This is a genomic window from Ligilactobacillus faecis, from assembly GCF_029889745.1.
Lineage (GTDB): Bacteria > Bacillota > Bacilli > Lactobacillales > Lactobacillaceae > Ligilactobacillus > Ligilactobacillus faecis.
On record NZ_CP123639.1, the window covers coordinates 1 to 115,343 of the forward strand.

102 protein-coding genes, 1 tRNA gene and 2 pseudogenes (1 of these 105 running past the window's edge) are annotated in these 115,343 nt (G+C 37.6%); 8 read left to right on the forward strand and 97 right to left on the reverse strand.

The window, feature by feature from the left end; translation table 11 throughout:
* Nucleotide 1: 1 nt before the first annotated feature.
* From trxA to QFX10_RS00165, 33 genes are all read right to left on the reverse strand, one after another.
* On the reverse strand, nt 2–313 hold the full coding sequence (gene trxA, locus QFX10_RS00005) for a thioredoxin (protein ID WP_280606245.1): 312 nt from the start codon (nt 311–313) through the stop codon (nt 2–4).
* A gap of 71 nt (nt 314–384) precedes the next feature.
* Nucleotides 385–2,745, reverse strand: a complete 2,361-nt coding sequence (locus QFX10_RS00010) for an endonuclease MutS2 (protein WP_280606246.1) — start codon at nt 2,743–2,745, stop codon at nt 385–387.
* Nucleotides 2,746–2,761: 16 nt separating this feature from the next.
* Entirely contained in the window at nt 2,762–3,274 is a 513-nt protein-coding gene (locus tag QFX10_RS00015) for a CvpA family protein (protein ID WP_280606247.1), read from the reverse strand.
* Nucleotides 3,271–3,528: a cell division protein ZapA gene (locus tag QFX10_RS00020; RefSeq protein WP_280606248.1), complete on the reverse strand. Its 258-nt coding sequence runs from the start codon at nt 3,526–3,528 to the stop codon at nt 3,271–3,273. Before QFX10_RS00020 ends, QFX10_RS00015 begins: the two co-directional genes overlap by 4 nt.
* Nucleotides 3,529–3,758: 230 nt before the next feature.
* Nucleotides 3,759–4,052 carry a DUF1292 domain-containing protein gene (locus tag QFX10_RS00025; RefSeq protein ID WP_280606249.1) on the reverse strand — a complete coding sequence of 98 codons (294 nt, stop codon included), beginning with the start codon at nt 4,050–4,052 and terminating at the stop codon, nt 3,759–3,761.
* A gap of 15 nt (nt 4,053–4,067) precedes the next feature.
* Entirely contained in the window at nt 4,068–4,508 is a 441-nt protein-coding gene (gene ruvX, locus QFX10_RS00030; protein WP_302473222.1) for a Holliday junction resolvase RuvX, read from the reverse strand.
* Nucleotides 4,509–4,582: 74 nt separating this feature from the next.
* Nucleotides 4,583–4,837: an IreB family regulatory phosphoprotein gene (locus QFX10_RS00035; protein WP_280606250.1), complete on the reverse strand. Its 255-nt coding sequence runs from the start codon at nt 4,835–4,837 to the stop codon at nt 4,583–4,585.
* Nucleotides 4,838–4,915: 78 nt separating this feature from the next.
* A complete protein-coding gene (gene alaS / locus QFX10_RS00040) occupies nt 4,916–7,561 on the reverse strand; it encodes an alanine--tRNA ligase (RefSeq protein ID WP_280606251.1) in 2,646 nt (881 codons plus the stop codon).
* A gap of 532 nt (nt 7,562–8,093) precedes the next feature.
* Nucleotides 8,094–9,476, reverse strand: a complete 1,383-nt coding sequence (locus QFX10_RS00045) for an ISLre2 family transposase (protein WP_280606252.1) — start codon at nt 9,474–9,476, stop codon at nt 8,094–8,096.
* A gap of 16 nt (nt 9,477–9,492) precedes the next feature.
* On the reverse strand, nt 9,493–10,101 hold the full coding sequence (locus QFX10_RS00050) for a hypothetical protein (RefSeq protein WP_280606253.1): 609 nt from the start codon (nt 10,099–10,101) through the stop codon (nt 9,493–9,495).
* Nucleotides 10,091–10,651 (reverse strand): hypothetical protein, encoded by a 561-nt coding sequence (locus QFX10_RS00055; protein ID WP_280606254.1) that lies wholly within the window; start codon nt 10,649–10,651, stop codon nt 10,091–10,093. The genes QFX10_RS00050 and QFX10_RS00055 overlap by 11 nt, the downstream gene beginning before the upstream one ends.
* Nucleotides 10,638–11,888: a phage tail tip lysozyme gene (locus QFX10_RS00060; RefSeq protein WP_280606255.1), complete on the reverse strand. Its 1,251-nt coding sequence runs from the start codon at nt 11,886–11,888 to the stop codon at nt 10,638–10,640. Before QFX10_RS00060 ends, QFX10_RS00055 begins: the two co-directional genes overlap by 14 nt.
* 6 nt (nt 11,889–11,894) lie before the next feature.
* Nucleotides 11,895–12,140: a hypothetical protein gene (locus QFX10_RS00065; RefSeq protein WP_280606256.1), complete on the reverse strand. Its 246-nt coding sequence runs from the start codon at nt 12,138–12,140 to the stop codon at nt 11,895–11,897.
* Nucleotides 12,140–14,044, reverse strand: a complete 1,905-nt coding sequence (locus QFX10_RS00070; RefSeq protein WP_369943206.1) for a putative type IV secretion/conjugal transfer ATPase — start codon at nt 14,042–14,044, stop codon at nt 12,140–12,142. The genes QFX10_RS00065 and QFX10_RS00070 overlap by 1 nt, the downstream gene beginning before the upstream one ends.
* Before the next feature lie 38 nt (nt 14,045–14,082).
* A complete protein-coding gene (locus QFX10_RS00075; protein WP_280606258.1) occupies nt 14,083–14,673 on the reverse strand; it encodes a TraC-like domain-containing protein in 591 nt (196 codons plus the stop codon).
* Between the two features lie 11 nt (nt 14,674–14,684).
* Nucleotides 14,685–14,978: a DUF5592 family protein gene (locus QFX10_RS00080; RefSeq protein WP_280606259.1), complete on the reverse strand. Its 294-nt coding sequence runs from the start codon at nt 14,976–14,978 to the stop codon at nt 14,685–14,687.
* A 71-nt stretch (nt 14,979–15,049) separates the two neighbouring features.
* On the reverse strand, nt 15,050–15,361 hold the full coding sequence (locus QFX10_RS00085; protein ID WP_280606260.1) for a hypothetical protein: 312 nt from the start codon (nt 15,359–15,361) through the stop codon (nt 15,050–15,052).
* Nucleotides 15,362–15,610: 249 nt separating this feature from the next.
* Entirely contained in the window at nt 15,611–15,739 is a 129-nt protein-coding gene (locus tag QFX10_RS00090; protein ID WP_280606261.1) for a hypothetical protein, read from the reverse strand.
* Between the two features lie 254 nt (nt 15,740–15,993).
* Nucleotides 15,994–16,254, reverse strand: coding sequence for a hypothetical protein (locus QFX10_RS00095; RefSeq protein ID WP_280606262.1), 261 nt, complete (start codon nt 16,252–16,254; stop codon nt 15,994–15,996).
* A 320-nt stretch (nt 16,255–16,574) separates the two neighbouring features.
* Nucleotides 16,575–17,426, reverse strand: a complete 852-nt coding sequence (locus tag QFX10_RS00100) for an Rpn family recombination-promoting nuclease/putative transposase (protein ID WP_280606263.1) — start codon at nt 17,424–17,426, stop codon at nt 16,575–16,577.
* A 444-nt stretch (nt 17,427–17,870) separates the two neighbouring features.
* Entirely contained in the window at nt 17,871–18,284 is a 414-nt protein-coding gene (locus tag QFX10_RS00105) for a hypothetical protein (protein ID WP_280606264.1), read from the reverse strand.
* 9 nt (nt 18,285–18,293) lie between these two features.
* Nucleotides 18,294–18,644 (reverse strand): hypothetical protein, encoded by a 351-nt coding sequence (locus QFX10_RS00110; RefSeq protein ID WP_280606265.1) that lies wholly within the window; start codon nt 18,642–18,644, stop codon nt 18,294–18,296.
* A gap of 319 nt (nt 18,645–18,963) precedes the next feature.
* Nucleotides 18,964–19,101 (reverse strand): hypothetical protein, encoded by a 138-nt coding sequence (locus QFX10_RS00115; protein WP_280606266.1) that lies wholly within the window; start codon nt 19,099–19,101, stop codon nt 18,964–18,966.
* A 6-nt stretch (nt 19,102–19,107) separates the two neighbouring features.
* Complete coding sequence (locus QFX10_RS00120) at nt 19,108–19,257, reverse strand: hypothetical protein (protein ID WP_280606267.1); 150 nt, start codon at nt 19,255–19,257, stop codon at nt 19,108–19,110.
* Nucleotides 19,258–19,358: 101 nt separating this feature from the next.
* Nucleotides 19,359–19,619, reverse strand: a complete 261-nt coding sequence (locus QFX10_RS00125; protein ID WP_280606268.1) for a hypothetical protein — start codon at nt 19,617–19,619, stop codon at nt 19,359–19,361.
* A 1-nt stretch (nt 19,620) separates the two neighbouring features.
* Nucleotides 19,621–20,664 (reverse strand): ParM/StbA family protein, encoded by a 1,044-nt coding sequence (locus QFX10_RS00130; RefSeq protein WP_280606269.1) that lies wholly within the window; start codon nt 20,662–20,664, stop codon nt 19,621–19,623.
* The gene (locus tag QFX10_RS00135; RefSeq protein ID WP_280606270.1) at nt 20,664–20,933 is read right to left on the reverse strand and encodes a hypothetical protein; all 270 of its coding nucleotides are present in this window, start codon (nt 20,931–20,933) and stop codon (nt 20,664–20,666) included. Before QFX10_RS00135 ends, QFX10_RS00130 begins: the two co-directional genes overlap by 1 nt.
* Nucleotides 20,934–20,939: 6 nt before the next feature.
* Nucleotides 20,940–21,356, reverse strand: a complete 417-nt coding sequence (locus QFX10_RS00140; protein WP_280606271.1) for a DUF7679 family protein — start codon at nt 21,354–21,356, stop codon at nt 20,940–20,942.
* Complete coding sequence (locus QFX10_RS00145) at nt 21,349–21,819, reverse strand: hypothetical protein (RefSeq protein ID WP_280606272.1); 471 nt, start codon at nt 21,817–21,819, stop codon at nt 21,349–21,351. Before QFX10_RS00145 ends, QFX10_RS00140 begins: the two co-directional genes overlap by 8 nt.
* A 90-nt stretch (nt 21,820–21,909) precedes the next feature.
* A complete protein-coding gene (locus tag QFX10_RS00150) occupies nt 21,910–22,584 on the reverse strand; it encodes a DUF2786 domain-containing protein (protein ID WP_280606273.1) in 675 nt (224 codons plus the stop codon).
* Between the two features lie 19 nt (nt 22,585–22,603).
* Entirely contained in the window at nt 22,604–22,861 is a 258-nt protein-coding gene (locus QFX10_RS00155) for a hypothetical protein (protein ID WP_280606274.1), read from the reverse strand.
* Between the two features lie 495 nt (nt 22,862–23,356).
* Nucleotides 23,357–23,698: a hypothetical protein gene (locus QFX10_RS00160; protein ID WP_280606275.1), complete on the reverse strand. Its 342-nt coding sequence runs from the start codon at nt 23,696–23,698 to the stop codon at nt 23,357–23,359.
* Complete coding sequence (locus QFX10_RS00165) at nt 23,695–24,141, reverse strand: YqxI family protein (protein WP_280606276.1); 447 nt, start codon at nt 24,139–24,141, stop codon at nt 23,695–23,697. Before QFX10_RS00165 ends, QFX10_RS00160 begins: the two co-directional genes overlap by 4 nt.
* 247 nt (nt 24,142–24,388) lie before the next feature.
* Here QFX10_RS00165 and QFX10_RS00170 point away from each other — a divergent pair, with 247 nt between their 5' ends.
* Nucleotides 24,389–24,460 (forward strand): type I toxin-antitoxin system Fst family toxin, encoded by a 72-nt coding sequence (locus QFX10_RS00170; protein WP_280607285.1) that lies wholly within the window; start codon nt 24,389–24,391, stop codon nt 24,458–24,460.
* A gap of 204 nt (nt 24,461–24,664) precedes the next feature.
* Here QFX10_RS00170 and QFX10_RS00175 read toward each other — a convergent pair whose 3' ends face one another.
* From QFX10_RS00175 to QFX10_RS00185, 3 genes are all read right to left on the reverse strand, one after another.
* Nucleotides 24,665–24,916, reverse strand: a complete 252-nt coding sequence (locus tag QFX10_RS00175) for a hypothetical protein (protein WP_280606277.1) — start codon at nt 24,914–24,916, stop codon at nt 24,665–24,667.
* A 44-nt stretch (nt 24,917–24,960) separates the two neighbouring features.
* Nucleotides 24,961–25,356, reverse strand: coding sequence for a hypothetical protein (locus tag QFX10_RS00180; RefSeq protein ID WP_280606278.1), 396 nt, complete (start codon nt 25,354–25,356; stop codon nt 24,961–24,963).
* A gap of 830 nt (nt 25,357–26,186) precedes the next feature.
* Nucleotides 26,187–29,363 carry an SEC10/PgrA surface exclusion domain-containing protein gene (locus QFX10_RS00185; RefSeq protein ID WP_280606279.1) on the reverse strand — a complete coding sequence of 1,059 codons (3,177 nt, stop codon included), beginning with the start codon at nt 29,361–29,363 and terminating at the stop codon, nt 26,187–26,189.
* 144 nt (nt 29,364–29,507) lie between these two features.
* Between QFX10_RS00185 and QFX10_RS00190 the strand changes: the two genes are divergently transcribed.
* Complete coding sequence (locus QFX10_RS00190) at nt 29,508–30,185, forward strand: helix-turn-helix domain-containing protein (protein ID WP_280606280.1); 678 nt, start codon at nt 29,508–29,510, stop codon at nt 30,183–30,185.
* Between the two features lie 91 nt (nt 30,186–30,276).
* On the opposite strand, the gene QFX10_RS00195 is transcribed toward QFX10_RS00190, so the two are convergent.
* From QFX10_RS00195 to QFX10_RS00390, 40 genes are all read right to left on the reverse strand, one after another.
* Entirely contained in the window at nt 30,277–31,461 is a 1,185-nt protein-coding gene (locus tag QFX10_RS00195; protein ID WP_280606281.1) for a spr1629 family repressor/antitoxin, read from the reverse strand.
* A gap of 34 nt (nt 31,462–31,495) precedes the next feature.
* Complete coding sequence (locus QFX10_RS00200; protein ID WP_280606282.1) at nt 31,496–32,254, reverse strand: spr1630 family ClpXP-sensitive toxin; 759 nt, start codon at nt 32,252–32,254, stop codon at nt 31,496–31,498.
* A gap of 172 nt (nt 32,255–32,426) precedes the next feature.
* Nucleotides 32,427–33,536 carry a pilin N-terminal domain-containing protein gene (locus QFX10_RS00205; RefSeq protein ID WP_280606283.1) on the reverse strand — a complete coding sequence of 370 codons (1,110 nt, stop codon included), beginning with the start codon at nt 33,534–33,536 and terminating at the stop codon, nt 32,427–32,429.
* Nucleotides 33,533–34,390, reverse strand: coding sequence for a class C sortase (locus QFX10_RS00210; protein ID WP_280606284.1), 858 nt, complete (start codon nt 34,388–34,390; stop codon nt 33,533–33,535). The genes QFX10_RS00205 and QFX10_RS00210 overlap by 4 nt, the downstream gene beginning before the upstream one ends.
* A 12-nt stretch (nt 34,391–34,402) precedes the next feature.
* Nucleotides 34,403–36,550, reverse strand: coding sequence for a SpaA isopeptide-forming pilin-related protein (locus tag QFX10_RS00215; RefSeq protein ID WP_280606285.1), 2,148 nt, complete (start codon nt 36,548–36,550; stop codon nt 34,403–34,405).
* 17 nt (nt 36,551–36,567) lie between these two features.
* Nucleotides 36,568–37,122 carry a class A sortase gene (locus QFX10_RS00220; protein ID WP_280606286.1) on the reverse strand — a complete coding sequence of 185 codons (555 nt, stop codon included), beginning with the start codon at nt 37,120–37,122 and terminating at the stop codon, nt 36,568–36,570.
* Nucleotides 37,123–37,243: 121 nt separating this feature from the next.
* Nucleotides 37,244–38,983: a SpaA isopeptide-forming pilin-related protein gene (locus QFX10_RS00225; protein WP_280606287.1), complete on the reverse strand. Its 1,740-nt coding sequence runs from the start codon at nt 38,981–38,983 to the stop codon at nt 37,244–37,246.
* 750 nt (nt 38,984–39,733) lie between these two features.
* Nucleotides 39,734–40,018: a BRCT domain-containing protein gene (locus QFX10_RS00230; RefSeq protein ID WP_280606288.1), complete on the reverse strand. Its 285-nt coding sequence runs from the start codon at nt 40,016–40,018 to the stop codon at nt 39,734–39,736.
* Complete coding sequence (locus tag QFX10_RS00235) at nt 40,002–42,713, reverse strand: pLS20_p028 family conjugation system transmembrane protein (protein ID WP_280606289.1); 2,712 nt, start codon at nt 42,711–42,713, stop codon at nt 40,002–40,004. The genes QFX10_RS00230 and QFX10_RS00235 overlap by 17 nt, the downstream gene beginning before the upstream one ends.
* Before the next feature lie 76 nt (nt 42,714–42,789).
* Nucleotides 42,790–45,216 carry a VirD4-like conjugal transfer protein, CD1115 family gene (locus QFX10_RS00240; RefSeq protein ID WP_280606290.1) on the reverse strand — a complete coding sequence of 809 codons (2,427 nt, stop codon included), beginning with the start codon at nt 45,214–45,216 and terminating at the stop codon, nt 42,790–42,792.
* 611 nt (nt 45,217–45,827) lie between these two features.
* Nucleotides 45,828–47,930 carry a coiled-coil domain-containing protein gene (locus tag QFX10_RS00245; RefSeq protein WP_280606291.1) on the reverse strand — a complete coding sequence of 701 codons (2,103 nt, stop codon included), beginning with the start codon at nt 47,928–47,930 and terminating at the stop codon, nt 45,828–45,830.
* A gap of 5 nt (nt 47,931–47,935) precedes the next feature.
* Nucleotides 47,936–48,250: a hypothetical protein gene (locus tag QFX10_RS00250; RefSeq protein ID WP_280606292.1), complete on the reverse strand. Its 315-nt coding sequence runs from the start codon at nt 48,248–48,250 to the stop codon at nt 47,936–47,938.
* A gap of 120 nt (nt 48,251–48,370) precedes the next feature.
* Entirely contained in the window at nt 48,371–50,203 is a 1,833-nt protein-coding gene (locus tag QFX10_RS00255) for an AAA family ATPase (protein ID WP_280606293.1), read from the reverse strand.
* Nucleotides 50,204–50,211: 8 nt separating this feature from the next.
* A complete protein-coding gene (locus QFX10_RS00260; RefSeq protein ID WP_280606294.1) occupies nt 50,212–50,937 on the reverse strand; it encodes a hypothetical protein in 726 nt (241 codons plus the stop codon).
* Nucleotides 50,938–50,951: 14 nt separating this feature from the next.
* Entirely contained in the window at nt 50,952–53,105 is a 2,154-nt protein-coding gene (locus tag QFX10_RS00265) for a type IA DNA topoisomerase (protein ID WP_280606295.1), read from the reverse strand.
* A gap of 91 nt (nt 53,106–53,196) precedes the next feature.
* Nucleotides 53,197–58,413 carry a PBECR4 domain-containing protein gene (locus QFX10_RS00270; protein ID WP_280606296.1) on the reverse strand — a complete coding sequence of 1,739 codons (5,217 nt, stop codon included), beginning with the start codon at nt 58,411–58,413 and terminating at the stop codon, nt 53,197–53,199.
* A gap of 260 nt (nt 58,414–58,673) precedes the next feature.
* Nucleotides 58,674–61,040, reverse strand: a complete 2,367-nt coding sequence (gene mobP2, locus QFX10_RS00275; protein ID WP_280606297.1) for a MobP2 family relaxase — start codon at nt 61,038–61,040, stop codon at nt 58,674–58,676.
* Nucleotides 61,019–61,564 carry a modification methylase Sau96I gene (locus QFX10_RS00280; RefSeq protein ID WP_280606298.1) on the reverse strand — a complete coding sequence of 182 codons (546 nt, stop codon included), beginning with the start codon at nt 61,562–61,564 and terminating at the stop codon, nt 61,019–61,021. Before QFX10_RS00280 ends, mobP2 begins: the two co-directional genes overlap by 22 nt.
* 12 nt (nt 61,565–61,576) lie before the next feature.
* Complete coding sequence (locus tag QFX10_RS00285) at nt 61,577–62,053, reverse strand: hypothetical protein (protein WP_280606299.1); 477 nt, start codon at nt 62,051–62,053, stop codon at nt 61,577–61,579.
* Between the two features lie 4 nt (nt 62,054–62,057).
* Nucleotides 62,058–62,825, reverse strand: coding sequence for a DNA/RNA non-specific endonuclease (locus tag QFX10_RS00290; protein WP_280606300.1), 768 nt, complete (start codon nt 62,823–62,825; stop codon nt 62,058–62,060).
* A 9-nt stretch (nt 62,826–62,834) separates the two neighbouring features.
* Nucleotides 62,835–63,650 carry a hypothetical protein gene (locus QFX10_RS00295; protein ID WP_280606301.1) on the reverse strand — a complete coding sequence of 272 codons (816 nt, stop codon included), beginning with the start codon at nt 63,648–63,650 and terminating at the stop codon, nt 62,835–62,837.
* 513 nt (nt 63,651–64,163) lie between these two features.
* Nucleotides 64,164–64,421 (reverse strand): hypothetical protein, encoded by a 258-nt coding sequence (locus tag QFX10_RS00300; RefSeq protein WP_280606302.1) that lies wholly within the window; start codon nt 64,419–64,421, stop codon nt 64,164–64,166.
* A 14-nt stretch (nt 64,422–64,435) separates the two neighbouring features.
* Nucleotides 64,436–65,401 (reverse strand): hypothetical protein, encoded by a 966-nt coding sequence (locus QFX10_RS00305; protein WP_280606303.1) that lies wholly within the window; start codon nt 65,399–65,401, stop codon nt 64,436–64,438.
* Nucleotides 65,398–65,808, reverse strand: a complete 411-nt coding sequence (locus tag QFX10_RS00310) for a thioredoxin domain-containing protein (RefSeq protein ID WP_280606304.1) — start codon at nt 65,806–65,808, stop codon at nt 65,398–65,400. The genes QFX10_RS00305 and QFX10_RS00310 overlap by 4 nt, the downstream gene beginning before the upstream one ends.
* A 207-nt stretch (nt 65,809–66,015) precedes the next feature.
* The gene (locus tag QFX10_RS00315; RefSeq protein ID WP_280606305.1) at nt 66,016–66,303 is read right to left on the reverse strand and encodes a hypothetical protein; all 288 of its coding nucleotides are present in this window, start codon (nt 66,301–66,303) and stop codon (nt 66,016–66,018) included.
* 144 nt (nt 66,304–66,447) lie between these two features.
* Nucleotides 66,448–66,921 (reverse strand): hypothetical protein, encoded by a 474-nt coding sequence (locus QFX10_RS00320; protein WP_280606306.1) that lies wholly within the window; start codon nt 66,919–66,921, stop codon nt 66,448–66,450.
* A gap of 30 nt (nt 66,922–66,951) precedes the next feature.
* Nucleotides 66,952–67,698 (reverse strand): helix-turn-helix domain-containing protein, encoded by a 747-nt coding sequence (locus QFX10_RS00325; RefSeq protein ID WP_280606307.1) that lies wholly within the window; start codon nt 67,696–67,698, stop codon nt 66,952–66,954.
* A 244-nt stretch (nt 67,699–67,942) separates the two neighbouring features.
* On the reverse strand, nt 67,943–69,385 hold the full coding sequence (locus QFX10_RS00330) for a primase C-terminal domain-containing protein (protein WP_280606308.1): 1,443 nt from the start codon (nt 69,383–69,385) through the stop codon (nt 67,943–67,945).
* Between the two features lie 264 nt (nt 69,386–69,649).
* On the reverse strand, nt 69,650–70,984 hold the full coding sequence (locus tag QFX10_RS00335) for a DEAD/DEAH box helicase (RefSeq protein WP_280606309.1): 1,335 nt from the start codon (nt 70,982–70,984) through the stop codon (nt 69,650–69,652).
* Nucleotides 70,985–70,996: 12 nt separating this feature from the next.
* On the reverse strand, nt 70,997–71,950 hold the full coding sequence (locus QFX10_RS00340) for a DHH family phosphoesterase (protein WP_280606310.1): 954 nt from the start codon (nt 71,948–71,950) through the stop codon (nt 70,997–70,999).
* A gap of 75 nt (nt 71,951–72,025) precedes the next feature.
* Nucleotides 72,026–73,099: a DNA polymerase IV gene (gene dinB, locus QFX10_RS00345; RefSeq protein ID WP_280606311.1), complete on the reverse strand. Its 1,074-nt coding sequence runs from the start codon at nt 73,097–73,099 to the stop codon at nt 72,026–72,028.
* Between the two features lie 66 nt (nt 73,100–73,165).
* Nucleotides 73,166–74,641 (reverse strand): glucose-6-phosphate dehydrogenase, encoded by a 1,476-nt coding sequence (gene zwf / locus QFX10_RS00350; RefSeq protein ID WP_280606312.1) that lies wholly within the window; start codon nt 74,639–74,641, stop codon nt 73,166–73,168.
* 63 nt (nt 74,642–74,704) lie between these two features.
* Nucleotides 74,705–75,478 (reverse strand): acetyl-CoA carboxylase carboxyltransferase subunit alpha, encoded by a 774-nt coding sequence (gene accA, locus QFX10_RS00355; RefSeq protein WP_280606313.1) that lies wholly within the window; start codon nt 75,476–75,478, stop codon nt 74,705–74,707.
* Nucleotides 75,478–76,320, reverse strand: coding sequence for an acetyl-CoA carboxylase, carboxyltransferase subunit beta (accD, locus tag QFX10_RS00360; RefSeq protein ID WP_280606314.1), 843 nt, complete (start codon nt 76,318–76,320; stop codon nt 75,478–75,480). The genes accA and accD overlap by 1 nt, the downstream gene beginning before the upstream one ends.
* A gap of 213 nt (nt 76,321–76,533) precedes the next feature.
* The gene (gene accC / locus QFX10_RS00365; protein ID WP_280606315.1) at nt 76,534–77,901 is read right to left on the reverse strand and encodes an acetyl-CoA carboxylase biotin carboxylase subunit; all 1,368 of its coding nucleotides are present in this window, start codon (nt 77,899–77,901) and stop codon (nt 76,534–76,536) included.
* Between the two features lie 20 nt (nt 77,902–77,921).
* On the reverse strand, nt 77,922–78,332 hold the full coding sequence (locus QFX10_RS00370; RefSeq protein WP_280606316.1) for an acetyl-CoA carboxylase biotin carboxyl carrier protein: 411 nt from the start codon (nt 78,330–78,332) through the stop codon (nt 77,922–77,924).
* 108 nt (nt 78,333–78,440) lie between these two features.
* Nucleotides 78,441–79,289 carry an alpha/beta hydrolase gene (locus QFX10_RS00375; protein WP_280606317.1) on the reverse strand — a complete coding sequence of 283 codons (849 nt, stop codon included), beginning with the start codon at nt 79,287–79,289 and terminating at the stop codon, nt 78,441–78,443.
* A gap of 193 nt (nt 79,290–79,482) precedes the next feature.
* Entirely contained in the window at nt 79,483–81,678 is a 2,196-nt protein-coding gene (locus QFX10_RS00380; RefSeq protein ID WP_280606318.1) for an alpha-galactosidase, read from the reverse strand.
* A gap of 38 nt (nt 81,679–81,716) precedes the next feature.
* Entirely contained in the window at nt 81,717–83,198 is a 1,482-nt protein-coding gene (galT, locus tag QFX10_RS00385) for a UDP-glucose--hexose-1-phosphate uridylyltransferase (protein ID WP_280606319.1), read from the reverse strand.
* A gap of 18 nt (nt 83,199–83,216) precedes the next feature.
* A complete protein-coding gene (locus QFX10_RS00390) occupies nt 83,217–84,380 on the reverse strand; it encodes a galactokinase (protein WP_280606320.1) in 1,164 nt (387 codons plus the stop codon).
* A 254-nt stretch (nt 84,381–84,634) separates the two neighbouring features.
* Here QFX10_RS00390 and QFX10_RS00395 point away from each other — a divergent pair, with 254 nt between their 5' ends.
* Nucleotides 84,635–85,648: a LacI family DNA-binding transcriptional regulator gene (locus QFX10_RS00395; protein ID WP_280606321.1), complete on the forward strand. Its 1,014-nt coding sequence runs from the start codon at nt 84,635–84,637 to the stop codon at nt 85,646–85,648.
* Nucleotides 85,649–85,808: 160 nt separating this feature from the next.
* Here QFX10_RS00395 and QFX10_RS00400 read toward each other — a convergent pair whose 3' ends face one another.
* A complete protein-coding gene (locus QFX10_RS00400; protein WP_280606322.1) occupies nt 85,809–87,059 on the reverse strand; it encodes an RNA-guided endonuclease InsQ/TnpB family protein in 1,251 nt (416 codons plus the stop codon).
* A 74-nt stretch (nt 87,060–87,133) separates the two neighbouring features.
* Between QFX10_RS00400 and tnpA the strand changes: the two genes are divergently transcribed.
* On the forward strand, nt 87,134–87,583 hold the full coding sequence (gene tnpA, locus QFX10_RS00405; protein ID WP_280606323.1) for an IS200/IS605 family transposase: 450 nt from the start codon (nt 87,134–87,136) through the stop codon (nt 87,581–87,583).
* A 131-nt stretch (nt 87,584–87,714) separates the two neighbouring features.
* Here the strand turns inward: tnpA and QFX10_RS00410 are convergent.
* Nucleotides 87,715–89,285, reverse strand: a pseudogene (locus QFX10_RS00410) (IS3 family transposase).
* 97 nt (nt 89,286–89,382) lie between these two features.
* Entirely contained in the window at nt 89,383–90,621 is a 1,239-nt protein-coding gene (glyA, locus tag QFX10_RS00415) for a serine hydroxymethyltransferase (protein ID WP_280606324.1), read from the reverse strand.
* Nucleotides 90,622–90,819: 198 nt separating this feature from the next.
* Between glyA and QFX10_RS00420 the strand changes: the two are divergent.
* Nucleotides 90,820–92,269: pseudogene (locus QFX10_RS00420) on the forward strand (IS1182 family transposase).
* A 17-nt stretch (nt 92,270–92,286) separates the two neighbouring features.
* On the opposite strand, the gene QFX10_RS00425 reads toward QFX10_RS00420, so the two are convergent.
* Entirely contained in the window at nt 92,287–94,215 is a 1,929-nt protein-coding gene (locus QFX10_RS00425) for a sugar MFS transporter (RefSeq protein ID WP_280606325.1), read from the reverse strand.
* A 396-nt stretch (nt 94,216–94,611) separates the two neighbouring features.
* Here QFX10_RS00425 and lacZ point away from each other — a divergent pair, with 396 nt between their 5' ends.
* On the forward strand, nt 94,612–97,608 hold the full coding sequence (gene lacZ / locus QFX10_RS00430) for a beta-galactosidase, LacZ type (RefSeq protein WP_280606326.1): 2,997 nt from the start codon (nt 94,612–94,614) through the stop codon (nt 97,606–97,608).
* Between the two features lie 57 nt (nt 97,609–97,665).
* Here lacZ and QFX10_RS00435 read toward each other — a convergent pair whose 3' ends face one another.
* The 9 genes from QFX10_RS00435 to QFX10_RS00475 all read right to left on the reverse strand — a co-directional run bounded on the left by QFX10_RS00435 (nt 97,666) and on the right by QFX10_RS00475 (nt 108,005).
* Complete coding sequence (locus tag QFX10_RS00435) at nt 97,666–98,574, reverse strand: L-lactate dehydrogenase (protein ID WP_280606327.1); 909 nt, start codon at nt 98,572–98,574, stop codon at nt 97,666–97,668.
* Between the two features lie 119 nt (nt 98,575–98,693).
* Nucleotides 98,694–99,056 carry a preprotein translocase subunit YajC gene (gene yajC / locus QFX10_RS00440; RefSeq protein ID WP_280606328.1) on the reverse strand — a complete coding sequence of 121 codons (363 nt, stop codon included), beginning with the start codon at nt 99,054–99,056 and terminating at the stop codon, nt 98,694–98,696.
* Nucleotides 99,057–99,134: 78 nt separating this feature from the next.
* Nucleotides 99,135–100,280, reverse strand: coding sequence for a tRNA guanosine(34) transglycosylase Tgt (gene tgt / locus QFX10_RS00445; RefSeq protein ID WP_280606329.1), 1,146 nt, complete (start codon nt 100,278–100,280; stop codon nt 99,135–99,137).
* Between the two features lie 49 nt (nt 100,281–100,329).
* Nucleotides 100,330–101,373 (reverse strand): tRNA preQ1(34) S-adenosylmethionine ribosyltransferase-isomerase QueA, encoded by a 1,044-nt coding sequence (queA, locus tag QFX10_RS00450; protein WP_280606330.1) that lies wholly within the window; start codon nt 101,371–101,373, stop codon nt 100,330–100,332.
* Nucleotides 101,374–101,389: 16 nt separating this feature from the next.
* Nucleotides 101,390–102,394, reverse strand: a complete 1,005-nt coding sequence (gene ruvB, locus QFX10_RS00455) for a Holliday junction branch migration DNA helicase RuvB (RefSeq protein ID WP_280607286.1) — start codon at nt 102,392–102,394, stop codon at nt 101,390–101,392.
* A gap of 22 nt (nt 102,395–102,416) precedes the next feature.
* On the reverse strand, nt 102,417–103,022 hold the full coding sequence (gene ruvA, locus QFX10_RS00460) for a Holliday junction branch migration protein RuvA (protein WP_280606331.1): 606 nt from the start codon (nt 103,020–103,022) through the stop codon (nt 102,417–102,419).
* A gap of 40 nt (nt 103,023–103,062) precedes the next feature.
* Nucleotides 103,063–105,012 carry a DNA mismatch repair endonuclease MutL gene (gene mutL, locus QFX10_RS00465; protein ID WP_280606332.1) on the reverse strand — a complete coding sequence of 650 codons (1,950 nt, stop codon included), beginning with the start codon at nt 105,010–105,012 and terminating at the stop codon, nt 103,063–103,065.
* Nucleotides 105,013–105,030: 18 nt separating this feature from the next.
* Nucleotides 105,031–107,637: a DNA mismatch repair protein MutS gene (mutS, locus tag QFX10_RS00470; RefSeq protein WP_280606333.1), complete on the reverse strand. Its 2,607-nt coding sequence runs from the start codon at nt 107,635–107,637 to the stop codon at nt 105,031–105,033.
* 164 nt (nt 107,638–107,801) lie between these two features.
* A complete protein-coding gene (locus QFX10_RS00475; protein WP_280606334.1) occupies nt 107,802–108,005 on the reverse strand; it encodes a hypothetical protein in 204 nt (67 codons plus the stop codon).
* A gap of 210 nt (nt 108,006–108,215) precedes the next feature.
* Between QFX10_RS00475 and QFX10_RS00480 the strand changes: the two genes are divergently transcribed.
* Nucleotides 108,216–108,767: a nucleotidyltransferase family protein gene (locus QFX10_RS00480; protein ID WP_280606335.1), complete on the forward strand. Its 552-nt coding sequence runs from the start codon at nt 108,216–108,218 to the stop codon at nt 108,765–108,767.
* 45 nt (nt 108,768–108,812) lie between these two features.
* Here the strand turns inward: QFX10_RS00480 and QFX10_RS00485 are convergent, their stop codons facing one another.
* The 8 genes from QFX10_RS00485 to pepV form a co-directional block, all read right to left on the reverse strand.
* Nucleotides 108,813–110,240, reverse strand: coding sequence for an APC family permease (locus QFX10_RS00485; protein WP_280606336.1), 1,428 nt, complete (start codon nt 110,238–110,240; stop codon nt 108,813–108,815).
* Nucleotides 110,241–110,479: 239 nt separating this feature from the next.
* Nucleotides 110,480–110,833 carry a hypothetical protein gene (locus QFX10_RS00490; RefSeq protein WP_280606337.1) on the reverse strand — a complete coding sequence of 118 codons (354 nt, stop codon included), beginning with the start codon at nt 110,831–110,833 and terminating at the stop codon, nt 110,480–110,482.
* A 9-nt stretch (nt 110,834–110,842) separates the two neighbouring features.
* Nucleotides 110,843–111,181, reverse strand: a complete 339-nt coding sequence (locus QFX10_RS00495; RefSeq protein WP_280606338.1) for a hypothetical protein — start codon at nt 111,179–111,181, stop codon at nt 110,843–110,845.
* Nucleotides 111,182–111,207: 26 nt separating this feature from the next.
* Nucleotides 111,208–111,657, reverse strand: a complete 450-nt coding sequence (locus QFX10_RS00500; RefSeq protein WP_280606339.1) for a universal stress protein — start codon at nt 111,655–111,657, stop codon at nt 111,208–111,210.
* 617 nt (nt 111,658–112,274) lie between these two features.
* A tRNA-Leu gene (locus QFX10_RS00505) sits at nt 112,275–112,359 on the reverse strand.
* A gap of 48 nt (nt 112,360–112,407) precedes the next feature.
* Entirely contained in the window at nt 112,408–112,689 is a 282-nt protein-coding gene (locus tag QFX10_RS00510) for a hypothetical protein (protein WP_280606340.1), read from the reverse strand.
* Nucleotides 112,690–112,702: 13 nt separating this feature from the next.
* The gene (locus tag QFX10_RS00515) at nt 112,703–112,942 is read right to left on the reverse strand and encodes a hypothetical protein (protein WP_280606341.1); all 240 of its coding nucleotides are present in this window, start codon (nt 112,940–112,942) and stop codon (nt 112,703–112,705) included.
* A 345-nt stretch (nt 112,943–113,287) separates the two neighbouring features.
* Nucleotides 113,288–114,688, reverse strand: coding sequence for a dipeptidase PepV (pepV, locus tag QFX10_RS00520; RefSeq protein WP_280606342.1), 1,401 nt, complete (start codon nt 114,686–114,688; stop codon nt 113,288–113,290).
* A 184-nt stretch (nt 114,689–114,872) separates the two neighbouring features.
* Here pepV and QFX10_RS00525 point away from each other — a divergent pair, with 184 nt between their 5' ends.
* On the forward strand, nt 114,873–115,343 hold the 5' portion of the coding sequence (locus QFX10_RS00525; RefSeq protein WP_280606343.1) for an NAD(P)H-hydrate dehydratase. The gene runs 375 nt beyond the window's last position; the window shows 471 of its 846 coding nt (coding positions 1–471); the start codon lies at nt 114,873–114,875; its stop codon lies beyond the right edge, outside the window.

A 115,343-nucleotide genomic window follows, 5' to 3' on the forward strand; every position in this document is an offset into this window, starting at 1 on the left:
CTTAGAGATATTGTTCCAGTTTGCTCTTTAGCGCATTCTTATCATGGTAACCGATCAAAGTATCGACCACTTTACCATCTTTTTGAATGACCATCGTTGGAATGCTCATTACTCCATAGGCTGCTGCTGTTGCTTGGTTTTTATCAACATCTACTTTACCGATCGTAACTTTATCACCTAACTCATCAGCTAATTGCTCGATCACAGGTGCTTGCATCCGACAAGGACCACACCAAGTAGCCCAAAAATCCGTCAACGTCAAACCTTGTGCTGTTTCTGCTTTGTAATCACTATCTGTCCATTCTTTAACCATAATATCCACCTTCACTTTCTTTTCGTAAGTATAATACCACATATATTTAAAATTGCAACTTATTTGTTTGCTCACTTAAAGTAAACAACTGTCGCACCGTCGCCTCCATTATTAGGCGCTGCAAAATTGAATCGTTTGACTGCTCGATTAGTATTTAAATATTGCGTGATCCCTTGACGTAAAGCACCCGTCCCTTTACCATGCACGATCGTAACTGATGGGTAACCTGCTAAGATCGCCGCATCGATATAGCGATCAACTTCTGTCAACGCTTCTTCATAGCGTTTACCACGTAGATCTAGCCGTGGTGAAACATGACTCTTTGAAGCCGAGCGTAAGACCGTCCCAGCGCGTTTAGCTTTCTTAGGCGCAACTTTGATCTTTTCTAGCTCAGATTCATCAAGCTTCATCTTTAAGATCCCTAGTTGAACTTCCCACGTATGGGCGTCGACTTTCTTCAATAAAACTCCACGTTGCCCATAAGAAGTTACCATCACGTCATCATTTGGTTGCAATGTTTGTTCTTTTTTAGCTTTACGTAAGATCCGATTTTTTTGGAGCGCTTGTGGTTGTTCAAGGGCATTTAATTTAGCTTTAGCATCGATCAACTGATTTTCTTTAACATCTGATACAGCTTTAGACTGCAACTCACGTAAATCTTTGATAATCTCATCTGCCTTACTTTGCGCCTGTGTCACAAGTTCATTGGCTTGTTTTTTAGCATCTTCGAGCAGTCGCTCTCTTTCAGCGCTAAAGCGTTCATACATGGTCGTCAACTCAGTGTGCACTTTTCTTGCTTCAGTCAGATCATGTTCAAGTTCGATCGCATCTTCTTCTGCTTGCCGTCTTTTCTTCACTAGATCAGCGATCATTTCGTTTAGATCTTGACTATCTTTAGCTGTCAGATCACGAGCAGCCGTAATGATATGCGCCTCTAGACCTAAACGCGCTGAAATGTTGAACGCATTACTTTGTCCAGGGATCCCGATCAGTAAACGATACGTTGGGCGTAACGTTTCTTCATTGAATTCCATTGAAGCGTTGATCGTTTGAGGCCGTTCAAAACCGTATGTTTTTAATTCTGGATAGTGGGTCGTCGCTAAAACATACGCCCCTTTACTTCCAAGTTCATCTAAGATCGCGATCGCAAGCGCTGCCCCTTCTTGAGGGTCTGTTCCTGCACCAAGTTCGTCAAATAAAACAAGAGACCGTTTATCGACTTGACGTAAGATCTTGACGATATTTGTCATATGCGATGAAAAAGTACTCAAATTTTGTTCGATCGATTGTTCATCACCAATATCGGCAAAGATCTCTTTAAAGATCCCGATCCGACTATTTTCAAAAGCTGGAATAAATAGTCCAGCTTGTCCCATCATTTGGATCAGCCCTAGCGTTTTTAAAGTGATCGTTTTCCCACCGGTATTTGGGCCAGTGATCACCATAGCTTGATAATCTTTGCCTAAGATCAGATCATTTTTGACGGCTTTTTTAGGCTCTAAAAGCGGATGCCAAACTTGGCGTAAATAAATATCATTTTCACGTGATAATTTGGGCTCAGTCGCTTTAAGCTCTTTAGCATATTTAGCTTTAGCATTGATCAGATCAAATTCACCGATGATCTTGGCATTTTGTTCGATCTCAGCCGTATATGGTGCGACTAATTCAGATAATTCGCGCAAGATCCGTCTGATCTCTTCGTTTTGAGCGACGATCTCTTGCCGCAAGCGATCATTTAACTCAACGACTACACGTGGTTCAACAAAATACGTTTGTCCTGAAGAACTTTGATCATGCACGATACCGCCAAACTTAGCTCGGTGCTCTGCACGCACCGGGATCACATAGCGATCATTTCGGATCGTTACATTTGTTCCACTCAAATATTTAGCGGCCGAACCACGCGTCAGTTCGTTTAATTTTTCGCGGATCGCACTTTCAGTGTTGGCGATCTGACGCCGTAACGAACGCAATAAACGCGAAGCATCGTCAGTCACATATCCATCACTTTCAAGTGAGATCCGTAAACGCCGATCAAGCTCAGGTAAAGTGGCTAACTCATCATTTAAGCCATAAAGGTAGTTTAGTTCAACATGTTCATCTGCTAGCGCTCTAAAAAAACGTTGGCTCTCGTTAGCAAAACGTAAAACTTTTCCGATCTGCGCTAATTCTTTACCGTTCAAAGTCGCTCCGATCGCCAAGCGTTTCAAATGGGGCGCAACTGAAACGATATTAGGAACAGGGATCCCGCCTTTGAGGCGTAAAATATCTGCCCCATCCTTTGTCTTGTCTAATTCTGTCTGGATCTGTATAAATTCTGTTCGAGGTTTGAGTTTTTTGACTAAAGCATGACCCATCTCAGTCACAGTATACTCAGCTAACCGTTGCATGATCTTATCATACTCAAGAACATACAAACTTTTTTTATTCAAAAAATTACCCCCTATTTTAAAGTACTGTCAGTTCTGGCTGTTCTAACCAATGGCTATAGATCTCTTGTGAGATGATCGGTGTCTTTTTCAAAATAAATTGTGCCCCGCTCGAATCTAAGATTACTTCTTTAGGCGTTGGTGTCGGCCAAACACTTCCTAACAATAGACCAAAAAACAACACACCATACATCATCAAAAAAGAAACGATCCCCCCCAATAAACGATCGACATGTGAAATAACTGGTAAACGCCGCGTTGTTTTTTTGAGCGTCACCGTCACAAAACGCAATAAGATACCACCAACAAGCATGATCAACCAAAAGGCTAAGATCTGATAGAAGATCAATTGAACTCCTAAACTCCTAAAAAGATCAGCTAAGCTCTGGCCCACACTTGGTGCAAACCATAGGCTGAGCACCATGAGCGCTATAAAACCGATCAATTTTACTGAGACTGCTAAAAATCCTCGGGTAGCACCATGTTTAAACGCCACAAATAACAATAAAATTATTATTAAAGTTAGAATCATTGGTCATCCTTATTTTCTTTTTCAAGTAATTTTGTTAATTCTTTTTGCTTATAAAGTTGATCTGAGACCGCATTGATCGCAAGCAAGATCGCTGCTTGCTCCGAACTCAAAGACGGCATCAACTCTTTTACTTCACTTAATTGTTGATCAACGATCTTAGCAACAGCTTCCATATGCTCTGGCTGTGCTTTTCCGATGATCGTATACACTTTACCGGCGATCTTGATCTTATAACGTCGTTTTTCTTCAGACATTTTCCTTACCGCTATATCAAATATGTGAGATATAGCTTTTCCTTTCTCTCGATCTCTTTATTTACGATGTCAAAATCGCTATTCCTAAATTTCAACTTAAATTAAATGATGATCTTTTCTTCATTTTAGCACATCTCAAAATCAAGCTAAAATATCACCTTAAAACCTTGATCATCTTTAAAAAAGGAGCTGGTCAATTGCCAGCCCCTTTCTACATTATCTGATCGTTTTTAACTGTTTAGATTTTCATCGTTTAAGAAAGTATCTAAAACACCTTCGACCATATCCCATTCTTCATCACTTTCGATATCGAATAGTTCGGCATCTTTGGCTTCACCATCTTCATTTGGATCAAATGAAAAGGCTAAGACATCAACTTGTTCTTCTGGTTCTGAACCAGCTGGGATCAACAAGATATAAGATTTACCATAATCTTCTGATTCAAATGTGAATAAAACTTCATATAATGTTTCATTTCCATCTTGATCGACTAAAGTGATCAAGTTTTCATCTTGTGCACTCATTTGTATTCCTCTTTTCTATAATTGAGCTAATAATTTACCTTTACCATCTAGGTAATTTTGTAAGATCAAGCTAGCGGCAAGCTTATCGATAACTTGTTTGCGCTTCTTGCGGGAAGTATCTGCTTGTTCAACTAACATCCGTTCAGCTTCAACAGTCGTCAAACGTTCATCACAAAAATCGATCGGCAGACCAAACGTTTCAACTAAAAGCTCGCCATAACGCTGTGAAGCTTCAGCGCGAGGTCCTAACGTATTGTTCATGTTTTTAGGCAGACCAAGCACAAAACCTACCACATCATATTTCTCTACGAGTTCTTTAACTCGCTCGATCCCAAAACGACCTTCGTCTTCGTTGATCCTTATGATCTCGACTCCTTGAGCTGTCCAGCCCAATTCATCACTAACTGCGATCCCGACCGTTCTTGAACCGACATCTAATCCCATCAATCGTGCCACGTGCGTACCTACTGATCAGATCGACCGATCAGGTTTCCTTTCTTTTTCACTCAATGACCACTATTACTTATAGATCACTGCTTATCAAGATATGAGCGAACTAACTCTTCGATGATCTCGTCGCGCTCATGTCTTCTGATCAAATTACGTGCATCATTTAGGCGTGGGATATAAGCCGGATCTCCAGACAAAAGATAACCTACGATCTGATTGATCGGATTATACCCTTTTTCTTCCAATGCAGCATAAACTGTCTTCAAAGTTTCGCGTACATCCTTTTTCTTACCATCATCAAAGTTAAAATACATCGTCTTATCTAACGAACTCATCCCAAAACACCTCCGTGAGCTACTTTATTACACCTATTTTACTAAACAACGCCGTCAACTACAATCATCTAGCTTGATTTATTTTGTTTCTAGCCAAGCACTTGCTTTTTCTAAAGCAGCTTGGATCCCGGCTGGCTCTTTACCCCCAGCTTGCGCTAAGTTTGGTCGGCCACCACCGCCACCACCAACAAGTGGAGCAATCTCTTTGATCAGATCCCCAGCCTTTAAGCCAGCTTTGATCTTTGCATCTGAAACAGCAGCGATCAAGTTAACTTTATCTTTGGTTGGAGCAGTTGCTAACACTAATACGTCAGAGAGTTGTTGTTCTTTCCATTGATCAGCTAATTGCCGCAATTGATCCATCCCAGAAACTTTGACTTGAGCTGCGATCAAAGTATGACCGTTGACTTCTTTGACATCTTTGAAGACATCTTTAGCTTGTTGGCTTGCAAATTTAGCTTCTAGAGCTTCTTTTTGCTGTTCTAATTCTTTGATCTGGGCTTGCATTGCTTCGACTTTCCGTGGCACTTCTTTTAATTGGACTACTTTCATCTCAGCAGCGGCTTCTTGTAAGAGGTCATTTCTTTGTTCTAAAAATTCAAAGGCTTCTTTAGAAGTTACCGCTTCGATCCGACGCACGCCAGCTCCGACACCTGATTCAGAGACGATCTTGAAAAGCCCTAATTCATTAGTGTTATCAACGTGGTTGCCCCCACAAAATTCCATTGAGTAGTCGCCAGCTTTAACGACTCGCACTGTTTCACCATATTTTTCGCTAAAGAGTGCGATCGCTCCCATCTTCTTTGCATTTTCCAGATCAGTCACAACTGTTTGCACTGGCAAGTTTTGCCAGATTTTATCATTTACGATATCTTCAACTTGTTTAAGTTGTTCTGGCGTAACTGAACCTAAGTTAGTAAAGTCAAAGCGCAAATAAGTCGGTTCTACTAACGAACCAGCTTGATGCGTATGTTCACCTAAAACATCACGTAAAGCTTGGTCCAATAAGTGAGTTGCTGTATGGTTCTTTTTGACTTTAGCATGGAAAGTCTGATCGACTTCTAAGCGATAGCTTTCGTCTTTTTGAATATCTTGCAATAATTTGAGCGTGTGCATGTTTTGACCATTTGGCGCATGTTGCACATCTTTTACTTCGGCTACTGTTTGTCCTGCAAGATCTTTGATCAAACCTTTATCAGCAACTTGGCCCCCCATTTCAGCGTAAAATGGTGTCTTATCAAAAATCACTTGGACTTCGTCACCTTTAACTGCATGAGCGACTAACGCTTCATCTTTGATGATATCTTTTAGAACACCGATCGTTTCAAGCTCATCATAACCAACGTATTCACTTGGTGTCTTGATGTCTGTCAAAAGCCCACTTTGCACACCCATTGATTTAGCATTGGAACGTGCATTTCGTGCTCGTTCCCGTTGCTTTTTCATTTCTTCATCAAAACCAGCTTTGTCAACGGAAAGGCCGTTATCGCTAGCGTATTCTAACGTCAATTCGTATGGGAAACCATACGTATCGTAAAGCTTGAAGACACCTGCGCCTGGAAGCTTATCTTCGCCAGAAGCTTTTGTTTTAGCGATCAACTCATCTAACAAGGAGACTCCATCTTTTAATGTTTCGTTGAAACGATCTTCTTCCATATGGATCACTTTTTCGATGTAGTCGGCTTGTTCTAAAACTTCTGGATAGGCTGATTCCATGATCTTACCGACAACTGGGACCAATTTGTACAAGAAAGCTTGCTCGATCCCGAGTTTTTGTCCGTGCATCACAGCCCGCCGGATCAAACGGCGAATAACGTAACCGCGTCCTTCATTTGAAGGTAAAGCACCATCGCCGATCGCAAAAGTCACAGCCCGCGCATGATCAGCAATAACTTTAAAGGAGATATCTTTTTCAGGGTCATCACCGTATTGATACTTACCACTCAACTTCGCAGTTGCTTCGATGATCGGTAAAAAGAGATCTGTTTCAAAGTTTGTCCGTGCATTTTGGAAAACAGAAACGACACGTTCTAAGCCCATGCCCGTATCAATGTTTTTATGTGGCAATTCTTCGTAAGTTCCATCAGGCTTATGGTTGAATTGTGAGAACACGATATTCCAGATCTCAAGGTAACGTTCGTTTTCGCCACCAGGATAGTTTTCAGGATCGTCTTCTGCCACATTGTTCATCGCTTGACCACGATCATAGAAGATCTCAGAGTCTGGACCAGAAGGACCTTCACCAATATCCCAGAAGTTATCTTCAGCTTCGTAGATATGGTCTTCTTTGACCCCAACTTCGCGCCAGATGCGGTGGGCATCTGTATCTTTTGGATAAACTGTGATGTAAAGTTTTTCTGGATCAAGGGCAAACCATTCTTTACTTGTCAAAAGTTCCCAGGCCCAAGCGATCGCTTCTTCTTTGAAATAATCGCCAACTGAGAAATTGCCGAGCATTTCAAAAAGCGTATGGTGGCGCGCTGTCCGTCCAACATTTTCAATATCATTCGTGCGGATCGATTTTTGTGAGCTCGTCAACCGATGGTTCTTAGGAACGACTGAGCCATCAAAATATTTCTTCATCGTAGCGACCCCAGAGTTGATCCAAAGCAACGTTGGATCATCATGTGGGACTAGGGGAGCACTTTTTAAAACATCATGCCCCTTTTTTTCAAAGAAATCTAAATACATTTGTCTGATCTGTGCACTGGATAGTTCTTTCATATCTCTTTCCTTTCTTGACCTAAGAGAATAAAAAAGCACCGCTGCTAGCAAGGACGCTGATGCGCGGTACCACCTTGCTTGCAACGATGTTCATCGTAACCTCTTAGTTGCCCAAATACGTGGGCACGTTATTTTCATGTTGATCATATTCAGGGAGCATCAAATGAGCTTTGCAAGTTCTCACACCACCCGAACTCTCGCTGAAACAAAGTGACCATTTGATATGTCCTGAGTCAAGGCAAAGTATAAGCAAAAAAGCGCTCTTTGTCAAGTTAGTTTTAGATACTGTATGCGTTCGCTAATCCTCGGTTTCCAAAATTTAGCCCATTTTAAAATAATCTTTATCTAACCTATATATAAGATTTACCAAAAGCCCACTCATAGCCCACACTACGAGCGTTTCCGTACTTTATTTTACAACTATTTTACGATTTTTTTACTCTGTATTCAATCATTTTTTATCCCACTTATTTAATAAATATATTTTGATGTATACAGGTGGAAATTTAGCATGAAGTTTTTCAAATAATTTTTAAATAGAATACCTGCGTTTAATTATCCCCATTGCTGTACTGGATCCGCCATTATTTGGAATAGCTCCATGTCGTACACCTTCGTGCTCTAAATGAGGGTCACTAAGTATCTTGTCTATGTCCAATACCTGATCATGTCTTTCCAATTCTTCTCCTTTCACGCCAATTTCTATAGCTTTCCAATATTCCCCATTTTGTTTGTGCGTAATCAATTTGATCATATTATGCGCGCCGTTCTTACACCAACTTCTTCCCTGATGCTTCATACGATACGAATATGGTCGGTGCTTACTCTCACATACACCCAGTCCTATTTTAGGTACATTAATATTTCTATTATAAAAAGGATTTATATAGGGCCAATTTCGTTCTAAATATTTGCTCAATAATCGCGTATAATGCTTAGCTTTCTGACTATCTTCTTGAATGGCTGCCAATGACTCCATTGTATCCAAAACACTGATCACCTTATCCTTTGAATACTCCTTAATTGCTTTATTCATTGGTTCTATCAACTCCTGACAAAAATACATACGTTCTTTGATTTTACGATTAAGATGATAACGGTCTAAAAAATGCTCATGTTGCTTACTCCCTAAAGCCAATTCATAAAATACTGATGGCTCATATCCTGATCCACCATCGCTATTGGATAATATCAAAGTATCTCTTAAATCATAGTGTTTCTGAAGATAATTCAACATATCATCGTAACAACGTTTTCGTGATGCTCCTGAAAATTGATGCACATTAACACACTTACTACGCTTACCATTTTTTTCAACACCCTCGTGAACTTGGAAACGATGAACATTTATCAAACCTTTAGATTGGGACTTTATCAGCAAAGCGTCACCTTCCAAATAAAGTACTGGTATTCGTCTTTTGTCCGGACACAATAATTCTTCCTCATTCTTCTGATACTCTGTTGTTTGCTCTGCTATTCGTTGAGTAATCGCATGTACTCCTGACGCAGATATATTTAAAGCAGACAAACTATTGACTGCTTCAGAGACTTTACGAAATTCTATTTTTGTTGTTAGATCCGCAATCTTTGCTTGTACCAGTGGACTATATCTCAATCGTGGTGAGATACCCAATAGATCATCTAATGGATAACGATAAAGTTTTCCTTTCTGCCACAATCGCCGTTCAAAAGTAACGTCTCCAAACAAAAATTGAACACTGCGCCTATCTTTTCTAGCTATTGAGTATCCTTCTGATCGCATCTTAGATACCAACCTATAATCAATGTCTTCTAAAACTCTACCTAAGATTTTAGAAAATTCTATGTTCATCAATTGATATACAGCTCGTTCAAAAGCTATATTACTGCTGTTGTTTGCTATCAATTCAGCTATTTCTTTTTCAAGTCCACCCATATAACATTATTCCCCTTTATTCTACTGTCTCATCTACCATACCCACTTTTGAAACTTCCGTAAAGACTTTTTTTCTTGGATCAAAAATTGACTGGTACACAAATCTTTGCTTGCCTTCAGATACCCCTGATCTAGAAGCCGCTTGTGTAATAATAGAGGTCACTTTAATAACCCCACTTTTTTCTTTAATGCCAATATATGATTCAATGTCATACAATCGTGATCTTAGTTGCAGGCTATCTACATAACTGCCACCAGAGCTATCTTTATCTGTGCCAAATAATTTCTTATCTTCAAAAACGTTACTGCTAACTATCTCTTTAGCTTTACGTGATCTAGAATTATATTCTTTTGAGTTATCAAAGTTAAAGAGTATTTGATACAATTTTCTAGCATAAGCTTCAGCATTTACTTCATTTCGATATCGTTCAAGGTTTTTTGGCTCAATATTATTCAGCATAACATTCTGTCTCTTGCTTCTATTTCTCTGAATGACTTTTGTTTTTCTTTGACAATCAGCGGTTTGAGCATCAATATGTTGTTGAACAAAATAAAAAGTCGTCGCTAGACCTAAATTTAATATAATAATCACGCCAAGCAATATATTTATCTTATTAAGCTTCATTGCTAGAACCTCCACGTAAAGAAGTTATCATATAAGAATTTACCTGTTGCCTCTCTAAGTTATAGTTCAGTTTGAAAAGCTTGATATATTCTTTTTGCGACTCAAATTGATAAGTCACCGTCACTAAAACTTCGCTGTCCTTTTTCTCGCTTGCTTGAAAGCTAACTTGTGTATTTATATTTTTCTTTACAAAAAATTTATCGCCGTAGTGCGTGTCCTCAAAAACTCTATTCGCTAGTTTTGATCCCAACACTTTTTTGATCATTGCTTTATTTTTTTCAAGATCATTTTTGGTTTGTATACCACCATAAACTAGCTCAAATACATATTTCAGACGTTGTTGTGCAGCTGATTCCATATAATCCAAATCCACATTCATTGACGCTTTTCGCTTATTTTCCCGTTGCTTTAGTGCTTTCTCATTAGCAGCCAACTGTTCCTTGGCTATTTTTAAATTATTATTATTTGGTAATAATGATAATGTGAAAATACAGCTAACGATGGCTAAACTACTTAAAATCATCCGCTGTTTCTTCTCATTTGTCTGCATTATTTTCCATTCCTTTCTTAATAACTTGGACTGGATCTAGCCAAGTCCCATCATCTACAAAAGCCTTACTCAAAGCTTTCTGTAGATTTTTTTCTTTAGTTATTCCTAAATGTAAGTGAGTATCGTTTATACCCGTATCACCTTTTCTTGAGACTCCGAGCTTATCACCAGCATTGACGATGTCCCCTTCTTTAACACTAATATCGCTCATATCACTTGCAAACTCTTGATATGCGATCCCGTATCCATCGTCTGTTATTTCCCAAATAAGATAAAATCCTAGACCCGAATCACTTGGTCTCATAATTTTTACAATTTTTCCACTATGGATCGCACGTACATCTCCACTGTACAAAGCATCGCCAAAATCGATACCGTCATGATACCCATTTGTTCGACTATCAGATTTACCATAATTTTGTTCACCTACTAATTTTGGACCTTCCTTAGGAACACCCGCAAAAGGCCAACACCACTCTCCTGACACTTCAATATCATTACCATTGCCACATTGGGCATAATCGGCATCATTTTGTGCACGTTGACTTGCATCTGTCGTTTCGATCGAATTATTTAATATACTATCGTTTGCAGTGATCGCGCTACCACCAAACTCTTTGTAGGCCCATTGAGCACCTGTCTCACGTAAATTTCCGAACTGGTCTTCATTACCAACCATTCCTTCATAATACAAAAACCAATTTTTAGTTGCTGTTTGAACATCAGTCGCTTTACCAACCAAATGCTTTACTTTGCTATATCCGTGAGTTAGTTCGTATTTGACCAATTTGAGCTCATTTTCTAACGTTAATGTCGACTCATCTCCTGCCTTGATCGATCCCTCAGAAGTTATTCGTGAACCGTTGATAGTATTACTCCAGCCAGACCATTGAAATAGACCATTAACACCTCCGCCCGGATTAGGATTATGTAATTTCAATCCCGATTCACCGATTGCATTGCCGATCGCTCCTGCTGCACCAGCCCCAGAAAAACCCATTTCCTTAGTTAGAAATTCAAATATCGCCTTTCCATTTTTATATTCGGCACTATTCTTATCGGTATAACTACCTGATACCCCTGTTGATACTTCTAAGCTTGGATTATCGCTACTGTCACAATCTTTACCACCATTAAGAACACTACTAAATAGCAGAAAGATCATAACGCCAACTATCGCTCCAGTTGCTACGATCGCTGTCACTAAACCTGTTAGCCACCACTTTAAATTTTTCAAACATGCTCACCTACCTAGAAAAAAGTAAAGTGCCAAAATAACACCTATATAGGCTAATAACTTAAGTAGTTCAATCAAAAATTTTTGTTCTTTTTCTGCAAACTCCTGTTTATCTAAGGTAGTTTCCGATGCAAAATATTTCTTAACGATCTCGTATTTTTGCTGTTGCTCTTGCCTAAATGACTTGGCCTTAGCCACTAAATTTAGCCGTTTCTGTCGCCTAGGACGCTTAATCTTGAACTTCTTGGACATCACTCGAATCCTCCGTAGCGTTTCACTTCATGAGTCATAAGCTGTTGCTCGAAAAATATATTACCGACACCAGCAATATTCATAAACAACTGGCCCACATTCATCGTTTTTAGTAACGCAAGCTCTGAAGGTGTCATCTGTCCATCAAGCGCCCTTGCTAGACGTGCAACATCGCCTTCAGAACTTCTAGCAAAAACGCGATACTGCATCAATCCGAATATTTGCTGGATAGCAATCGTATAGGGATTATCTAAACTTGTTGCTTCCCCTAAAATTCCCGTTAAACTTGATAGATTTAGTATCATTCCAGCAAAAGAATTACTCATACCGTCCATGATGCTCGCTAAGAGATCAACGGATCGCTTATATTTAGGTTTAAGAATATTTTGTGCTGCTGAAATATTAACGATGTAATGTGGCAGATCCGTTTCTTTGAAATTGTTGTTCTGTTTTAAAAATTGGCGACAACGTTTGCCGTTATTAGTAATATCTGCTGAAAGTAGCGTCAAAACTGAAAATATTTGTGCATTCAGTACTTCGGGCTCACCGATCAAACTCGAAAAATCAAATGTCACGACCTTCTCGTTCGAAATACTTTGAAATTGTGTAATCCCTTCAAAAATACCAGCATACGATGATTGCATCGTATCGATCGCAGATTGAATACGTGAGATCGCTAATTGCTCATACGAGTTAGGTGACTGCTGACGTGCCAATTTAACACGCTCGCTCTGCATATAAATGTTAAAATCTGACAGAGTTGGATATTCTTCCTTTTTGATCATAGTTGCTCGCAATTCATTTTCGTGTAGCTTTGGATTCCGATACCATATTCCCTTTTCAATATAAAAATTAATCAATGCTTTATTCAGGTAAGTTAGATCATCGTCAGATAGGGCATTAGACATCAATTTAAATATTGTCTTTAATTTATCGATATGCACTTGGAAACTTCGAATCTCATCAACTTGGCTACCATCTTCATTGGTCACAGTAGGAAAAATTTGAAATGGATTGATTCGATTTTGACTACCTGAAAGATCTAAGATCAAACCATGTTGTAGCTTAGTCTGCTCACGATACATACCGTTAACATCAAAGTTTCGAATATAATTTCCTTTTGAGTAAAGATCGTCATTTAACTTTAAAGCAAAAGTTGTCTGCCCTTGCTTAGGTGATCCTGAGATCAACATAAATGAAGTTGTGCGTTTATTGTCTCGTTCTAGAAAATTGAAATTAACTGCTCCGTTGGTTGGTGTCCAGCCGAAATATGTTCCATGATCGTCTTCCAATTTAGTGTGATTGTAAAAATAACCACCGGCTAGGTCATACGTCTTAATGATTGTCGATTTTCGACTATTTGGAAGTTCATATTGCTTTTTCGGTGTAATAAAAGGACTCAAATATTCAAAGTCTAGTTCTCCAGCTAAGACTGACATTTTATAACTTGAACATGTCTCTTTGATCTCTTTCACTCGTTTTTGTAGTAACTCTTCGGTATCTGCTGTAACAAATAATCTGACGTATATACCTTTCAATGAAATATTTAGCTGCTGAATCTGTCGATAAAGTTCATTCAATTCTTTGATCTCATCAAATTCTGTCTGATTATTCGTCTGTTTATTTTTACCAGAGATCCGGGTTTGTTTTTCATTGATCGCTTTAGTGATTTGCTTTTTGATCTTTTCACTATCTTTTGGCTCGACTGATAAAAATGCTCTAGCACCTTTAACTTGCATCAAGTCTCGTAACCAAAAATTAGCTAGACCTTTTGTCGGATACCCCAACACATGTAAGATCGTATAATAACCATCACCACCGTAATAATATAGATCAGGTTTGAAATTTAGATTGCCTTTAGGCTGCACTCGACTCAAAAAATCTAAGTCATACCCTTGCTTCATATACTGCTTAACTTCTCGTTTAGACAATAAAACCACTATTACACCTTCCCATTCATATTATTGATTTGCTCTAAAACTTCCTCTTTTTTCTTTCTAGTGATCATCTTGGGAACAAAATCTTGGTTGCCGTAGTTCATAGATTTTTGAACTATATCATCTAATTCTTTTATCGTCTGCCCAAAAAGAAATAGCAAAAATTCTGAGTTATAAATTTCTTTTTGGATCTGTACTTCGGTCTTAATGTTTTGTTCCAATATCTGTTTCTGATCTAAAAGTTGATCCCTTATTCGTCGATCCGTAATCTTCTTTAGCAACAGATCAGTATTAGCCAAACAAAATTTAAGGTACGCGATCTGTTGCGTAGTATCAGTCGGAAGTTTTGTCGTATATATCTCAAAACTAGCTTGAAATTGTACCAACCATGTGTGGTAATTGAGCAATGTGCTTTGCTGTTCTTCATGGCTAAGTCCGTTGAGATTTTTACCCGTGATTTCCAAAATTTGCATATATCCTCTATCTTTTGACAGCTCGATATATTCACCCTTGTTTTTCAATATTCGCTTGTACGGTGCTATTCTTAACCATTCAATAAATTGTTTAGTCGAACGCTCTTTTCGCTTAATATTCATTTCTTCACCCCTTATTTTTGAAAGCTACGATAGAACTGTCTTTTTCTTCTTATTGCTAACCAAAAGGCCCATAAAATGGTTTTCCCACTAAAAACTGGAAGCAATAAGTATCCGACCCACATTGGCGTTAAAAACAAATATAGTATCTGTGCATACTTCCACCAACCATTTGTTGGAAAAATTTTTCCCATTGTTAAAAATGCGATCACTAAAGCCACAACCACCACTAGCAACTTCCAAAGTAAAAAACCCGCCATTACCATTTTTGCGTTAATATCACGCGTTACTCCATAATTACCGTTCATCTTATGCCTCCTCATAAAATTAATTACTTATAGGATACTGACGAAGACCTAATCTGTATTTTTTAGGATATTTAACAAACTTGGTTTAGTTCCTGATAGCTATACTTGAAAAAACGATCGAACAAATAATTTTCAACTATAAAATCTCTAAATTCTTTTCGATCGATCCCACCTTCAAAACTTGGTTCATCTACCATTTCATTTAAAAATGCAAATCTCGCGTTGCTCAAAGTAAACCTTTCACTGTGATCGACATTTTGAATGTTTTCTAGTTGTTTTAAACGCTCGATAGCTTGAACTAATGGTAGTTTCAACATTTTTTCAATTTGAACTAAACGCCTCAATTCTTCCTTATCTTCAACAAAAAAATCGTTACTATTCATCACTGTTATGCCCCCCACATTATCTGTTTTTTTCTTAAAGTTCATAATTAAAAATAAGCTACAACCTTGCTAGGCACGTGAAGCGCTTGAGGTTGTAGCTTATTTTTAATTATGATATGTGCAAAAGCTGGTTACAGCTTGCGCAAGGAGCCCTTGCGACTGAAGTTATATATCATCTTCTAAGCGCGGTGGGCGGAGGTGGAGCGCTCGCTGTAACAGAAAAGATATCAAAATCTCAGGTTGTTATTTTTACTTTCTTTCGAAAAGTTCACCAACAGCTTCTGCACAATAACTTGCATATCCAATCCCATATACCGTAATAAAAACTAGGCAAATTCTTAGCAAGTTTACTACACTATCTTTAATTTTTTTGTCCATGTTAATCTCCTCTTAAATTTCGATGTGCTCGTTCCTAAAATTCCAATTAATTCACCTTTCCTTCTAAAGCACTCCCTTATTTTAAATTTCAATACTAAAATATACTTTTTTAGGACAAGTAAAAAAAGATAGTGATCTGTATTGCGCTATCTTATTTTAAATAAAATAAGCGCCTTGAAACCTATGTTCAAGACGCCTAGTCATTACTTCATAAACATTTTATTGATAGCTAGCTTCTATCTCAACATTACATACTACGCTATCTCTATCATTTCCCAATTGTGGCAGTCAAAATCAAAAATTAGCATAGGAGAAATACATGTGCATGCATTTCGATAGTATTCTGCATATTCTTGTCGATCTTCATAATAGTAAATCTCCCTCTCGTTCCAGCCGCTAGGTAACTCCTCTCCTCCATAGTATTTAAAATAACCACGTTCCTTGATTTCTAAAAAATATTCTGCCAGCTCTTGATGTTGATCTGCAAATTTTGAAAAATTATCGTAAATAACCATTACGTTTACCCTCCTAAAAATTCTTTGTCTAATTTATTAGACTTCTCTTTCTTTAATATGTGTTACATTTTCTTTAAGTACACAATAGTCCTGACAATGCAATCTTGCGAACCTGTGAGCACACACAGTGCTTGAGGTTGTGTTGTCGGGACTATTGTGTATAGTCCCAAAAGTCGTGTTAACGACTTGCGGAAGGAGCTTTAGCGACTGAAGTTATATACACTCTTCTAAGCGCGGTGGGCGGAGGCGGAGCGCTCGCTGTAAAAGAAAAATCTGCATAAAATAAGCGCCTCGAAACCTATGTTCAAGACGCTTAGTCATTACTTCACAAACATTTTGTCGTAAATTTTTTCTACCTCATCACGCTCAATATCATTAAAATCAGCAACAGTTTCTATAACTTTTTCTTTGTTATAGCCCTTACCGATTAATTTTTTTATCGCTTTTTCAAGCACTTTTTCTTGTCCTTCTTGAATGCCTTCTTTTCTTGCATAGTAACGCTCTGTTGCAAGGTTTTGTTCATAGTCCATAAAACTCACCTTCTTTCCTGTATCTGACTTCAGTTCATGTATACTTTTTTCTATCTTTTCTGTAAAACTATCGGTTGGGATACCATTGTTAACAAATTTTAAAAATGCCTTCAAACTTGCTGATGTACCTGAAAACTTTTCTGCTTTTGCGTTCAAAACGATATTATGTTCGCCTGTTTCAACTCTTTCTTTTGTCTGTTCAAGAATTAAACTAGTTGTGTACTTAGGTAGCCCAAGACCGCCAAAGTCAAAATCACAGATAAATATAACATATGTATCTACTTTTTCTACGAATGACTGTCCAGACTTTAGGGAGCGACTTACTAAGTTACTTTGATAATAAGACATTCTTTTTCCTAAATCATGATGATTAGCTATCTGCATTTCAATATCGTACATGCGACCCGTAACATCTTTTACATAAACATCAAATCTCACCCCACGAAAGACGGAACTATTTTTTGTGGTATATTCACTTCTAATATCGTAAATACTCGTGATATTTAATTCGGGCAATATCATTTGCAGAAGTTCCAAACAAATATCCTCATTTTCTGACAATATCCAAGTGAATATAATATTGTCCTTAAAACCAGCTTTTTGCCACTTTTCTTCCAATTTTAGCTCTCGGTTTTTATCCATTAACCACACACCTTTCTTGTTTTTGCAATTACATCCTACTTTTTTTACATGTTCATAGACTACTGATGCTTACAACTCTGCGTCAGCACGCAAAGCGCTTGGAGTTGTAAGTATTTGGAGTCTATGATAGTTGCAAAAGGTGGATACACCTTGCGCAAGGAGCTTTAGCGACTGAAGTTATATACACTCTTCTAAGCGCGGTGGGCGGGAGGCGGAGCGCTCATAAATCTTCACATTAGCATTAGTGGTAGCAAAATGGGAGCATTTTGTTTACTCATTCCTAAAGTGGTAGCAATTTGCTACCACTCTACCTTAATTTTAACTTGAGTGGTAGCAAAATGGGAGCATTTTGCTACCATTTTCACAAAAATTTATGCTTAAAGCTAAAAAGTGGTAGCATTTTGCTACCACTCACCGTCTCCATTCTGTTGTACAATAAGTCATTCATTCCAAGTTATATGTTGCCCCATTGTCTCTAATATTTTCAAACATGCTTATGTAAGCAGGCGCTACATGTTTTGACTTATCCTCTAAAAATTTAGCATACGTTAGCTCCAGTGCTTGGTACTCATTAGCTTTTATACTAGACGGTCTTACTTTCACATCTAAGCAAAGTAACGCTTGCATGAACCATTTAGGATTTTCATCATGAAGTGTTTTTAGAGTTTTGAAATACGTGTCTACCAAATTTATTGATATGTTACTTTCAATTATCTCTTCAAAACTTTTATCTAACAACTTTTTATAGTGAGCTGTTGGAACTTTAGTCTCATGGTAGCTATAAGTCATATCTGACATACTTTGTGCCATTTTGGCTAAAGGTAGTTTTCCAAATTCATCATAGTATTTTTTCACCATGTTCACTCCTTATGCAATACGTCTTAATTGGCTGTCAACTTGTATCATGCCAAACTCTGAAAAATTAGGTTGCGAAAGATTGTACACATACGCATATACAATACCATTTTTGGACAACCTTAAGTTCTCAATATATTCTTCAGGGCAATTTGAAACGACTAAAACAGAGATAAAGTTTCCATTCTTAGTGAGATAATACGGATATACCTCATGTTTTATCAAAATTTCAGCGATTTCAGGTCTTTCTGACTTAAAAAACATCATTAAAGTTTCAGCGCAAAATGCACTATCTACGTCTAATCCAATTAAATTCTTTAATATCTTATTCGCCTGTTCTCTTTGTTCTGCTACAGTGACCATATTATTACCACCCTCTTTGATATGTTAACGTGTCATGCACGCTACATTTTCTTAATGTTCATAGACGGAAAAGCACTACAACCCTGCGCCAGCACACGAGGTGCTTGGGGTTGTAGTGCTTTGGAGTATATGATATGTGTAAAAGCCGTTTACGGCTTGCGCAAGGAGCAACAGCGACTGAAAGATACTTATACCATTTCAGCGCAGTGGGCGGAGGCGGAGCGCGTTAAGTCTTTAGTTCAAGTATTTCCTTTCAAGCAAATACATTTTGGCAACACTTAAGTTGCTATTTATTTTTTAATTGTACTGTGATTGCTTTTTACTTTGTCGTCGTTTTTTCTTTCGACCATGACTTTGTAAACATCTTTAAATTCCTAGCTTTTGAGTGATGCGTTTCATCTGTGACGATCATATATGGCTCAGAAAGCTTTCCTAAGCGATTATTTAACTTTATCACTGATGTTCACACTACTACATAGTCCATATTGACGTCAGAAGCTATCAGATCAGCTGTTATCTGTCCTACCAACTCTTTTCGATGTACCATGAAAAATAATGCTTGATCGATCTTTGTGCTCAATTCTTTTTGGTGTGGATATAGTCCATACCCCATCAACTCATCTCACTTCATAAATTACACCTATATTTTAGGGGTTAGCCTAAATATCTGCTTTTTTAGGACAAAATAAAAAGGCCGTAAAATCGACCTTTGAGCTATGCTCTAAAACCTGCAAAGCCACTGGAGAAACTCTTTTTTGGCTTTTCTTGCTGCATTGAATGTTTTTGCGGTTTTATCGGCACTATTTTATTTTCACTGATCTGCTCAGATTGCTTCATCTGATGTTCGATCAAACTACGGATATACTCAGATTGATTTTGTGCTGATCCCTGCAAAAATTCATATATTTTTTGATCCCTAGGGTTGTCATACAGCCTAAAACTAATCTGTTTAATTAATTTTTGCCGTTCTTTCACGCTATTCACCGACCTCAGTAAAACCATATTTATAAAAGCCACGAACGTTTGCCATTTCTGCATCATCAACAAAGATCACCTTTTCAAAAACTGCTCTTATCATACTTTGATCAATGATATTTGACGTTCCTCCAGTGATGATCAAAGTATCGATGCTCTTAATGTCCTTGAATGTGCTACGTAACTGGCTAACTAAACGTTGACTAAAACTTTTGATTTCTTGTTCAACAATTCCTGTAATGTCCAAGATATTATTCTTAGAAAACTTATAGGAAAATTGCTTTTCTGCGATCCCCGCACGAACCAATTTCTCTATTTGGTATAAGCTCACATTATCTTCGATACGACTGGCGATCGCTTCATAAAGATCATTTGCCCCGGTCGAATATTGTTTACGCGCTTTTTTATCAAATTCAAAGTTCAATAATGTATCGATCAAGATCGTACCACCGCCAATATCGATGATTCCAACTCTTTCATCTAAAAGCCCCTCACGCTTCAAATTCCCTTCATCATCTAATAAGACATTGTAAAATGTCCCTATAGGTTGCGGTATGATCAACACGGTCTCAACTTTCACGTTTACTGTTGTCCCATCGATTTCAACTTGATGCTGCCCCTTTAAAACTTCAGCTAAGCCCCTTAGTTGCTCTTTGCTGTTATAATCTTCTGTTGGCACACCAGCAACTACTGTAACGGACATAATTTCATTTTTTGCTTTTTCAAAATCAGTAGCTAAAAGTCCAAGTGCAAAATTGGCCAATAATTTAAACGTATGATTGCTATAACGATCGCGATACATCAATGTATCTTGTAAATAATCATCTAGCTTTAAATTAACCAAGTCAGTTCCCCAAGCCCATTTTTGTTCATCAAACGGGGTTTTATACATCGTAATATCCCGTTTGATACCCAAATTACCTAGATTTCCTAATTGTTGTGGGAGATCATTTTCATTTAAGATCTGTGAAGGCAACACATATTCTGCCTTGTTGCTCTTTAATTTTGTTTGCTTATTTCCTAAATCCAATGCAAAAAGTTCCATTAGTGATCACCTGTATCCCTTTCAAACTCAAAATTTTCTAGATCATCTAAAATCTGTTCTAAGATTTCTTCTGTTTTTCCTGGTAAATTCAGTAATAATATAGTAATCATATGTGCTATATCCCTATAATTTCCACTGATATATTGGGCCATTTCTCCATAATCAGTCGCACCTACTACGATAGTATTTCGATACCCGATCTCTCCCAATGTTTCTTTTGTTGCTTCAGCAATATCCTTGAACAAGTCCCTTTGAAGTTTTTCTTCCATACTATATCACTTACCTTTCCACTTACTACGTGACCACCAGCGCAATAGATCGATCGTGATCAAAAATTTGTTCTTCAAAGAAAAATCATGTCGTAAAAATCTTCTGCTCAAAATCAGTTGTTTTAAAGACACTTGATACCAATTATTACGAATAATAAATTGGCTTCGTGCCCTCATTCCTTTGTTTCGAGTTTTAATAAATTGTGCATCAATTTTAGCAACTCTGATCGTTGTCTCATGATTAACATATGGTCTTATCGGGACATTTATCAGTGCTCCGGACAATAATTCTCTCCAATCAGATTTATTGTGACTGATATAATACCACATAGGGCTTTGAAGATCCCGAGGTAACAAGTAATCTCCTTTTGTGCCATTTAAAAATTCGACCTTGATATAGATGTATCTTTTTTCTCTAACCATAAAAGGCCTCTAGCAAGGTTTTTGCCGAAAAATTCAAATCCGTATAACCATATTCGTATAGAATACGATCAACGACTTCTGCCGTTAATTCCTCAGGTTCTCGCTTCAGGGCATCAGTGTCATAAATTGTTACTGACTTCACACTACCATCTTCATTCAGCCTAGTGTATGTATCAAATGCTGAAGCATTTAGTAGAGCCTCATGAATATCTGCATGTTCCAATAAAAAAGATCTTGCCGCAGCCACCTCATTTAATTGCTGTTCTGATTCCAATAGTTTGATCACTTCTTCCTGTTGCTTCTTATATTCAAAAGCTCGATAAGCATTTTGCTCACTTTTATACCCATACCCATTGGCGTTATCCAATATCTCACCTGTTTGTGCATCGATCACAATATATCGCTTATCACCCATCTCTTGTGATAATTTATTTGAATAAATGACTTCACATCTTCCATTCATACATGCCCCTTCTTTCTAATGCTACATTTTTAAAGATCAGTATCATCGTGCCCCATTATAGGCATGATTATCTATGATCGTTACTCATTTTCAGCCTCTATTCAATATCTCTTTAGGCATTAGTTTTGATTTCTTAGCGTGCTCATACCCTATAAGATACGCTTCTTCATTTAACACCTTTGGATTAGTAGTGGTGTAACTACCTAGTTTCATCTCTTTAAAAGCGCGATCTACTTCGGCCGGTACTTGCAACATCAACTCAAACTTTCGTAATTCTCGTTTTTGCTGCCTGAATCTCCCATCTATCCCATGAAGAAATCCCTGTAAATAAGAATTTCTATACACAACTCCAAGGTGCTCTTTCCGAATCCTTCCTAGCCTATACTCCAAATACATCAATGTTGCTTCATAGACTTCCGTTGCAATTCTAACATCATCTTTATACCCAAAAAATATCATTGTCGTCTCTTTCCGGTTGTAATATCTTCGTCTGATCGACTTACAGCGAAAATTTTTAGCTAATATTACATGTAACTCTGCCTTCCACCAAGGCATACGCACCAAATATTCAGATTCTGTTTCAACGATGTTCGCATCTGTTTGTCTCCTATCCTTCCGATCGATATCTTGCATCGACAAGTTGTGCTTCAATAACATTTTTTGCGCTAACATAAGCGCTGTTTGTCCTTCTTCATCATTAGGATTATCTTGAGCTAACTTCATGAGCTTTTGAATCTTGGCAATAATTTTATCTAATTCTTCCATTTTCAATCACCTCAAAATCTTAATCTGTAAACTTTTGTTTAAACAAATAATTGCCATACTCAACAGCTTTATTATGCAACATTTCAATAAATACAGTTATAAATGGGGCAGCAATAAAATAAACTGTAGAAATAAACCCTAAATCCCACCCTAAGATCAAATACAGATAAGTACCTCGAAGAAAAACGGTTATCCAACCAATGATACTTGCAATGCTAAAACAACGTAGCAACATTGCTACCTTATTTCGATAAAAAGGTTGTTTTTGTTCTTTCATAATATATCCTCCAATGCTATCAAACGTTACATTTTCTTAAAGTTCATAGCAAATAGACCGCTACAACTCTGCGTTAGCACGTGAAACGCTTGGAGTTGTAGCGGTCTATTTGCTATGATATGTGCAAAAGTCGTCTTAACGACTTGCGCAAGGAGCATTAGCGACTGAAGTTTATATAATATTTTCTAAGCGCGGTGGGCGGAGGCGGAGCGCTCGCAATGCTTCAATCTAAAATTAGTGGTAGCAAAGTGGGAGCACTTTTTCACTATGACATCAAAAGTGGTAGCAAATTGCTACCGTTTTGCTACCACTTTACAGAGAATATACTTCTAAACGCAAAAGAGGCTAGTAGTTCCCAGCTCCTTTTGTGTTATTCACGTAAACCTTATCTCATTTCGCACTTTGATTATAGCAAAAATTTTGGAAAAACAACGAACCAAGACCTTGAGACTCTCCTCTAGAACTTAAAGTGCTTACTTCTAAGCACTTTAAGTTCTAGTTTAAGTCAGGTATTGTTAATTTTATATCGAATTGTTTTAGGAAAATTTTAAGCATGCCATTAAAAATATCATTTGGTAGTTCTGATACCTTTGGAACAATCGTTATTAGTTCCTCTCGTATTTTTTCTATGCTTAAACTCTTTTTATCAGATAGTAGATTTAACCGTAATAATATTTTATCGTGTTCTTCTTGCGTGAAATCAAATTCTAAACAAAAAATATGTGAAGAGATAGGTTCAGTAGCTGTATGACCCATAAGAGTTGCAAGATCAATAATTGAGTCTTTCAAAAGCATTTGATTTTCTACTTTAGAAAATGCATATTCGCTTAAATTCATAGTATCCAGCTCACCGCTTCCCTTATTGCAAGAGCTATATTAGTGGCAACACTATTAGACGCTCCAGCACTTCTTACGCTTCTATATACGGCATCATAAACAGCTTGCGCTGGAACTTCACTCCACTCTAGTAACGGTTTTAGAGCATTTACTATAGCGCCATAGTACCTATCCACTTGATTAGCCACTGTTCTACCTGAAACGGATCTAACTGCATTTATGACAGCACTTCTGTTTTGTATAGCTTTCTTGAGTGCAGCCTTGGCAATCTTAGTCCAAATACTACGCTGTTCTTTTAAGGAATTATAATCACTTTCCTTTACTGGAACAGTTACAGCTGTTGTTGTATCAGTTGAAGCTTTGACCGTTTGTACAGTTGGTGTTACAACTGGAGACAGTAGAAAAACTAAGAGACTTGTAACTAGTAATTTTTTTGATTGCATTTTTACTTCTCCTTTCTGTATTTAAAAGCACATCTGTATCCGGTTTCAAAATATAAAAAAACAAACAAAAGATGGCAAAAAAATTCGTGTCGAGCGCTTAAAAGTTCTCCCTACTCACACAGGATTAGCTTTTGATTTATTTATATATAACCTATCTCTCCTCACACTTTAATTGTAACAATAATTCTTTTTTCTAACAACAAATCAATAGATCAATTTATATCTAAATATATAAATAATTAGGATAATTTTATCGTTAATCGTTATACCAATATTCGTTGGCATAGTCACAGAACTAGTCTCTCATTGGTTAGAATAAAAGGACAAAAACAACGATTGAGAAGCAAGTTGCTTGCTAACACGTCAGAGTCGCGCCTGATGCAAAAAAAGCCCAATCTATGCCAGTAGGTTGGACTTTTGTGTTGTTGTGTAACAACAAATCTTATCGTTTCGCACCATGACTATAGCTTATAGCAAGGAGCTGGCGGCCTAAGCTCAAATAACTTGTTAGAGATTCCTTCTATTAGACATTATCTCCTATCACTGGTAAATAGATAATCTTTTGCTCATCATTGATTTTTGCAACATCTTTTCCTGTCAGAGTAAAAATATCTCCTGTTTCTAATCTTTTTCCTACTACTCCCCAAGAAACAGCAGTTTCTTTGTCTGATTCAACAATAGTCCAAAAATGCTTTAATTCAGTACTATTTTGAAAAAAGTGTTTGAAAACTCTTGAATCTCCCCCGTCCTTGATAGCTTTTTTCATCATTTGCATCAATGATTTCATCGTCAGCAAATAATGGGACTGGGAAAACTTTATTACATACACCCACCTAACGTTAAAATTATTTGCGTATATTTGAATCTCTCATTTAATCTGCTGCATTCCATAACAATAAAGTAGTCTTCATCTTCCTCATCTCTCACTACAATTCCTTGGGAGTATTCTGTCTTCCATAAAGGCTTTACCCCATAAAATTGGGATACGACAGCATTAGTAGGATTAGGTACATCGATATCAAATCCGTTATCTTCCAACCATGTGTGGTAATCTGCTAAAGCAGGTAAACCCATCATCTGCACCGAATTTAGAATATTTTCTTGCTCACGTAATTCATTTTCGAGATTTATCACATACTTTTTTGTTGGATCAAGTTCATATCCATGTGGTATTACAAGTTGTCCAAAATCTTTATTTAATTTTATTTTTTCCATTGTTTCCCTCCGATATAAAAAAATTTTCTTACAAGGATGTATTAAAATATAAGTTTAATAGCAACATATTTTTGATATATAAAAAAATTAACATAAAAAAGCAAACATTCATAATATAATGCTCAATAGAATAGAAAACTAGCTGTGATACAAGAATAATATTAGAGCGTGCCCCTTTATATACCATCCACTATCTAAAATAGTGATCAATCATTTTATTCGTATTAATGTTAAGTCAGTTTGGGGTATCGCCACTCTCTTAGGATCCTTTGAAATATCAAAATCTTGCTTAATTAATTTTCCATTATAATTTCTTTTCCAACTTCTATCTGCCGAATCTACAAAGTATACTACTGGGACAGGTACTTTATGCATTGATTGCTCGATATGCAAATTATAGTGAATCAGAAAATCACCTGGTGGCAAAATTCCAATTGATAAAGGAGAGATTTCATTACTTTCATGATCATACCCACATTCGATATCAATAATAACGTTATGAACTGGTTCGTTTGAATGATTTGATATCTGAAATGTATTTGTTTTTGTCTTTTTTCCTATACTCTGTTTTTTATCCCACCAATAAAAACTTTACTAGCAACTCCTCTTCTTTTCTCTTTTTCAGACTTTATAATCTCACAAAATGTTGTAACTAGCGAGATAGTAACAACAATATTGCCAACTATTGAAGAAATATATTCCCATGTTTGTAAGTTCAATTAAAAGTTACTCCTACTTGAAAAATATAATTAAATGTGTAAATCAGTATACACTAAAAACCTAACACCTCGAAGATGCTAGGTCTTAATTTTATTTATAATTATACTTGATTAAAATTCTTTTTTCTTTCGACGATCGATTTCAACTAATCCTAAAACACTGGCAATGCCTAACATTAAGGCTACTAATTTACTTGTTGTTTGTTCAGTTTTTTCACCCATCTGTGGTAATTGAGAAGCCATTTGCTTTTTGATTTCTTGGCTCACACGTCGACTCTTAACTTCAGTTGTTACGTAGCCAACAAGATTCCCTTGCGAATCAAAAACTTCAATTCCATTTGTCTTATAGTCTGAGACTACATTACCTTTGTCGTTCAAGATCTTATTTCCAACTTGGTAGAATAGAGTATTCTTAGCTTCTTCTCGTGCTAACTGCTTGGCTTTTTTCTCCGCTAATTCAAATGCCTTTTCTGCTTCTTCACGAGCAACTAGTCTATCTAAGTTAGACTGTTTTGATTCAACTTCAGCAGTCTTAGTATTTAAATTAGCTTTCGCCAAATCGTAAGCTTGCTGCTTGGCGTTAACATCTGCTTGAGTTTTTGCCAATTTTTCCTTAGCATTGCTCAAGTTAGTTTGGGCTGTAGCTAGGATCGTATCAGCATTTTCAAGATCTGACAATTTTTCTTGAAGTTTCTTCAAGTTTAAAATTTCTTGATCGTATTTTGTTTGGGCATTTTTCAAAACTTGTTTTGCATTGACTAGATCTGCTTGAGCTTTATCTAAAGCTTCATTCTTAGCGTTCAATACATCTTGAGCTGCCTTCAAAGCTTGCTGTTTATCAGCCAAAAGAGCCTTTGCCTTGTCTAAGTTAGCTTGTTTAGTTGCTAAATCAGCACTAAAATTATCTACCGCTTTTTGTGCTTTTGCTTCAAGCTCTTGATCATTAACTAATTTAGCTTGAGCATTTTTGACAGCTTCTTTGGCCAAAGTAAGATCTTTGTGTAATTTTGCCAAATTATTTTGACTTGTAGCAAGTTTTTCCTTAGTTTGGTTGAATTGTACCTTAGCAGTATTTAAATCGTTCTGAGCGCTATTATAAGCCTCTGTAGCACTATTTAAACTCACCTGCGCTTCTGCCAAGATATCTTTTACTTGATTCAAAGCATTCAAGGCATCTTCGTAATTAGTTTGTTTTACTTTAATATCAGCACTCAAGCTATCAACAGCTCGTTGCGCCTCATCTGCTTTAAACTTGTCTTGGGATAGTGTATTTTGCGCATTATTCAAGTTCGTTTGTGCTTGATTCAATTTAGCAACCGTCAAATTAAATGTATTTTGCTTATCAGAAAGTTCTTTTTCTAAGTTAGACAAACTACTCTTAGAAGAATTTAAGGCGCTCTGTGCGTCGTTATTTTGCTTTTGAGCCGTATCAAATGTGACCTGTTTAACTTGTAAAGCATTTTGTGCATTATTTAACTGCATTTGCAGAAGATCATAATTATCTGAAATGGCGATGAAATTATTATCTTCTTTTTTTGGGTAGTAATCATTGAAATGGATCACACCGTTAGCTGCTATATCAAAGCCAAAATGGGTGGTAGGATCTTTTCTACCATAAACACCCAGTAATTGTTTGGCATGTCCCCATTGGGAAGAGGCGTCATTAAATATAAGCATTAAAATTCTATTATAAATCATTTCTTTATATAAACTTAACGACCCGCTATTAAAACCAATGGACGCAATAGATTCTGCAGATCCCCATGTTCCCCCAATAGCTTCCTCTCCCTTTTTTATAGCCTCCTTACTGTGATCGAATATATTTAGAGGTGTATTTTGTGTGATAACTCTCGAGTACCTTAAAGAATTTTCTGTAACTACAAGCCGATTATCATATCCCATCTGTTGCCTTACTTGATTTAATAATCCAGCTACCCAAAGGGTTAATTCTCTTTGTTGATCTTCTGTTATATTCGATGTTTGAAGTTCTATGCTATCATCATGTCTTGAGGCCTTAAATTTATTTAATTTATAAGCTTCTGAAATAAAATTTTTCAGGATACTATAATCTGTTTTGCCCTCAAGAATATCTTTCCAGGCTTGCGCAAATCCATCAGGCAATGTAATCGTATTGATACTATTCAATTTATCTGTAATTTCAGCAACCTTATTGTGGGCCTGATCACGTTCAGTCTTAGCTTGATCAAAAGTAGCTTGTGCTTTATCAGCTTCAGCTTGCTTGTTGGTCACAACATTTTTTTCTGTCTCAACTAACGTATTGATTTTATTTAAAACGTTTTCAGCATTTTGTTTATTAGTAATAGCATTATTTAGATCTTGTTGTTTTTGTTGGACGTCAAGTTGATCGATAGCTAATCTACCTTTAGCAGCTTTAGCTGTATCAATGATATCTTGAGCATTAGTCCCATCTAAAATATTCTTAGCTTCGTCTGTTTTAGCTTGTGCCACATTAACCTTTTGCGTTGCCTGATCAACCGCAGTTTGAGCCTGTGCTTTATTATCAGCAGTTTTATCAGCTACTACTTGTTTGATTGAAACATTGTCACTTGCCATATTTACAGCTTGTTCATTCTCACCAACTTGCTTATTGGCTTCATCTAGGTTTTTCTGTGTGTTTTCTACTTGAACTTTTTTATTATTGAGATCAACAGTATCTTGCTTTACTTGTTCTTTAGAACGTTCTAACTCATCTTGGGCTTTTTTTGAGTCTGCTTCATCAAGCAATTTCTGAGCCTGATCAACATTTGCTTGCGCTAGATTAACATTGTTTTGTTCTTGATCAACGCCCTCTTTGGCTTTATTTACTTCCTGAGTTACTTTATCAACTGCTACCTGCTTAGTTGCAACGTTGGTATCATTAATTTTTACGTTATTAGAAACCTCAGCAATGTTTTTTTCTTGATCCTTGATACTATCTTTTACTTGTTCAATATTTTCGGGCGTAGCTTCATTTTTCAGTTCTTGAGCTTGATCAACATCACCTTGAGCCTTATGTACATTATCAGCTGCTACTTGTTCATCAGCTTTAGCGCCATCTAAATCATTTTGGGCTTTATTTAGATTTGTTTGAGCTTGAGCCTGTTGCTCTTTTGCTTGATCCAAATCTGCCTGTGCAGTTTTCTTGTCATTTGTTGGTTGTTGTTGGATCACAGCAACATTACCATTACCATTATCATTAACATTATCTGCCTGTACACTTTGTGCATTAGCACCTACGATTGCTGTCCCCATAACAGCTGCTGTTGAAAGTAAAATTTCTTTTTTCATACTCACGACAACTCCTTTTTTATATATCAATGTTTACAAATACATATTAACTTATACACTACAAAAACACAATATTAATTTCATTTTTTTTTTTTTTTTTGAATAAATGTAGTCCGAATGATACAATATTTATGAGGTGATAATATGCTCCAAAATAACTTAAATAAATTAATGAGCGAAAGAAATATCAAAGCAAGTGATATTTATCGTGATTTAGGTATTGCTAGATCAACAATTCTTTCTCTAGCTAAGGGATCGACTGGCGGAATCCAATTTGAAACATTAGAACGTTTATGTACGTATTTCGATGTTTTACCAACTGATTTTTTTGAATATTCTCCCTACGTATTACAGACGATCTTTAATACAGACATTTTTTCTTTGAATATTCCTGAGTTAACTTATAGCGCACAGATTACAAAAAATGTATATCAGAAGAACTTTAAGATCCAAGTCACTTGGCAGATTCCAACGTTAAACTCTGATTTTCCTAAATCTACAACTACTGATCAATTATTATTTGTCCGCTGCAAATTAATTAACGATCTGAGCTATACGCAAATAGAACTTGATGAGATCATCAAGACATTTTCACCAATCTTAAAACGTAAATTTTTCATTGATCTAACAGCCGATATAGTCTCACAACTTCAACGTGCAGTTAAGAAAAACTCCGAGCTTATAGCATACGATCCAAGTACAGATCAAAACCGGAAAATCAAATTACTCAAAAACAAGCACTGTATCATTGAACTTTTTAAGGGCACACCTAGTCATAAGTTGATCGATATTACGCTAGGAACAGATGAGTTAACTCTATAGAAAAAGACCAGTATTCTCAACAAAAACATAGTTGTGAGAACACTGGTCTTTATTTTCTTAAATCAAATCACCATTAGGTAGTGCCATAAATTTAGTATGCTTTATCACGAAAATCGTCCATATCTATAATTTTAGCCTCTCTAAAGTAATCTTTTTCCATTTCTAGGTAATGATCAAAAAAGTGCTCATCTAAATTAAAAAGTTTAGAAAGGAAAGTAGGTTGTATATTAAACTGATTTAATAGATTATCTAAGTTAACAACATTTTTAGTAAGAACAAATTTAAAAAGATAGCGCAGTTTACCCGGTTTTACCGGAGGAATTTCATCATCTAATGGCTCAAATAATTTGTACTTCTTTCTAGTTAACTGTCCCCAAAAGTATCGATTCTCTTGATAAGAAAGTAAACCTAAACCGTATGCTCGCATTTCAAGTGCTGCAATGGAAACTAAGTATTTTCTTTTCAAATCTATATAATAATCTGGATTCGATTTTCTTTTCAGTTCAGAGAAATCAGAAATAAATTCTTTTTCTGGTAATAAAAATACAGAGGCGAATAAATATGCTTCTTTTTCAATAATATTTAGCTCATTAGGAGACAAGGTGTCCATATCTACATTAGCATGTAATAAAAGATGCCCTAATTCATGAGCTAAATCAAAATTCCTTCTAACCGCAGATTTTTTAACAGTACCCAGAATTATATACAAACGTCCATCTTTTGTGACCGCACTATAGGCATCAATCTGAGAACCTAAATTCTTTTCTAAAATATAGATACCACTATTCTCTAAAGTATACATTAAATCTTTATTATCCTTTAAAGATAGTTTAGTTCTGGAAAATTCCGCAATCTTTTTGATAATTTCGTTTCTTTCTAGATTACTTCTTTCAATAAACTTCAGACTTTCTTCTCTAATACTTATTATAGGTGTCTTTGGTACTAATAAGTGTTGTTCAAAGCAATTAATATAATGGTCAATATAGTTTAAAAAAGTGAGCTCAAGTTTTGTCTTTTTTCTAGAAGTCCTATCCTTTGCTCTATATGCAATTTTTTCTTCACTGGCTTTGACTATGAGATACTCAGGTGAAAAAAAATACCGCGTCTCTACATGGAATAAATTACGTAATTGATTTAATATCTCAATACGAGGCAATATAGAATCATTCTCATATTGCCATACTGCCTGTTCAGATATATTCAATTTATCTGCTAATTCTTTTCTAGAGAGACCGTTTAATTCTCTTAAATTACGTAACTTCTCTCCATTGAACATCGTAATGACCCCACTTCTTTAGTCGATTTACTGTCTAGATTATATCCTCTTGATTTTCTGCGACAAATTCATAACCAAATGAATGAGTTTCATCAGGATATACACCATCAGGAACTTTATCTCCCTTAATAAATTCAAGCTCTTCTTCACCAATTGAATACTCACTTTTTTCTATTAATTCTGTTAAATCTGCAACCTCGACTAAACTCATTTTATCTTGATTTGGTAATGTTAACGCAATCTTGCTAATCATTTTAGATTGTTCATCTACTTCATATGTTACCACATAAAAACGAGTATATCCTTCTGGCGCTTTTATTGCAATATTTTTATTTATTGCTTCAAGTTCTGGCAAAGAAAGTTCTAACTGAACAAAATCTTTGGATTTTTTTAGTTGTATATTTTTACTATTAATGATTGCATTGTTTATACCAGCATAATCATATAAATAGTTTTCTTTTTTATTTCTTCCTGTTTTTTCATTAAAAGTATTTGCTATCCCTTGACTACTTTTCACAATTAATAAATATTTCTCTTGTTCATTATTCAGAACAAACTGAATATATTCCCAAGTATATCCTGCTTTATCAACCAAACTTTTAACATGACTGTACTTCGAGCATTCTTCACATACGCTAGAATCTATATGATTCCCCTTAACCCATGCATAAGCTCCGCTGACTTCTAAATCTTTTTGAGCTTTCTTTCTTACACCAATATATTCTTTATATCCCTTCAAAATCCCATCTACAAACACTTGGCATAGTTCTACAGGTAAAGAAAATTCATTCATATAATTGCACCTCTTCTTTTATATTATTAACACAATTATACTTATTTTTATTAAATAAAGGAAGTATTTTATCGTTTTTCTTTAAAGTATAGAATCTAACAATAATATTTTCCTCTCCAAATAAAGACATCTTCAAATTTTTCATGTAATTTGAAGATGTCTTTTCACTTATTTAAAAGAAATTAGAAGTCCATTTCTTGATCTTCGTAAACAATGAAGAGTCCTCCTTATGACCAGTTTGGTACATTGTTGCCGTAGTTTCATTTTGAGGTGTCTCTTGGGTCGGTTGTTCTTTTTCAATCGTATCTGATTTTGGATAAATTGTGAATTCGTCCACATAATTTCCATTGGAATCGGATACTGGAGTGATCACAACAATAGGACTCGAGTTTGTAGCGTAACTTTCCTTATCAGTTTCAGTATTAACTACATAATAAGCATGGTATTTACCGTCAATTGGTAATGCTATTTCGGCCATTCCTTGTTCATCAGTTGTAACTTCAGTAACTGGCTTCAATTGATCTTGATTAAGCTTGGCAGCACGTTCTGAAATAGTTTTTCTTAAAGTATCTCCTTGACGTAGATCCTTGACCTTTTGAACTAATCCTTGATCTACCTCTACTTCCTTTGATACTTTAGATGTATCCTCAGAAGATTGTTCACCACTTTCTTCACTCACCTTTTGAGACGTCGTTTGTTCAGTAAAATCTGAATTTTTTAAAGTTTCACTGTTTGAGCCACTTGTCGCCTTTTGTACCGAACTAGTTGAGCTATTCTCATCGCCTTGAATTTCTTCAGAACTTGCAGTATCAAGGGCTTGTTGGCTTTCTTCCTCACTGACACCTAGTTTTTCCTTGATAATAGTGGCCATTAAATCTGTTACATCATAGATAACGAACTTAGAATTAGGGACACCTTTATAATCAGATTGTGCGATCCCGGGAGATTTTTCATTACCGCCTTCGCTACTTTCGGAGAGCGTAGCCATTCGGCTACCACCTTGAGCAATGACCTTCTTGATGATCATTTTCTGCTTTTTTAATGTCTGGATTGGATCATTTTTACTTTCTTCTGTAGAACCACTACTGGAAATAGCTGAATTTGTTGCACTTGTATCCTTTACATTATTTTCCTTATCTGGTGCAACTTCATTCTTGTTTACCTTATTAGATTCAACAGTCATTTCTGAATTTTGCTTAGCTTGATCAGCTAGCACAGGAACCGCTACAGTCATTAATGTTGTCGATAACATTAGACTTGCGACGATCTTATCTTTTTTCATACTTTTCTCAAACCTGTCCTTTCATTTTGAATTAACTGTTTTTTATGTGCTGTATGCTTCTTCATTAAATACACGATCACTACAATAATCAGCATTGATCCTATACCCACTAGGATTCCTTTTCCTAACGATGTCAAACCACCATCAGTTTGGATCTCAACAGTTCGATCATATGCTACTCGATGCCCACGTACTAATAAGCGATGCGTATTTATGAATATTGGAGTACATGTTACTAGTGTAATTAGATCTTTGTCTTTTTCTACCTGTAAATACTTCATGTTGTCTGGTAAAACTTTTTTGATTTGATCGATTTTATAAGCATGGATCTCACCATTGACTTTTAAATAAAATTTATCTCCCAGCTTCACCTTAGAAAGATCGGTAAACAATTTATTAAGACTTAGTCCTGAATGTCCAGTCAAAACAGCGTGTTTTCCTTTTCCACCCGTCGGATCACTAGTATTCTCTAATAATCCAACACCATTGTCCAAAGCGATAGACGAAGTATTATCATAGACAGGTAAGACTTCTTTTAATTTAGGTATCGACAATACAGCAATAGTGGTTAGTTGTGACTTAGCCACATCAACGCTATTACCACTATCTTTTTGCTTCTCTTCTCGAGTAAAAGGATCACTTACTTGTTTTTTAGTTGATCTTTTCTTGTAAAAAGCTTCTAGATAGTCTTTCTTACTTGTTTTCTTATCCTGTTTGTCAAAGTGCTCGATCTGAGACTTTTGCTTTTGTGCCAACATAAAATCAGAGATGAATGGATATGTTGATACACCAATTATGCTAAGACATAGTAGTGTCCAAAAAGCGTAATATAGGATATGGCTGATTCTTTTCATTTAGATCACATCTTAAGCAAATTTCTTGCGAAGAGCATACGCACCTACACCCAACACACTAACAGTAACAACTCCACCAGCTACTGTAATCAACAATTTTTGACTACCTGTTAATGGCATCGTTGTTTTCTCGTTATTCTTGATCACAACCGGTGAATTTAAAGTCTGTTTATCAGTATTTGGTCCGATCTTAAAATTAACAGTTTCTTCCATCAACTGATAACCATTTGGTGCCTTCACTTCACGTAGTTTGTATTCACCTTCAGTAAATCCTTGCAATGAAAATTTTCCTTCTTCATCTGAGGTTAAGATTCCATCATTAACCTGTTTATAATCATCGACCCATTGCGCAGTCTTTTCACCGGTTTTAGCATCATCTTTAAAACCATCAAACCATTTTCCGGTTCTAAGATCCTGCACTGCAAATTGTGCCCCTTGGAGTTTTTCAGCAGCGATCCCAGTTCCCATGAATCCCGAGGACTCTTTGACAAAATGTACTCCATAAGTAACCGTCTTATCAGAACGTTTGATTTCTTTGTAGCCTGATCCATCATTCCAGCCAAGATAGATATCGTTAACAATATCTGTATCAAGTGGCGAATCCGTTTTGACGATCTGATCGTAATTATAAGTTAACTTCTTACCAGCTTGTGCCATTACAGTCTCCGTTGCACTACCTGATGATAAGTCGGATAGAACTTTTTGAATTTTCTCGTTATCTTTTGAATCACAAGCTTCTTTGATTTTTTGCTTGTCACTTTCACTTACATTTTGAGTAACATAATTAACAAACCATTTATTATTCCCAGTAATTACTTCATAGTCTTTTCCTTCTTCAAGTGTCTTATTATCTGACGTTGTAATTACTAAATGACGTTCACCTTCGACATCTTTTAGATGTGCTTGTGGTTCATCACGTGTATAGAAAACATGATATGGTTCACTTTTAGCTTTTGTACCCGTAGCATCGATTTGCCATGCTGAGCCAGCAATATTTTGTGGTACTGTCACTTTAGAAACAAAGTGGGCGTGGTCGCCTCGATGTAGTGACTGATGTTCTCCTACACCGTTAGTCAATTTTTTTGTAATTTCCGGATTACCATAGTCAACTAATGATCCTTGCAATTTAACAGGATCGATACCATCTTCACCAATTGAGAATGTTAACTTATTATCTTCATTATTTAATGCAATTGGTGATAATGCTGCTTTTGCTTGATTATCAGCCTCGTTACTTGCTACTTCACTAGGAACTTCAACGAAGTAGTATTCTCCCATGATCAAGTTATCGGCTGTAACTTTCCCTTCTTTATCTGCCGTTAAGACATCACCGATCTTTTGACCATGACCAGGCTTTCCTCGATAAAGCTGAAACTTAGCACCAGCTAGCTCTTTTTGACCGTTATCAGTATTTTCGCCTTCTTTCTCGTTCCAAAGAACGTACTTGGTAAGATCAAACTTTAGTTTTTGAGTATTGTTCTTCGGGTACAAGTAAGTTGTACTTAAGAAATGCTTTCCGTCTGGATCCGTATAAGGATTGACAAAGACGATAGGCTTTGCTTTGGCCACAACAAAACCTTTAGGTGTTTTAGTTTCAACCGCTGCATAATAGTGATATTTCTGTGGTTTTGACGCATCATAAGCTCTGACACCTTCAAATTTTACATTTCCTGCCCCATCAATCGCCTTCGTACCAACAACTTGTGCGTTCTTTAAGAAATTTGAATTTTCTCCTTTTGCTTCAATATCTTTTTCAATTTCAGCAACACGCCCTTGTGCTTCTTTCGATTGTCCAGCTGTAAAGCCTGTCAAACCCTTGCCGTCCTTATAATTTTCGTTGATCTGATCAGTAATATCGTAAAGTGTGAACTCTACTTTTCCCATTGTTTCTGGGTTATAGTGCAGTAATTTATCTGAAAAAGTGTCTTCTTTTTTAGTTCCATCATTTTTGATCTTATTCTGCTCATCTTCAAAAAACGCTGCATCTTTTTTATCATACATCGTTTTATGGATCTCGATCGTTGTGTTCGTTGGAGCAACCTGATCAGCTTGAACCAAGATTGGATCAGCATGGAGGATCGTGGCACTAGCTAAAACCGGGGCACATAAACTTAGCATAACTCCACCTACAACTAAAGTTTTGGATAGTGTTTTATTCATTAATTATCGCTTCTTTCTTATTCTAATTCACCTTGGACTACAAGGCGGTCATTTCCATGATCAGCACAGTCATAGACTGTAACGATCGGTTTTTCATTATCTTTTGGTAAATAATAGGCACTTCCCGCAACTGGGCTACCATTGATGATTCTAACTTGTGCTGGCTGAATCTTCTTACTTACGATTTTATATTTATAGTCTTTTTTGTCTGGCCCATGTAAAATGATTTCTTGTCCGTTCTTGACTTTATAGAGATCACTTAGTAAGACGCCAGATCTTTCCATGTTATGTCCAGCTAAAACAACATTTCCTTTACCAAATTGGCTATCTAAGTAATAGTCTTTACCAACACCTAAAGAAAGGGTTAAATTATTAGCTCTGTCATAGATCGGTAGCTTAACTTTGATACTGGGAATCTCTAAATACCCATTTGGATACTTATCAACATCATTATCTAGAGCCTGTTTTCGATACTTAAGTAGATCAGAATCACTAAATCTCTGTATTTTTTCTGTTCGTCCGCTTACTTTGTTATTTTTAGTAGTTGCCGGAGCAGTAACTTTGTTTTGCATAAGAGTGTAGCTTTGTCTGTCTGACCAAATTTTAAAAGTGCCTATACAAGCTGTTATCAAGGCGACAACCGTCAAAATAACTAAAAGTTTTCCTTTAGTTGTCCGAAAAAAAGCTTTCATCTTACTTTGCCTTTCTATTCTTGATCCAATAAGTACCTGTTCCTAATACACCTAAGGCTACTACACTACCAACAATAATCAGCAACTTGTCAGAACCCGTAGCAGGCAAAGTATTAGTTGTATCGGAAAGTTCACCCCCAACTACATCTGGAGAATATTTACCTGCCGTCAATTTGACTGAAGTCTGACTCAATGTATATTTGTCTGGCGCTTTGATCTCAACAGCATAATAGGTATGCTCTCTATCATCATTAGGAATTTGGACCATATCAAAAACGACTTCACCCTTTTCATTTGATGTGGCAATATATGGATCTTGGTCTTGATGTCCTTCGACCAATTCATCACCCGCTCGCCGATATGCTTGTTTCTTTGCTTCATCAATTGAAATATGCGCATTTCCATTATCATTACGTACTAAAACAAACTGTGCACCTTTCAAAGCATTTCCTTGCATGTCTTTTTTCACCAACTGAAATTGTTGATGGGTTCTTCCATTGACTACCTCGCCCAGATTATAGGATTGGGTAGGTAAGTCACCATTAAAATTATTGATCGTTGTATGATACATTTTTCGGTAATACTTGTTAGGTTGATCAGTTTCGGTCAATTCATAGTCTCTACCTAGGGGAATATTATCAAAACGAATATACCCATTTTGACCCGTGATTTGTTTTTGCGTAAAATCACCACCAGATAGAGTAAATTCAGTATTACTTAAAATTGTTGCACCATTATTACCCGTCCCTTTTTTAACGAACTCAATACTACCTTTTGCAGGTCTTACCGTGACATTCATATCTGTCTCAGCGTCAAGAGGAACAGAAACGGCTTTTACATCTTGTTTGGCTACCGCTTGAGAATCGCTACTTCCTTGATAGATCCAAGCAACTTTCGATGTTTTCTCCCAGTTACCTTTAGTAGCAACAGTGAAATTGTAAGAATCTTTTTCAGCATTCACACGGTAAGGAATATTTACTTGAAGCCCTGTGCCATTCCAAACATCGTTAAAATTGACACCCGCATTATCTTTACCAGTTAAGCTAACACCTTCAGGAGCATTCTTTAACCACACCTTCACGTTTGACATATTTTCACTTTTCAGCGAAAAGGTCTTCTTGTAGGTGTTTCCTTGAAGATCGTCCTTATTGATTTCTAAATTGCTAGGATCAAAGCCTAGATTATGGTTGTTTGTCACGATCTCAGAAGTAGATTCATCATTATGTTTTAAAGCTTCATTTCGCAAAGCTTCAATTTTTGCACGTACACTAGGGTTAACACGATCTAAAACGTCTTGGATCGCACCACCACCCCAAGTTGCATGATCATCGGGATCGGCTACCCAATGAATAACAGCTTGATACAGCCAATAGTCGCCTTCTTCACCTTGTCCTAAACTTTGAAAACGATGTTCAGAATAGAAATTGTTGACTAACCATTGCACTGAAGGGTTTGCCTGATACCGTTTCGATATTTGTTCGTTTGATGGGGCGCGTTTTGACCATTCAATACAGAATAAGTATTGACCTGTGCCCGCTTCTTGAATAACGGCAACTCTATGCGCTCCATAACGCTCAGCGTGCCCAGATGCGTAACTAACGATTTTACTTGAATTACCAACATTGACTGTTTGAGGCGCCTCATCAGCAGATGCAGATGTTTTACCCCCACCAACAAGTGCTAAAGCAACACCTAAGCCAATACCTGTTGTCAAGATAAGTTTTTTTGATAATAACTTCATTCTTGAAAGTTTCTCCTCTCACTGTTTTTATAACTTCCAGTTGTATGGAAGTTTACGAGATTTTATGACGAGGAATATTTCTTCAATATCTTTCCCCATCATGAGTGCAAGCTGTTGCATAGAATAATTAGGATACATGACACATAGTCCACGTAACCGATCAACATCACTCCCTTTAAAAGTAGTCTCTGTCAAAATTTTTAACTCCTTTCTTTTTGATAAAGACACGATACTAGAGATCAAAAATTTTGTGTTTTTCGGGGCAAAAAAATTGTGCGCCAGAGAGGAAAATTTTTTTGAGTAAATATACTTTTTAACCATTGATTTTGAAAAAATATATGGATATAATTGTATGTAGAGAGTCGGTCCTTTCCTTATAGGTAAAGGATCTTTTTTTTTCAACAACTCCAATATCCTATATAAATTTTTAATCACTTAGGCTATCCTGAGTGATTTTTTAGCCTATAATAAGTCATGTTGCCTTCAGTAAAAATCTACCTTATAATGTCTATGAGAGGCTGGAAGACCTGTCCAGCTTACGTTATTTATTTTTGATTACAGTAAAGCCCTTCTGAGCTAATTGATTGTGCTCAGAAGGGCTTTTACATTTAATCATAGCTAGTATTAATCATTTTCCCTCCTACTGTATTCCTCTATCTTGACAATAAATATTTTCCTAAAACAATAAGCCTCCCAAAACATGGCTATCACACCATATTCTCAGAGACTTTCAGTCAAATTGAAGTACATTTATTTTTTTAATAAGCTCAAAAATTCTTTTTCTGAAATGATCTCAATATTACTACCACCTGCTTTTAGTATCTCGGCTTTAATCAACTTACGTGATCTAACATCACTCCCAAAGATATTTAATTGTTTAGGCGCAAGTACTAAAATATCTGTCTTATCAGTTACAAAATTTTGAACCAGTCCACCACTTTTCTTAATCTCATCTATCGCCTCCTCTCGTTTCATAGCATTTAATGATCCCGTAAGTACAATATTTTTGTCCAGTAAACTATTGATCTTCATCATGCCGTTTTCCTTTAATGTGACTCTTAGCTGAAGTCATCTGTTGTAAACCTTGAGTCAGTGTTGCATTTGCTTGCTGATAATTTTGACCAGCTTTTTGCAAGTTAGATGGTTTCATCTTTCTTTCCATCTCTTCGTGTGTCACTAATTGATTCTGAGGAGAATTTTGAGACTGACTCGATGACGGTTGTTCCTCAGCAACATTTTTTATATTTTGGTTTAATCCGCTTGAAAGATCTTCACCTACTGCCTGAGTCCCACTACTTGTCATTCTTCCATTTTTATTAGGAGTATTTTCAGACAAATTCGTCTCTAAACCACTTTCTTTTGATTCTTGTGGTGGATTAGTTTGTAAACCACCATTTCTTTGATTTTGCGATATTTCAGCTTGTGGTCTACTTTCTTCTGATTCTTGTGATGGATTAGTTTGTAAACCACCATTTCTTTGATTTTGCGATATTTCAGCTTGTGGTCTACTTTCTTCTGATTCTTGTGATGGATTAGTTTGTAAGCCACCATTCTTTGAACCTTGTGTCTTAGACTGTGATCCACTTTCTTCTAAACTTTGCGGTGTTCCATTTTGTAGACCGCCACTTGAATCATCTTCTCTGTCTAGACCAGCTTCAGTTATCCCTCCATCATCATCAAAATCGTCAAATTCGTCTTTTGACTGATCTGGATTCAAACCACCCTGAGGTTCACCATCTACGCCATTGTCATCAGGAGTATCTTGAGGCTTGATATTATCACTCACACCACCAGTAAATCCTTCCAAGGTTTCCGAATCTTCGGGATTCGAACCATACTCTGTTCCGTCTTGGTTATTTTCGTTTTTACTATTGTCATTTGTTGGCGTCTCATCAGAAAAATCAGCACGCTTATTAAGATAGTCGTCACCTGAAGGATAATTATTCTTCAGTGCCTCATTCCCTAATTCTTCACCTTTACCAAATGACTCTTTCATGCTATCAGCTACTGCTTGGGTTTTATCTTGCAAACCTCCAGCAACTTTATCATGAGCATTCATGATTCCTGACTTAGCAACAGTTCTTAGTCCTTGTTTTTGCACCTGATCTCCAACACCTGCGACGAAGCCGGTAGCTTGACTTAATCCACCACCTGCCTTTTTCATCATATCTGGGGTTTGTTTAGCCAAAGAGGTTGCACTAGAGCCAACACCTGCGACTAATTGTCCAGTAGCTTTTGCGCCTTGCCCCATCGCATTTGCAACCATCATGCCACCCATAACCTGCTGAGCAATATCGTTTTGGCCAACTGAGACTCCTAACCATCGTTCAACGATAGTTACACCGCGCATTGCACCAAAGAATAGACCTAGATAAACTACGATCGAAGCAATCGCACTTTCAAATGGTGTCATACCTGAAAAGAAGGTTGCACTCTTCCCGATAACATTCCCATTGTTATCATAAGTCGTCATAGCAATTGTTGGAAAGTCGCGCATAATTTCTAGGACTATTCTCATAATGATCACTTCAAAGTAAATACCTGCGATCGTTCCTGTGATCGTTAGCAGTAGTTCCTTAAATTTACTACTTGAAGTAACGGAACTATATCCTTGAATAGGTGCAACTAATCCAGTTACAAGTAACTCAAAAATAGAAGTCACCATTTTTACACACATCATGGCCAATAAAACGATCAAAACTATATACTGAGCATAGATTGCCAAAAAATTAGTTTTATAACGCGAATAGACCTTTTCGGCTAAATTTGCTCCACTAACAAACCGATGTTCATTGACTGACTTGATTGCAACGCCAGTGTCGCTAGGGTAATGTAAAAATAAGCCTTTTATACCTTTCATTTTTTTATTCTTCTCAAGGTTATCCAAGGTTTCAGTATCTGTTGCGCCTAAACTAGCTCCAAAATCGATATGTGTAATGAAATTACCGCTATCTTTTTGACTAGGATCATCAGTAATTTCATTGTAATTACCATTTCCTTTAATATTTCCGTAGCGATCTAATGGATACTTCTTAGTATTAAAATCATCTTTAACTAGTTGCATAATATCCGTCACATTATTTTTGACTGGTTGGATCGCTAGAGTATCTTTAACTGAATCTTTTTTGTTATCTTTACCCGTAATATTTTCGATTCCATAATTTTTATTAGTCAAGTCAGTATACAGTACTGAAGATACTTTCGTGATCGTAAAAGGCAAAACTGCACAAACACCTGTTACTAGCATTAGATGTAAGATCGCGTCTTTATATTTGAATGGCTTGCCAAAAACGCTTATTACTAACTGAATAACAGCTAATAGGGTAAAAATCGCAATCCCGAGTATTTGGAAACCTTGGTAAAATTTTCCTACGAGTGTTCCCGGATCATTAAGATAGCCAAATAGTCCAAAAAGTTTAAAGAGACTATTGAAGACATTTTCAAGTGCAGCAGTCACATTATAAAGTGCGATCACCAACCAACCGAGAACTGTCCAAAAAAATGATAAGATCCCTACTTGAGGCTGCAAATAATTTCCCCAGTGATGATAAAACCACAAGGCCGCTTTTATCTCATTTGGATCAGTTATGTTACCGTTGAACCCACTTTTGGCCATAGTATTCATCAAATCTGAAAAACTAGTAAAATTTGCAACTTTTCCTGATGCTCCGTTTACTGCTTGATTGATCAAATTTCCAGCACTCATCAACCAGTCATACAATCTATCCATAAGTATTTTCTCACCTTCTTCTTTCATGTATTACATGCTATCTTAAATACCCATATCTGAATTTTTTAGGATATTATCAACTAACCTTACCTATCAACCGTTCCTTTTCCTTAGTGATAGAATCGGGCCCTATCTTCGTTGATTCTCGTATTGGAAATGGGATCTTAGGTCCTGTTTTCTGGAGTCCTTTAGTCCAGATTTCTATCTTTTTGAGAGTCTTACGTGGCGCGATCGAAACTTCATTTAAATCAAATCCGCTGTGCTCAGCTCTTACTGCAATATCAGCTGCAACTACACTTTGATCAAATTCTTCATGTAAGAACATATACCTCATTGGCATTTCTGTTTTTCCCATCAATAGAATCGGGTCATTAGTTACTTTATGCCCCTGAAGGTCATGGCTTTTAACCGTCCGTACTAAAACAGCTTCTCCAGACTCCATCTTTGCTAATTGCGTAGGAGTCATCAGATCCTGTTCAGTTGCTTTCTCATTGATATGTGGATTTGCTTCTTTAAGAGGATTAGTTGCTTTATCACGTATAGTAACTGTTTTCTTACCTAACATTTTGCTGAATATCTCATTTGTTTCATACAAACTCGTCTTGATCAGCCCCATCAACGAACAATTACCCATGATAGTATTCGTTTCTTCATTACCATAATTTTCAATCAACTGAGCAATCGCTTGAATAAATAGGGTAAATTGGAAATTCTGCCCCACAGCGATCGATAATTTTTGCCCGATTTTAGGAATAGCTGGCAGATTGGTAAACTCGTCTAAAAGAAAATGGACTCTCCGAACATTCTTTCGTCCTGCTTCAAGAGCTACTTCGTAATTAGCATTGAATAGTTGGTCGATCAACAATGTTGCAAGCGGGCCATATTCATTTCTATTAGGCGGAATACCGATAAATAACGCGATCGGCTTTTCCGAATAAACAAAATCGATGCTTTTTTCGTCTATGACTGTATCTTGGGGTTTTTGTAAAACTTTAACTGCAACTCCTGCAAGGATCTTTTTACGTGTATATTCATCAAGAGCATATCGCATACGCTTATTTCTGCGTCCTGATTTTTCTTTTTTATATACCTTTTCACCTTCAAACAGATATTTGTGATCCCAGATCTTAGAATCATTGACTCTATCTTTGAAAGTCACTTCGATCTTGAAACGTTTAGGTAACGTTTTTTCGACCACATACGTCATATACCCAGCTTCATCGATCGTAGCACGCGCGTTCTTGATTATCAGTTTAGACTTTCTTTTCTCTCCCAATCGTTGATTACTAACTTCATAGAAATTTAGAGTTGCTCTTTGATATGCATACCTATTAGGCAGCTCAGGATCCTCATTCGTTTTAAATCTTAAGGTCAATCGACGTGGGTTACCAAAATTAACAAGATCGATCGTATTTTTGGAAGTCAATCGAGCAATATTATCTTGTAAAAAAAGATTTAATCCAGACATCATACTCGAATAGATGTTTCCACGCGTTTCCTCACCTGCAAAGTCAGAAGCACGGTAGTTGATATCAGCCATTTCACGAAATTTTGAATGTTTAATATCGTTAGCTTCACGCAGTTTATCAAAATAAAGTGTTAAGCTACTTTTCTTTATTGCATTCTCATCGTCTGCATCTACCGATTCATTATTAGCGTCAACATATGATATTTCAGATCCTAATTCAGTCAGAAATGTAACAACATTTCTGATCGTAACTGTATCCCACGCATCTTTTTCACCGACTTTATATGCCTCATTAGCTCGATCTATCAAAGCGATCGTGATCGCATTAAAAAGTGAGATCGATGTATTTTCCCAGTACTCATCGTTCCCACTTGAATTCTTTTTAGGCTTACGATAAATTGCTTCAGCTACAGCATTTACCCGAGCCTGTACTTTTTCATAATATCCTTTTTTAGCTGCCTCGATCGCTAACATCAATGGATTATAGGACATCGAGAAATCCATGTTTTGAAACGATAAGATCTGTACATCATAGCCACGTTTACGCAATATTTTATATGCCATCTGACCTAATTCTAGCTTAGGGTCGCCGACGACAAGCGAGGATTGTTTTTCAGCACGTGATGTGATATCAACTATCGTATTGACCCAGCCTTCACCTTTACCGGAACGCGTCGTACCAACCATCAACATATTTAACGCTTGTTGTTCAATAAGGTAATATCCTGCCTTGTACTGATTAAGAACAGCTTTTCTTTCTATCTCACCGATTACTTTAGAAAAGGTTCGATTATTATAAAGCATCAATGCGCCTAACTTTAAACCCGAAAGCGTATTTGCTTTAATGTGCGCTACTGGGACACCAGATTCACCAGCATATCTTTCTCCCCTATCTGCGATCTTAGTGTATTGATGCTTCAACTCTTTTAATGTTGCAAAGCGATCGTCACCTGATTCGTGATTATTGTAATCACGGTATTGTTGCCAGTTGACCCAACTTGCTTTAAAAGCTAGGAAACTAAGAACTAATAGCAAAGGGATAGCTATTATTGGTGTTTCTAAAAAAATCTTGAGATCAAATAAGTGTTCAAGATATAAATAACTCAAATTAAAAGTATAGCTGTCATGCACAACCGAAAAAGTTGATAAACTATGCAATATCTCACGCACTATCCCCGATAGATAGCACGTCAATAGTATCGCAATAGCTTCAAAACCACTTACCATTAGTAAAAATGAGCGTCCTGTTTGAAACCTGATTTTAGGTTTAACTTCCTTTTTGAATTTCTTACGCTTACGATTCCAAAAAGGAAATAAATTCAAGAAATACACTCCAGTTACAATCAACAAAAGTGCTAAAATGTTTATCGTTGCAAAAACAAGTGCCCATATTTGCTTGATAAACGTTAGAATCAAGTTCTCACTAGGATCTACACTAATAAACACTTCAGTGAACCACTTAAACAAAGAAAAATTTATTTTTATTTGTTGGCGATCACTCCGATTTTTCCAGTAAAGCCAAGCAATATAAAATAAAAAGACTAATAACATTATGAATAAAATCCCATAGAATGTTCTAAACGCTAGAAAGGCTTTAGTGATCACACCAAATAAAAAATTTTTGATCAATTCAAACATCTGATCACCTACTTAGTTTCTTCTGCTTTAGTTATATCTGAGTTTTCAGCTTGACTTCCTCTCAACTCATTAAGTTCTTTTTCCATTTCGCTCATGCGCCTTTTATTATTTTCTTCTGAACTTTTGCTCTCACGACTGGATTTTTCTTTTGCTTTGAGCGAAGCTTGTTGACGCTTAAGCTCTGTAATATTTTTTTGTTGTTTAGACAACGCTTCTTGTAAAGCTGTTCTTTGCTTTTGAGATGTTTGCTGCTGATATACAGTGAAACCACCAAATAAAATCATCAAATTAACGATTATAACTGTCGGCCATAACCAATTTTTAGATTTATTTTTTTGTTCCTCAATAGGTTCTTTTTTCGATGATTCACTATGTAAAGCATCTTTAATCTTTAGTAGCGAATCTGCTTGTTCTTGCAAGCTTCGCTTCTTCTCTTCGATCAACTGTTTTTGTGTCTCATAGTTGTTTTCTTTTGCCTTAGCATTAGAATCTAGCAATTCTTTGACTTGATCTCGTAATTGCTCATTTGTCTTAAGTGTATCTTCACGTTCTTTTTGACGTAATTCTTGCGCTTGCTTGATCAGGTATTCTTTTTTAGCCTGTCTGTATTCATGTAAAATAAGTGGCTTTAGACGCTCTAATTTAGCTTTCTTACTATCGAAAAGCTGGCGCCCAATATTATCGGTCTCTTGTTTTGCTTGATCGATCAATGACTCTTTCTTTGCTAATTTTCTAATCTCTAAATCGTTTAATCTACTTTGCAACATGCGTTCGAGTTGACCGTTAGCTGCCAGTAATTCCTCTTTATAGCGTTGATCAGCCTGAATAAAGAATTTCTGATGTAGGTCATGTTTCAAAGCATGTTTTCGGCTTTCGAAATCAGTCTCTATTTCCCGATTCTTAGCCTGATGTCGCTGTTTTTCTTGTTCTAAAGCAGATAATCGCTCTTTATCTAATAAATTTTCTTGTTGTTCTAACTCTTGTAATTCGCTTGCTTTTGTTTCCTTAACGATCTTATTTTTTAGATTAGCGCGATCGTCTTTAGCATCTATCTCTTGTTTGATCTTCAAATATTCTGCATTCTCGAATCTAGCTAGTTTATCTTTGATAACATCATTAGAGTAACGTGTTGCAACCTGGCAACGTTGTAATAAATATTGATTAGCCTCTCGCTTAAATTCATTTAATTTCCATTCAACGTATTCATCTTCATATGGAGCGTAATTAGCCTTGGAAAATTCCTTTAGATCAAACAAAGGAAAATCCAACTGTAACTCGGAGCTATCTGTTTGAATATCACTATTTTCTTTTTGATCCGTTATCGGTTGAGGATCTTTCATCATAGTTGGTTTTGGTGGCTCAGCTTCCGTTATTTTTGTATTAGTTCCAAGCATTTCAGGTTGATAATCAAACGGATCAGTAGTCTGTTCTACTATGTTATTGACAGATTCCATCGCCTCATTAGACTCGATCTCACTATTAAAAAATTCAGCAACATCTCCCTCAGACGTCTCTTCAGTCAATTCTTCTCCATCAATTTCAGTAATCAGAAGAGGAAATTCATAATCAAACCCGATCTCAATATCTTGTTTATTCTCTATTGCCTCAGTCACAGAAGCTTCACTTGGTAATAGTGGTAAGTATTTTGGATCGATCCCGACCGAATCAATGTAGCTTTGAAAAATAGATTCCGCGAAGTAATCACATTTTTCTTCGTAGGTAGCTTTTTCAAAGCCCCTATCTTTATTTGAAAAAACTGCGATCAACAATGGTTCCAATAAGCAAATATAATTATCATCTAGCCTGATTTTTGTAGCATAAGCCTCATGATTGCTAGTTGGTTTGCCATTTTCCTGATGAACCAGTTCAAGTTTCTCGATAACAATTGGTTCTCGATCTTCTGTTAGTTGCTGAATCATTTGAAATAGGCTTTCAGCTTGAAGAAAGGTTAGATATTTAGGATAGGAACTTTTGATCTTGTTATCTGTTCGCGATTGAGCCTGTTCGTTTAGTTGTGCAACTGCTTCTTTGATTATATTGTCCTTACTACCCCACTTGACCCTCAAAAAATCATTATCTTTAATTTTTTTGATCGAACTCCCGATAAACATTTAGATCACGCTCCAAACCATTGCTTACCCATGTTATACAACCATGGGATTCCACCTACGATGGCTGACAAACCAATAACAGCTAAGACAATATATCCTAATTTAGCTTTCATCTTATTTCTGAGTTGGTCACCGCCAAAGCCAAAGACAATCAGCGTGATAGCTGCACCAAGTGCTAATACTAACAGACCTGCTGCGATTGAACGTCCTGTCCAATCCTTAGCTAAATTACCTACACCTTGAAACGGATCGGCATCGCCTAAGACCATCGTTGCGTTCAAAATTTTAGCCTTAGTCGCTAACAAAAAACTTGAATTCATATAGAATCCTCCTCGATAATATTTTTGCCTCAAATTTGAAGCAAAAAAACTTTACCAAGTAATTAAAATTCTGTATTTTTTGGGACAAAAAAGCTCACGCCAAAATGACGTGAGACAAAGTTAATTTTTATCAAGAACATTTAGATCAAAAGCTAATCTTCTTTGGTCAACTAATTCATCTATTTGGTTAGGAGCCTTCCCGATAACTTTGATCCTAAATTCATAGAGCTTATTTTTATCTTTTTCAATAGTTACCAGCTCCCGTGCTATCGGTGCTAAAATTGTCTGGTCAATCAACCGTGCTATGGGGCGAGCACCATTATTTAGATCCGTCCCATTATCGGATAAATAGTCTAGTAACTTATCATCATAGATTAGGTATGCTCCTTGTTTTGCCATGCGTTTATTTAATAGTTCTAAATTTTTGCTAGCGATCTGTCGGATAACAGCCTTATCTAGCATTTGAAAGATTATTTTGTGCTCAATTCGGTTGATAAATTCAGGGCGAAATTCATTTTGTAACTCAAGATCCATTGAAGCAATAAATTGCTGATACTCACGTAAGCTTAGTTGACCAACATTTCCTTTCAGTTCTGCATTGATCTTGATCCTTTCTGCCCCGATATTTGTCGTCATGATTACGATCGTATTTTTAAAAGATACCAAACGTCCTGTTCCATCAGTCAATCGTCCATCATCTAATATCTGCAAAAGTAAATCGTGCACTTCGCGATCAGCTTTTTCCAATTCGTCAAATAAGACGATTGAATATGGTTTATGCTTAACAGCTTCCGTTAATACCCCTTTTGTCTTCCTAGTTCCGATCAACTTCAAGGAAGAACCTTTTTGAGAATATTCTGACATATCTAGGCGGATCATTTCATTCTCATCGTCAAACATGACTTCGGCTAGTCCTTTTGCCAGCTCTGTCTTACCAATACCTGTTGTCCCTAAAAAAAGTAGTGTTGATAGAGGTTTAGTCTCATCTTGTAGGCCTGCTTTAGCGACCGTCACGACATCAGCGACTGTTTTGACTGCAAAATCTTGTCCTTTAACTCGTCGCTTTAAACGCTCTTCGATCTTTTCCAAACGTTTGGACTCGTCTTTCAAAATCGTGGTTACCGGTATCCCTGTCCTTCGTTTCAAGACCTCAGCAATCTGCTTGCGTGTGACTTTTTTCTTGCCATTTATTGAAGCTACCGTACAGGCTTCATCGAGTAGATCGAATGCTTTGTCTGGTAAAAAATAATCAGGCAAATAACGCACCGATAATAAGACTGCCTGTCTCAAAGCACTTTTTGTGACCACAACATCATGATATTTTTCAAATACTGGTTTAGCTCCAGTTAAGATTTCGATCGCTTGTGGTGTTGACGGTTCATCGATCTGAATATTTTGAAAGCGACGTTGCAAAGCGCGATCATTTTCAATCGTCTCATGGTATTCATCGATCGTTGTTGCACCTATCAATTGGATTGCTCCACGTGCTAGAGCAGGTTTCAATATATTTCCCGCATCTAAGGCACTTCCATTGCTACTACCTGCTCCTATCAAAGTATGGATCTCGTCGATAAACAATAAGTTTTCACCTTTAGTTTTGATCAACTCATCAATAATATTCTTGAATTTTTCAATGAAACCACCTTCTATATTATTTGAGATGGTAGCTAACTCTAGTGATCTAACTGTTACTCCAGCTAATTTAGGTGAGACTTTTTGACGTTCTATCCTTAATGTCAGTCCTTCAATAATCGCCGTTTTACCCACACCAGCTTCACCAATCAATAATGGCGAGTTTTTCGTTTTGCGCAATAACGACGTAATAACCTGTTCGATCTCAGATTCACGACCAAAGACCTCATGCTCAGCAGGATAGGCACGAACTTTCTCTGTTAAATTTTCAGTATATTTATCTAAATAAGGCGTCTTGCTAGTCACAATACCACTTTCCATTATGTGTCTTATTCTTCATCTTCATCATCGTCGTCATAAACATCTTCACTATCTGGATATCCGCCCATCATACCACCTATTGGTTTTACAGCTTCACTCTCTGATTTGTCAGCTGTTTCATCTTTGTATGTTTGATTTTCTTTAGGTAATGAGTCAGTCTGGGCTTCCTGATGATCAGATACTGTTTGAGATTTATTAGTTTCAGAAGTGTCTAAAGCTTCAGTAGTCGTTTTCGTATCCTTTTGCTCTTGATATTCACTTTCAGTCAAATTTTTAATCTCTGTATTTTCAACTTTCGGAGCAAGCGCTGGTTCATTTTTACTCTCTTTGGTCTTACCTACTTTACGTGCAATTTCTTCGTCACTCATTTCGTCTGATTTATCATCTAAAACAGATTCGATCGTTTGCTCAGTTTCTTCGGAATCGTGATCATCGTAGTCATCATAATCATCATTTTTTTCGTCATCAGGTTCATCTGGTATAGAAATATCTGGTTGATCTATCAAATCATAATTTTCTGGGCCTCTAGCTATATAAAATTTTTGATCAAGTGCTTCGATTGAATAGCGGACTTTTTGACCTAACTGATAGTTGAACGCGTGGCTACGATCGATCGGAACTCTCAGTTCTGTTCCATTCGATCCCAAAATCTCGATCGTAAGCACAAAAGTACTTTGCACGTGTGGCCCCATATTTTCTAAACTAACACCTTTTACAATAGCTTCAACTAACATTTTCAATCCTCCAATTATTTTTTCCTCTTGCTAAAACGCTTCTTTGATGCAAATTCCAATTTAAGTTCTGCATTATCATCTAAAAAAAATCTAGCTGAAAAAGCTTTACCCTTTTTTCCGACTAGGCCATTGATCACACTCGTTTTTTTACCAGCAAGTAATTTTTTAATGTCTTCTTTAGAGAAACTTTGTTGCATTAAACCCTTTGAGATACTAAAGCGACAGCCACTTTTATCATAATTACTACAGCCGTAAAATTTCCCTTTATCAATTACCTGTCCTTGACGACATTTTGGACAAACATCGATTGCGTCCTCTGCTGCCACTTTTGCTACTTCTTCTTTTAGTCTGACATCATTTTCGACTGTCCCTGGAACTCGTAATAATAACTCGCTAATAAACTTTTTGATTTGATCTAAAAATGCTTCCTGCGAATAACTTTCCTTACCTATCTGCTGTAACTTTTCTTCCCATTTAGCAGTCATTTCGACCGAAGTCAGTAATCTAGAGCTCTCAACAGCCCGACATAAAATTTTACCTAGATCGGTCACATGAAGTTCATTCTTCTTATTTACAAGGTAGCCCTTCTTTTGTAAACCGCTGATAATATTTGCTCGTGTTGCTTCTGTGCCGATCCCTTTGACATCTTTCAAGATTGCTTGAGCTTTTTTGTCACTCAGCGTCTTTCCAGCTGTTTTCATAGCTGTGATCAAAGTTCCTTCTGTATAAGCTTTTGGTGGCTTAGTTTGTTTCTTGATTTCCCTTAATTCAACTATCACATTTTGACCTATATCCAACGAAGGTAGATCAGTATCCGATTGTTTAACGCCAAAAAGTCTTTTCCACCCTTGATCGATCAATGTTTTTCCTTTAGTTACAAATTCTAGCTGACCTAAGTTAAAAACTATGCTCGTTTCATTGTACCGATAAGGTTCTAAAAACATTGCAATAGTTGTTGATATTACTAACCAGTAGACCTTTTTTTCGAGTTCAGAGAATTCATCATACTGTTCCTGACTCGCTACTTGCTTAGTTGGAATGATCGCATAATGCTCTTGAACTTTATTACCATCAACGTAACGCTTTTTAGCTTCAAGCTGAGTAAATTTTAAGCTACTATCGATCAAAGCACCATATCTTTGAATATTTTCTTTGAGGTAATCATATTCAGCTTGTGTGATATAGTTACAATCTGTACGCGGATAAGACAACAGTCCGGCTTCATAAAGATTTTGTACTGCAGCTAAAGTCTCACTTGCACTAGCCTTAAAACGCCGATTGACTTCTGATTGTAAACTTGATAACGAAAACAACATGGGGCTTGGTGTTGCCTTTTGTTCGTTTTCAATACTTTTGACCGTTGCATGATTTACGCCATTCTCAAGTCCTTTAGCTTGTTTAAAAACATTTAGACTATTTTGATCTTCAAAACGTTGTAAAGGACTTAATTTTGCTGTAAATTTGGGCTTTAAGTCCGTTGATTCGATTTCTAATTCATAATAATCACTGGATTTAAATTCAGCTATCGATCTGTCTCGCTGTTCTATCATGTATAATGTCGGTGTTTGAACGCGACCAACGCTGAGAATTTTATTTAATCCATGTCTTTGCAAAAGAATTGAGTATAGTTCTGTCAGATTCATTCCGACTAACCAATCGCTTTTCTTCCTTGCCTCAGCCTCAAGATAGTATTTATAATAATTTCGATCATCTTTTAAACTACTAAAACCTTGTCGGATCACCGCTTTTTCTAAAGAATTGATCCATAACCGCTTGATTTCCTTGCTACTTGTATCGATCTTAGCTTTTTTCATGATCGACCATGCAATATTTTCACCCTCACGATCACAGTCAGTTGCGACTACGATCGTATCTGCCCTTTCCAATAGATCTTTTACAATATAGAATTGCTTACTTGAATCTTCAGTAACATCATAGTGAAATTTATCAGGAAAAATTGGTAGATTTTCTAAACTCATACCTGTTTTACCATAGTATTCTGGCTTAGATAATTCAACTAAATGGCCAAAACCATATGTTAGAAATGTTTTGTCAGGTAAAATTCTGTCGCTGACTTGATAATAACCATCTTTTCTAGTGCTCTCACTAAATGCTTTAGCATATGATGCTGCTTGTTTAGGCTTTTCCGCTAAAATAACTGTTGTCAAAAAATCATCATTCCCTTCACACAAAAAAACTGTGGCTCAAACCATGTTTATATTAAAACATGATTCTGAAAACCGCAGTTTTTTAGGATAATTATATTGAACGTGTTTTACTTTGATTTTGTTTTTTAGTTGTCCGACGATCACGTTCTCGTTTTGGCGTCTCGCTATACTTAGCAATTTGGTTGATAAGTTCACTACTTGAAGAAAAAGCACGATTCAAAGATTTAGTGAGCTCTTTGTCAGAAAGCTTTTGAAGTCTTGCTGACATTTCCTTTAAAAATCTTTTTTCAGTTGGTAAACCAAAATGTGCTGCCACCGCATGCCCTACGATCTCTGCTTCAAGTCCACGATGAAAATTTTCCACCTTCCCTTGATACTGATTATCGATAGCAGCATGACTTAATAGTCGTATCGCTGTTCCTAAACTTTCTTTAAAATCCAAGTTTTTATTCATAAGAACTTTAGCACTTTTCCCATCGTTTTGATAAATTCCTTTAACAGTTTGAGGTAGTCCTGTTAATTTCCTTTTATCTATTCGATAGTCAATATGGTTATTTTTAGCGTAATCTTTAAGCGCATAGCTTATTTTGTAAAGCTTACTTGATTCAGCTTCATAATCATATTGATGCTTATTAACAACCTTACCGTAAGATTCTTTCTTCAAGTTAGTTTGCTCAATATCAAAGACTTTATATTTCTGAAAAATAAACTTCCCCTGCTTATCTCGTTTGGGAAAGGCTATCGGTTTTATTTTCTCCTCTTTGATCATGCTCTTCTCTAACTTTGTGAGCTGTGTAGCATGATATTTTTTATATTTTATCTTGCCTTCACTATCTAAAATTACATTTCCTTGTTCATCAGTTCGTGGTAAGCACCATTCTTTAGCTACTCTGAAGAGAGTTATCTTGCCTTTTTCACCTGCTTTGATCGATAGCTTCTGCTCAATTTCTTGACCTTTTTCTTCATACCGCTTAGCTAGTTCTGGATCAAAAACAACATCTTCTTTTGTTAATTTATACTGCTCATGTCGCATTTGCCACTCATTATACGTCCCAACCATCTTTGCATCTTTTGCTTGTTCATAGATCAAGGCAACATTTCGCGGTGAATATCCTGAGAAATTACCTAACATTGTCATATATTCGTCCCAAACAGCTGGATCTCGACTGAACTCACGGATCAGTTCCATGGCATGATTGCTAACTTCTTTAGCGGTTGCATTTTCAAGACTAAATTTTTGAATTTCGTTACTCTCTTGTTCTTGTGATTTAGGCTCGATCTCTTTTTGAGTTTCTTTTTCTACTTGTGGCTTATCTATCACAATATTACCAGTTTTTTTAGCCTTTAAATAATCATTCCAATCCGTTTTCTCACGTCCTTCCAATATTGGTGGAAGTTCAGCCTCAAAAGGAACTAACGGATACTTACGTTGCATCTTTTCGACAAATTCTCGACCTTTTGCATCATTATCGACCGCTAATTTTATCTTTGGAATACGATTCAAAACATCTTCTTTGGTTAAACCATTTTTGATAAGAGTATCATTAAATTTTTGGAGCGTTCCTTTGAATCCAAAGCTTTCAACCAAATGATTTCCGATCGTATTCTCTTTTAATCCGTTCATGGCAACAAGACGTGTTCCTTTTAAGCTGTCTTTATGAAGCTCATAATAGCTCATTAAATCGATCGGTGCTTCAAAGAAAATCAATTTGAAGGTATCTTCATTAGGTTCTATTCCGCAGTTGTAAGTAATTCCCCAGTTTCTCTTGCTATTAGAAATTATCTCTTTTAAGCGACCTTTTGTTGGATAGCGAACATAATTTTCTTTGATGCCCTGTAGGCTAGCACCTACGATATTTCCATCAGAATCTCTGTGCTTGAATACTACAACTGGTTCAAATTCATTTTGATGGATCCTATTGGCTTGTGCAATTACACCGCTTTGAAGGAAGTCACGTACCGTACTTTGGCTGATGCCACGTTCGTTTTCAAAATAATCTTTTAACTTACTTACATCTGAACTATCTCTTAACAAATATTTGAATGGTTTTTGTGGCTCTACATCAATCTTTGCTTCATCAAAACTAGATAATTCAATATCATTCAAATAAGCAACTGCTTGCTTAAAGTCTGCACCATTAAAGCTCTGTACTAAATCGATCGGATTTTTTCCAACTTCATCTTTAGAAAACCAAGAATACGTATTTGTCTTTGGAAAAATGACAAATGAATCATGCTCAATCCAAACATATGTCTGGCCAGTTTTACGTAAGTTGATCCCTAAATTTTGAGCAACTTCTAGGATATTACGATTTCTAGCCTTAATGATCTGTTCTTTATTGACCCGTTTAGGAACTTTGGAAGTTTTGTCTGTATCATGGTGTCCTTGTTTTTCGGTTGTAACTTGTTTTGATTCGATCGCCTTAGATTGATCTTTTAAGCGATATTTAACTTTCTCAATATCAAATTTATCTATCTGGTTTTCATTGAGATACTTAACGGCCTCGTTAAAATCGACCCGTTTTATTTCTTTAACTAATGCTACTGGATCGCCATGATATATCTCTCTATCTGTCCACTTGAATAAATTCGACTTTGGGTCGATCACAAAGCTCGGCTCTTGTTCCCAGTAATATTTTCCTTTATCAGATATCAACTGGATACCTAAATGTTGCGCAACAGCTAGGATCTTTTCGGACTTGGCATAATCGATCTCTTTAGCACTTATTTTTTGTTGTTTAGACACTTCCTTATTCCTTTCGGTAACAAGGTTCTCAATTGATTCGTCCGATGGCTTTTCTTCGTTACTCTTTTCTTGCGATTGCTCTATTTCTTCAAGTTTCCTGATACTCAATTTATTCATTATGTCGATAATTTCCATGGTATCAGCTGCACTTTTAACGTAATCATGATTAATTGACAAAGTACCTATGCTTACTCCACCAAATTCACTACGCGTTTCTGCCAAAACCGCTAATACTGTATTCTCAGGAACGTCTAAATATTCTAGTGTAGTTCCTCTTGCATTTTTCAAATTCATCAAAGAGTATGGCCTAAAAAGTTCAGGTTCAAAATCTTTAATAGCTAACAATAAATTATTATCGGAAGTCTTTAAGGCATCATTGAATCTAAGTTTACTTGCTTGTGTAATTTGACCCAAGTCATTTAATGCAATAGTATTCGAATCAGTGATCTTTTTTAACGACTCTATAACGTTTAATTTTTTAAATGTTGTTCCATCATTTTTAACAAATATAGCCTCTTGATTTAGTCGCCTATTTACCAAATCTTCCAGTATCTGCTTAGATGTTTTATTAGCGAATTTGATACCTAATAAATGAGAAAAATTTTCCTTGCCATATTTGATTTTAAAATCTTTAAGTTTATTATCTTGCTTATAAATATAGTGAACAAAACCATCAGAAAGTTTATCGTTATAGAAATCTGCCACTTCTAATATTTTTTCAGAATTTTGATTTAATAACGATAATTCTTTACTATTAGCAACATGATATGCCCTAATTCTTCGTGGCACTTTCTCTGAATCCATGTTAAAATTAGTAGTAGGAGGACTGTGAAATTCAGGGTCCAAGTTATCTTGGACGGGTAGCCCGTTGCCCTCAGTTTCGGACTGTAAATAAGGCGTGTAATTTGGTCCTTCTTTTTTTACGCCTTTTTCACTGTTTTCTACTACATTGTACTCGTCACTTATGCTAGAATTATCCATAGAAGGACGATCAAATTTATGGAACAAGTCTTCTTGTTCGGGTAGCCCGCTGCCTTGAGCTCCTTGCTCTAAATAAGGCGTATATTCTCGTCCTTCTTTTTTCGTGTCTTCAACTTTAATGTGGCTTTTATCCGTTCCTTGTTCTTCAACTTTTTCTTTTTCAACCAATAATCGTATCCGCTCGCTAAATCCGGGGACTTTTTCATCAAAATATTTTGTGATTTCTTCTTTTATTTCTGGTGTAAAACTCACATATTCGAGATCTCGATTATAATTCCTCTTCATGAGTGAGCTTCTCAAACCTTTGTCAAAAGCGTATACCTCAAAAGAACGCGCAAAAACCTCGGTAGGAACTGCATAATAGTGCTCTATTTTACCATGTGAGTAATCGTAAATGCCGTTGACCTTCAGTTGTTCTACATATTTGTCTATGATCTTCTTGAACTCAGGCTCTAAGCTCAAATTACTCATAATCCCTTTGTCTTTTGATAAGTTATAATCCAAATAATGACCATACTCATGGACAAAAGCCTGTATACCGGGTTGACTTGGACGATATTCGCCACGATTCTTTGTAGAACCACTTCTAAAATCTAATGTTATTGTTTTGTTAAAAGAGAAATATAGCCCTAACGCTTTATAATTGCCCAATTTTCTTAGTCTCAGATCAGGTTTGATCCCTTCTACCGTTGGTAATACACTTTGAACACGGTGCATTTCAGTTTCAAAATCCTTGAAACGTTTAAGATCCACCTCATTATCTAACTCAACAAAGCTGAAGTACTGTTTGAGTTCTGTATTATTCATAGCTCGTTGAGTTTCTTCATTGATATTTAGCTTTGTTGTCGACGGATCTGCCCTAAATTGACTCTCAAGTTTCTTTTCATAATCATGTTGCACCACAATTTCATAGACGTTGTCAATATAACCTTCAATAAAATCTGCTATCGCCCCATAATGTCGATTATTCTTTGTAAATAATCCAGCATACTTTTTACTTGCTAGTGCCGGGTCAACTAGCATACGTAGATATTGTTCAATTTCTTCTTGCTTAAAATCAAGCTGAGATTTTTGTTCTTTGAAGCCTTGTAACAATACTTCCTCTGCCTTGTTAAATCCTACTAAGCGATCAACGTTGAACATCATACCTTCTTTATCGTAAATTGAATTCCTACTTATTTTTCTGATTCGTCCAAATATATTAGGTGCATTAAAACGTTTCGCATGTTTTGCTCCTGAGTGATTAGTTGGATCAACAAATACATATGTTCTAAATATAGCCCCTATACTACTATCCCAACTATATTCGTAACATTCTCCCTGAAATCCTTCTGTAACACGATAAGATGGTATTCTAGGATCATCTAGCGGTATTTTTTCTAGCCTTCCTGTTTTCTTTCTAACACGATACTCAAACATCTTTTTTATTGCTTTTTGGATATCTTGGCTGTTCCACTCACCATTTTTGTAAATATACTTAGTCAATTTTTGGAACTTCTTATAGAGATTATCATCTTCTTTGAATTTAAGTGGTCCGATTTTTCTTAATCCAAGATCTTTTGATAAATTGTTTATTTCCATACCTTATTTCACCCCTAAAATCAAAAGCTATCTTCACTGTAATAACTTTTCGATTTTTAGACGCATTTAGGGTATGTAACTTAGTTATTAACTTTTTCTAAATGGTGTTTTTTTAGCAATATTTGTGGTATTATGTATTGTAAAGTTGTTTATTATTGATTTAGAATAGACAACACCTATATATAACATTATCTTGAAAAGTTTGTCATCGAATATCGTATCCCACTTTAGCGATATTCTTAAGATGGCAAACTTATTTTTTAGCGCTCACGTTCTCTCTCTTCATTTCGATCTAGAACTTTTAATAAATACTCACGTTTATCTGAATCATCTTTTAGTGCTAATTTAGCACCTTTAACAAATTTGCGTGTAGCTCGCTGATATGAGTTTCTGGCTTGATTTTTATACGCTCGGCTTTGATCAAAGGTTTTACTTATTTGTCTTCTAAAGCTTGTATCATACTGATAATCCCACTCAAGTTGGCTTTTAGCCAAAATATATTCTTCCGGCGCCAATTTATGATAAAGCTTTTTTAATTCTGTAAAATACTTACCATTTTGAATCCGTAACTGCTTTTTCCTTCTCGGATCGGAGGTTTGTTTTATTAAGTTGTTGTTCGTAAAGATCAAAAATTTAATATTGATCACTTGTTTCATATCTTCCAACTCTGATAAGTAGCTCTCTTTAGTTGCATTATCACCTTTAAGTAACTTAAAAATAGACTCATCAGTTACATACTTAGCTAACTTTATCTCATTCTCAAATCTAGCAATCTGTTCTTGACAGACTTTAGCATTGACTTTGCTGACTGATATTTGAACGACATTAAGATATTTATGCGCTAGCTGTTCTTTTTGCTCTTGCGCACCCTTCGTTAATCTATATATAGGCATTTTTTGCAAGTCTGCCAATTCGGCAAGCTCTGCTAGCTGACTTTGCTTGAATCTAACAAAATTCTGTGTCAGTTCATCTTTTGGTTGGTACTTTTCCAAAAGTTGACGCGTAACTGCAATCTCTTCGACCCGTTCTTCAATTATTTTCTGACGTAAGGCATATTTGAAGATTCCAAATCTTTGCTTGACTTTTATATTATCTGGATCTTCTTCTAAAATATTCCGTGAAGTTTCAACTAATTCAAACAGTTCATTTTTTTGCATCGACTTTAATGCTGTAAAATCAATATCTGATTTAACTCTTTTAGGATCAAAAGGTTCTACAAAGCGCTCATCATAAAACAGCTCTTCTTTAAAATCTGAAATATCTTTACCGGCAGCTTTTAATGCTTCTTTTTCTTCCTCTGAAAGGGGGACGACTAACGTGATTGAAATAGCATCACTTTTTATTTTGTAACCCATCTGTTCCCAAACTTTTGCACTATGAACTTTAGTGGCTTTAGGATCTTCATTTTGAATACGCTCTTGGTTATTTAGAGACAGATTTCTAATTTCCTTATTTTTATTAGCTACTACAACACTTTGGATATAATTTAGTGTGCGATTCCCTAATCTTTCCCTGAGTTCTGCTTCACGCTTAGCAAGAAAGCGATCCATTTGTCCATTACGAAATGCCCTCGCAGTTTGGACACCATATGACTTAACTAACTTTTGATGTAATTCATTTTTCTCTCTTGCAGTTCCTTTTTGATAAATGCTTAGGTAATTCTCCAGTAACTTTCTAGTATATTTTTGATAATTTTGATAGAGAAACGGATCTCTTTGTAATTGATAGTCAACATAGCGCGCAATAAAAAATTTACTCATCTTAAAGTCAATAGCATTCGATTTATAGCGCAATTTTTTCCCTTCCGGAAAATGTTCTAAAGCTTGATTTAAAAAGAAACTTTCAACTCGATCTAACTTTTCTACTTCTTTTTGCTCGATTTTTTTCAATAATTCGTTGCGTAAAGTAGCAATCTTTTTTTCATACTCTAGGTTTCTTTGCCGACTATCTTCTCTAAGTAGTCCATTGTAAACATTGCTCTTGATTCCTTTGATCGTCTTTTGTGAAAATTTGCCTTTCCTCTCTTTTCGATTCCTTGGAGCATAATATATCATTGGTCGTTCTGAATGGATCTCTGAGATCCCAATGTGTATGTGTACATTATCTGTGTTTAAATGAATGTTTCCCCACCAAAATGATGAACGCGACAAATGCTCGCGTCTAGCAACATTACCCATAGCCTTTTGCATGACCTGTTTTAGTCTCGTTTGATTTAAAAAACCAGTGTCTGGATCATAGATCCCATTTTCTTTTAAAAAGTTATTATCAAAAGAGATCACCCCACGCCATAATATTGATTTATTTTCATGTGCCTGATTTAACATCTCTTTTAATTGTTTCGCTTCACTGACATCTGCGTTTAAAGTTTTGTCTGTAAATATTCCTGTCCTATCTTTACCATCAACTTTAGTAGCATAGTTTCGTTTCATATAATCAATGTAACCTACATAATCAAGATTTTGTTCTTCTATTTTTTCTGCGATCTCTTTTGCTGTCTCTTGATTGATGCCTTCAACTAATCTATCTTCTTTCGGATCAACAGCTTCTTTCCGATTCGTATAATCAACAAAATTAGCATATGGAGTCGTGAAATCCCACATCACAGTTACTGCCGGTGTACTAGACAATATCTATCCTTCCCTTCTTTGGTGTGCAAATAACGTTTAAATGGAACTTTTTTAGCAGATTTCTCACTCTTATTTTTAACTATGACATATGAATTTTTACGTGATTGGTGAAAATTTCGCGAATATGCATAACTGTTACGCAATGTTTTTTCAGCATATCCTGTCTTTTTTGAGATCGTCTTTAATCTAAAGCCAAAATTAATGCCTATTCTGATCAATCTCTTTTGTTCTTTGCGAACACTTGCCGTCGTAACAAAGTTCCTTGTTGGTGATTTTGATTGGTTATTTTCTTTTACTAAAGCTTTCTGCCACTTGAGATATAACTTACGCATTTCAGAAATCTTATACTGCCATTCAGGTAAATATGGATCACCTGACCATGGATTCTTCAAGTCTTCAACGGGTTCTTTGAATTTCATGTGATAACCATCAAACGTCCCTAAACCATGCAAAGGATCAACAAAACCTAATGGTTCAGATTGCAACAGTTCTTCATATAATCTCTTTGAAGCTTTCTTACTCAAATTACTTCACCCCTACTTCGCCTTTCTTCTAATATCTTTGATCTGCTTGTTATGTGCTATATCTTGCTTTTGAATCGCCAGAATCCTATTAAGCAAGATATTGATTTCATTGCTATCTCCAGTTAAGTAGCTGCGCAATTCTTCAGGTGTATACTCCGGATTAAGTTCTTTTAGATTTTGATAATTGCTTAAAGCAACATAGAATGACATATTTTGTAATTGCTTGATTGTTTGTAACTCTTGTAAAATTTGTTTTTCGTCCTGTGATGTTATTCTTTTCAATTCATTTAATCGTTTTTGATAGCTTGTTCTCGAATTATTTTCCACAAATAGTTCATAGAAAGTGTTAGCAACAATTGACATAACTTTACTACGATTTAGAATGTCATCATTAAAATAATCTTGATTTTCAAGGTATTTATCGATTTCTGCAAGTTTATTACGCATATCTTTTGTAAAGTGCATCGTCTGTAATTTATTCCATTCCATTATTCTATTTCTCCTTTACTGTTGTCCCATCTAAATAATTTATTTTGTATCCCGGCTGTACATTAAAGATAAAAATATTGAATTCTATTTGATTATTCTCAACACTTTTCGCTTCCATTCGTACACCTTTTACTACTAAATCAATGCCGTTAAAAATTGGTGTCACTCTATATAAAACATGATGATTTGTTGTTCTAATATAATTAGCGATTTCTTTTTCGTAATAAACCATTGACTGTTGTTCATTCGCAAAATCTGCATTTAAAGCGCGAGTTCCTGTAAATAAATTTTTAGGATTATCATTCTCTCCACTCAGAGAAAACGCGATCAAATGGCATCGATTGTATAGATAACTTTGTTCACCGTTAAATATAATCTTTTTATTTTTCCACCCTGTTGGTTTTACTGAACTTATATCACCTCGATTGTTGCTTGGTAGAGACCTTAAACTAAGTAAAGCCTCAGCTTGGCCAACTCTATTTAGATAGTCCAGATCCGAAAATTTTTTCCAGTGATCTTTTTCTAGAGACATTTCTTTTTGAGTGAACGTGGGAACATTATTATTAACCTGTATTACTCGCTGACCTTGAAACTCTTTTTTTGCTAATGAATTATTTAAATCTTGATCAGGCGTAACATATTTTTTGCCTGAGATCTGTTCAGAAAAACTTCTAGGAAATAGAATATGTTTAACCGTATCGAAGACATTCGGCTGCACCAAAATTATCAAAACAATAGTAATTACAACAATAAATAATTTTCCTTGCTTCATTTTTTACCTCTACAACTGATCGCTTTGAGCCAAACTGATAAATTTGATCCAATTGATCATCAATTCAATATTGACATTTAATTTAGAAATTATTTCCATATCATGTAATTCCTGACGTGTTTGTTGATCTGAAACTTTAACTAGTAAATTTTTTACTGCTAAAGCATCATCGGCTAACCGATTATCATAAATATCTAAGCCACCATTTTTTAAAATCAAATATACTTGATCAAGCATATATTGATTTAGGTTCGCAGCCTTAGCCTGCTTAGATAATAGTTTTAGTCCCGCAATATCATCAGCACTTAACCCTCGAATTTCAATTCTTTTTTGTTCTTTTTTTATTTTTTTCTCTTTTTTATTTTCAAAAAATATTTCAGGAGATTCATCAGTGAGTACGCTCTTTAATTTTTCGTTGTCACTTACTCGCTGAATTGTTTTTTCCGATACAATACCCTCTTTTTCATCAAAAGATAATTCCCTATATTCTGCAAATTCTTTTAAGCCATCATCCATTAGATATAACCAATCACTAACTAAATCCGTCATTCTCAAAAAATATTTTGAAATTTTTTTCTTATATTTGACAGATTGAATATACCCATCGCCTAAAGCAAATAATGTTTTTTGCATTGATTCAAAATGATTTTTATATGCTGTTTTTTCTAAACCAACTAAGTCATTTTCAATCTCACGGCGTAATAAAAACTGTAAATACCCATTCAATGAAGTATGACCATTTTTTCTAGCCATTGTACGTAATTTTTCTAACTCGCTTTTAGATATGCCATTAATATCTATCCGCATGATTTTTTCATTTTTCATACAAATCACCTCAAAAATTTCTGTACTTCATAATTCTAGCTATTAAAAAATTATTTATATTTTTTGGGGTACTATTGGCTTGTAACAATTTGTAATCCGGCTTGTATTTTTTTGTAATTATTAGTTGTAATAATTTGTAAGTAAGATTGTAATAGCTTGTAAAAGCGAGTTAATTTCACGGGTCGAGAAACGTTGGTACTACCAACCCGGTAGCTTGTCTACCGGTAGTTTCTCTTATGCTCTTTTCGCTAGTTCACCAGAAATCTTTGATTTCGTCTGTGAACCGAAAATGACAAGCGTAGCGCAATGCACAGAAATTTTATATTTCGTCTTGCATTTCATTCAATTTTTGTGGGTTTGCTTCTTTGTACTTTTGATTTCAAAAGTAAGTAAAGAAGCCGCCTCTGTAATTTTGATGCGCCATATTTCCTACTACTCTTAAATTTTTTTATCAGTGCAACCAAAAAAATAACGGCCTTACTTGATATTTTTGTAAGACCGTTATCTATCTTATTAATTGTTATGAATTTGTTCGTTTAGCTTCTCAGCTTTTAGTCGTTGTTTCAAATTCTTATTGATCGCTTTCTGTTCTAAAACTAACTCATCAATATCTAGATTACGTGAATTATTTTTCAATTGTAATTCCTCAAACTTCAACCGACCATATTTTGAAAAAATTTCCAGCTCTGCTTTCGCATACGCTTCTTTGCGACTTTTGTATTTTGCCTGAGCTTTGTCAAGCTGCTCTTTGTAATTTTGTAATTTTGCCATTCCCTCACCTCAGATTATTTTGTATGAGCAACCTTGATAGGATTAGAGAATTCAAACGTTCCAGCTTCAATTGCTGCCTTCTTCTTTTCCAACATTTTTATTCTTACTCCAACAGTATCAATGTTTTCTCGAGCTTTTGAGATATTTTGCTGGTAATTATCAATGTCTGAATTAAGCTGATCGATCTGTGATAGATTATCTTCCTTTTGATCACTAGTCAGATAAATTTGATCTTTTTCAAGTTCCTTGATTTTTTCCTTATCATCTCTGATCAGTGTCTGTAAATTTTTAATAGCTTTTTGCAATTTTACTTTCTGATCTTCTTGAAACTTGATTTCTCTATCAACTTCACTACTTGCTAACTTTGTCCTATCAAGTTGTCCTAACGTTTTATATGTTAACTTTTTACCACGTGTCGTGATCAAAAATTGTACATAATCTTTAGTTTTCTTACTCTTAGAACTGGATATTGTAGTACTTGAAGAGGAACTTTCTGCGAGATCAACTGAAATATTATCTGCTGTTGTACCTCGATTAATAATACTGATTGCTACAGCATCGAAATTTTGCGGTACATTTTTTACTAGAACAGTGATCTTATTATTTAAGATAGGGATCACTTCCATAGAAATTTTACTATTTCGATTTTTACTATAAATTTTCCACGTAAGATTTTTCGGATTGATCTCTGTGTTTCCTTGTGCTTTCGTTTCAAAATTTAATAGCAGCATCTGATTCTTTTTTGAATAAATTTGCTTCTTCAATTCAACTGATCCAGTACCATTAGCGAAAACCTGCTCAGTTGCTAAATCGCTTGCCGAATAAACTTGTCGTGCCGGTGATAGCAAACCACTAACAACTAAAATTAACCAACTACCAAACAAAAACACAAAAAATATAAAGTATCTAAGGATCACTCTTTCGAGAAAAAAATTTCGAATTTGTCGCATTTTATCAAGAATTACTTTAAATAGATTCATCGATTCTCACCTCCAAAAACTTTCTTGATAACATCTTGTTTTGCTCGATATGCGCCTCCTTGTTTTTCAGCATAAATATATTTTTCTGCTTTACCTTCTCTGATTTTAATTATTGTAGAAGCATACCTCACGTTATATTTTTTGACCAAAGTTTTCCCATTATTACTTCTGGTGTCAATAAAAAATGTGGGGATAGTTGTTTTTCTTGAATATTCGAGGATCTCTTTTTCAGCCCCTTCGCAGTATGGACAGTTCTTTTTGTAAAATACTAGATTACTATTGCTACTTTCCTTCAAATTGGTAAAGTTATCTTGATTATTTTTCTGCCTAGCATAACTATTGCTTCCAAATAGTCCAGTTAAACAGATTCCCAATAAAATTACTCCTAGAAAAAATTTTTTCAGCAATTTTCTCACTTCTTTCTGCTTTTTTCGCTTGTCAATAAAAAAATTCAAATTTATCAAAACGACATTATAGTTGCCAATTTTGCGTCATCTTATTTACCACCTTTCTTCATGATTTAAATAAATTTTATTTGTCAACAAAAAATTTGAAAACTTCCAAAACGACATCGTAATTACCAATTTTGCGTCACCTCATTTACCACTTCAAAATTACCAAATTTCAATTTGCTTATCAGTGTCGCTTTTCCCATCTAATTGATCAGCGACTAATTTTTCGGCCTCATAAGCATTGTTGGCCATAACTAGAAAATTTTTATTTACTCCTTGATGCTCATGATCAACTAAATACAGTTTTTTCGTCACTTCCCTATAGTTGTTGTTATCTCTATCCGCATGGTCATCTTCTAAATATGTAGCAAGCCCTGAACAATAAAATAAGCACAACAAGGTACCCCAAACAATTAACCAACTTTCATCAAATATCATTTTTATTATCATTTTTATTCTCCTTTCAGTACCATATATTCGAAAAAACATTCCATGTCCACTCTTGTCTCGTAGTTGTTTTTCATCACAAGGTAGCTTTACCAACATTCTTGGTTGTAACTAGAAAATTTTTACTCAGTTAAATACAGTTTTTCGTCATTTTTTCTTGTTATATAAATTAATCTTTTTCATGATGCTAGTTTCCATTTCATGTTTGAGAGATTTAAAACACATCATTAAGATAAACGTTATGGATACCCTGTCTAGTAAAGAAGCAGAACTTATAGGTAACCATGTCAATATCAATCCTATATAGCCAAAAAAAGCTACTGGACAAATATAGAAATACCATCTGATTGATCTATACAAACTATGATTTTCAATTTTAAAAATATCCCAGTCAGTAACTGATGGATACAAAATACTATGCAAAAAACTGCCCAAGATAGTTTTAGACTCTTTTCCTGTCCAACCATAATGTAGAATATATAGCTCTCTATTTTCATTTACATAACAGATATAATATTTGTTTCTCAATCGTTCTATGACCGCTATCATAGACATTTCATCTTCGAATTGATCGATCATTACCTTTCCAAAAAAATTATTTTTGTAAGCTAACTTATACATAACTTAAGCTCCTCTCTTTCAAATGATCTCTTAGCTACGATCAATTTTGTATTTATGGCGGATTTGTTTAACATAGCGTTCAAACTGACGACGTCCAATAGTAAAATCTTTATGATTATCTCTAATAATTTCATATAGCCGGTGTGATGATATCGTATTATCTTCATACAAATGCTCCAAAATATCATGGTGATACATTTTTAACGATTTTCCTCTTAGATACTCTAAAAATTCATGTACGTTCATCTTTAAATAACGTCGCACTGTCTGTCTAGATATCCCTTTATCTCTAGCAATTGCACTAATATTTTTACCGCTTTTGTACATCCTGTGTACATCGCAATAAACCTTAAACTTTCCTTCAGGCAACGCCACTTTAGACCAATCATTTTCGCTTGTTCCTGATCCGCTTAAGCTATTAAGTTCTCGTTGAAATCTACTATGTGCAGCATACATATAGCCCAATAATTCCATGTCAAACTCTTCGATCAATTTAATTATTGGCAATATAGGATAGCCTCGTTTTGCTTCTTTTTGTAATTTCAATCGTACAGCATTTTGCTCTGAAAATACCCTATCCACCCTGATTATGGCCGGAATTGGTGTCAAGATGTCTTCAGCTTGATAGAAAGTCCAGCAAACACTATCAACCTTAATTAATTCAAAGTCAGGGTGTCCCTTAGATACTTTAAACTCATAGCAAAGTTCCTCTTGTCCCCCGCCTAAGAGATAATACCCTTGAACAATCTTCCACTCTACTTTTTTCTTGTCAGTCATATACTTCCCCCGATTCTTATAATTGTGTATGGTCCACTAAATTTAGTTTGATGTAGTAAATATCTTTGAGCTTCACCTCGAGACGTAAATATAATGATTCCATCTTCGTCTTCTAAGTATTTCTGTAAGCTAAATGAAAAAATGTAAAACATACTGATACACCTACCTAAAGCACATGCAAACTCCCTTTAATCTACAAGCACACTATCCTAGATATATGTAAATGGCAATTGGACCATTTAAATTATGAAGAGTTCACGTTCAAAAATTCTGTCTGTTTTGCCCGTGGTTGTACTGCACCTGAATCTTTAAGAGTTGAATCAATGTCCAAAAGATCACTGATTCTCGAAATATAATCATCTTTTACTTCACGCTTCTTACTTATTAGGCCAATAACAACTAGCGCAATCAGTGTTATCTTTGTGCTACCAAAACGACCTCTCGTCGTTTTGACACTGATCTTATTTACAAGTCTTTGTCGTAAGACTCTAAACGTAGTTTTACTGATACCTAATTCAGACATCAGTTCTTTATTTGTGCAGCTCAAATAAGGCTTGTCCACGCTACAATTTTTGCGTAAATAAGCTAATAGATCGTTCTCTGATTCTGCGTAATGGTTATATTTACGCTCTGAACGATTTTTAGCAAATTTATACCAGCCACTTCTTCTTGAAAAGAGATCATTCTCTTTTAATGAATCATCAACCCATGTTTGTAGCAGCTCAACAATATATTCTCGTTGAGCTGCCTTATATTTCCCGGAGTATGCGCTATTAATAATTCGCTGTACCTCGGAAAATTTTAACGGCACTGCCAGTCGATCATTGAACTGGTACAAATTATATTCGCAATTTTCCTTAGTTTTACCTGAAGAAAAATATGCGAGTGCCAAGGTCAATATAGCGTTATTGCGGCCAAGCATGCCTTTTTGACCACGAATATTGCCCTTATGTAACAACAAATCAAACCACGGTTCGTCAATTTGTCTATTTATATTTTTAGGCCGAATTAATTTCATGGCCCCCTTGTCACTAAACGAATCTTCTTGTTTATAAGACCACTGTAACCATTCATCAAATGAATAACAGTTATTCTCATCAAAATACAACACGTTATCTTTACGTGGTATTCTGAAGATTCCAAAATCGTTACAACCAGTATCAACATTGAATTGATTGGCATAAAGTCTTCTTAGATTAGCTGAAATTCGTTTGGCAACCTTTACTACTTTAAAATTAGTATGTTTGGTTACAAACGCTGGATTATCTAACACAAAATAGACCTGATATCCTTTTACAGTTTCAAGGATCATTGTAGGCATGAAACCACTATCGAGTCCTTGTAATAGGATCTCTGTCCATTCTGTTTCCTTATCGTCAATATCAATCACAAAAGCATTAATTTGACGAAGATTGTTCTCACTGTAGCCTGTTACTGTGCCATCTGCTTGTTTTTTTCCATAGCAGTACACATTTGGTGTCCAATGACTATATTCACCCCAGCTATCCGTTAAAGCTTCTAACGAGGTCATAATTACTCCACGCCCTAGTTTGAGCGTTTCTTTATCTCTAAAGCCAAATATGGCACCTTTATTTTCTTCAGAATAGCCTACTGGTTTTAAATGACTATTGAAATACTTGAAATCTCTTAAGCCAGATCCGACTATCAGACTATATATTTTTTCCATTAATTTCACCTCCAGCCAAATAAAAAAACCTATACTAGAGATAAATCTCCAATATAGGTTAAAAAATTTACTTTTATTTTAAATAGCTAAGAAGGTATTTTTTACTTACCGAGAAAAACTAAACGCTTAGTTAGATACTTGAGTAGTACAAGATAGCTAATTGCCCCGACAGTTGCTGATCCAGTCCCAAAAAAAGCAACTTCAACAGCAGTTAGGTAAGGAGCCGAATATCCATATCAGTTGACAAATACCCGGTTTTTTTTTTTAATAACGTTCGCGTTGTTGTTTTCTTTCTTGGCGCCGAGCGATCTTACGTTTTTGTTGGGCATCGCGTTTCAAGGCACGTTTGATCTTGTTCTTATAACCAGGTTTGCGCTTTTTCTTAGCTTTTTTGACCATCCCGATCATCTTTGGATCGAGACTTTCTTTGCGCGTTCTCCGCTTTTGTCGCCGGTTACGGTCGTAAGAGTCAACGATCTCCCCATTTTTGAGAGCTTTAGGTACAAATTTGACCCCCATTTGCTCTAACTCTTCGATCTCTTGTTCTTCGCTTGGGACATACAATGTGATCGCGATCCCTTTCATCCCGTTACGTCCAGTCCGTCCGACACGGTGGACAAAGAATTCTAGATCTTCTGGTAAGTCATCATTGATAACATGGGAGACCCCTTCGATATCGATTCCTCTAGCTGCCAAGTCTGTTGCTACAACATATTGATATTCTAGATTTTGGATCTCACGCATGATCCGTTTTCTTTCCCGTGGTTGAACACCACCATGGATCTTAGCCACTTTTAGCCCTTGTTGCCGTAAATAAGTCGTCAATTCGTCAGCTCGTTCTTTTGTATTAGTAAATACTAAAGCTAAGTATGGTTCACCTAAAGTCAATAATTGATGGATCAACTGATTTTTGCTACGTCCTTTAGTGGAAAGCAACCAGTTATCGATATCTTTACTGATCACGTGCTTGTTTTCTACGACTTCGACCACAGGAGCTTCCATGTATTTATGCAAGAATGGCTGTAATTTTTGCGGGATCGTTGCCGAAAAGACTAACATCTGCAGATCTTTTGGTAAAGCTGACGCGATCGCATCGGTCTCTTTTAAGAAACCTAGATCAAGTGTCATGTCAGCTTCATCAACGACAAGGTAATGAGCATTATGAACATCTAAGGCGTTACTTTTCATCAGATCTAAGATCCGTCCTGGCGTCCCGATCACGATCTGCGGTTGACGGTGCGCTAATTTTTCAATTTGGCGTTTTTTATCAGTGCCCCCAACATAGTTATGCACTAAGATCTCTTTTGGAGAATGTTTTGCTAGTTGCTTAGCTGCTTCATAGATCTGATATGCCAATTCGCGACTTGGAGTCGTGATCACTGCTTGCACTTCAGTTAAAGTCGGATCGATCTTTTCAAAGATCGGAAGTAAAAATGTGTGCGTCTTTCCACTCCCAGTCTGGGATTGCCCAACAACGCTCTTTCCTTTTTTGATCACAGGGATCAAACGTGCCTGAACTTCAGTCGGAGTAGTAAAGCCTAACTCAGCTAAAGCTTCATTGATGAATGGTTTAAAATTGAATTCTTTAAAATTTTTCATTACTTGTTTCCTTTAATTTTCTGTTACACTCGCAGCGATCTGATCTAATTTTTCAACGTAGGCTGGTAATTGGTCTAGATCTTCTAAAACCGCTCCACTAGCAAGTGGATGTCCCCCACCAGCATATTCTTTTGCCAGTTCATTGATCACTGGTCCTTTTGATCTGATCCGCATCCGATAAGTCTCATCTTTTTGCTGAACGATCACAGTCCAACAAACAACAGAAGAGATCTTACCGACTAACGGTACGACTTGAGCTGTGCCTGCATCCTCAAGCTCAAATTTTTCCATCGTTTCATTATCTAAAACGATGTATGCTGCATTGTGCTTTGTATATTCGATATTTTCTAAAACATAAGCTGAAAGTCGTGCTACTTCAGGTGTCACCTCATCTAAGATCCGGTTGACTTGGCTTGCATCGAAGTCATATTCCATCAACTGTGCGGCTGCGCGATGAGTACGTGGTGTGGTCGCACTATACATAAACCGCCCTGTATCGCCAACGATCCCAGCATACAACATGCGGGCTGCCTCTGCCGTTAAAACAAGTTTTCCAGCTAAACTCGCCACTAACTCAGTGATCATTTCTGAAGTACTTGAAGCACTTGGATCGACCCAACAAATATCACCGTAAGGGTCGTCATTTGGGTGATGATCGATCTTGATCAAAGCTTTTCCATTGAGATAACGTTCATCATCGACGCGCGGTCGATTAGCAGTATCAGTTACGATCACTAAGGCGTCTTTATAAATATCATCTGTGATCTCTTGTGGAGTTGCGATCCAACTAAGACCTTTGACATTTTTCCCAACTTGATAAACTTTTTTGGCGGGAAAAGTCGCTCTAATGATCGCTGCTAACCCACATTGGGAACCGTAAGCATCGGGATCAGGACGTTGGTGGCGGTGGATGATGATCGTATCATATTTTTGGATCTGAGCTAAGATTTCTTCTTCAACTTTCATTTTAGTTTTTCCTTATCTTTTAGTTTTCACATCTAACTGTATAGTATAGCATGTTTTTTTAAGTTTACTCAAATTTCACAAAGGTAAACGGATATTTTCAAATTCAAGCGGAGCAAGACTTGTCATCGTCAAACCTAACAAGCGGACAGAGATCTCAGATAATTCTAACGTTTCAAAGATCTGTTTAGCTTCATACATTAAAAGCGTTGGCTCATTTTCAAAATGATCTTGTTTCGTCACACGACGCGTCACTGTTTCAAACTCTGTCGTCCGTAATTTCAAAACTAGAGTCTTGCCATGTTTTTGTTTGGCATTCAATTCTTTAGCTAAACGATCAGCTAAAAGCGCCAATTGCTCGTCAACTTGAGCTTCACTGATAAGTGGGCGTGGATATGTCCTTTCATTACCGATCGAACGCCTTTCTTTGACTTCAACTGGACGCTGATCGATCCCGCGGACTCGTTGATAAAGGTCAAAACCGGCTTTGCCAAAGTGAGCTCTCAAATAACTTTGCGACTTACCATAAAGATCATGACCATCTTTGATCCCTAAAGCATGCATTTTTTGTGCTGTTTTTTTACCGACACCGCGAAATTTTTCGATCGGTAAAGGCAATAAAAATGCTTTTGCTTCACTTTCTCTGATCACTGTCGTACCGACTGGTTTACAAAAATCAGAAGCTAGCTTAGCTAAAAACTTATTATACGAGATCCCAGTCGAACAAGTTAAGCGTGTTTTTTCATAGATCTCTTGTTGTAAATAATGAGCTGTTAAAACTGCTGAGCCTAAATTTTTCTTATCATTTGTAACGTCTAAATAAGCTTCATCTAAGGCTAACGGTTCAACGACATCGGCGTATTCATGAAAGATCTCATGGATCTTACGAGAAACTTCCCGATATTTTGGAAAATCGGGACTGATAAAGACCGCATCAGGACAAAGACGCAACGCCTCACTTGCATTTTGCGCTGAATGCACTCCAAAAGAACGGGCTTGATAATTAGCCGTGGCAACGACCCCATGCCCCCCAGTCTTTCTAGGATCTTTGGCGATAACAACTGGCTTATCGCGCAAGCGCGGGTCATCACGCATCTCGATCGAAGCATAGAAGCAATCCATATCAACATGGATGATCTTACGCTTTTTCAAAATTACCACCTCGCTTTAGGCAGACAAAAAGCGTATGCGATGACATACGCCTCTTAAATAACTATATCAGTAGATCCAATGATCACCATTTTTTTCCAAAAGTTCAGCTGAAGCTTGTGGCCCCATCGTACCACAAGCATAATTTGGGAAAAAGTCAACTGGAAGATCTTGCTCATCCCAAGCATTTCGGATCGCATCTAAAAATCTCCAAGAATACTTTAATTCATCCCAATGGGTAAAGTTGACTGCATTGCCTTGTAAAACATTTAAGATCAAACGTTCATAAGCTTCAGGGATCTTAGCGACTTGTTCTTTTGAAAGACGATAACCGATCTTAGTTTTTTTCGTTGCAAATTCCTGACCAACTTTTTTCATATTCAAGCGCAGATCAAGTCCAAGATCAGGGTCAATGTTGATCGTTAAAACGTTCTCTGGCTCAATGCCCCCGCCAAATAACGGAGCTTCATTTTTAAAGACGATATCGACTCGAGTCGTCTTTGCTGTCATTCGTTTTCCAGTGCGGATATAAACAGGTACACCAGCCATACTCTTATTTTGGACTTCAAGTTTGCCTGCGACAAAAGTCTCAGTCATCGAATCTGGGTCGATCATATCTTCTTCACGATAAGCGACTTGTTCTTCACCTTCACCATATTGTCCGCGTACAAAATTTTGATAAACTTCTTCTGGCGAATAAACTTTCAATGCTTTGAAAGTCTCAACTTTGGCTTGACGAATATCTTTTTCACTAGCACTCTTAGGTCGATCCATCGTTAAGAGTGAAACGATCTGTAAAATGTGATTTTGGACCATATCTCGTAAAGCTCCTGCAGTTTCGTAATAACCGCCTCGCTCTTCGACCCCTAGCGCTTCACTCAATGTCACCTGAATATTTTTGATATGCTCTTTATTCCATAAAGCACTCCAGATACCATTATCAAACCGCAAAGCCATAATATTTTGGACCATTTCTTTTCCAAGATAATGATCGATCCTAAAAGTCGAATCTTCATCAAAATATCGACTGATCTCATCATTTAATTCTTTAGCACTTTGATAGTCACGTCCAAACGGTTTTTCAATGATCACTCGACCATAACCGCGTTCTGTCACAAGACCTTCAGACCGTAAATATTGACTGATCGTGCCAAAGAAGCGTGGCGACATCGCCAAGTAATAGATCCGATTCCCGCCTAAGTCATATTTTTCATCTAACTTATCGGCTAAAGCTTTTAATTCCTCATAATGTTGTTTATCGTTGACGTTATGTGAGCGGTAGTAAAAATGGCTCGCAAAGTCAGTTGCCTGAGCTTGTGAATCAAACATTCCATCGATCGAACATTTGATCACATCACGATAATAATCATTTGTCCATGGGCGTCGAGCTGTACCGATCACTGCGAAGTTTTTCTTCAAATAACCCCGCTTATATAAGTTGAACAAAGCAGGATAGAGCTTACGTTGAGCTAGATCACCAGTCCCACCAAAAATAATAAAAAGCGCTCGTTGTTCTTCCCTTATCACTTTCAGCACCACTTTCATATTGATTTTAGTTATATTTATTTTACTAATAACCCTTCTTTTTAACAAGTAAATTGTTCAAGATCAAAATTTTCGAAAACGTGCATAGCGTTTTTCCAATAATTCAGTTTGTGATAGGGCTGATAATTTTGGTAATTCTTTTTCTAAGATCGCTCTGATCGCTTCAAGCGTCTGAGTATCATTTGCTTCTTTGATCACACCATCGATCACCTGAGCTTTTAATAAAGCTGTGGGCGTTAGTTGCATCAATTCCGTTGCCTCAGGAGCTAACCGACGGTCTTTCCATAAGATCGCTGCAAAACCTTCAGGTGAAAGAACTGAATAACAACTATTTTCAAGCATATAGACTCGATCACCACAAGCAAGCGCTAAAGCTCCCCCACTACCACCTTCGCCAAAGATCACTGTCATCAGCGGGACTTTTAACTGTCCTAATGTTAGTAAACATTCTGCTAGAGCTTCGCCTTGCCCTTTTTCTTCTGCACTTTTTCCTGGGTAAGCTCCTGCTGTATTCACAAAAAACAATACAGGACGCTTAAACTTTTCCGCTTGTTTGGCGACTCGCAAAACTTTACGGTAACCAGCTGGTGTCGGTGAGCCAAAATGTCTGGCCTTTTTTTCAGCTGGTGAAATGCCTTTATCCGTTGCGATCACTGTTACTGGCTGCCCTAAAAAATAGGCCACCCCCGTAATGATCGCCGGATCATCACCACTTACACGATCGCCATGGAGTTCAAAAAATTCAGAAAATAGGTTCTTTATCAACGTTTGCGTCGTGATCTTTTGATCAGAACGTGCGTTTAAAACGATCTGATGGGCATTCTTTTTTTCTACCATTATTTTTCCACCTCAGTATGCAAGCGTAAAAGTCGTTCTAAAGTTTGCTTTTGGTCTGAACGTTTGACGATCGCATCGATAAATCCGTTTTTTAATACTGTTTCTGCACTTTGAAGGTCTGCTGGAACTTTTTGTTTGAGCGTTTGTTCGATCACCCGTTTCCCTGCAAAACCTATAGTCGCATGTGGCTCAGCTAAAATAAGATCGCCTTGCATCCCAAAACTAGCTGTCACTCCACCAGTCGTCGGATCTGTTAAAACTGAGATATATAAAAGCCCTGCCTGAGCATGCCTAGCCACAGCATTTGAGATCTTTGCCATTTGCATCAAAGAATAGATCCCTTCTTGCATCCTCGCTCCACCTGAAGCGGTAAAAACTACGACTGGCCGCCGTTCTTTAGTTGCTCTTTCAAATAAACGCGTGAGTTTTTCACCTGCCACGGTCCCTAATGAACCCATGATAAAATTCGGATCCATGATCCCAAGGAAAAAGGTCTGCGTTGCGATCCTAGCTTTTCCAGTCAGAACAGAGTCGTTCAACTGTGTAAGAGTTTGGGCTTTCTGTAATTTTTCTGTATAAGTCGGAAAAGCTAACGGATCAGTTGTTTGGATTTCTTGATCCAACTCTTCAAATTCATCGACTAGCCAAATGAGCCGTTTTCTAGCCTTGATCCGAAAACCATAAAAGCACTTAGGACATTGATCATAAACCCCAAGATCTTTATAAAAGATCTCTGCTCCGCATTTGGGGCAGGCTTGCCATAAACCAATAGGTACTTTTTTTGCTGCCTGTAGATCTGCTTTAGGTAGCTTACCTTGTATTTTACTTTCAAATGGTCGCATCAAGTTTTTTGCTATATAATATGTGAGCAAATATAATCAAATTTAGTCTAAATTACATTTGAGAAAAGAATTATATATTTCCTTTCTTGCTTTTATCTACTACTCTCAATAAAAATATTTCCAGCGCCTAAGACCTAAACTGTGACCTATATATTTACCTCACATCTTAGCTTTTCTATAAAACATTAGGTCATAAGTTGCGCTTTTAGATCACTAGTTGACGTTCTTTTTAAAACGTGGTAATAAAACTTTTTCAACGTGATCAGTCTTGGCTTTACCTGCCAAAAAAGTTGCGTCTTCTAAGAGCGCTTTGTGGAAGGCTTGATTCGTTTTAACACCTGAGATCACCAATTCATCAAGTGCCCGCTTTAATTTTTCAAGCGCTTCGGCCCGATCTTTGCCTAAAACGATCACTTTAGCGATCATCGAATCGTAGTAAGGTGAGATCTTAGCTCCTACATAAAGATCAGAGTCGATCCGCATCCCTAAGTTTCCTACAGGAAAATACAAATAATCGACTTGTCCCACAGACGGAGCAAAGTCACACAGTGGGTCTTCAGCATTGATCCGACACTCGATCGCTGTCCCTAAGACTTTGATATCTTTTTGCGTAAAAGGAAGATCTTCTCCGAAAGCGACTTTGACTTGGGCTTTTACAAGATCAACTCCCGTCACCATCTCAGTCACAGTATGTTCGACTTGTAAGCGTGTATTCATTTCCATGAAGTAAAAACGATGCTGTTCATCCATCAAAAATTCTAACGTGCCTGTGTTGCGGTAGTCCAACGCTTCAGCCGCGCGGACAGCCAACTCACCTAAAGTTTTCCGCTCTTTTGGTGAAAGCAGATCAGAAGGGCTTTCTTCTAACATCTTTTGCTTATTTCTTTGTAACGAACAATCACGCTCGGGAAAATAGACTGTATGACCTGCTAAATCACGGAAGATCTGCATTTCAATGTGTTTAACATCTTCCATGATCTTTTCTAAATACATTCGTTCATCGCCAAAGGAAGCTTTAGCTTCTCTTTTAGCTTCATCAAAGGCTTTTTCTAAGTGAGCTTCATCGTCAACCCGCCGAATACCTTTCCCCCCTCCACCAGCAGCCGCTTTTAACAAGACTGGATAGCCTACTTGTTTAGCTACGCGCTTTGCTTCAGTTGCATCGGTCAAAAAACCTTTACTCCCTGGGATGACTGGGATCTGATGTTTTTGCATCTCGATCCGCGCATTTGCTTTGTTTCCCATCAATTCGATCGTTTCTGACCGCGGTCCGATAAACGTCAAGCCACACATTTCACATAATTCTACGAATTGGCTATTTTCAGCTAAAAAACCAAAGCCTGGATGGATCGCTTGCGCCCCCGTCAAAAGTGCGGCAGCCAAAATATTTTTCATATTCAAATATGAATCTTTTGGATGTGGCCCTCCGACACAGATCGCTTGATCGGCTAGATGTACATGCAAACTATCACGATCTTCGGTTGAATAGATCGCAACTGTTTTGATCTTTAACTCTTTTAAGGAGCGGATGATCCTGACCGCGATCTCTCCGCGATTAGCCACTAATACTTTTGAAAACATCGATTTTTCCCCTTTGTAGCCTAGTGCCTTACCTTAAATAATGGTCGCTCATAATCAACAAGATCTTCGTTTTCAACTAAGATCTCAGTAATAACACCAGCTTGAGTACTCTTGACTTCAGTCATCATTTTCATTGCTTCTACGATACAAACGACATCTCCTGGGGAAACATGTGAACCAACTTCGACAAAGGGCTTAGCATCTGGTTTAGGTTGAAGATAGACACTACCAACTAACGGTGATCTGATATAATCTATTGCTTTTTCGTCCTCTGTAACTTGATCCTTGTGGCCTTTTTCATTTGCTTTTACATTCACTGAAGTTTCATTCTTGCTCAAACGAATATGAAATCCATCTGCCGTGATCTCTAACTCACGCATCTCAGAGTTTTCAAAATCATTCATCAATTTTTCGATCTCATTAAAATCCACTTTTGTCACCACCAGCCCAATATGGTCTGGCTTTATCCTTCCTAGATCTCAATTTTTCATAAACAACTATAGCTGGCTTGACCGCATTCGACCAAAAATCACTTTAACTCATTTTTTCCAAATAAAGTCAATGATCGCTCGATCAACTTTTGCACTTTCATGTAGTTTGCTATGTTGTCCTTTTTCCCCCTTGATCTCAAGTTCTTGATATGAACGAGCTCGCCCTTTTAATAACGCGGCTAACGCTTTCGAAGAATCATTATTGACACGCCCGTCTGAATTTGAACCATCGTCAAGGTCGCCATAAATATTCAAAACTTGCACTTGAGCCTTAGGGTATTTCTCTTTCAAAGCTGACAGTTCCTTATAAGTTTCAGTCTGATCGTATGGCAGGCCATTTTCTTGTAGAGCATAAGTTTTAGGCTCATCATTTAAACCTAAGATCCCATTATAATGCCCAGCAAGATCAACTTGTTTTTGGAGCTTAGGTAATGACTTATCTGACGCATTATCTAGCATATAATAAGCAACTGCCATATTGCCCATTGAGTGTGCCACAACATTGAATTTCTTGAAGCCATACGTCTTTTGTAACTTAACTAAAACATTTTTTAAATATTTACCATTTTTATGTTGATCAGTTTGTTTGTTATCAGAAAAATCAACTTCGACTAGTGGATTATACGCATTTTGCGGCAAAACCCCACTCAATTTGACATTTCCATCTTTAGCTACGTTAGCACGGATCACATTTTTAGTCACCCCTGCTTTGACGATCGCTTTTGTCATCTGCTCTTCTGCCCGATAGCTGCTCCCATAACCGTGTATAAACAATGTCGGGATCGTTGTTTTCTCATATTGCTGACTTGCAGTGTCACGCAACGTCTGTTCAACAATGAACCAACCACCAAAAAGCAGTGCACATCCTATGATCAAAGTCCAGATCCATTTTCTCATCTTTTAAGGACTTCAGACTGCATTTGTCTTTTGTCCTTATCTTCAACACCTTTCTCTTTGAACTTTAGCTTTTGTGTCGAGTCCTTAGGGTCAAGTGCCTCCCTTTTTAAGTTGGATACTCAAACAACTTATCATCAAGATTATAGCACAGAAAAAAGCTCTCGTTTGAAAAAATCAAACAAGAGCTTCTTTCTTAATCGAGAGCTTTAAAATGATACATTTGCGCGCTAAAATCATGACGAACGACTGGATCATAAAAACCAAGTTCCATCAATTCGCTCCCAGTAGCCTTTGCTTTTGAAGTCACTTCTTCGTAGACCTTTGCTTCAGCTAATCCAGCTAGTTTCGTTTTTGTCAGTGTTGGCTGTGCTTGTGCCAAACGCCCAAAGTCAAAGACTAAAGCTTCACTTTTATCTTTAGCCACAAACATCCAAGCACATTGATCACCTAAAGCCGGATTTTTCAAGCGGATAAAATCGCCAAACTGTACGAGCGGACGGATCTTTTTATATAATGCGACTTGTTCTTTGACTGCTTGTTTTTCTTCCACCGTCAGTTTTGTCAGATCAAGTTCATAGCCAAAGACCGCACTCATCGCCACAGCACCTCTTGTCTTAAATGGTGTGATTCGACCCGTTTGATGATTTGGAACAGCTGAGACGTGCGCCGTAAAGACTGAAGGTGGGTAAACAAGAGAAGTGCCATATTGGATCGTTTGCCGAGCAAGCGCATCAGTATTATCACTTGTCCATGATTGAGGCATATAGTACGCATAACCAGTGTCAAAACGTCCGCCACCACCAGAGCATCCTTCCCATAAGACATCAGGATATTTAGTTGTCAAAGTCTCAAGCACTTCATACAAGCCTAACATATAACGATGGTAAACTTCACCTTGTTTTTCTTTTGGTAAAGCGACCGAATAAACATCTGACATATGGCGGTTCATATCCCACTTGATGTAGTCGATATAGCCTTCGTCTAACAACGCACTGAGTTGTGCAACGATGTTTTCTCGCACAGCTTTTTGAGTCAGGTCTAAGACATATTGATCACGTGACGGACTTGGAATTCGCTCTGGAACTTGCATCAAATATTCGGGATGCTCTTTATAAAGTTCAGACTCATGCGAGATCATTTCAGGTTCAAACCATAGACCAAATTTCAAACCTTGAGCATGAACATAATCGGCAAAATGTTTAAGACCATTAGGGAATTTCTTAGCGTAGACACTCCAATCTCCTAAAGAAGTATTATCGTTATCACGCTTGCCAAACCAACCATCATCTAAAACAAACATCTCGATCCCAAGTTCTTTTGCCTCGTCAACGATCGTTTTTAATTTTTCTTCGTTAAAATCAAAGTAAGTCGCTTCCCAGTTATTGACTAAAATCTCGCGTTCGCGGTGTTTAAATTTTCCTCGAACGATATGTTCTCGGATCAATTGATGGTAATTTTGACTCATTTCATTTAAGCCATGGCTAGAAAAGGCTAATAAAACTTCTGGTGTTTGGAATGACTCACCAGCTTCGAGTTGCCATTCAAAATTAAAATCATTGATCCCAGCCACGATCCGGGTTTGTTCAAATTGATCTTTTTCGATCTCAAAACTGTGATTTCCAGAATAAACTAAGTTAAAGCCATACACATCACCTGAAAATTCATCTGCTTTATGCTCTAAAACAGCAATAAAACTGTTCATTTGATGGCTCGAAGCTCCCCGACGACTTTCAAAAACTTTACGCCCTTGACCGATCTTTTCCCGCTCAAGATGGCGCTCGTTAGCATGGGCCCCAGGTAAAGAGATCACATCCATATCTTGTCGTAATAGATCCATTTGCATCGAAGCAACTTTTTTCAAAGCAACTTTTGAACTACCAGCATTTGTCACTTTAGCTGAACGAGCAATAATAGCAAGGTCTTTAAAGATCGTATACAAGAGCGTCACTGTGACACCTGTCAGTTCATCTTTTAAAGTGACAGCTAGCGTTTGCGCCTCCTCATCTGTTGCATAGGCAGCCGGGAGTCCAGGCAATTTAGGCTTTCCTGCCGTGATCTTATGCCCTTGATAAACTAAACGTACAGCATAAGAGCCATCTTCATTTTGTAAATCTAAAGCTGGAGTCCGATAATCACAAGCACCAGTTCCACTATATTCTTGGAGCAACGAATCGAGCGAATAAGTGCGGTCCAAACTTCCTGGTAAATTTCCTGAGAAGCCTCGGTCAACTCTTGGGTAGCGCAACTGTCCATGGTAACCTAAAACGCGTTTACCAAAATATAAATGACTTAGGTAGCCACCTTCTTCGATCCCAAAAAGATATGAGATCTTATCGTTGTGTAAATGGAAAACTTTATTTTTTTCATCAAATTCGATCAATTTCTGCATAGATAGTTTCTTCCTTCCAACTTAATAATTGCATTTTTTTATTTTGTTAACCCGACACTTTCTGCAAAACGCATAAAAGCATTTTGACCTGCTTGATCTTGTTTGAAGACTCCTGCATCTTCTAAGACCCGTGTAAATACTTCTCCCACTGCTTCTTTGACCAACTGCTCAACATTTTCTTCAGCCACCTCAGGATGGGCTTGTTTGAGCTCTTTTGCCCATTCTAAATGGTATGGTGCGATCTGATTTGGTCGATCGAGCAAGTATTTCTCTACTTCAACTAACTCATCTTTTAAACGTGGCGGTAAGATCGCAAGCCCCATAACTTCGATCAGACCGATATTTTCTTTTTTGATGTGCTGGACATCTTTATGTGGATGATAGATCCCATCTGGATATTGTTCAGAAGTTTGGTTATCTCGTAAAACAAGGTCCAATTCATAGTTTGTCCCACGTTTACGTGCGATCGGAGTGATCGTATGGTGTGGTTCTTTAGCGGTATAAGCTTTGATCGAAGCTTCTTTATCAGAGTAATTTTGCCAATGCTTCAAGATCTTAGTAGCTAAAGCAACTAAACGTTCCCTATCAGGTCCATTCAAGCGAATGACTGACATTGGCCATTTAACGATCCCGGCTTTGACGTCTTCAAAATCAGTAAAGACTAATTCATTTTCAAGTTGGGCTTTTTCCATGGCAAATGTATGACATCCGCCTTGATAATGTTCATGTGATAGGATCGATCCTCCTACGATCGGCAGATCTGCGTTACTTCCAGCAAAATACCCTGGAAAGCTAGCTACGATCTCGAGGAGTTGGGCAAATGTTTTCGCATTGATCACCATCGGTTCGTGTTTAGCGTCTAAGAAGATACAATGTTCGTTAAAGTAGGCATATGGTGAATATTGAAACCCCCAAGTTTCATCATCAAGTGTAAATCTGATGATCCGGTGATTTGCCCGTGCTGGATAGTCGATCCGACCTTGATAGCCTTCATTTTCTAGGCATAACTGGCATTTAGGATAACCACTTTGCTTCATCGTCTTAGCTAAAGCGATCGCTTTGGGATCTTTTTCTGGTTTAGATAGATTGATCGTGATCTCAAGCTCACCATAGCGCGTCGCAACTTTATAAGCGATATTTTTAGCGATCGCTTTAGTCTTGATGTAATCGTTTCTTTTACTCAACGCATAAAAATCAGCGATCGCTTGTTTTGGATCGACAGCATAAGTTTCATTGAACTGCTTGTTCAAACGACTTGGACACGGTGTGATCAGATCCATCAACTCTGCGCCTAGATTATCTTGTTCATTTAAAGTTTCACCGACAGTTCCATTTTCGACGGCTAAAGCAACAAGTTCATCTTTTAAAGAGATCAATGCTTGGCTTTTAGCCAAACGATCGCTCCCATTTTCACCTACTAAAGCTAAGACGCGGTTTTTTAAATAAATGGTATCTAACTCTTCATAATCACTTACTTCGATCACTTTTTTGACAAAGCGCTCCACTAAAGTCTCTTCCATCTCGATCAATCCCCTATCTTAAAGTTGTTTTGTCCCATCAGCAATCTCAGCAATATAAAAGGCTGGCGCATAACCGATCTTTTCTTCATAAACTTTACCGACATTTTCTTTGAAAGCTTCGACTTGTTCTTTATTGACTATAGCGATCCCACAGCCCCCAAAGCCAGCACCTGTCATCCGTGCCCCTAAAACACCTGGTTGTTGCCAAGCTGTGTGTGCAAGCGTATCTAACTCTTTACCCGTTACTTCATAATCATGTTCAAGGGAAACATGGGAGGCATTGACTAAACGTCCAAATTTTTCTAAGTCATCAGCTTGTAATGCTTCACGTGCTTTCAATGTTCGTTGATTTTCAAAGACTGCATGTCGCGCACGTTTCAAACGGGCTCCGTCGGCGACCAAATAACTATATTCATCAAAAGTCTGTTCATCTAACGCACCTAAACTGTCAACTGTTACACCTTTTTGTAACTCTGCTAATGCTGTCTCACATTCACTGCGCCGTTCATTATATTTAGAATCGGCTAATTCACGCCGTTTGTTCGTATTCATGATCACGATCACATTATCTTTTAGGTCTAACGGAACTAGTTCATATTCAAGCGTATTCGTATCAAGCAAGATCGCTTGATCTTTTTGCCCCATTCCAACCGCAAACTGATCCATGATCCCAGAATTGACGCCAATAAAATCATTTTCTGTTTGCATCCCGATCTTGACTAGATCTAAGCGATCGAGTTTGAGATCAAAAAGCTTTTCAGCGATCACACCCATCAAAAGCTCTAAGGAAGCAGACGAGGATAGCCCCGACCCATTTGGAATATTTCCATTGACATAAACATCCAAACCTTGCTCGATCTGATGCCCTGCTTCTTTTAGAAAATGGATCATTCCTTTTGGATAATTAGTCCATTTATCTGCTTTATCAAAATGAAGATCTGCCAGATCGACTTCAATGATCCCTTCTGTAGCAAAGTTTTCAGAATAGAAACGTAACCGTTGATCGTCTCGCTTAGCAGCTGCACCATATGTTCCAAGTGTGATCGCACATGGGAAAACATGCCCACCATTATAGTCGGTATGTTCACCGATCAAATTTATCCGTCCAGGTGAGAAAAATGTTCCTTCTGCCTCTTTGCCAAAGATCGCTTTAAAACGTTGCTGTAATTCTTCTTTTTTCATTTTGATAGCCTCTTTTCTATTTTAGGTAAGCGTTTTATTTACAAGTATTATTATAGGAGAGCTGACATTTTTTATCAACTATTTTTACTTAATTTTTAGTAAAAATAACTCTAAATTTTTTAGTATATCTTCTATTAATGCTTTTTAGCTTTACTAAAAAAGTGCACAGACTTTCTTTTTTTTACTAGATCTATGCTATAATTGAACAAAACCTCAATTAATTGTTCTAAATATTTAGAAAGGAATTTTGAACTATGGCCACGATCAAAGATATCGCAGCTAAAGCTGGCGTCTCAGCCGCAACTGTTTCACGCGTTTTAAATTATGATGAAACGATGTCAGTTAGTGATAAGACGCGCAACAAGATCTTCAAGATCGCTGAAGAACTTAGCTACGTCAAACATACAAAACAAAAAAAACAGCTTGAACAAAACGAAGAAAAACGTGTTGCGATCATCCAATGGTATACTGAACAAGAAGAAGTCCATGATCTTTACTATTATGCGATCCGTTTAGGGATCGAAAAACAAGCGCATCAATTAGGCTATGAAGTAACTCGAATTTTTCATAACGATTCGCTAGATAAAGCTAAACAAGTTAATGGCGTGATCGCGATCGGAAAATACAGCGTTAAAGAAGCGCAAAAAATCGCTGAACTAAACGACAACCTAGTCTTTGTCGACAATAATATGCTTACAAATGGCTATAACTGCATCGTCTCTGATTTTGAAGGGGCTGTCAAAAGTGCTTTAGACCATTTCATAACTCATGAGCAATTACGGATCGGCCTACTCGCTGGGGAAGAAAAAACCGCCGATCAGACCGATTCACTGATCGACCCACGTTTTCGGACTTTTAAAACTTACTTGAGCGATCTTGGCCTCTATGATCCGCGTTATGTCTATATTGGGAATTTTTCTCCCGAATCAGGTTACCACATGATGCAAACGGCTTTAAAAGAGCTTAAAGATCAACTACCTGAGGCTTTTTTCATTGCTAATGATGCGATCGCAGTCGGCGCTTTACGGGCTTTGCAAGAAGCTGACCTCAAAGTTCCTGAACAAGTGAGTTTGATCTCATTTAACGATACTTCACTTGCAAAATATTCTTTCCCGGCCTTAAGTAGTATCAAAGTTTTCACTGAACAAATGGGAGCTAGTGCAGTTAGCTTACTTGATAACTTAGCAACACAAAAACAACTTGTGCCTCAAATGATCACTTTAAAGACAAAATTGATCTTGCGTGACAGTAGTGTCAACCACCACTGACTAAAGTCAATGGCTTGTGAGCCGAAAATCCTCGTGGATTTCAGACCACAATTTGCGTAGATAGGGACAACTTGCTTGACCAACCAAGGTTGCAATCAAGTAGCGGTCGTCTAATTACCAACGCCTTTTATGTCCCCAGGTTGCCATAGGGACAGATAAGCTAGGCTAGTTTAGCTATTCCCTTATCCAGAATATTCTTAGCTGCATTCCAGTCACGAATATGATGAATACCGCAATTAGGACACGTCCATTCACGATCAGCCAAGGTTAGTTTCTCGGTGTTATTAGTTCCCATGATAAAACTACAATCATTGCAAGTTTGAGTAGTATTTTTCGGGCTGACAGTCACGAACTGATGATTATACAGCTTAGCTTTATAAGCCAACATGCCGAGAAATGTTCGCCAGCCAACGTCAGAAATACTAAGCGCTAAAGCATGATTCTTGAGCATATTCTTACTACGCAACTCCTCAGCTACTACTAAATCGTGGTTCTTGATTAGTGCAGTAGAGATTTGTTGGAGAAAATTATGTCTTTGGTTCATTACTTTGGCATGGAGTTTGGCAACTAACAAGCGTTGCTTTTGGTAATTTTTACTATTCTGTAAAGAGCGATGTTCTTTCTTGGCACGGCGTTGTCGTCTAGATAGAATACGCTGTTCTTTAGCTAATTTGCCTTTAATAGTACGATAATATCGTGGGTTAGGAACTGTGTTACCTTCATTATCGGTTAAGAAATTATCAGTATTAAGATCAATTCCAATATGTCCGTGATTAGCCTTGGACACTTTAACAAAAGGTTCATCTGAAGCTAGTTGCATTGATATGAAAAAGCGATCTGCTGGATCTTTAGTCAAAGTTACTGTGCCAATTCTAGTTTCACACGCTCTTTTCAATAGGCGCGCTTGAGAACCCGCAATCCGTAACCGACCAATTTTAGGCACTTTAACATGGTGCTTATCTAAAAAACATACTGTACCGTTAGTTAGTAACGCAGTCTTTTGCCCTGGGTATTGACAATTAGTTTGATAACGCCAGCGATAACTCTTTCGATGAAATTTAGGAACACCAGCAGTGTGAACCTTCCGAAAGGCATTCCAAGCTTTTCGGTAGTTCTGAATGGCATTAGCTTTCGCCAAACTGTCAATTCGTTTATCTTCTAAAAATTGATAGTGATTAGACATTTGTTTAGCGTTTTGACGCATAGTTAGTTGCTTAATACGCTCCTGGACTGTGTCAATCGGTAACTTAACTCTGCGAAGTTGCATCAGTTCCTTACCGATCGCAACCATTTCGTTATAGATAAAGCGACTAGCGTCACTGTTAATTTTAATCAACTGCTTTTGTTGGTCACTAGGGTAGCAACGCATTTTCAGGCCATAATGATATTGCATTTTCGCCATTGACTTCATTTGATTCCACCTCCTTAATTGATATAATGATATTGTATCATATGTCAATGATAATAAATATAGGGGTAAATAAAATGAGTAAAGATAAAATCAAAGACGCAGTATATACCAGACGATATATCTATAACTTCCATTTCCATCTAATTTGGGTTACTAAATATCGTCATAAAACTTTTACTACTGATGAGTTATCAAACGAAATGAAGGATATCCTATGGCAAGTAGCCGAGGATAACGAAATCGTAATCGAGAAAATGGAAGTTATGCCTGACCATGTTCATGTCTTAATTAGCTTTCCGCCTAGCAAGGCACCGACTAGCGCCATCAAAGCGCTCAAAGGCAGAAGTGCCTTTATTTTCTTACGTCGACACCCGGAAATTCGGCAGTCTCGATACTGGAGTGGTCATTTATGGTCTCCTAGTTACTACATGAGCACGTTAGGTAATATGAGTAAAGAAGTAGTTGAAAAATATATAAACGATCAAAAATACAATGAGATGAAAAAAGCCCCTTACGGAGCTTGATAGGGCCTATCCATCCCATGACTGAAGTCACGGGATTTCCGGCTGAATCTCATTAAATTGATATATGCACAAAAAGACACCTTCAAAATTGATCTGAGACCCGTCAAGTGAACAACTAAATAATTAAAATTCTAGGCAGCCTGATTCCGGTATTCTTCTGGAGTCAGGCTGTTTAGTTTTATTTGGTAACGTTGGGTATTGTAGAACTTGATATAGTTTTCGATCATTTCTACAAGTTCTCCATATGTTTCACATTTTAGCCAATAATAACATTCTGTCTTGAAATGACTCCAAAAACTTTCCATTGGTGCGTTATCGATACATTTCCCCACTCGAGACATACTTCTTGTAACACCATGCCTTGAGGTCAACCGAAGATATTCCTTTGAAGTATATTGAAATCCACGATCACTGTGAAGAAGTAGATTAGCTTCATTTAAATGCGTGAATGCTTTTTCTAAAGTCTTCATGACAAGCCGATTATCATTTCTTTTACTAATTTCAAAACTTATGATAGATCCATCGTATAGATCTTTGATCGCACTTAAATAAGCTTTTTGTCCTAAGCCATATTCTAAATAAGTGACATCAGTCACCCACTTTTGATTAGGTCTAGTAGCGGAAAAATCACGACCTAAAGTATTTTCTTCGTAGTTTAAATGTTCTGAACGAGTACAACCTCGGCGTTTGCGACGAATTACTGAATATAAACCAAGGACTCTCATTAAGCGACGAATACGTTTGAAGTTATATTGTTTTTGATACTTTCGATTGATAAGAAGAGTCATTCTTCTAGAACCGTAAATTCCATTTAAAGCATGAAATTCTTTTTTTATGATCTCACTTAACCATTCATTTTCCAAAGTACATTGTGATTTTGGAGCAGTTAAATAACGATAATACCCTGAGCGCGATACATTTAAGATCGCACAAAGGATCCAGAGTTCAATTTGTGGAAACTCTTTAAGAACTTCCTGAATAGCTTTAAAACGCAGATTTTTAGGTATAAAGCTTATCTCCTCCTTTCGAGTTCGTCCAATTTTTTTAAAACGATATTTTCTGCTTCTAGATATTTATTACGTTCTTTCAAACGTAGGATCTCAAGCTTGAGACGCTCAGTTTCAGAAAGAGTCTTATAATCACGATCTTTAACTGTTTTACCACGATTATCGTATAATGCCTTTTCGCCATCTACTTCAAACTTTTTGACCCAATTATAGACTTGGGAATAAGAAACATTATATTTATCGATCGCTTTGTGATAATTCTTATTATTAGCAAGTGTATACTGAACTATTTCGAGCCGTTCCTTAAAAGTAGTTTTACGTCCATGTTTCATTCTATTACGACCTCCAATGGTAGCTTTAAAGCCTTTTCCATTAGTATACAAGTTGATCCATTTACGTAAAACCGAAACACTCGAAATATTGTATTTATCACAAATTTTCTTTGGTGAACGTCCATTTTCTAAATATTCTAGAACCGCAGTTGTTTTTAATTCAACTGAATATTCTTTCCAGGTTCTAGACTCTTTTAAGCCATCTAAACCGCCAGCTTTGTATTTTCTGATCCAATTATCAAATGTATTTTTAGAAATGGTATATTTCCGGCAGATAAAGTACTTACTATATTGTCCACTAAGATACTCGGAGACTGCCTGGTATCTTTCTTCAAGTGTATGTTTAGTAGTTCTTCTAGACATAAAAAATCCCCCTAGAGTGATCACAGAATCTTTATTATTTCCGTGTCCACTCTAGGGGAATCATATCAAATTTGAAGGTGTCTTTTCTTATATTCGTTTATTGATAGATCGGATGAGCTGTTGTCAGTTCTTTTACTTTAGCTTTTACTGCTTCTAAAGTAGCTTCATCGCCATTGGAGCGTAAAACAGAGACGATCAACTCTGCCACCGTCTTAGCATCAGCTTCATCAAAGCCACGGCTTGTGATCGCTGGTGTTCCTAAACGAATCCCGCTTGTTTTAAAAGGACTGAGCGTCTCAAATGGAATCGAATTTTTGTTGACTGTTAGAGAAACACTATCTAAAAGCTGTTCGGCTTCTTTACCATTTAATCCAAAACCACGTACATCGAGTAACAGCAAATGATTATCAGTTCCGCCTGAGATCATTTTTAATTCTGGCACTTTTGCAAAAACTTCTGCCATCGCTTGTGCATTTTTGATAACTTGAGCAGCATAAGCTTTGAAAGCTGGTGTCAAAGCTTCTCCTAAAGCAACTGCTTTAGCCGCGATAACATGTTCTAACGGACCACCTTGTAAGCCCGGGAAAACAGCGCTATTGATCTTTTTAGCCAATTGTTCATCATTTGTCAAGATCAGCCCGCCTCGTGGTCCACGTAATGTTTTATGTGTTGTCGTGGTCACGATATCAGCATATTCAACTGGATTTTGATGTTCTCCAGCTGCGACTAGTCCTGCGATGTGCGCCATATCAACTAAAAAGAAAGCTCCTACTTCATCTGCGATCGCTTTGAAACGTTTAAAGTCGATCTGGCGTGGATAAGCACTCGCTCCAGCTACGATCAACTTCGGCCGGACTTCTTTGGCCAAAGCTAAAACCGCCTCGTAGTCGATTTGTTCTGTTTCACGGTCAACGTTATAACCAACAAAGTTATATGTTTGTCCGCTAAAGTTGACTGGCGAACCGTGGGTCAAATGACCTCCGCTAGCTAGATCCATGCCTAAAACAGTATCACCTGGCTCGATCAAAGCTTTATACGCAGCTGCGTTAGCTTGTGACCCCGAATGCGGTTGGACATTGGCATAACTTGCCCCAAAAAGCTCTTTGGCACGATCGATCGCTAATTGCTCAACAACATCGACAAATTCGCACCCACCGTAATATCGTTTCCCAGGATAACCTTCTGCATACTTATTAGTCAAAACACTGCCTTGGGCTTTTAAGACTGCTTCTGAAACGATATTTTCTGAAGCGATCAACTCGATATTGCCTTGTTGTCGGTTTTCTTCGGCTGCGATCGCAGCCCATAACTGAGGGTCGTTTTTTGTATGATCCATGAACTAAGAACCTTCTTTCTTTCTATTTTCCTGTATTGTAGCGAAAATACTGATTTTTTTCAACAAACAATCTAGAACTAGAGCTAAAAAAGTCGTGTTTTTTCTAACACGACTCAGAATGTAGACTAAGTCATCAGAGTATGTGCTCTGGTGACTTTTTTTGTATAATTAAAGAAAACGGTTACGGAGGTGCTCATTATGCTTCACAAAAGTGATCCCAATCTCAAACGCTGTGAATATGCTCGTACTTCTCTAGATGATTTGGTCCCAAAAGATCATTTACTCCGTAAAATTGATCAAATTATTGATTTCTCTTTTATTTATGATCTTGTCGAAGATTCCTATTGTAAAAATAATGGTCGTCCTAGTCTTGACCCTGTACTACTCATAAAGATTCCTTTGATCCAAAATCTATTTGGTATTCGTTCTATGCGTCAAACGATCAAAGAAATTCAAGTTAATGTCGCTTATCGATGGTTTCTAGGACTAGGTTTAAATGATCCTGTTCCTCATTTCTCTACCTACGGTAAAAATTATAAAAGAAGATTTGCTGAAAGCCATGTAATAGAAGCTATTTTTGCTCATATTTTGAAACTCTGTTTAGAAAATGATCTTATCGACACAACTGATATCTTTATTGATGGAACTCATTTGAAAGCTGCTGCTAACAGCCGTAAATATACTACTGAAGTTATTGAAACTAAGTCAAAATTTATGAGTGAAGATCTCGAAAAAGAAATAAATGTAGATAGAGCTAAACATCAAAAGAAACCCTTAAAAGAAGAAAAACCTAAAAAAAAACTAGACAAGTAAAAATATCTAAAACTGATCCTGATAGTGGATGGTTTCATAAGGGTGAACACAAACAGGTTTTTGCCTATAACGTTCAAGCTGCCTGTGATAAAAATGGGTGGCTCTTAGCTTATGTGGTCGGTGCGGGAAATATCCATGATACGCAACTTTTTCCTGAAATATTTGAAAAAGTACGGAAGTACGACCCACAATATATTATCGCTGATTCTGGCTATAAAACACCCACGATCGCACACTTTTTACTATCTCAAGGCATAATTCCCATTCTTCCTTATAAACGCCCAAGGGGCAAAGTTGGTACGCTTAGACCCAAAGATTTTGTTTATGATGAATATTATGATTGTTATTTATGTCCTGGCGATCAAATCTTAATGTACTCCACAACTAATCGAAGTGGTTATCGTGAATATAAAAGTGATCCTACAATCTGTGAAAAATGTCCTTTACTGCACAAATGTACACAAAGTAAAAATCATCAAAGAGTTATCGCTCGTCATGTTTGGCAAGATAGTATGGAAAAATGTGAGGATATCAGGCATCAAACTGGCTCAAAATTAAAGTATGAAGCGCGAAAGGAGACGATCGAAAGAAATTTTGGTTCGGCAAAAGAATATCACAACTTGAGATACGCCCGAGAAGTAGGAATTGATAAAATTCTAGCTAAAGTTGGGTTGATATTTGCGTGCCTAAATCTAAAAAAATTGGTAAAAATACTGGGGAAAAACCCTGTTATATTCGTATATTTCAAAGTATATAGTTATAAAAATACATAAAAAAATAAACTCTATCCGATTTGAATAGAGTTTGTCTACGTTCTGAGTCGTGTTTTTTCTAACACGACTTCCCTAAAAATTATTTTTCAACTTCGATAACAACTGTCTCTGGTTCCACATGGACTCCTGGACTCACTTTAAGTTCGAAATCAGTGATCGCATCAGCTGGAGTAAATGTCATCATCACAGTATCATCGAGACCAGCCTTCTTGATCGCAGGATCCCAGAATTCCATGATCTGTTCACCTTGTTTGACATGTTGCCCTTCATTGACATAAGTCACAAATCCAGTTCCTTTCAAAGCAACTGTCCCGATCCCTACATGGATCAAGACCGGTATCCCATTATCAGAAACAAGTCCGATCGCATGGCGCGTAACAAAGACTGTCTTGATCGTCCCATCAAATGGAGCATAGACTTTACCATCACTTGGTTTGAGCGCGATCCCTTGTCCCATTGTACCTGAAGCAAAGTTTTTATCTGCAACTTGTTTTAGAGCAACGACTTCACCTGCTACTGGCGCATGAGCAACTAAAGTATTTTCTTCAACTAAGACACCACCTTCTGGACTTTCAGGTTCAAATTGTTCGCCCCAAGTCTTTTCGAGTTCAGCAACGATCTGCGCATGCCGTTCTTCTGTTAAGGTGATCTTTTTACCAAAGATAAACATTCCGATCAACATCATCACAGCTGGGATCGCAAACATCATGATCTTAAAGACAAAACGATCGCTTGCTGTGATCGAAGAAGCTGTCGCACCAGTTGTCATTCCAGCTAAGACTGCGATCTGACCAACAACACCATTTGAGATCGCACCCCCAAATTTATCCACTAATGGCCGCACAGAAAGTGCTAATGATTCATCACGGTGTCCTAATTTCCATTGACCATATTCAACCGAGTCAGTAATGATCATCAAAACGATCAAGAAAACGACTGGTTGTGGGATAAAGAAGAGTTCAGCTGCAAATAAAACTAACGCTAAATTGCTACCTGCGATCGAAAAGACTCCTAAGCCGATCAGCATCATCACTAAACAACCCATAAACAATGGTTTACGACTGAATTTTTTCGCTAACATCGGGAAGAAAGCTACTGAGAAGAGCCCTACGACCATATTGATCGCCGAAAGGATCGAAAAACCTTTGGAAAAGCCCATGATATATGTGAAGTAATATAACTCAAGCGCGTTTACTAAATTGATCCCGATCCCATAAAAAAGATAAGCGATCGCGACCCAAAGTAATTGGTCATTTTTAACTAACATTTTCAAAACAGCGCCGATCCCTGCAGTATCTTCTTCATTTTTGCGAAGATCATTTTCAACTTCCCGTGTCCCAAAACCAACAGCCAAAGCGCTCAAGAAAGCTGTTGCACACACAATAAAGGCAAACCAGAACCAACCGCGATCATCCCCTGTGCCCCCATTACTTTGGAGTGAGAAGAACAAAACAAGTGGCATTACGACGACACCCACTAATGAACCACCGATCGTTGAACCGATCCGCGCTAAAGTAGCGATTTTTTCCCGTTCGCGTGAATCAAATGAAAGTGCTGGTAACATCGACCAAAAACCGATATCTTTAAATGAATAAAAAATATCCATCGTGATATATAAAACAGCAAAAATAAATAAATATAACCATGGATTTGTTTTATTCAAACCACCCATATTAGTAAATAAGATCAGTAAAGCGATCGAACTGACAGTTCCACCGATCACGACCCACGGACGAAAATGGCCCCACCGTGTTTTCGTTCGATCGATCGCATTTCCGATAAAAGGATCGATCAAAAGTTCAACGATCCGTAAGATCATGATGATCAAGGTCACATAACTGATCAAACGATTATTAGTAGCTTGATCTCCCGTGTTGAACAAGTGCGAGGTGATAAACATGATCAGATAACTCGATAACGCTGCGTAGAAGACATCGTTACCAAAAGCGCCAAAGGTATACGCAAGTCGCGAGGTCACTTTGCCTACTGGACGTTCTTTTGTTTCCATAAAATCACTCCTAAATCAATAATAACGTTTTCTTTTTTACAAGTTTCATGTTAAACGTTTTCAAGAAAAATTTCAAGTTGATTTTACTAAAAATTAAGTAATTTATTTATTTTTGATGTATTCCGCTCCAAAAGCCCTATTTTATCTACCTTTTAATACTAACTTTGCTTTATTAAGAACTCAACAGCTTTTAACCCCCCAAATTTTAGTGATAAATTTTTTGTTAAAAAGTAATATTTTTAGTAAATATGACTTGCTTCTCTAAATGTAATCGTTTACTATGTGATTGTAAGATCTTCTCCTTTATATTTTCAACTAGTAAATTTACTAATAAATATTTTGGACGATCTCCTCAAAGTATCATCAATAAAAACTTGTTTGAAAGGAATTATTACTATGACAGCAACAAAACCACGCTTAGCTTGGCTGAGTGACCCAACTGTTTTTGAAATCAACCGCGTTCCAGCTCATTCAGATCACCAATTTTTTGCTTCAAAAGATCAAACTAAAAAATTGACTCAAAGTCTCAACGGGACTTGGCGTGTTCATCTTGAACCAGATCTAGCTCTCCAAGATCTTGCCTTTACTAAACCAGATTTTGATCACCAACATTTCAAATATATACAAGTTCCAGGTCACTTGCAGACTCAAGGATTTGATGGTCATAAATATGTCAATACCCAATATCCTTGGGACGGACATGAAGAATTACGTCCGCCTAAAGTCCCGGCTAAAAATAAAGTTGCTTCTTACATCAAAACTTTTACAGTCGCTGACGAACTTTTAGATAAACCGCTCTTTATCTCTTTCCAAGGTGTGGCAACTGCTTTTTACGTTTGGTTGAACGGGCATTTTGTCGGCTACAGTGAAGATTCATTTACACCAAGCGACTTTGAACTAACACCTTATTTGACAGAAGGTGAAAACTATTTAGCTGTCGAAGTTTTCAAATACAGTAGTGCAAGTTGGATCGAAGACCAAGACTTTTGGCGTTTGAATGGGATTTTTCGTGATGTGTTCTTATATGCAACGCCAACGACACATCTCTTTGATCTAAATGTTTCTGCCACTTTAGACGATGACTATCAAACTGGTCTATTGACTGTCACACCGACTTTGACTGGTGAATTGAGCGAGCGGACTTTAAAGGTCTCTTTGCTCGCTCCTGATAAAAAACTCGTTTTTGAAAAGATCGTTCCGCTTAGTTCAGATCTCAAAGTTGCGACTACGATCACAGATGTCTGCGCTTGGAGTGCTGAGCGCCCTGATCTCTATGAACTTGAATTGACTTTAGTGGATCAAAACGATGAAGTCGTAGAATTTTCGACCGTTAAAGTCGGTTTCCGACGCTTTGAACTAAAAGACGGTCTGATGCACTTAAATGGCAAGCGGATCGTCTTTAAAGGGGTCAACCGCCATGAATTTGATCCGATCAGAGGACGTGCGGTCACCAAAGAAGATATGTTATGGGATATCAAATTTATGAAACGGCATAATATCAATGCCGTGCGGACTTCGCATTATCCAAATCAATCGCTCTGGTATCATCTTTGCGACGAATACGGGATCTATTTGATCGATGAAGCTAACTTAGAATCACACGGCTCTTGGCAAAAGCTGGGGGCGTGTGAGCCTTCTTGGAACGTTCCAGGAAATTTACCTGAATGGCAAGCAACTTGTTTAGATCGCGCTAATAGTATGTATGCTCGTGATAAAAACCATCCAAGCGTTTTGATCTGGTCGTTAGGTAACGAATCTTACGCAGGTAAAGATATCGAACTAATGGGTGATTACTTGCGAGAAAAAGATCCTTCTCGCTTAGTTCATTACGAAGGGGTCACTTGGAACCGCGAATTTGATCAGATTACTGATATCGAAAGCCGGATGTATGCTAAACCAGCTGAGATCGAAGAGTACTTGCAAAACGATCCTCAAAAACCGTACATCTCATGTGAATACATGCACGCGATGGGAAATTCTCTTGGAGGCTTTAAACTTTACACTGATCTAGAAAAATACCCACATTATCAAGGTGGTTTCATTTGGGATTACATCGATCAAGCGCTCTACCAAGAAGTCAACGGTCACAAGCGCCTGGCTTATGGTGGCGATTTTTACGACCGACCAAGTGACTACGAATTTTGCGGTAATGGGCTTGTCTTTGCAGATCGAACAGTTTCACCTAAAGCAAAAGAAGTCAAAGAGCTTTATGCAAACGTTAAATTGCTTCCAGATCAGACTGGCGTCACACTAAAAAACGATAATCTGTTCATCGATACGTCAGATTACTTCTTTACGGCTAAAGTTTTACAAGATGGTCACGTTGTCTGGCAAAAAGATTATCGCCTAAATGTTTTACCACAAGAAACAAAACACTTTGAACTTGACTATCCAGAAGTCACAGAAGGCGAAGTCATCCACGAAGTGACACAACGTTTAGCTCATGATACGGCTTATGCTCATGCTGGGTTTAAAGTTGCTTTTGGACAAGCAGTTTATCCTAAACTTCCAAACTTTGTTCCAACTAAAGCGCCTAAAGTCGTTTTAGGCGATGTCAACATTGGTCTTTCAGGTGAAAATTTTGAAGTGCTTTTATCTAAAGATAAAGGCGGGATCGTTTCTTTGAAATATTTTGGTCAAGAATTTATCACCCGTACACCACAACTAACATTTTGGCGTCCAATGACTGATAACGACCGCGGAGCTGGTCATGGCTTTGACCGTGCTATGTGGTTAGCTGCTGGAAAATTTGCCAAAGTTGTCGATCTAAAAGTTGAAACACTGGAAAGTGCTGTGCAAGTTACTTATACGTATGAACTACCACTACCAGAAAAAGTATTAGTCACTGTAACTTATACTGTTGATGGCACTGGTAAAGTCAACCTTAAAGCAACTTATCCTGGTCACGCTAACTTACCTTCGCTTCCGACATTTGGGCTTGAATTCAAGTTACCAAAACGCTTGGAAAACTTGAGTTATTATGGTCGCGGTCCAGCTGAAAACTATCTTGATCGTAAAGAAGGCTCACGCTTAGGTCTTTTTGAGACAACGGCTAAAAAAGAAGTCGCACCGTATCTTCTTCCACAAGAGACAGGTCTGCATAGTGATGTCCGCACTTTAAGTGTTACCGATCAAACTGGCCTCGGACTCAAAGTGAGCGCTGATCAACAGGCCTTTAGCGCTAGCCTTTTACCATACAGTACGATGATGTTAGAAGAAGCTTTACATCAAGATGAATTACCACAAGTTCCATTCACTTATCTTCGCTTACTTGCAGCAGAAATGGGCGTTGGGGGCGATGATTCTTGGGGCGCTCCAGTCCATGAACGTTACTGGTTAAAAGCAAACGAACCTTTGACCTTAGCTGTGACTTTTGAACCTTATCAAAAATGATCTAAAAAAGGACCGCTACTCCTCTTTACTTAAGGAGTAGCGGTCCTTTTAACGTTTTTAACCTAATTGTTCAACGTGTTCTTTGATATAAGCGACTGATTCATTTAGTTTTTCAACTTCTTCTGCAGTCAATTCTAACGGAACGACTTTTTCGGCTCCGTTTGCGCCAATGATCGCTGGATACCCTAAATAAGTTCCAAATTCTTCAACATAAACTGAAGCTGGCGCAAAAAGCTTGGCGTCTGACATTACGGCTTGAGCCAAACGAACCCCACATGTAGCGATCGCATAAGATGTATAGCCTTTGCCACTTGCAACGATCCACGCACCTTCTGATGGTTTTCCATCTAAAGAAGCGATCTCGTCTAAACTGATCACTTCAGCTAAAGGCTTATTGTTGACGCGAACGGTCGACCACGCTGTAAATTGGGAATTTCCGTGTTCGCCTAAAACAAAACCATCGACATTTCGACTATCTTGGTTTAAGTAGTCACCTACTACGTGTTGCATCCGCGCAGTATCGAGAAATGTTCCGGTTCCAAAAACTCGTTCTTTTGGCAAGCCAGTCTCTCGTTGTAAGATCGTCGTGATCGCATCACATGGATTTGAGATATTGATCAAAACGCCTTTAAAACCAACTTCTTTGAGCTTTGTGCCCACTTCGACGGCATTTTTACTATTGATCTTAAATTCAGCAAAACGATTACCCGTCTTGATGCTAGCCTCGATATCACCAAATGCCGTGATCACAACATCTGCATCGCTCAAAGCTGCATAATCTTGGATCTTGATCTTTGTGTGGTATGGCAAACGTGGCATCGCATCTTCAAAATCAAGTTTTTCTGCTAAGACCTTTTTGTCATTTGTATCGATCATAACTAATTCATCAACGATTCCTTGGGAAACAAGAGTATAAGCGACAGTTACGCCAACATTCCCGATCCCGATCACACCTAATTTTCTCAAAGCCTTCGCCCCTTCTTTTTGGCAGAACTGCCAAGTATTTTTACTAATCATACTTCAACATTACTAAAACAGCAAGTAAAAAAACTGATAAGTTAACACTAACCTATCAGTTTTTTAGCTTATTTATCTTCGTCAGTCGTTTCTTTTTCAACGACAGAGCTTGTTTCAGTCGTTGTTTCAACTGTTTTTTCTTCTGCTTCTTCGACTTTAGCAGTAGCTTTTTTAGTTACTCGTGCGATCGCTGAACGTGTGAAATCAAGGTAAACACCATCACAATCGATCGTTACGAGATTTTTTTCTTGGTTGACTTCACTTACAACACCGTGTAAGCCACCGATCGTTACGACTTGATCGCCTGGCTTCAAAGCGTTCATCATTTCTTGATGTTGTTGTTGTTGCTTCTTTTGTGGACGGATCATCATAAAGTACATCAAAGCGATGAAGACCACAAACATTAAAATTGTTGAAATTGAAGAATTCACGAATTATACCTCCTAAGATATTCTACTTATAACTGTATCAGAAAAAAATGCTAAACACTAGCACTTTCAGTTACTCTTTTAAAAGTTTTTGGGATTTTTAACATTCAAACCGTACTCTTCAAAGAAATGCTCTCTAAATTCAAGTAAGTTATCATCTCTGATCGCTTGGCGCACTTGCTTCATCAAATTGATCAAGAAGTAGAGATTATGATAACTCGTCAACCGTAAGCCAAAAGTTTCATCGGCCTTGAATAAATGCCGCACATAAGCCCGCGTAAAGTTCCGACATGTATAGCAATCGCAGTTATCATCGATCGGTGAGAAGTCACGAGCATATTTAGCATTTTTGACGACTAAACGACCGTGTGAAGTCATACATGTCCCGTTGCGTGCGATCCGTGTCGGCAAGACACAGTCAAACATGTCGACCCCGCGCAAAGCGCCATCGATCAAAGCGTCAGGTGACCCGACTCCCATTAGATAACGCGGTTTATTTTCAGGTAGTAAAGGCGTAGTAAAATCTAACACGCGGTTCATCTCAGCTTTCGACTCACCGACTGAAAGTCCCCCGATCGAATAACCTGGGAAATCTAAAGAGACAAGATCACGTGCACTCAGCTTCCGGAGATCTTCATGCCCCCCACCTTGGACGATTCCAAAAAGCGCCTGTGTTTCAGGATTTTGGTGAGCCTTCAGTCCACGTTCAGCCCAACGACTCGTCCGTTCGACTGATTTTTTGATATAGTCATAACTTTCAAAGAAAGGTGGACATTCATCAAAACTCATCATGATATCTGCGCCTAAAGCATTTTCGATCTGGATCGCTTTTTCTGGCGAAAGAAATAACGGGGCTCCGTTCAAATGGCTCTTGAAATGGACCCCTTCTTCAGTGATATTGCGCATATCAGCTAAAGAAAAGACTTGAAACCCACCTGAATCAGTCAAGATCCCTTGATCCCAATTCATAAACTTATGCAAGCCACCTGCTTCTTTGACTAGATCTTCACCCGGGCGTAACCATAAATGATACGTATTAGATAAAATGATCCCTGCGCCCATTGCTTTGAGCTCTTCAGGCGAGATCGATTTGACTGTTGCTTGCGTTCCGACTGGCATAAACATTGGTGTCTCAAATGTCCCGTGGGGCGTAATGATCTCACCTAAACGCGCACCAGTATGCTTTTCTTTTTTTATCAACCGATATTTGATCGCTGGTTCCGTCATTTGCTTTTTGTGACCGATCTTGAAAACGATCGATCACGCTCCTTTCCTTTTAGTAGATAAACATCGCATCGCCAAAACTAAAGAAGCGATACTTTTCTGCAACTGCATGTTCATATGCTCGTAAAATATTTTCACGCCCCGTAAAGGCGGCCACTAACATCACTAACGTTGATTTTGGCAAATGGAAATTCGTAATGAAAGCATCAACGACTTTCCATTCATAACCTGGTTTGATGAAAATATCTGTCCAACCACTGTCAGCTTTGATCTCACCATTGAATTTGGAACCGATCGTTTCAAGCGTTCGGATCGAAGTCGTTCCTGTCGCCACGATCTTGCCCCCATTTTGTTTGACTTCATTTAGCGTTTGCGCAGCTTCTTTGGAGAGACGATAAAACTCACTGTGCATCTTATGATCTTCGATATTATCGACACTAACAGGTCTAAAAGTCCCCAGACCAACATGTAACGTCAAATAAACTAATTTAACACCTTTAGCTTCGATCTTTTCTAGCAATTCTTTAGTAAAATGTAGCCCAGCTGTTGGAGCGGCTGCTGAACCGACTTCTTTTGAATAAACAGTTTGATACATCTCAGGATCGTCTAACTTTTCTTTGATATATGGTGGTAAAGGCATCTCACCTAAACTTTCTAAAACTTCTAAAAAGATCCCCTCATAATGGAATTCTACGATCCGACCACCGTGATCTAATTCTTCTAAAACGGTCGCAGTCAAAGCGCCATCACCAAAACTGATCTTTGTGCCGACTTTAGCACGCTTAGCTGGTTTGACTAAAGTTTCCCACTTGTCGCCTTCAATGTTATTTAATAGTAATACTTCTAAATGTCCACCTGTTTCTGGTTTTACGCCATAGATCCGTGCTGGCAAAACACGAGAATCGTTCATCACTAACGCATCACCTGGCTCAAGATGATCGATCACATCATAAAAATAGTCATCTTGGTAGGCACCTGTTTTCGAATCTAACACGAGCATGCGCGACTGATCGCGTTCTTCTAAAGGCGTTTGTGCGATCAATTCTTCTGGTAAATAGTAGTCAAAATCTTCCGTCGTTAAATGTTTGTCTGTCAAAAAAATCACCCTTCAATCAATTTTGGGTAAATGGGATCCCTAAATATTCATAAGCTTTTGGGGTCACCATTCGTCCCCGTGCAGTTCGTTTGATAAAACCGATCTGCATCAAATATGGCTCGATCATATCGGCCAACGTCTCTGTTTCTTCACCTAAATTAGCCGCTAAAGTATTGAGACCAACTGGTCCGCCACCATAAAGTTCGATCATCGTATGCAAGACTTTGTGATCTGTTTCATCCAGACCTTTTTCATCAACATGAAGCATCGTCAAAGCATAGCGGACTGTTTCAAGATCGATCTCTGGTTTACGTGCAACTTCAGCAAAATCTCGGACACGCTTTAACAAGCGATTAGCGACCCGAGGCGTACCTCGCGAACGACTAGCGATCTCTAAAGCCCCAGTCGTACTGATCTGAGTCTCAAAAACTTGGGCTGAACGGGTCACGATCTGCGCTAATTCTTCTTTAGTGTAGTAATCCATACGCTCAACGATCCCAAAGCGCGCTCGTAAAGGCGCAGATAACATTCCCGCCTTGGTAGTTGCTCCGATCAATGTAAATGGTGGTAACGGAAAGCGCACTGGATGAGCAGTCGCATCTTGCCCAACGATGATATCGATATAATAATCTTCCATCGCCGAATACAAGATCTCTTCAATACTTTTTTGCATTCGGTGGATCTCATCGATAAATAAGACATCACCTGGTTCAAGTTCATTTAACAGTGCCACGAGATCGCCTGGGCGCTCGATCGCAGGTCCCGTTGTCGTTTTGATCGCAACTCCAAGTTCATTAGCAATGATCGTTGCTAAAGTCGTTTTCCCTAAACCTGGTGGTCCATAGAGCAGAACATGATCGAGCGACTCAGAACGCTGTTTAGCAGCTTGAATATAGACATTGATCTTTTGCTTGAGTTTTTCTTGCCCGATATAGCTTTGCAACTCTTTTGGACGTAAACTATATTCCGCTACTTGTTCACTTTGCTCGAGCTCATTTGAAAGCAAGCGCTCATCCTCCATAGCTGTCATCCTTTCTTTTTATTTATTTTTTCATTAATAGACGTAAAGCTTGGCGTAAATAAGCATCGGTCGAATCACCTTGATAATCTTCCAGCTTTTTAGCGATCTTTTTGACCTCTGTTTTAGTATAGCCTAAAGCATTTAAAGCTTCTAATGTTTCTGTCAAATATGGCGTCGGTTCTTTCGTCAACGTGATCCCTTGTTGGCCTAACATTTGTACTTGGGTGAGTTCTGTCAACTTGCCTTTCAGATCTAAAATGATCTGCTTAGCAGTTTTTTTACCGATCCCTGGGAAATTTGTTAAATAGCCATCATCTTCTTGTTCGATCGCATTGATCAATCCACTGTGATCTTCACTTGCTAAAATAGCTAAGGCACTTTTAGGACCGATCCCAGAAACATTTAGCAATTTTAAAAAGAGTTGTTTTTCAGCTTCGTCATAGAAACCATAGAGTGTCATCTCTTGTTCCCGCACTGCTTGATGGACATAGATCTTTTGTTCAGCTACTTGATCGACTTGATACCGAAATGGGTTAGCAACGTAGATCAAATAGCCGATCCCATTACACTCTAAAACAAGATAGCGCGGAGTGATCTTAACGATCTTACCGATTATATATTCATACATCTTTTTTACTCATACTTTCTTATGTTACCACAGATCTTTCTTAAAGGTCTGCTCTTTTTGAAACATGCTGATCTTGGATCCGTTTGAACATATGCTCAAGATCAGTCGGACTAAAGTGAACTAGTGTCGGGCGCCCATGCGGACAATTGAACGGGTTTTCACAGGTCTTCAATTGTTCCAACAAGGCTTTAGCTTGTAGTTCATCTAAGTGATGGTTAGCCTTGATCGAACGTTTACAGCTCATCATGATCGCTGTTTTTTCGCGTACTTGAGCAACAGTCAAATGTTGATCGGCTAAAAACCACTCGATCATCTCTTTTACGATCTCTTCTTCTTGTCCTTTTTTGAACCACTGTGGGTGTTTACGAACGATAAACGTATTTTGCCCAAAATCTTCCAACCAGACCCCTAATTTAGCTAATTTTTCACGGTTTTCTGCGATCTTTAACGCCTCACTTGTCGGGTAAGTCAAAACGAGCGGCACTAATAAAGTTTGTTGGACTTGTTGAACGTTGGCGATCTTTTGCCGGTAATACTCATATTTACACCGTTCTTGTGCAGCATGTTGATCAACGATATATAAGCCATCTTCGGCTTGAGCAAGCAAATAAGTCCCGTGAAGTTGCCCGATATATGTCAGCTCAGGGAATTTAGGTCGTTCTTTTACAGGCTTTTCTGTCAGCTCGACTGATTCAAGCGGCTTTTTTTCTTTATTCAATGTAACTTGATACTTTTCATCCCATTTTTGTAATTGTGGCGAATTCAGTTGTTGCTTATCTTTAATGATCACTGGCTCAACTGTCACCTCTACCTTTGGTGAGACGTTTTTTTTGAGAGCTTCACCTAATAAGACTTGCGTTACTTCAGCTGTACTATGCCTTTTTTGTGGTCTAGTTTGATAGTTACTTTGCGTTTCAGCCAAAGTCAGATCTAACTGGGTCACTTTTTCTTTTGTTTTTGGCCTATTTGACGTCATATTTTGCAAGGCATTGGGGATCAAGTTTTCTTGACTTAACCGCTCCTTTAGTGCCTGCGTCACGAGCTCACAGAGCTGCTCTTCTTTGCTGATCCGAACTTCTTGTTTAGTCGGATGCACGTTGACATCAACTAACAGCGGATCAAGTTTGATATCGATAACTGCGAGCGGATAACGCCCGACCATTAATTTAGAACCATAGCCTTTCAAGACCGCTTTTAACAGCTGGTTATTTTTGATATATCTTCCATTGACTAATAAGCTGATATAATTTCGCGAAGCCCGCGTCAATTTAGGCAATGAGATATAGCCCTTTACTGAAAAATCGCTATCTTGCCCTGAAAATTCTAACATTTGTCGCGCGTTTTGGACCCCATAGATCGCGCTGATCGTCTGTTGTAGTTTACCATTACCAGCAGTCTGTAAAAGGCGGCGCTCGTTATTGTAAAGCGAAAAAGCGATCTGCTCGTGACTTAGAGCTAAACGATCGACGATGTCACTGATCGCTGCTAATTCCGTTTGAAGTGAACTCAAATATTTCAAACGTGCTGGCGTATTATAAAAAAGATCGGTCACAGTGATCTTTGTACCCACTCGCTTAGCTGCAGGGCGTTTAGTTTGCGTCTTGCCCCCACGAACGTGGTAAAATGTTCCTTCAGTTTCAGCAATATTTGCTGTTTCAACTTTAACATCAGCGATCGAAGCAATACTTGGCAGGGCCTCGCCACGAAAACCTAACGTCTTGACTTGAAAAAGATCGTTTCGATCTGTGATCTTACTTGTAGCATGGCGGAAAAAGGCCAATGCAACATCTTCTTGTAAGATGCCTTCGCCGTTATCGATCACAGTGATCTCTTTTACTCCTGCATCTTTGACGTAAATATCGATCTGTGTACTTTTAGCATCGATCGCATTTTCAACTAATTCTTTAACGACCGAAGCTGGTCGCTCAACGACCTCGCCGGCTGCGATCTGATCGGCTAAGATCGTGGATAATTCATGTATCTTTGCCATAAATCCACCTTAATTCGATTACTCATTTTTTAATTTTTCTTGCCAAGCAAAAACTTTGTTCATCACTTCCATTGGCGTTAATGCCATCAAATTAGTTTGATGCAACTCTGCTAGCACTTCTGTTTCATTGGAATTTGATGCTGACACAAGTTCCGGTTCAAAGAGCGAAAGTTGTGTATCATTTGCTGAAATTTCAGCTTCCTTGATCTCTTCTGCTTGCGTTTCAAATTGCAGGCCCTCATTTGCTTGCCCCTCTAAAGTCGTTAAGATCGTAGCGGCTCGGGTCAAAAGCGCTGATGGCATCCCGGCAAGTTTAGCAACATGGACTCCATAAGAACGATCGGCCGGGCCTTTTTGCATCTTGTGTAAAAAGACGAGCTCACCATCTTTTTCAACTGCCCCTACGTGGATATTAGTCAACTTCGGTAGCTCTTCTTCTAGCGCCGTCAATTCATGATAGTGGGTCGAAAATAGCGTTTTTGCGTGTACATGATCATGCAAATATTCAATGATCGCTTGGGCAAGCGCCATCCCGTCATAAGTTGCTGTTCCCCGTCCGATCTCATCAAACAAGATCAAACTTTTAGCAGTCGCGTGTTGCAAAGCTTCATTAGCCTCTTTCATCTCGACCATGAATGTCGATTCACCTGAGATCAAATCATCAGCTGCCCCGATCCGGGTGAAGATCTGGTCAAAGATCGGCATTACTGCACTTTTAGCTGGCACAAAACAGCCCATTTGTGCCATGACGACACTTAAAGCTAGTTGCCGCATATAAGTACTTTTACCAGACATATTTGGCCCTGTGATCAGTAAAATATCTGTTTCGTCTGCTAATGAAACATCATTGGGAACATAGCTCTGCTTACCTAAAACTTTTTCCACAACTGGATGCCAGCCATCTTTGATCTGCAACGTTTGACTTGTAGTTGCTAATTTTGGGCGTACAAAATGATTTTCTTCACTGACATTAGCAAAACTTTGCAAGACATCTAACTCTGCCAACTTAGACGCTAATTTTTGAAGTCTTTCGATCTGATCTTTGATCTGTTCACGAATATCTTTGAATAATTGGTATTCAAGATCGTATGCTTTCGTCTCAGCCCCTAAGATCAACTCTTCTTTTTCTTTTAATTCCGGGGTAACAAAACGTTCGGCATTGGCCAGTGTTTGTTTTCTTTGATAACGCCCTTCTTCTAATTTACTTACATTAGCTTTTGAGACCTCGATATAGTAGCCAAAAACACGATTGAACCCGATCTTTAACGTCGCGATCCCTGTTTTTTTTCGCTCACTAGCTTCAAGTTCAGCAAGCCATTTTTTCCCATTACGCATCGCATCATGATATTGATCTAGCTCAGTGTTGTACCCTGCTTGGATCAAATTGCCTTCTGTCACTGAGATCGGCGGTTCAGGAACGATCGCCCGCTCGATCAGATCAGCGACATCTTCAACAGGATCAAGCTCACTTAAAAGTTCAGCATAGAGTTTAGGCTCAAGTTGTTCTAATAGATAACGGATCTGTGGCACTTGTTCTAACGAAGTTTTGAGCTGGATCAGATCGCGTCCGTTAACGCTCCCAAAAGCTACTCGTCCCGCTAAACGTTCCAGATCATAAACTTTCGTCAATTGTTCAGTCAAACTTGCTCGTTCAAAATAATTTTCCAATAGATTTTCAACGATCGCCTGACGTTTGATGATCACTTCCTTATCTAAAAGAGGGCGCATGATCCACTGTTTGAGCAAACGCCCGCCCATCGCCGTCTTAGTCTTATCTAAAAGCCACAATAAAGTTCCTTGTCGGCGATCAGTCCGGAGATTTTGCAATAATTCTAAGTTTCGTTGTGCAGCATGATCGATCTTCAAATAGTGTGATGGTTCATAATGTACTGCTTTTTGTAAATGTGATAAAGAGCGTTTTTGCGTCTCTAAGAGATAGGCCAACAGTAGCTCTAACACGTTTTTTTCAGCAGCCACGCTGATCGTTTGGGTCACATAAGAAACTTCAGCAGTGAGGACTTTTGTGTCCTGAACTGAAGTCAGAAGTTTTAATTTATCCAAAATTTGCTTAGTCTGTTGTGAAACAGTCTCATCGATCACGACTTCCCGCGTTTTCAAACTCAACAATTCATTTACGAGTGCATCACGTGTCGTCAAAGTCGCAACTTTGATCTCTCCGGTCGAAAGATCAACATACGCTAGACTGTATTTTTCTTGCTCTTCATGTAACGCCGTTAAATAATTATTTTCGCTTGCTTCCCCATTCTTTTGGTCCATGATCGTTCCAGGCGTGATCAGTTGCACGACTTCTCTTTTGACCATTCCTTTGGCTGCTTTAGGATCTTCGACTTGTTCACAGATCGCAACTTTATAGCCTTTTTCCACTAGAATATCGATATAATTTTGAGCAGCATGGTGCGGGATCCCACACATCGGGATCGGATCGACCGCATTTTTATTTCGAGCAGTCAAAGTCAACTCTAGCAGTTGCGAACCTTTGACCGCATCCTCATAAAACATCTCATAGAAGTCACCTAGCCGATAAAATAAAAAAGCATCTGGATATTGCTTTTTTACGGCAAGATATTGTTCCATCATCGGTGTATTTTTCGTTTTTTGCGGCATCTATCCTAAAATTCCTTTCTTTGAGTGGCTATCATTTGAGCCGAGCAATATATTATTAATTCTATCATTTTTAAAGAACTTATGAAAATACGTTCGCCTAGCATTTTAAAAGTAAAAAAAAGGATGGCGTTACCGTCACCCTTGTATTACTTATCTTCTTTTGATCAATCTTCCGCAGCGTCGATCGCTTGTAAAATGACCCGTAAGTGATCACGTTCACTTTCAGTCTGTTTTAATTTTTCGTCATAAACTGCGACTAAATGGTTATTACGTTTAGTTCCATGTAATTTTTCGCAAACATTGTTGAGCTCAGCACATTTTTGATCTGCTAATTGATACTCGTGTAAAATATCAAGCTTATTGCCCATCACAAAGCCTCCCAAAAAACATATTTATCTTGACTTGATTAATTTAACACTTTTAGCTCAGTTTGTTAACTACCTTTTTTTAAATTTGTGTTACAAAATAGTAACGACTTGCGTAAGATGATACATCTTTGTCAAAAAAAGCTGAGCTATGGTATTATCATAGATACTGTTATTAATATTTTTGCGAAAGGATCAACTTAATCTATTACTATGACACTTGATAATCAATTGATCACACTTATCCAAAATAAACATGAATTTGCAGAAGTTTTTTCGATCTTAGCCAAGATGCACCTGAAAAATGCTTATCTTTGTGCAGGCGCACTCCGCGATTACGTCTGGTGTACCCAAGAAAAGCTTGATTTTCACCTCATCACTCGCAATTTAGATATTTACTACTGTGACCCTAATGAATCATATGAAGAGTATTTGACGCACAAAACCGAACTCAATCAACGCCATTCGAAATATTTATGGGAACTGACTAACATCAGTCTTAAAAACCAAAAATTCCCAACAACGACTGAATTAGACACAGTATTAACAAATTTTCCTGAAACTTGTAGCGCAGTTGGTGTGACCTACACTGAAAATGGGTTTGAAGTTATTGCTCCATATGGTTTAGAAGATCTTTTCTCTGAAACGATCCGCCCAACGGCTGCTTACCTTGAAAAAAACTCACTTGCAACTTTCAAACAACGGGTCACACGTAAAAAATGGCTCACCCATTATTCTAATACGACTTTGATGCTTCCTAAATAAAATCAAAAATGACCGCTAGTTAACCAGCGGTCATTTCGTTATATTTTAATCTTCTTGGTCAGTCGCATGCATTCCATAAAAGATATACACTAAGATCCCCAAAATAAACCAGATCCCTGTCACTAATTTGGCCATATGATCGAGCCCTAAAAAGACTAATAAAGCTCCGATAAAAGCTACCGCTGGCAAAACAGGATAAAGTGGCATCTTAAAACCTGGAACAGGCAGATCTTTACCTTCACGTGGTCGTAGTTTATAGATCCCAAGTGTTACAAACATAAAAGCGATCAATGTTCCTGCAGAAACAAGCTGCGATAAGAAACTAAATGGGAAAACAGCCCCTAAAAAGATCGCTACGATCGACAGCAAGATCAAAGCGTGATTTGGTAAATTCCGTTGATCTAATTCACCTAACCAACTTGGCAAGAGCTTATCACGACCAAATGAATACAAGAGACGCGAACCCGCTAAAGTCATCCCGATCAAAGCTGTAAACATCCCGATAACTGCGATCGCTTGTACAACAGTCGCTACGATCGGATGACCAGCATGACGTAGCGCCCAACCAACAGGTTCAGCATTACCCGTATAGTTCGTGTAGTGGAACATACCGACTAATACAAGTGATACACCTGAGAAAAGAGCTACGGCGATCAAAAGAGAACCTAAGATCCCTCGTGGCATCGTTTTAGCTGGATCTTTTGCTTCGGCTGCATTGGCTGCGATCGAATCAAACCCAATATATGAGAGAAAGATCGAGGAGATCCCGGCATAGATCCCTTGCCAACCACCAAACGAAGTTCCATCTGGATTGACTTTATGTGGTGGGATAAAAGGCTGATAATTTGAAAATTTGATCGCTGTCGCACCAACAACGATGAAAACTAAGATCGCAGCTACTTTTAAAATAACTAATAGATTTTCGACTTGAGCTGCGTTAGACGTCCCGCGTGAAAGCAAGAACGCTACGATCACGATAACTAAAATAGCAATAACATCGATCATCCCGCCATTTGAACCAAAAGCAGCTGAAAGTTGAGCTGGCAATTTAAAGCCAATTGGTTCCAAAAGTCCTTGTAAGTTAGCTGAAAGCCCAGAAGCCACAAAAGCTACCGCAATAAAATATTCAGCGATCAAAGCCCAACCTGCGATCCAGCCAAACCCTTCACCAAAAACAACGTTGATCCATGAATAAGCTGAACCAGCAAATGGTAAAGCTGAAGACATCTCAGCATAAGCAAAAGCTACTAAACCGGCAACGATAGCAGCTGCTAAAAAGGATAAGACCACGGCTGGACCAGCATGTTGCGCTGCAACGATCCCTGGTAAAGTAAAGATCGATGTCGAAACGATCGTCCCTACACCTAACGCCAAAAAGTCCCTGACACCTAACACTTGAAGTAGATGTGCATCTTTTTGCTGATATTCCTTAGGATCTTTTTTTTGCGTCATCTTACTCCATAGTTTACCCATAGAAATCCCCCTATAATTTTTCTGAAAATATATATTAGAATATAGAGATTATAGCAAAGCACTATATCATTAGTCAACAGCAAAAATTAGCTTGCTTTCATCATTTTTTAACATATGTTTTTAAAATTCTTCTATCATAAACTATAAGTTTTGATAATGTTTTATAAACAATTAGTATTTAATTAAACAATTCCTTAATGCAGATGAAAAAACGACTCAAGCTTTCCTTGAGTCGTCCTTTATTCTTTGAAATAATTTTGCAAAAAATAAAACGGTGCGAGTAAAAGATCGACACAACTTGTCAAAAAGTTGAGTGCCAACCGATTTAAAAGATCACTCTCCTGTTTTCGCCGAGTCATTTCAGGTTGTTTTCGTCGTGAACGTTGTAAATTTCCACGCGTTTGCAAACGTGTTTGAAATTTACAACGCTCATTGTATGGATACAAGAGAAAATAATTACTTAAAAAGTAGTAATATAGACCTAAACGTTGCCCTTGGGTGACAACTAAACTCCCTAAGAGTAACAAGACAAACAAACTCACACTACCTTGTAAAAGAAACGTACAATACTGTTTGAAATTTTGTTTAGTCATCGAGCCTGCCTACTTAACTGCTAAAATATTGATCGTTGTAATATTATTCCGCAAAACGATAATGTTACAGATCGAATAGAGCGTCAAAAAGAAAGCAACTTCCGTTAGATCACCAGTTAAAGCAACTAAGATCGTCCCCCAAAAAAAGACTCTCCCTAAAATACTCCAACGACGCTTATCTTTGCTAAGCAACTGAAGCTGTTCATTTTCTTGGCGGTCAAGTTCAGCCGGATGGCGTAAAAGCTTTTGAGTCTGTAGTTTAGCTAACTTCCAAGCTAAACTCAAATTATATCCGGTGAATATAAATAACGCTGCATAAATTATCAAAGAAATCGTATCTATTTGCATTTTGAACCTCTCTTGGGAGGTGACTCTTACCGGGCGACCATCACATCACAATTTGCAACCCGAGTTACGTAACCTGTCACCGATCCCACTAATAATCTTTCAACTGGGTTTAAACCTGTCGCCCCCATTATGATCAGATCATTTTGATGATCTTCAGGAAATTCACGCGCGATGATCCCTCGTGGAGAACCAAAGCGAGCATGCGCTGAAACATCCTTTAACCCTAAGTCATGGACACGCTCGACCAATTTATTCAAGTAACCTTCAACATCTTCAAAACTTTGATAAACTGCGTCTCCATTGGCATCGATCATTCCTGAAAAACTGACCGAAAATTGCTTTAGATCGATCACATTCAAAATGTCCACATGCGCCTTGTTACGCAAAGCGATCTCAACACCACGTTCGAGTGCTTTTTCAGCAGCTTTGGAACCATCGACAGGTATTAAAATATTTTGATATTCTTGTTTGATCATTCTAAGTCCTCCGTTCTCTCTAAGAGTAAGTGTTCTTCCGTATACTAAATTATAACATTTTTATACGCTTCTGTCGCTGACGACAACTAAACACGATCTTTAGCACTTTGATATGAGGTATTTCAAATAGAACTGCTCGCTTTATTTGAAACACACATCGATCTGAAATAGTAAAGAACTTTTGATCACAAACCGCTATTGCCACTGCAGATCTTATAGAGTGAATTTTTTACCTACTTTATATTCAAAAAATCAAATCTATAAAGCCCTACCTAACTCTAAAGTTGGGGAAGATTTTGGAGAACTGGGAAACAATTTCGCTGTTCCTACTTGGTTTTTCTTTTTCGAGCGATCATGAACCACTAGGGGTCTAAAACCTTGTACTAGTATAACACAAAAAAGCGCCACGCCCGATTTTTTCGGGTATGGCATTTTCCATCTAGTGACGGTCTTTCGACCGATCATAGTTCATATTTGATACTAAGATGAGCAAATAGTCGACTTACTGGAGCGATTTAGCTACTAAAAAAGTGCCTTAGATAAAACTGAAAAGTTGATCTAAGACACATTCCGTAGCTTTTTAAGGCTATATCATTCTGATAAACCCTAGTATTATATGCCACTGGCAGGAGTCGAACCTGTACTTGGAAAAACCAAACAGCGACCTGAACGCTGCGCGTCTGCCAATTCCGCCACAGTGGCATCGACCCTTATATTTTACACCAATGGGCCGAATAGTCAAGCTTTAGCTCAACGTTTTGGAAAACTTATCACTGTTCCATACCCATGGAGCATCAAATATTTAGGACCAACTGAGACTCGGACGATCTGTGGTTCAAAACGTACGCCAATGATCCCGTCGCCATCTTTAGCAACAGCGCGCTCGATAAGGAGCGCTTCGACTTCTTTATAGAGATCATCATAGTTATCGACCTCATCAAGTTGTTCGGCTGTCAAAGTTTTTTTGACAGTTGCATTAACGATCCCTTTGATCGTATATGTTCGATTGATCTCACCAGTTGTTAAAAACACTTACTTCACCTCATTAAAAAAATATCCGATAATTATGTTGATCGATATTGATGATCTCACGCCGATTATTCTTGGTCTTCATCCGTAAAAGCGTTTTGAGCATCTTATGTAGCTTTCTATCATCGTCTAGTTTAGCTACCAACTTATTATCAACATTTAAAAAGAGCTCTTCACGTCGACTTAACACTTGAAAAAGTGTTTTTTGTGGATCTGGTTGGGTCAAACACTTTCTCAAAAAACTTTTCTTTAACATCGCTCTTTACTCCTGCATGTAATTTGGAAAGTACAGTTTCCCTTTCCTAAATTTTTAAGGCGTACACGTAGCGTCGATGGGCTCAACACTAGCTAGCAAAGAGTTGGATCAGACTGTCAAAGCAACATTTGACCCGACCGAAAGCCACTGTGTTAAGTTGTGACTACGATCAATTCGATCTTGGCGCTAACTGCTTCAGTTACACTTAGCTTTCCCTGAAGTTATCGCTTGCCCTCATCTTTTCACTACTTATATTTTACGTCACTTTGTTTTTTTTAGCAAAGTTCAAGTCAAGCATTTACTAAAAAACGGTCAAGACTGTTATGTCTGACCGTTTTTTAGTAATTATTTGATCAATTCGTAGATCGCTTGGGCATAGATCGCCGTTGCTTTAACAAGATCATCGACTGGAATAAATTCATTTGCTTGGTGCATCGTATCTGGTACACCTGGGAACATCGCTCCAAAGGCAACACCACGTTCCATCAAACGACCATAAGTCCCCCCACCAACAACTTTACCGCTTGCTGGCTCGCCAGTCTGTTCTTGATATACATCAAGTAAAGTTTTGACCATTGGATCTTCTGGGGAAACATAATGTGGCACTTGTAATTTTCCACTGCGTTTTACGGTGATATCTAAAGGTGTAGCTGCTTTTTCTAAGCCATTTTTGATATCAGTTTCATCCATTCCCTTTGGAAAACGGAAGTTCAAGGTGATCTGACCACCTTTACCAGCTTCAAAATTATAGATCCCAGAGTTCATCGTCAGATCGCCCATGATCTCATCAGTATAAGCGATCCCAAATTTTTCCATCCGTGAATCACGATGTAAATAATCTGCTGTAAAGTTGATAAATGCAGCAGCAGCGCCACCAAAAGCAAATTGTTGTAAAAAGGTTGCCATATAAGTAGCTGCGTTTTCACCATTACGTGGTTCTTGCGCATGTGCTGCCTTTCCAATGATATGCAAATAAAGCGCGTCACCTTTGCGATAAGCTGTCCCTGTGATCGGATTAGCTGCCACAAAAGCATCAAATGCTTGTAAGATCTCTTTATCTTGCGTTGTTTTTAAATAGACTTCTGCATCGCGTGGGACCATGTTTTCACGTAGACCAGCATCAAAACTCAATAGTTCGACTTGTCCTCCGTTTGTCCCTGCAACTTCAGCGATAAAGCTGACATTTCCCTTTTCACCATTGATGATCGGGAAAAAAGCATCAGGTGAGAAGCCAAAATCTGGCTGGGGCATCTTTTCAAAATAATGAGTCATCCCACGCCATTGACTTTCTTCATCTGTTCCTAAAATGAAACGAACTTTCTTTGAAACAGGTAAGCCAGACTCTTTTACGATCTTTAAAGCATAGTAAGCTGCCATACTTGGACCTTTGTCATCAGAAGCGCCCCGCGCATATAAACGTCCATCTTTAATGACTGGTTTGAAAGGATCTGTATTCCAGCCTGCACCAGCAGGCATTACATCCACATGAGCTAAGATCCCTAAAGTTTCATCACCAGCACCGTATTCGATATGTCCAGCTAAGCCATCAAGCTCAAGCGTTTCAAATCCATCCCGCTTTGCGATCTCTAAAAATTTATCTAAAGCTTCTTTTGGTCCTGGACCAAGTGGTGCTTCTGCTGTTTTGTTTGCTTCGTCTCGAACGCTTTCGATCTCGAGCATTGTTTTTAAATCTGCGAGCAAATCTTCTTTATGCTTATTTGCTTCGGCTTGCCAATTGATTGCCATAAAAAAACCACCTTTACTTTTCTATACGGTCATATTCTATTTTAGCATATTTTTCTTTAGAACTCTTTGCTCACCTTATCACTTAACTATATAACGACTGCTTTCTTTGTTACAATCAAGATATAGCAAAAAAGAAAGGTGTTGACAACGGCTGCTTATCATTGAGAACCCAGCCCACAAAGCAATGAAATACATTACAGAAAAGATCCTAGACCAAGTTATTTGTAAACGTCCTTTAAATAGTCACAAAGGTGATTATGGTAAGATCTTATTGATCGCCGGTTCAAGTCAAATGGGAGGCGCAGCTCTAATGGCAACTAGTGCTACAGTTCACAGTGGCGCTGGCTTAGTAACATGCGCGACTTCAGCTACAAACAAAACTGCTTTACATACCTTGATCCCAGAAGCGATGTTTCTTGATTATACTGATCAAGCTGCTTTAGTTGAAAAGATCTCAAGCGCTGATGTGATCGTTGTAGGTCCTGGCTTAGCTCAAAGTCAAACAACGATTGAGATCTTAGAACTTCTCTTTTTGGAGATCCGACCAACAACAGCGCTTATCATTGATGGAACTGCACTCACACTTCTCGCTAAATATCCAAAATTACAGACTCAATTACCAAAATGTCCTCTGATTTTAACACCACACCAAATG

Bases quoted from the DNA above. Each gene is read 5' to 3' on its own strand.
- QFX10_RS00015 (WP_280606247.1), bottom strand. From the start codon at position 3,274: ATGATTCTAACTTTAATAATAATTTTATTGTTATTTGTGGCGTTTAAA.
- QFX10_RS00200 (WP_280606282.1), bottom strand. From the start codon at position 32,254: ATGAATGAATTTTCTTTACCTGTAGAACTATGCCAAGTGTTTGTAGAT.
- tgt (WP_280606329.1), bottom strand. From the start codon at position 100,280: ATGACGGAACCAGCGATCAAATATCGGTTGATAAAAAAAGAAAAGCAT.
- QFX10_RS00400 (WP_280606322.1), bottom strand. From the start codon at position 87,059: ATGAAGTCAATGGCGAAAATGCAATATCATTATGGCCTGAAAATGCGT.
- galT (WP_280606319.1), bottom strand. From the start codon at position 83,198: ATGGAAGAGACTTTAGTGGAGCGCTTTGTCAAAAAAGTGATCGAAGTA.
- mutL (WP_280606332.1), bottom strand. From the start codon at position 105,012: ATGGCAAAGATACATGAATTATCCACGATCTTAGCCGATCAGATCGCA.
- QFX10_RS00495 (WP_280606338.1), bottom strand. From the start codon at position 111,181: ATGCAAATAGATACGATTTCTTTGATAATTTATGCAGCGTTATTTATA.
- QFX10_RS00315 (WP_280606305.1), bottom strand. From the start codon at position 66,303: ATGATAATAAAAATGATATTTGATGAAAGTTGGTTAATTGTTTGGGGT.
- QFX10_RS00480 (WP_280606335.1), top strand. From the start codon at position 108,216: ATGACACTTGATAATCAATTGATCACACTTATCCAAAATAAACATGAA.
- mutS (WP_280606333.1), bottom strand. From the start codon at position 107,637: ATGCCGCAAAAAACGAAAAATACACCGATGATGGAACAATATCTTGCC.
- QFX10_RS00395 (WP_280606321.1), top strand. From the start codon at position 84,635: ATGGCCACGATCAAAGATATCGCAGCTAAAGCTGGCGTCTCAGCCGCA.
- QFX10_RS00175 (WP_280606277.1), bottom strand. From the start codon at position 24,916: ATGCAAATGATGAAAAAAGCTATCAAGGACGGGGGAGATTCAAGAGTT.
- ruvB (WP_280607286.1), bottom strand. From the start codon at position 102,394: ATGGAGGATGAGCGCTTGCTTTCAAATGAGCTCGAGCAAAGTGAACAA.
- QFX10_RS00050 (WP_280606253.1), bottom strand. From the start codon at position 10,101: ATGAAGCTTAATAAGATAAATATATTGCTTGGCGTGATTATTATATTA.
- QFX10_RS00300 (WP_280606302.1), bottom strand. From the start codon at position 64,421: ATGGCAAAATTACAAAATTACAAAGAGCAGCTTGACAAAGCTCAGGCA.
- QFX10_RS00160 (WP_280606275.1), bottom strand. From the start codon at position 23,698: ATGAATTTAAGCGAATATGCATTTTCTAAAGTAGAAAATCAAATGCTT.
- QFX10_RS00255 (WP_280606293.1), bottom strand. From the start codon at position 50,203: ATGGAAAGTGGTATTGTGACTAGCAAGACGCCTTATTTAGATAAATAT.
- QFX10_RS00155 (WP_280606274.1), bottom strand. From the start codon at position 22,861: ATGAAAGAACAAAAACAACCTTTTTATCGAAATAAGGTAGCAATGTTG.
- QFX10_RS00165 (WP_280606276.1), bottom strand. From the start codon at position 24,141: ATGCAATCAAAAAAATTACTAGTTACAAGTCTCTTAGTTTTTCTACTG.
- ruvA (WP_280606331.1), bottom strand. From the start codon at position 103,022: ATGTATGAATATATAATCGGTAAGATCGTTAAGATCACTCCGCGCTAT.
- QFX10_RS00220 (WP_280606286.1), bottom strand. From the start codon at position 37,122: ATGCAAAACAAAGTTACTGCTCCGGCAACTACTAAAAATAACAAAGTA.
- QFX10_RS00425 (WP_280606325.1), bottom strand. From the start codon at position 94,215: ATGGAAACAAAAGAACGTCCAGTAGGCAAAGTGACCTCGCGACTTGCG.
- QFX10_RS00325 (WP_280606307.1), bottom strand. From the start codon at position 67,698: ATGACTGACAAGAAAAAAGTAGAGTGGAAGATTGTTCAAGGGTATTAT.
- QFX10_RS00500 (WP_280606339.1), bottom strand. From the start codon at position 111,657: ATGATCAAACAAGAATATCAAAATATTTTAATACCTGTCGATGGTTCC.
- tnpA (WP_280606323.1), top strand. From the start codon at position 87,134: ATGAGTAAAGATAAAATCAAAGACGCAGTATATACCAGACGATATATC.
- lacZ (WP_280606326.1), top strand. From the start codon at position 94,612: ATGACAGCAACAAAACCACGCTTAGCTTGGCTGAGTGACCCAACTGTT.
- QFX10_RS00065 (WP_280606256.1), bottom strand. From the start codon at position 12,140: ATGTCCAAGAAGTTCAAGATTAAGCGTCCTAGGCGACAGAAACGGCTA.
- QFX10_RS00075 (WP_280606258.1), bottom strand. From the start codon at position 14,673: ATGAATATTAAGCGAAAAGAGCGTTCGACTAAACAATTTATTGAATGG.
- QFX10_RS00070 (WP_369943206.1), bottom strand. From the start codon at position 14,044: ATGAAGCAAGGGTATGACTTAGATTTTTTGAGTCGAGTGCAGCCTAAA.
- QFX10_RS00330 (WP_280606308.1), bottom strand. From the start codon at position 69,385: ATGGAAAAAATATATAGTCTGATAGTCGGATCTGGCTTAAGAGATTTC.
- QFX10_RS00320 (WP_280606306.1), bottom strand. From the start codon at position 66,921: ATGTATAAGTTAGCTTACAAAAATAATTTTTTTGGAAAGGTAATGATC.
- QFX10_RS00025 (WP_280606249.1), bottom strand. From the start codon at position 4,052: ATGAGTGCACAAGATGAAAACTTGATCACTTTAGTCGATCAAGATGGA.
- QFX10_RS00245 (WP_280606291.1), bottom strand. From the start codon at position 47,930: ATGTTTATCGGGAGTTCGATCAAAAAAATTAAAGATAATGATTTTTTG.
- QFX10_RS00110 (WP_280606265.1), bottom strand. From the start codon at position 18,644: ATGGTCACTGTAGCAGAACAAAGAGAACAGGCGAATAAGATATTAAAG.
- QFX10_RS00230 (WP_280606288.1), bottom strand. From the start codon at position 40,018: ATGATGAAGATCAATAGTTTACTGGACAAAAATATTGTACTTACGGGA.
- QFX10_RS00120 (WP_280606267.1), bottom strand. From the start codon at position 19,257: ATGGGGTATGGACTATATCCACACCAAAAAGAATTGAGCACAAAGATC.
- QFX10_RS00085 (WP_280606260.1), bottom strand. From the start codon at position 15,361: ATGAATAGTAACGATTTTTTTGTTGAAGATAAGGAAGAATTGAGGCGT.
- QFX10_RS00295 (WP_280606301.1), bottom strand. From the start codon at position 63,650: ATGAAAAATGAAAAAATCATGCGGATAGATATTAATGGCATATCTAAA.
- QFX10_RS00090 (WP_280606261.1), bottom strand. From the start codon at position 15,739: ATGGACAAAAAAATTAAAGATAGTGTAGTAAACTTGCTAAGAATTTGC.
- QFX10_RS00490 (WP_280606337.1), bottom strand. From the start codon at position 110,833: ATGACTAAACAAAATTTCAAACAGTATTGTACGTTTCTTTTACAAGGT.
- pepV (WP_280606342.1), bottom strand. From the start codon at position 114,688: ATGGCAATCAATTGGCAAGCCGAAGCAAATAAGCATAAAGAAGATTTG.
- QFX10_RS00210 (WP_280606284.1), bottom strand. From the start codon at position 34,390: ATGAAAAGAATCAGCCATATCCTATATTACGCTTTTTGGACACTACTA.
- accD (WP_280606314.1), bottom strand. From the start codon at position 76,320: ATGCGACCATTTGAAAGTAAAATACAAGGTAAGCTACCTAAAGCAGAT.
- QFX10_RS00305 (WP_280606303.1), bottom strand. From the start codon at position 65,401: ATGAATCTATTTAAAGTAATTCTTGATAAAATGCGACAAATTCGAAAT.
- QFX10_RS00270 (WP_280606296.1), bottom strand. From the start codon at position 58,413: ATGGAAATAAACAATTTATCAAAAGATCTTGGATTAAGAAAAATCGGA.
- QFX10_RS00205 (WP_280606283.1), bottom strand. From the start codon at position 33,536: ATGAAAAAAGATAAGATCGTCGCAAGTCTAATGTTATCGACAACATTA.
- QFX10_RS00035 (WP_280606250.1), bottom strand. From the start codon at position 4,837: ATGAGTTCGTTAGATAAGACGATGTATTTTAACTTTGATGATGGTAAG.
- QFX10_RS00095 (WP_280606262.1), bottom strand. From the start codon at position 16,254: ATGGTTATTTACGATAATTTTTCAAAATTTGCAGATCAACATCAAGAG.
- QFX10_RS00190 (WP_280606280.1), top strand. From the start codon at position 29,508: ATGCTCCAAAATAACTTAAATAAATTAATGAGCGAAAGAAATATCAAA.
- QFX10_RS00225 (WP_280606287.1), bottom strand. From the start codon at position 38,983: ATGAAGTTATTATCAAAAAAACTTATCTTGACAACAGGTATTGGCTTA.
- accA (WP_280606313.1), bottom strand. From the start codon at position 75,478: ATGGTAGAAAAAAAGAATGCCCATCAGATCGTTTTAAACGCACGTTCT.
- QFX10_RS00290 (WP_280606300.1), bottom strand. From the start codon at position 62,825: ATGAAGCAAGGAAAATTATTTATTGTTGTAATTACTATTGTTTTGATA.
- QFX10_RS00515 (WP_280606341.1), bottom strand. From the start codon at position 112,942: ATGTTAAAGAAAAGTTTTTTGAGAAAGTGTTTGACCCAACCAGATCCA.
- QFX10_RS00380 (WP_280606318.1), bottom strand. From the start codon at position 81,678: ATGCAGAAATTGATCGAATTTGATGAAAAAAATAAAGTTTTCCATTTA.
- trxA (WP_280606245.1), bottom strand. From the start codon at position 313: ATGGTTAAAGAATGGACAGATAGTGATTACAAAGCAGAAACAGCACAA.
- QFX10_RS00080 (WP_280606259.1), bottom strand. From the start codon at position 14,978: ATGAACGGTAATTATGGAGTAACGCGTGATATTAACGCAAAAATGGTA.
- QFX10_RS00250 (WP_280606292.1), bottom strand. From the start codon at position 48,250: ATGAATTCAAGTTTTTTGTTAGCGACTAAGGCTAAAATTTTGAACGCA.
- QFX10_RS00100 (WP_280606263.1), bottom strand. From the start codon at position 17,426: ATGGATAAAAACCGAGAGCTAAAATTGGAAGAAAAGTGGCAAAAAGCT.
- QFX10_RS00180 (WP_280606278.1), bottom strand. From the start codon at position 25,356: ATGGAAAAAATAAAATTAAATAAAGATTTTGGACAACTTGTAATACCA.
- QFX10_RS00055 (WP_280606254.1), bottom strand. From the start codon at position 10,651: ATGCAGACAAATGAGAAGAAACAGCGGATGATTTTAAGTAGTTTAGCC.
- accC (WP_280606315.1), bottom strand. From the start codon at position 77,901: ATGTTTTCAAAAGTATTAGTGGCTAATCGCGGAGAGATCGCGGTCAGG.
- QFX10_RS00140 (WP_280606271.1), bottom strand. From the start codon at position 21,356: ATGGTTAGAGAAAAAAGATACATCTATATCAAGGTCGAATTTTTAAAT.
- QFX10_RS00150 (WP_280606273.1), bottom strand. From the start codon at position 22,584: ATGGAAGAATTAGATAAAATTATTGCCAAGATTCAAAAGCTCATGAAG.
- zwf (WP_280606312.1), bottom strand. From the start codon at position 74,641: ATGAAAGTGGTGCTGAAAGTGATAAGGGAAGAACAACGAGCGCTTTTT.
- QFX10_RS00375 (WP_280606317.1), bottom strand. From the start codon at position 79,289: ATGAGAAAATGGATCTGGACTTTGATCATAGGATGTGCACTGCTTTTT.
- QFX10_RS00475 (WP_280606334.1), bottom strand. From the start codon at position 108,005: ATGGGCAATAAGCTTGATATTTTACACGAGTATCAATTAGCAGATCAA.
- QFX10_RS00335 (WP_280606309.1), bottom strand. From the start codon at position 70,984: ATGAAAAATTTTAAAGAATTCAATTTTAAACCATTCATCAATGAAGCT.
- QFX10_RS00130 (WP_280606269.1), bottom strand. From the start codon at position 20,664: ATGGAACTTTTTGCATTGGATTTAGGAAATAAGCAAACAAAATTAAAG.
- QFX10_RS00340 (WP_280606310.1), bottom strand. From the start codon at position 71,950: ATGAAAGTTGAAGAAGAAATCTTAGCTCAGATCCAAAAATATGATACG.
- QFX10_RS00215 (WP_280606285.1), bottom strand. From the start codon at position 36,550: ATGAATAAAACACTATCCAAAACTTTAGTTGTAGGTGGAGTTATGCTA.
- QFX10_RS00020 (WP_280606248.1), bottom strand. From the start codon at position 3,528: ATGTCTGAAGAAAAACGACGTTATAAGATCAAGATCGCCGGTAAAGTG.
- QFX10_RS00235 (WP_280606289.1), bottom strand. From the start codon at position 42,713: ATGGATAGATTGTATGACTGGTTGATGAGTGCTGGAAATTTGATCAAT.
- QFX10_RS00045 (WP_280606252.1), bottom strand. From the start codon at position 9,476: ATGGGTGGACTTGAAAAAGAAATAGCTGAATTGATAGCAAACAACAGC.
- glyA (WP_280606324.1), bottom strand. From the start codon at position 90,621: ATGGATCATACAAAAAACGACCCTCAGTTATGGGCTGCGATCGCAGCC.
- QFX10_RS00185 (WP_280606279.1), bottom strand. From the start codon at position 29,363: ATGAAAAAAGAAATTTTACTTTCAACAGCAGCTGTTATGGGGACAGCA.
- QFX10_RS00105 (WP_280606264.1), bottom strand. From the start codon at position 18,284: ATGGTGAAAAAATACTATGATGAATTTGGAAAACTACCTTTAGCCAAA.
- QFX10_RS00260 (WP_280606294.1), bottom strand. From the start codon at position 50,937: ATGTTAGTTGAAGCTATTGTAAAAGGTGTTAGTTTAGAAAATATGGGG.
- QFX10_RS00285 (WP_280606299.1), bottom strand. From the start codon at position 62,053: ATGGAATGGAATAAATTACAGACGATGCACTTTACAAAAGATATGCGT.
- QFX10_RS00195 (WP_280606281.1), bottom strand. From the start codon at position 31,461: ATGTTCAATGGAGAGAAGTTACGTAATTTAAGAGAATTAAACGGTCTC.
- QFX10_RS00485 (WP_280606336.1), bottom strand. From the start codon at position 110,240: ATGGGTAAACTATGGAGTAAGATGACGCAAAAAAAAGATCCTAAGGAA.
- QFX10_RS00145 (WP_280606272.1), bottom strand. From the start codon at position 21,819: ATGAATGGAAGATGTGAAGTCATTTATTCAAATAAATTATCACAAGAG.
- QFX10_RS00390 (WP_280606320.1), bottom strand. From the start codon at position 84,380: ATGAAAAAAGAAGAATTACAGCAACGTTTTAAAGCGATCTTTGGCAAA.
- alaS (WP_280606251.1), bottom strand. From the start codon at position 7,561: ATGAAAGAACTATCCAGTGCACAGATCAGACAAATGTATTTAGATTTC.
- QFX10_RS00135 (WP_280606270.1), bottom strand. From the start codon at position 20,933: ATGGAAGAAAAACTTCAAAGGGACTTGTTCAAGGATATTGCTGAAGCA.